103 protein-coding genes, 4 tRNA genes and 2 rRNA genes (2 of these 109 cut by a window edge) are annotated in these 115,343 nt (G+C 39.1%); 77 read left to right on the top strand and 32 right to left on the bottom strand.

Annotation, left to right across the window (positions count from 1 at the left end):
* The 9 genes from J690_RS16015 to hisC all read left to right on the top strand — a co-directional run.
* A 23S ribosomal RNA gene (locus tag J690_RS16015) occupies positions 1-2,122 on the top strand (it extends 769 nt beyond the left edge of the window).
* A 186-nt stretch (positions 2,123-2,308) separates the two neighbouring features.
* Positions 2,309-2,423, top strand: a 5S ribosomal RNA gene (gene rrf / locus J690_RS16010).
* A gap of 384 nt (positions 2,424-2,807) precedes the next feature.
* Positions 2,808-4,256, top strand: coding sequence for an RNA polymerase factor sigma-54 (locus J690_RS16005; RefSeq protein WP_032036897.1), 1,449 nt, complete (start codon positions 2,808-2,810; stop codon positions 4,254-4,256).
* A gap of 167 nt (positions 4,257-4,423) precedes the next feature.
* On the top strand, positions 4,424-4,762 hold the full coding sequence (gene hpf / locus J690_RS16000; protein WP_032036895.1) for a ribosome hibernation-promoting factor, HPF/YfiA family: 339 nt from the start codon (positions 4,424-4,426) through the stop codon (positions 4,760-4,762).
* A 138-nt stretch (positions 4,763-4,900) separates the two neighbouring features.
* Positions 4,901-5,152: a BolA family iron metabolism protein IbaG gene (gene ibaG / locus J690_RS15995; protein WP_002115399.1), complete on the top strand. Its 252-nt coding sequence runs from the start codon at positions 4,901-4,903 to the stop codon at positions 5,150-5,152.
* A 6-nt stretch (positions 5,153-5,158) separates the two neighbouring features.
* Positions 5,159-6,415 carry a UDP-N-acetylglucosamine 1-carboxyvinyltransferase gene (gene murA, locus J690_RS15990; protein WP_002115380.1) on the top strand — a complete coding sequence of 419 codons (1,257 nt, stop codon included), beginning with the start codon at positions 5,159-5,161 and terminating at the stop codon, positions 6,413-6,415.
* Positions 6,415-7,098: an ATP phosphoribosyltransferase gene (gene hisG, locus J690_RS15985; protein ID WP_005071248.1), complete on the top strand. Its 684-nt coding sequence runs from the start codon at positions 6,415-6,417 to the stop codon at positions 7,096-7,098. The genes murA and hisG overlap by 1 nt, the downstream gene beginning before the upstream one ends.
* A gap of 106 nt (positions 7,099-7,204) precedes the next feature.
* Entirely contained in the window at positions 7,205-8,494 is a 1,290-nt protein-coding gene (gene hisD / locus J690_RS15980) for a histidinol dehydrogenase (RefSeq protein WP_032036894.1), read from the top strand.
* A 69-nt stretch (positions 8,495-8,563) separates the two neighbouring features.
* On the top strand, positions 8,564-9,649 hold the full coding sequence (hisC, locus tag J690_RS15975) for a histidinol-phosphate transaminase (protein WP_032036892.1): 1,086 nt from the start codon (positions 8,564-8,566) through the stop codon (positions 9,647-9,649).
* Between the two features lie 3 nt (positions 9,650-9,652).
* Here the strand turns inward: hisC and J690_RS15970 are convergent, their stop codons facing one another.
* The gene (locus tag J690_RS15970; RefSeq protein ID WP_032036890.1) at positions 9,653-11,005 is read right to left on the bottom strand and encodes an anthranilate synthase component I family protein; all 1,353 of its coding nucleotides are present in this window, start codon (positions 11,003-11,005) and stop codon (positions 9,653-9,655) included.
* 355 nt (positions 11,006-11,360) lie between these two features.
* On the opposite strand from J690_RS15970, the gene filA reads away from it, so the two are divergent.
* From filA to filF, 6 genes are all read left to right on the top strand, one after another.
* A complete protein-coding gene (gene filA / locus J690_RS15965) occupies positions 11,361-12,251 on the top strand; it encodes a putative pilus system protein FilA (protein WP_032036889.1) in 891 nt (296 codons plus the stop codon).
* Between the two features lie 298 nt (positions 12,252-12,549).
* Entirely contained in the window at positions 12,550-13,383 is an 834-nt protein-coding gene (filB, locus tag J690_RS15960) for a putative pilus system C39 family peptidase FilB (RefSeq protein WP_032004351.1), read from the top strand.
* Positions 13,384-13,428: 45 nt separating this feature from the next.
* A complete protein-coding gene (gene filC, locus J690_RS15955; RefSeq protein ID WP_068906706.1) occupies positions 13,429-14,625 on the top strand; it encodes a putative pilus system protein FilC in 1,197 nt (398 codons plus the stop codon).
* Between the two features lie 12 nt (positions 14,626-14,637).
* Entirely contained in the window at positions 14,638-16,302 is a 1,665-nt protein-coding gene (gene filD / locus J690_RS15950; protein ID WP_017387473.1) for a putative pilus system OmpP1/FadL family transporter FilD, read from the top strand.
* Between the two features lie 17 nt (positions 16,303-16,319).
* Complete coding sequence (filE, locus tag J690_RS24305) at positions 16,320-17,588, top strand: putative pilus assembly protein FilE (RefSeq protein WP_130136872.1); 1,269 nt, start codon at positions 16,320-16,322, stop codon at positions 17,586-17,588.
* 12 nt (positions 17,589-17,600) lie between these two features.
* Positions 17,601-19,601: a putative pilus system protein FilF gene (gene filF, locus J690_RS15940; RefSeq protein WP_081405191.1), complete on the top strand. Its 2,001-nt coding sequence runs from the start codon at positions 17,601-17,603 to the stop codon at positions 19,599-19,601.
* Between the two features lie 58 nt (positions 19,602-19,659).
* Here filF and J690_RS15935 read toward each other — a convergent pair whose 3' ends face one another.
* Positions 19,660-20,208 carry an NUDIX hydrolase gene (locus J690_RS15935; RefSeq protein WP_002115876.1) on the bottom strand — a complete coding sequence of 183 codons (549 nt, stop codon included), beginning with the start codon at positions 20,206-20,208 and terminating at the stop codon, positions 19,660-19,662.
* A gap of 114 nt (positions 20,209-20,322) precedes the next feature.
* Between J690_RS15935 and J690_RS15930 the strand changes: the two genes are divergently transcribed.
* From J690_RS15930 to fghA, 6 genes are all read left to right on the top strand, one after another.
* Positions 20,323-20,949: a CoA pyrophosphatase gene (locus tag J690_RS15930; protein ID WP_014208431.1), complete on the top strand. Its 627-nt coding sequence runs from the start codon at positions 20,323-20,325 to the stop codon at positions 20,947-20,949.
* A 22-nt stretch (positions 20,950-20,971) separates the two neighbouring features.
* Positions 20,972-21,499 carry a gamma carbonic anhydrase family protein gene (locus tag J690_RS15925; protein WP_079284351.1) on the top strand — a complete coding sequence of 176 codons (528 nt, stop codon included), beginning with the start codon at positions 20,972-20,974 and terminating at the stop codon, positions 21,497-21,499.
* A 135-nt stretch (positions 21,500-21,634) separates the two neighbouring features.
* Positions 21,635-22,300 (top strand): tRNA (adenosine(37)-N6)-threonylcarbamoyltransferase complex dimerization subunit type 1 TsaB, encoded by a 666-nt coding sequence (gene tsaB / locus J690_RS15920; protein ID WP_032036883.1) that lies wholly within the window; start codon positions 21,635-21,637, stop codon positions 22,298-22,300.
* Between the two features lie 11 nt (positions 22,301-22,311).
* Positions 22,312-23,103: a class I SAM-dependent methyltransferase gene (locus J690_RS15915; protein WP_032036881.1), complete on the top strand. Its 792-nt coding sequence runs from the start codon at positions 22,312-22,314 to the stop codon at positions 23,101-23,103.
* Positions 23,104-23,239: 136 nt separating this feature from the next.
* Positions 23,240-24,691, top strand: coding sequence for a C13 family peptidase (locus J690_RS15910; protein WP_032036879.1), 1,452 nt, complete (start codon positions 23,240-23,242; stop codon positions 24,689-24,691).
* Positions 24,660-25,505, top strand: a complete 846-nt coding sequence (gene fghA / locus J690_RS15905) for an S-formylglutathione hydrolase (RefSeq protein ID WP_032036877.1) — start codon at positions 24,660-24,662, stop codon at positions 25,503-25,505. Before J690_RS15910 ends, fghA begins: the two co-directional genes overlap by 32 nt.
* 5 nt (positions 25,506-25,510) lie before the next feature.
* Here the strand turns inward: fghA and J690_RS15900 are convergent, their stop codons facing one another.
* Positions 25,511-25,783, bottom strand: coding sequence for a DUF2218 domain-containing protein (locus tag J690_RS15900; RefSeq protein WP_017481242.1), 273 nt, complete (start codon positions 25,781-25,783; stop codon positions 25,511-25,513).
* A gap of 184 nt (positions 25,784-25,967) precedes the next feature.
* On the opposite strand from J690_RS15900, the gene rpe reads away from it, so the two are divergent.
* The 14 genes from rpe (at position 25,968) to J690_RS15830 (ending at position 36,113) form a co-directional block, all read left to right on the top strand.
* Positions 25,968-26,654, top strand: a complete 687-nt coding sequence (gene rpe, locus J690_RS15895; protein WP_032036875.1) for a ribulose-phosphate 3-epimerase — start codon at positions 25,968-25,970, stop codon at positions 26,652-26,654.
* A 356-nt stretch (positions 26,655-27,010) separates the two neighbouring features.
* On the top strand, positions 27,011-27,832 hold the full coding sequence (locus tag J690_RS15890; RefSeq protein ID WP_032036874.1) for a Cof-type HAD-IIB family hydrolase: 822 nt from the start codon (positions 27,011-27,013) through the stop codon (positions 27,830-27,832).
* A 103-nt stretch (positions 27,833-27,935) separates the two neighbouring features.
* Complete coding sequence (locus tag J690_RS15885; protein ID WP_005803354.1) at positions 27,936-28,331, top strand: hypothetical protein; 396 nt, start codon at positions 27,936-27,938, stop codon at positions 28,329-28,331.
* A gap of 41 nt (positions 28,332-28,372) precedes the next feature.
* Positions 28,373-30,280, top strand: a complete 1,908-nt coding sequence (locus J690_RS15880) for a copper resistance system multicopper oxidase (protein WP_032036872.1) — start codon at positions 28,373-28,375, stop codon at positions 30,278-30,280.
* Positions 30,267-31,022 (top strand): copper resistance protein B, encoded by a 756-nt coding sequence (locus J690_RS15875; RefSeq protein ID WP_032036870.1) that lies wholly within the window; start codon positions 30,267-30,269, stop codon positions 31,020-31,022. Before J690_RS15880 ends, J690_RS15875 begins: the two co-directional genes overlap by 14 nt.
* Positions 31,023-31,050: 28 nt before the next feature.
* Positions 31,051-32,046, top strand: a complete 996-nt coding sequence (locus J690_RS15870) for a cation efflux transmembrane domain-containing protein (protein WP_032036868.1) — start codon at positions 31,051-31,053, stop codon at positions 32,044-32,046.
* A 149-nt stretch (positions 32,047-32,195) separates the two neighbouring features.
* Complete coding sequence (locus J690_RS15865; protein ID WP_004703760.1) at positions 32,196-32,516, top strand: DMT family transporter; 321 nt, start codon at positions 32,196-32,198, stop codon at positions 32,514-32,516.
* 12 nt (positions 32,517-32,528) lie between these two features.
* Positions 32,529-33,008 (top strand): methylated-DNA--[protein]-cysteine S-methyltransferase, encoded by a 480-nt coding sequence (locus tag J690_RS15860; protein WP_032036866.1) that lies wholly within the window; start codon positions 32,529-32,531, stop codon positions 33,006-33,008.
* Between the two features lie 133 nt (positions 33,009-33,141).
* On the top strand, positions 33,142-34,362 hold the full coding sequence (argJ, locus tag J690_RS15855) for a bifunctional glutamate N-acetyltransferase/amino-acid acetyltransferase ArgJ (RefSeq protein WP_032036865.1): 1,221 nt from the start codon (positions 33,142-33,144) through the stop codon (positions 34,360-34,362).
* Between the two features lie 144 nt (positions 34,363-34,506).
* On the top strand, positions 34,507-35,571 hold the full coding sequence (gene nadA / locus J690_RS15850; protein WP_032036864.1) for a quinolinate synthase NadA: 1,065 nt from the start codon (positions 34,507-34,509) through the stop codon (positions 35,569-35,571).
* Positions 35,572-35,713: 142 nt separating this feature from the next.
* A tRNA-Pro gene (locus J690_RS15845) sits at positions 35,714-35,790 on the top strand.
* 56 nt (positions 35,791-35,846) lie between these two features.
* Positions 35,847-35,923, top strand: a tRNA-Arg gene (locus tag J690_RS15840).
* 33 nt (positions 35,924-35,956) lie between these two features.
* Positions 35,957-36,032: transfer RNA gene (locus J690_RS15835), tRNA-His, on the top strand.
* A 4-nt stretch (positions 36,033-36,036) separates the two neighbouring features.
* Positions 36,037-36,113 (top strand) — tRNA-Pro (locus tag J690_RS15830).
* A 210-nt stretch (positions 36,114-36,323) separates the two neighbouring features.
* Here the strand turns inward: J690_RS15830 and add are convergent.
* On the bottom strand, positions 36,324-37,319 hold the full coding sequence (add, locus tag J690_RS15825) for an adenosine deaminase (RefSeq protein WP_032036862.1): 996 nt from the start codon (positions 37,317-37,319) through the stop codon (positions 36,324-36,326).
* A gap of 400 nt (positions 37,320-37,719) precedes the next feature.
* On the opposite strand from add, the gene J690_RS15820 reads away from it, so the two are divergent.
* Positions 37,720-38,895: a zinc-binding dehydrogenase gene (locus J690_RS15820; RefSeq protein ID WP_032004334.1), complete on the top strand. Its 1,176-nt coding sequence runs from the start codon at positions 37,720-37,722 to the stop codon at positions 38,893-38,895.
* Positions 38,896-39,000: 105 nt separating this feature from the next.
* On the opposite strand, the gene J690_RS15815 is transcribed toward J690_RS15820, so the two are convergent.
* The gene (locus J690_RS15815) at positions 39,001-39,948 is read right to left on the bottom strand and encodes a LysR substrate-binding domain-containing protein (RefSeq protein WP_032007294.1); all 948 of its coding nucleotides are present in this window, start codon (positions 39,946-39,948) and stop codon (positions 39,001-39,003) included.
* A 245-nt stretch (positions 39,949-40,193) separates the two neighbouring features.
* Between J690_RS15815 and J690_RS15810 the strand changes: the two genes are divergently transcribed.
* From J690_RS15810 to J690_RS15800, 3 genes are all read left to right on the top strand, one after another.
* Complete coding sequence (locus J690_RS15810) at positions 40,194-41,414, top strand: acyl-CoA dehydrogenase (RefSeq protein ID WP_032036860.1); 1,221 nt, start codon at positions 40,194-40,196, stop codon at positions 41,412-41,414.
* Positions 41,415-41,641: 227 nt separating this feature from the next.
* Positions 41,642-42,964, top strand: a complete 1,323-nt coding sequence (locus J690_RS15805) for an MFS transporter (protein ID WP_032036859.1) — start codon at positions 41,642-41,644, stop codon at positions 42,962-42,964.
* A gap of 52 nt (positions 42,965-43,016) precedes the next feature.
* Positions 43,017-44,246: a CaiB/BaiF CoA transferase family protein gene (locus J690_RS15800; protein WP_032036858.1), complete on the top strand. Its 1,230-nt coding sequence runs from the start codon at positions 43,017-43,019 to the stop codon at positions 44,244-44,246.
* Positions 44,247-44,331: 85 nt separating this feature from the next.
* Here the strand turns inward: J690_RS15800 and J690_RS15795 are convergent, their stop codons facing one another.
* Together J690_RS15795 and J690_RS15790 are read right to left on the bottom strand one after the other, a co-directional pair.
* Positions 44,332-44,991 (bottom strand): VOC family protein, encoded by a 660-nt coding sequence (locus J690_RS15795; RefSeq protein WP_032036857.1) that lies wholly within the window; start codon positions 44,989-44,991, stop codon positions 44,332-44,334.
* Positions 44,992-45,005: 14 nt separating this feature from the next.
* Positions 45,006-45,554, bottom strand: coding sequence for a TetR/AcrR family transcriptional regulator (locus J690_RS15790; protein ID WP_032036856.1), 549 nt, complete (start codon positions 45,552-45,554; stop codon positions 45,006-45,008).
* 97 nt (positions 45,555-45,651) lie between these two features.
* Between J690_RS15790 and J690_RS15785 the strand changes: the two genes are divergently transcribed.
* On the top strand, positions 45,652-46,185 hold the full coding sequence (locus J690_RS15785) for an HPP family protein (protein WP_032036855.1): 534 nt from the start codon (positions 45,652-45,654) through the stop codon (positions 46,183-46,185).
* Positions 46,186-46,262: 77 nt separating this feature from the next.
* On the opposite strand, the gene tcuB is transcribed toward J690_RS15785, so the two are convergent.
* The 6 genes from tcuB to J690_RS15755 form a co-directional block, all read right to left on the bottom strand.
* The gene (tcuB, locus tag J690_RS15780) at positions 46,263-47,396 is read right to left on the bottom strand and encodes a tricarballylate utilization 4Fe-4S protein TcuB (protein ID WP_032036854.1); all 1,134 of its coding nucleotides are present in this window, start codon (positions 47,394-47,396) and stop codon (positions 46,263-46,265) included.
* Positions 47,386-48,792, bottom strand: a complete 1,407-nt coding sequence (gene tcuA / locus J690_RS15775; RefSeq protein ID WP_032036853.1) for an FAD-dependent tricarballylate dehydrogenase TcuA — start codon at positions 48,790-48,792, stop codon at positions 47,386-47,388. Before tcuA ends, tcuB begins: the two co-directional genes overlap by 11 nt.
* A gap of 103 nt (positions 48,793-48,895) precedes the next feature.
* Complete coding sequence (locus J690_RS15770) at positions 48,896-49,825, bottom strand: LysR family transcriptional regulator (protein ID WP_032036852.1); 930 nt, start codon at positions 49,823-49,825, stop codon at positions 48,896-48,898.
* A 132-nt stretch (positions 49,826-49,957) separates the two neighbouring features.
* On the bottom strand, positions 49,958-50,752 hold the full coding sequence (locus tag J690_RS15765; protein ID WP_032036850.1) for a substrate-binding domain-containing protein: 795 nt from the start codon (positions 50,750-50,752) through the stop codon (positions 49,958-49,960).
* A 91-nt stretch (positions 50,753-50,843) separates the two neighbouring features.
* Positions 50,844-52,154 carry an MFS transporter gene (gene tcuC / locus J690_RS15760; protein WP_002115892.1) on the bottom strand — a complete coding sequence of 437 codons (1,311 nt, stop codon included), beginning with the start codon at positions 52,152-52,154 and terminating at the stop codon, positions 50,844-50,846.
* 277 nt (positions 52,155-52,431) lie between these two features.
* A complete protein-coding gene (locus tag J690_RS15755; RefSeq protein WP_032036848.1) occupies positions 52,432-53,361 on the bottom strand; it encodes a LysR family transcriptional regulator in 930 nt (309 codons plus the stop codon).
* A 793-nt stretch (positions 53,362-54,154) separates the two neighbouring features.
* Here J690_RS15755 and J690_RS15750 point away from each other — a divergent pair.
* The 6 genes from J690_RS15750 (at position 54,155) to J690_RS15725 (ending at position 61,263) form a co-directional block, all read left to right on the top strand.
* Positions 54,155-55,207: a Bug family tripartite tricarboxylate transporter substrate binding protein gene (locus tag J690_RS15750; protein ID WP_005071167.1), complete on the top strand. Its 1,053-nt coding sequence runs from the start codon at positions 54,155-54,157 to the stop codon at positions 55,205-55,207.
* A gap of 54 nt (positions 55,208-55,261) precedes the next feature.
* Positions 55,262-55,708: a tripartite tricarboxylate transporter TctB family protein gene (locus J690_RS15745; protein ID WP_081405190.1), complete on the top strand. Its 447-nt coding sequence runs from the start codon at positions 55,262-55,264 to the stop codon at positions 55,706-55,708.
* 12 nt (positions 55,709-55,720) lie between these two features.
* Entirely contained in the window at positions 55,721-57,220 is a 1,500-nt protein-coding gene (locus J690_RS15740) for a tripartite tricarboxylate transporter permease (RefSeq protein ID WP_000382837.1), read from the top strand.
* Between the two features lie 49 nt (positions 57,221-57,269).
* Positions 57,270-58,316: an AbrB family transcriptional regulator gene (locus J690_RS15735; RefSeq protein ID WP_032036843.1), complete on the top strand. Its 1,047-nt coding sequence runs from the start codon at positions 57,270-57,272 to the stop codon at positions 58,314-58,316.
* A gap of 160 nt (positions 58,317-58,476) precedes the next feature.
* On the top strand, positions 58,477-59,862 hold the full coding sequence (locus tag J690_RS15730) for an outer membrane protein transport protein (protein ID WP_032036842.1): 1,386 nt from the start codon (positions 58,477-58,479) through the stop codon (positions 59,860-59,862).
* A gap of 33 nt (positions 59,863-59,895) precedes the next feature.
* Positions 59,896-61,263 carry an amidohydrolase gene (locus J690_RS15725; RefSeq protein WP_032036841.1) on the top strand — a complete coding sequence of 456 codons (1,368 nt, stop codon included), beginning with the start codon at positions 59,896-59,898 and terminating at the stop codon, positions 61,261-61,263.
* Positions 61,264-61,321: 58 nt separating this feature from the next.
* On the opposite strand, the gene J690_RS15720 is transcribed toward J690_RS15725, so the two are convergent.
* Entirely contained in the window at positions 61,322-62,329 is a 1,008-nt protein-coding gene (locus tag J690_RS15720; protein ID WP_032036839.1) for an AraC family transcriptional regulator, read from the bottom strand.
* A gap of 215 nt (positions 62,330-62,544) precedes the next feature.
* Between J690_RS15720 and J690_RS15715 the strand changes: the two genes are divergently transcribed.
* The gene (locus J690_RS15715; RefSeq protein ID WP_081405197.1) at positions 62,545-63,570 is read left to right on the top strand and encodes a fatty acid desaturase; all 1,026 of its coding nucleotides are present in this window, start codon (positions 62,545-62,547) and stop codon (positions 63,568-63,570) included.
* A gap of 101 nt (positions 63,571-63,671) precedes the next feature.
* Here J690_RS15715 and J690_RS15710 read toward each other — a convergent pair whose 3' ends face one another.
* Positions 63,672-64,280, bottom strand: a complete 609-nt coding sequence (locus tag J690_RS15710; RefSeq protein ID WP_032036837.1) for a LysE family translocator — start codon at positions 64,278-64,280, stop codon at positions 63,672-63,674.
* Positions 64,281-64,535: 255 nt separating this feature from the next.
* Here J690_RS15710 and J690_RS15705 point away from each other — a divergent pair, with 255 nt between their 5' ends.
* The 4 genes from J690_RS15705 to J690_RS15690 all read left to right on the top strand — a co-directional run bounded on the left by J690_RS15705 (position 64,536) and on the right by J690_RS15690 (position 68,507).
* Positions 64,536-65,408 (top strand): LysR family transcriptional regulator, encoded by an 873-nt coding sequence (locus J690_RS15705; protein WP_032036836.1) that lies wholly within the window; start codon positions 64,536-64,538, stop codon positions 65,406-65,408.
* 368 nt (positions 65,409-65,776) lie between these two features.
* Positions 65,777-66,763, top strand: a complete 987-nt coding sequence (locus J690_RS15700; protein WP_000031350.1) for a DUF1852 domain-containing protein — start codon at positions 65,777-65,779, stop codon at positions 66,761-66,763.
* Positions 66,764-66,784: 21 nt separating this feature from the next.
* Entirely contained in the window at positions 66,785-67,828 is a 1,044-nt protein-coding gene (locus J690_RS15695; protein WP_017400049.1) for a methionine synthase, read from the top strand.
* A gap of 187 nt (positions 67,829-68,015) precedes the next feature.
* The gene (locus tag J690_RS15690; protein ID WP_000249487.1) at positions 68,016-68,507 is read left to right on the top strand and encodes a flavin reductase; all 492 of its coding nucleotides are present in this window, start codon (positions 68,016-68,018) and stop codon (positions 68,505-68,507) included.
* Positions 68,508-68,560: 53 nt separating this feature from the next.
* On the opposite strand, the gene J690_RS24755 is transcribed toward J690_RS15690, so the two are convergent.
* Positions 68,561-68,977 (bottom strand): NF045616 family extracytoplasmic (lipo)protein, encoded by a 417-nt coding sequence (locus tag J690_RS24755; protein WP_032036834.1) that lies wholly within the window; start codon positions 68,975-68,977, stop codon positions 68,561-68,563.
* Between the two features lie 707 nt (positions 68,978-69,684).
* On the opposite strand from J690_RS24755, the gene J690_RS15680 reads away from it, so the two are divergent.
* Entirely contained in the window at positions 69,685-70,242 is a 558-nt protein-coding gene (locus J690_RS15680; protein ID WP_032036830.1) for a TetR/AcrR family transcriptional regulator, read from the top strand.
* 124 nt (positions 70,243-70,366) lie between these two features.
* Here the strand turns inward: J690_RS15680 and J690_RS15675 are convergent, their stop codons facing one another.
* Genes J690_RS15675 through J690_RS15665 form a run of 3 tightly spaced genes read right to left on the bottom strand, consistent with a single transcriptional unit; the run spans position 70,367 to position 74,879 of the window.
* A complete protein-coding gene (locus tag J690_RS15675; protein WP_032036829.1) occupies positions 70,367-72,739 on the bottom strand; it encodes an AAA family ATPase in 2,373 nt (790 codons plus the stop codon).
* Positions 72,736-73,449 (bottom strand): ABC-three component system middle component 1, encoded by a 714-nt coding sequence (locus tag J690_RS15670; protein WP_032036827.1) that lies wholly within the window; start codon positions 73,447-73,449, stop codon positions 72,736-72,738. Before J690_RS15670 ends, J690_RS15675 begins: the two co-directional genes overlap by 4 nt.
* Positions 73,446-74,879, bottom strand: coding sequence for an ABC-three component system protein (locus tag J690_RS15665; RefSeq protein ID WP_032036825.1), 1,434 nt, complete (start codon positions 74,877-74,879; stop codon positions 73,446-73,448). The genes J690_RS15670 and J690_RS15665 overlap by 4 nt, the downstream gene beginning before the upstream one ends.
* Positions 74,880-75,142: 263 nt before the next feature.
* Here J690_RS15665 and J690_RS15660 point away from each other — a divergent pair, with 263 nt between their 5' ends.
* Positions 75,143-75,880: a PD-(D/E)XK nuclease domain-containing protein gene (locus J690_RS15660; protein ID WP_032036824.1), complete on the top strand. Its 738-nt coding sequence runs from the start codon at positions 75,143-75,145 to the stop codon at positions 75,878-75,880.
* Between the two features lie 146 nt (positions 75,881-76,026).
* On the opposite strand, the gene J690_RS15655 is transcribed toward J690_RS15660, so the two are convergent.
* Entirely contained in the window at positions 76,027-76,356 is a 330-nt protein-coding gene (locus J690_RS15655; protein ID WP_032036823.1) for a darcynin family protein, read from the bottom strand.
* Between the two features lie 121 nt (positions 76,357-76,477).
* Here J690_RS15655 and J690_RS15650 point away from each other — a divergent pair, with 121 nt between their 5' ends.
* Positions 76,478-77,077 (top strand): TetR/AcrR family transcriptional regulator, encoded by a 600-nt coding sequence (locus J690_RS15650; RefSeq protein WP_032036821.1) that lies wholly within the window; start codon positions 76,478-76,480, stop codon positions 77,075-77,077.
* A 504-nt stretch (positions 77,078-77,581) separates the two neighbouring features.
* Here J690_RS15650 and J690_RS15645 read toward each other — a convergent pair.
* Entirely contained in the window at positions 77,582-79,699 is a 2,118-nt protein-coding gene (locus J690_RS15645) for a hypothetical protein (RefSeq protein ID WP_032036820.1), read from the bottom strand.
* 372 nt (positions 79,700-80,071) lie between these two features.
* Positions 80,072-80,935, bottom strand: coding sequence for a LysR family transcriptional regulator (locus J690_RS15640; RefSeq protein WP_032036818.1), 864 nt, complete (start codon positions 80,933-80,935; stop codon positions 80,072-80,074).
* A 224-nt stretch (positions 80,936-81,159) separates the two neighbouring features.
* On the opposite strand from J690_RS15640, the gene J690_RS15635 reads away from it, so the two are divergent.
* Positions 81,160-82,053 (top strand): PhzF family isomerase, encoded by an 894-nt coding sequence (locus J690_RS15635; RefSeq protein WP_032036817.1) that lies wholly within the window; start codon positions 81,160-81,162, stop codon positions 82,051-82,053.
* 81 nt (positions 82,054-82,134) lie between these two features.
* On the opposite strand, the gene J690_RS15630 is transcribed toward J690_RS15635, so the two are convergent.
* From J690_RS15630 to J690_RS15620, 3 genes are all read right to left on the bottom strand, one after another.
* Positions 82,135-83,418 carry a ribonucleotide-diphosphate reductase subunit beta gene (locus J690_RS15630; protein ID WP_005075203.1) on the bottom strand — a complete coding sequence of 428 codons (1,284 nt, stop codon included), beginning with the start codon at positions 83,416-83,418 and terminating at the stop codon, positions 82,135-82,137.
* A gap of 138 nt (positions 83,419-83,556) precedes the next feature.
* Positions 83,557-83,691: a hypothetical protein gene (locus J690_RS23885; RefSeq protein ID WP_002120013.1), complete on the bottom strand. Its 135-nt coding sequence runs from the start codon at positions 83,689-83,691 to the stop codon at positions 83,557-83,559.
* Positions 83,692-83,747: 56 nt separating this feature from the next.
* The gene (locus J690_RS15620) at positions 83,748-86,582 is read right to left on the bottom strand and encodes a ribonucleoside-diphosphate reductase subunit alpha (protein WP_032036814.1); all 2,835 of its coding nucleotides are present in this window, start codon (positions 86,580-86,582) and stop codon (positions 83,748-83,750) included.
* Between the two features lie 353 nt (positions 86,583-86,935).
* On the opposite strand from J690_RS15620, the gene J690_RS24605 reads away from it, so the two are divergent.
* Genes J690_RS24605 through bfmS form a run of 3 tightly spaced genes read left to right on the top strand, consistent with a single transcriptional unit; the run spans position 86,936 to position 89,513 of the window.
* Complete coding sequence (locus J690_RS24605; protein WP_031944149.1) at positions 86,936-87,118, top strand: hypothetical protein; 183 nt, start codon at positions 86,936-86,938, stop codon at positions 87,116-87,118.
* The gene (gene bfmR / locus J690_RS15615; RefSeq protein WP_000076440.1) at positions 87,115-87,831 is read left to right on the top strand and encodes a response regulator transcription factor BfmR; all 717 of its coding nucleotides are present in this window, start codon (positions 87,115-87,117) and stop codon (positions 87,829-87,831) included. The genes J690_RS24605 and bfmR overlap by 4 nt, the downstream gene beginning before the upstream one ends.
* Before the next feature lie 32 nt (positions 87,832-87,863).
* Positions 87,864-89,513 (top strand): sensor histidine kinase BfmS, encoded by a 1,650-nt coding sequence (gene bfmS / locus J690_RS15610; RefSeq protein WP_002120020.1) that lies wholly within the window; start codon positions 87,864-87,866, stop codon positions 89,511-89,513.
* Positions 89,514-89,534: 21 nt separating this feature from the next.
* On the opposite strand, the gene J690_RS15605 is transcribed toward bfmS, so the two are convergent.
* Both J690_RS15605 and J690_RS24820 read right to left on the bottom strand, forming a co-directional pair.
* Positions 89,535-89,888, bottom strand: coding sequence for a hypothetical protein (locus J690_RS15605; RefSeq protein WP_002120022.1), 354 nt, complete (start codon positions 89,886-89,888; stop codon positions 89,535-89,537).
* Positions 89,889-89,980: 92 nt separating this feature from the next.
* Complete coding sequence (locus tag J690_RS24820; RefSeq protein ID WP_032036813.1) at positions 89,981-91,399, bottom strand: sensor domain-containing diguanylate cyclase; 1,419 nt, start codon at positions 91,397-91,399, stop codon at positions 89,981-89,983.
* 425 nt (positions 91,400-91,824) lie between these two features.
* Here J690_RS24820 and ndhC point away from each other — a divergent pair, with 425 nt between their 5' ends.
* The 15 genes from ndhC (at position 91,825) to J690_RS15525 (ending at position 108,014) form a co-directional block, all read left to right on the top strand.
* Positions 91,825-92,376 carry an NADH-quinone oxidoreductase subunit A gene (ndhC, locus tag J690_RS15595; RefSeq protein WP_002120061.1) on the top strand — a complete coding sequence of 184 codons (552 nt, stop codon included), beginning with the start codon at positions 91,825-91,827 and terminating at the stop codon, positions 92,374-92,376.
* A gap of 6 nt (positions 92,377-92,382) precedes the next feature.
* A complete protein-coding gene (locus J690_RS15590; protein ID WP_002120034.1) occupies positions 92,383-93,060 on the top strand; it encodes a NuoB/complex I 20 kDa subunit family protein in 678 nt (225 codons plus the stop codon).
* 84 nt (positions 93,061-93,144) lie between these two features.
* Entirely contained in the window at positions 93,145-94,932 is a 1,788-nt protein-coding gene (gene nuoC / locus J690_RS15585) for an NADH-quinone oxidoreductase subunit C/D (protein ID WP_002120052.1), read from the top strand.
* 13 nt (positions 94,933-94,945) lie between these two features.
* On the top strand, positions 94,946-95,455 hold the full coding sequence (gene nuoE / locus J690_RS15580) for an NADH-quinone oxidoreductase subunit NuoE (protein ID WP_002120040.1): 510 nt from the start codon (positions 94,946-94,948) through the stop codon (positions 95,453-95,455).
* Positions 95,452-96,783 (top strand): NADH-quinone oxidoreductase subunit NuoF, encoded by a 1,332-nt coding sequence (gene nuoF / locus J690_RS15575; protein ID WP_002120030.1) that lies wholly within the window; start codon positions 95,452-95,454, stop codon positions 96,781-96,783. The genes nuoE and nuoF overlap by 4 nt, the downstream gene beginning before the upstream one ends.
* 11 nt (positions 96,784-96,794) lie before the next feature.
* On the top strand, positions 96,795-99,479 hold the full coding sequence (gene nuoG, locus J690_RS15570; RefSeq protein ID WP_032036810.1) for an NADH-quinone oxidoreductase subunit NuoG: 2,685 nt from the start codon (positions 96,795-96,797) through the stop codon (positions 99,477-99,479).
* Positions 99,480-99,482: 3 nt separating this feature from the next.
* Complete coding sequence (gene nuoH, locus J690_RS15565) at positions 99,483-100,499, top strand: NADH-quinone oxidoreductase subunit NuoH (protein WP_004703499.1); 1,017 nt, start codon at positions 99,483-99,485, stop codon at positions 100,497-100,499.
* An 18-nt stretch (positions 100,500-100,517) separates the two neighbouring features.
* On the top strand, positions 100,518-101,060 hold the full coding sequence (gene nuoI, locus J690_RS15560) for an NADH-quinone oxidoreductase subunit NuoI (RefSeq protein ID WP_002120012.1): 543 nt from the start codon (positions 100,518-100,520) through the stop codon (positions 101,058-101,060).
* On the top strand, positions 101,060-101,578 hold the full coding sequence (gene nuoJ / locus J690_RS15555) for an NADH-quinone oxidoreductase subunit J (RefSeq protein ID WP_014205902.1): 519 nt from the start codon (positions 101,060-101,062) through the stop codon (positions 101,576-101,578). The genes nuoI and nuoJ overlap by 1 nt, the downstream gene beginning before the upstream one ends.
* Positions 101,578-101,886 carry an NADH-quinone oxidoreductase subunit NuoK gene (gene nuoK / locus J690_RS15550; protein ID WP_000529822.1) on the top strand — a complete coding sequence of 103 codons (309 nt, stop codon included), beginning with the start codon at positions 101,578-101,580 and terminating at the stop codon, positions 101,884-101,886. The genes nuoJ and nuoK overlap by 1 nt, the downstream gene beginning before the upstream one ends.
* Positions 101,883-103,772 carry an NADH-quinone oxidoreductase subunit L gene (gene nuoL, locus J690_RS15545; protein ID WP_032036808.1) on the top strand — a complete coding sequence of 630 codons (1,890 nt, stop codon included), beginning with the start codon at positions 101,883-101,885 and terminating at the stop codon, positions 103,770-103,772. The genes nuoK and nuoL overlap by 4 nt, the downstream gene beginning before the upstream one ends.
* Before the next feature lies 1 nt (position 103,773).
* On the top strand, positions 103,774-105,372 hold the full coding sequence (gene nuoM / locus J690_RS15540; protein ID WP_002120006.1) for an NADH-quinone oxidoreductase subunit M: 1,599 nt from the start codon (positions 103,774-103,776) through the stop codon (positions 105,370-105,372).
* Positions 105,373-105,374: 2 nt separating this feature from the next.
* Positions 105,375-106,868, top strand: coding sequence for an NADH-quinone oxidoreductase subunit NuoN (nuoN, locus tag J690_RS15535; RefSeq protein WP_002120035.1), 1,494 nt, complete (start codon positions 105,375-105,377; stop codon positions 106,866-106,868).
* A gap of 100 nt (positions 106,869-106,968) precedes the next feature.
* Positions 106,969-107,604: a uracil phosphoribosyltransferase gene (gene upp / locus J690_RS15530; RefSeq protein WP_002120045.1), complete on the top strand. Its 636-nt coding sequence runs from the start codon at positions 106,969-106,971 to the stop codon at positions 107,602-107,604.
* Positions 107,605-107,720: 116 nt separating this feature from the next.
* Positions 107,721-108,014, top strand: a complete 294-nt coding sequence (locus J690_RS15525; RefSeq protein ID WP_032036807.1) for a cold shock domain-containing protein — start codon at positions 107,721-107,723, stop codon at positions 108,012-108,014.
* A 19-nt stretch (positions 108,015-108,033) separates the two neighbouring features.
* Here the strand turns inward: J690_RS15525 and gigC are convergent, their stop codons facing one another.
* Positions 108,034-108,918 (bottom strand): LysR family transcriptional regulator GigC, encoded by an 885-nt coding sequence (gene gigC, locus J690_RS15520; protein ID WP_032036805.1) that lies wholly within the window; start codon positions 108,916-108,918, stop codon positions 108,034-108,036.
* An 86-nt stretch (positions 108,919-109,004) separates the two neighbouring features.
* On the opposite strand from gigC, the gene J690_RS15515 reads away from it, so the two are divergent.
* Positions 109,005-109,766 carry a ferredoxin--NADP reductase gene (locus tag J690_RS15515; protein ID WP_002120057.1) on the top strand — a complete coding sequence of 254 codons (762 nt, stop codon included), beginning with the start codon at positions 109,005-109,007 and terminating at the stop codon, positions 109,764-109,766.
* Between the two features lie 48 nt (positions 109,767-109,814).
* On the opposite strand, the gene J690_RS15510 is transcribed toward J690_RS15515, so the two are convergent.
* Positions 109,815-110,234, bottom strand: a complete 420-nt coding sequence (locus J690_RS15510; RefSeq protein ID WP_014205905.1) for a hypothetical protein — start codon at positions 110,232-110,234, stop codon at positions 109,815-109,817.
* 290 nt (positions 110,235-110,524) lie between these two features.
* On the opposite strand from J690_RS15510, the gene J690_RS15505 reads away from it, so the two are divergent.
* From J690_RS15505 to J690_RS23880, 3 genes are all read left to right on the top strand, one after another.
* Entirely contained in the window at positions 110,525-110,752 is a 228-nt protein-coding gene (locus tag J690_RS15505) for a hypothetical protein (protein ID WP_005803268.1), read from the top strand.
* Positions 110,753-110,977: 225 nt separating this feature from the next.
* Positions 110,978-112,681: a mechanosensitive ion channel gene (locus tag J690_RS15500; protein ID WP_032036804.1), complete on the top strand. Its 1,704-nt coding sequence runs from the start codon at positions 110,978-110,980 to the stop codon at positions 112,679-112,681.
* Positions 112,682-112,807: 126 nt separating this feature from the next.
* The gene (locus J690_RS23880; RefSeq protein ID WP_002120038.1) at positions 112,808-112,978 is read left to right on the top strand and encodes a hypothetical protein; all 171 of its coding nucleotides are present in this window, start codon (positions 112,808-112,810) and stop codon (positions 112,976-112,978) included.
* A 12-nt stretch (positions 112,979-112,990) separates the two neighbouring features.
* Here J690_RS23880 and J690_RS15490 read toward each other — a convergent pair whose 3' ends face one another.
* From J690_RS15490 to J690_RS15480, 3 genes are all read right to left on the bottom strand, one after another.
* Positions 112,991-114,190, bottom strand: a complete 1,200-nt coding sequence (locus tag J690_RS15490) for a BaiN/RdsA family NAD(P)/FAD-dependent oxidoreductase (RefSeq protein ID WP_032036803.1) — start codon at positions 114,188-114,190, stop codon at positions 112,991-112,993.
* Between the two features lie 109 nt (positions 114,191-114,299).
* Complete coding sequence (locus tag J690_RS15485; protein ID WP_032036800.1) at positions 114,300-115,190, bottom strand: 1-aminocyclopropane-1-carboxylate deaminase/D-cysteine desulfhydrase; 891 nt, start codon at positions 115,188-115,190, stop codon at positions 114,300-114,302.
* A 65-nt stretch (positions 115,191-115,255) separates the two neighbouring features.
* Positions 115,256-115,343: the final stretch of an HlyD family secretion protein gene (locus tag J690_RS15480; protein WP_032036798.1), read on the bottom strand. Its footprint extends 1,031 nt past the window's final position; only the last 88 of its 1,119 coding nucleotides appear in the window; its start codon lies beyond the right edge, outside the window — the gene reads right to left on this strand; its stop codon occupies positions 115,256-115,258.

The raw sequence follows: 115,343 nt of genomic DNA, 5'->3' as shown, positions 1-115,343 counted from the left end.
TGAAAGGCTAATCAAGCCTGGTGATAGCTGGTTCTCCCCGAAAGCTATTTAGGTAGCGCCTCGGACGAATACCATAGGGGGTAGAGCACTGTTTCGGCTAGGGGGTCATCCCGACTTACCAAACCGATGCAAACTCCGAATACCTATGAGTACTATCCGGGAGACAGACTGCGGGTGCTAACGTCCGTAGTCAAGAGGAAAACAATCCAGACCGCCAGCTAAGGCCCCAAAATCATAGTTAAGTGGGAAACGATGTGGGAAGGCATAGACAGCTAGGAGGTTGGCTTAGAAGCAGCCACCCTTTAAAGAAAGCGTAATAGCTCACTAGTCGAGTCGGCCTGCGCGGAAGATGTAACGGGGCTAAAACTATGTGCCGAAGCTGCGGATTTGACATTAGTCAAGTGGTAGGGGAGCGTTCTGTAAGCCGATGAAGGTGTATTGAGAAGTATGCTGGAGGTATCAGAAGTGCGAATGCTGACGTGAGTAACGACAAAACGGGTGAAAAACCCGTTCGCCGAAAGACCAAGGGTTCCAGTCCAACGTTAATCGGGGCTGGGTGAGTCGACCCCTAAGGCGAGGCCGAAAGGCGTAGTCGATGGGAAATTGGTTAATATTCCAATACTTCTGTGTAATGCGATGAGAGGACGGAGAAGGTTAAGTCAGCCTGGCGTTGGTTGTCCAGGTGGAAGGATGTAGGTATGTATCTTAGGCAAATCCGGGGTACTCTATACTGAGATCCGATAGCAAGCTGTACTTGTACAGTGAAGTGGCTGATACCATGCTTCCAGGAAAAGTCTCTAAGCTTCAGTTACACAGGAATCGTACCCGAAACCGACACAGGTGGTCAGGTCGAGTAGACCAAGGCGCTTGAGAGAACTCTGCTGAAGGAACTAGGCAAAATGGTACCGTAACTTCGGGAGAAGGTACGCTGTTGTTGGTGATGGAACTTGCTTCCTGAGCTGACGACAGCCGCAGAAACCAGGCCGCTGCAACTGTTTATTAAAAACATAGCACTCTGCAAACACGAAAGTGGACGTATAGGGTGTGATGCCTGCCCGGTGCTGGAAGGTTAATTGATGGGGTTAGCGTAAGCGAAGCTCTTGATCGAAGCCCCAGTAAACGGCGGCCGTAACTATAACGGTCCTAAGGTAGCGAAATTCCTTGTCGGGTAAGTTCCGACCTGCACGAATGGCATAATGATGGCGGCGCTGTCTCCAGCAGAGGCTCAGTGAAATCGAAATCGCTGTGAAGATGCAGTGTACCCGCGGCTAGACGGAAAGACCCCGTGAACCTTTACTGCAGCTTGACACTGAACTTTGACCTTACTTGTGTAGGATAGGTGGGAGGCTTTGAAGTTGGAACGCTAGTTCCAATGGAGCCGTCCTTGAAATACCACCCTGGTAATGTTGAGGTTCTAACTCTGTCCCGTTATCCGGGACGAGGACCGTGTCTGGTGGGTAGTTTGACTGGGGCGGTCTCCTCCTAAAGAGTAACGGAGGAGTACGAAGGTGCGCTCAGCGTGGTCGGAAATCACGCGTAGAGTATAAAGGCAAAAGCGCGCTTAACTGCGAGACCCACAAGTCGAGCAGGTACGAAAGTAGGTCTTAGTGATCCGGTGGTTCTGTATGGAAGGGCCATCGCTCAACGGATAAAAGGTACTCTGGGGATAACAGGCTGATACCGCCCAAGAGTTCATATCGACGGCGGTGTTTGGCACCTCGATGTCGGCTCATCTCATCCTGGGGCTGAAGCAGGTCCCAAGGGTATGGCTGTTCGCCATTTAAAGAGGTACGCGAGCTGGGTTTAGAACGTCGTGAGACAGTTCGGTCCCTATCTACCGTGGGCGCTGGAAATTTGAGAGGATCTGCTCCTAGTACGAGAGGACCAGAGTGGACGAACCTCTGGTGTACCGGTTGTGACGCCAGTCGCATCGCCGGGTAGCTATGTTCGGAAGGGATAACCGCTGAAAGCATCTAAGCGGGAAGCCTACCTCAAGATAAGATTTCCCTAGGAATTTATTCCTCTAAAGAGCCGTTCGAGACTAGGACGTTGATAGGTTGGATGTGGAAGCATAGTGATATGTGAAGCTGACCAATACTAATTGCTCGTGAGGCTTGACTATACAACACCCAAGCAGTTGTATATGAAGCATCAATCGATTCATAAACATGCAAAGCAACTTGATTTAGTTAAACACTTAGCTAAAATGAACAACGAAAAATCAGACCAATCAGCCCATCTGTAAAGATTTGGAAAACGCAACGTATCACACAGTGAATAAAACGAAGCAAGTATCCATACCAGTTGTGCTGGCGACCATAGCAAGAGTGAACCACCTGATCCCTTCCCGAACTCAGAAGTGAAACCTCTTAGCGCTGATGGTAGTGTGGGGTTACCCATGTGAGAGTAAGTCATCGCCAGCTCATTATTCTAAACACCCCCATTCTAATGAATGGGGGTGTTTTTTTATGTGATAAAAAATATATGTGTGGGAAATAAACATAAAATTAAACTATGACTTGAGTTTTTAAATTTAATAGAAAAACTATACAATCGAAGGGTAATCAATTAAACAAAATTAAAAGAGAACTACCTCCTCCTAATTAACTTTTTATAACAAGATTTCGCGTCTGACTTTATTTGAGAACTATGTTTGATAGAATTAATTTAATAAGATTATTTTTATAATTGGAAAAATCTCTTTTTTCTTCTGCAAATTTCAGTTGGATATGTATGACAAATGGAGACTATATGTTATAAATATTGAATAGGCATGATTTTTGCTTGTTTTATGGAAAATGAAATATATGAAATTATCTGTTGGATTGAAAGTAGCGAATTCTCTATCGTTAACACCTCAATTGCAGCAGGCGATTCGTTTGTTACAACTCTCTAGTTTAGAGCTTGAACAGGAAATTCAGATTCAACTAGATAGTAATCCTTTACTTGAAAAAATAGAAGAAGAATCACTAACGGAGAGTCTGGCTGCATTAGAAAATAAAGAATCGGATGACTTAACGACTGAGCTAAATGCAGATCATTTACCTGATGATTTACCTGTTGATACAGAGTGGGATGATGTTTATACCCATCAATCAACAGCTTTGGCTACTCCAGAATTTGAAGAGCGAGAGGATAATCGCCAAGTTCAATTATCGCTAAAGGAATATATTCTAGAACAAGTTAATCTTTTGCATTTTTCTAAAATCGATCAATTAATTGCTTATTGTATTGTTGATGCATTAGATGATAAGGGATTTTTAGATGCTGAAATTGAAGAAATAATTTTAGCGGCACAACAATTATTGAATGAAATGGATATTGAGGAAGAGATTGAAGAAGATGAGGTCTTAGTTGTTTTAAAACATATTCAACGACTTGATCCTTTAGGGATTGGTTCGCGTAATTTAGCGGAATGTTTAAAGGTACAGCTCGAATTTCTACCAAAAGATGTTGAATATCTAAATGAGGCAAAAAATCTATTACAGTATTATGAGCTTTTGATAGCGAATGATCTTAATAAATTACTCAAACAAACTGGTTTAACGAAAGACCAATTAAAGTTTGCAATCAATCTTTTAAAAACGTTAAAACCTTATCCTGGTATGGAATTTGATAAGCAAGAATCTGATTATCAAATTCCCGATGTAGTGGTTTCAAAAAAAGATTTACATTGGCAGGTTCAGCTAAACCCAGATGTACTTCCTAAATTAAGAATTAATTCTTTTTACTCTAGTATGATTCGTAGAGCAGATCAGAGTGAGGATAATTTATATTTACGTAACCAGATGCTTGAGGCGAAAAACTTTATCAAAAGTATTGATGAAAGGCATAAAACGTTATTAAAAGTAGCTTCTTGTATCGTAGAGCATCAAAAAGCTTTTTTGGAAATAGGCCCGGAAGCGATGAAGCCGCTAGTTCTTCGAGACGTGGCAGAAGAAGTCGAATTGCATGAATCCACAGTTTCTCGTGTAACTACAAATAAATATATGCTTACGCCTCGTGGTCTATTTGAGTTGAAATATTTTTTCTCTAGCCATGTAGGAACAACAGCAGGGGGAGAGGCCTCTTCCACCGCAATTCGGGCAATGATTAAGAAACTAGTCGCCAATGAAAATCCACGTAAGCCTTTGTCAGATAATGTAATTGCTACATTGTTAAAGGATGAGGGAATTGAAGTGGCTCGAAGAACGGTCGCAAAATATCGAGAATCGTTACATATTCCTTCGTCGTCTGAAAGAAAAGTCTTGATCTGAATTTTGAAGTATGGCTATTCTAGAGATTCATTATGACGAAATAATGAAATTTCATTTTCACCAAGAGAGTAACTAAAATGGTTTAATTGTCCTAAGTTTTCTTTTTGATAGCATTAAATCGTTTTAGTTCTTCTTTAGATAACCTAAAAAAGGTGAGGGATAGAATTATGCAAATAACGATTCGTGGACATCATTTAGCAATTACACCAGCTATAGAAGAAAATATTAAATCAAAATTTAATCAGTTAATAAAACACTTAGATCAGGTGAATAGTATGCAGATTAAATTAACAAAAGATCATCAAATTGATAAGCGCTCTCATAAAGGTAGTTCGAACCATGTTGCAGAGGCTATTGTAAGATTGCCGGGAATTGAGTTATTTGCTCAGGCAACTGCTGATGATATGTATACTTCAATTAAAAAACTAACTGAAAAATTAAAAAAACAATTATTAAAATATCGGAAAATGCAGTGCACTTATTCGCAAGTTACTGTTTCTATTTAATAAGTTTTATATAATTGAAAGAGGCTTGAAACATAGCCTCTTTTTTATTGATAAAATATAAACACGTACTGAATTCTTTGAAAAAGTTATAGTAAAATACTTCGTTTTACACCTTAGGTTGTGTCAGAGGTCTTTGCAATGAATAGTGAACAGCTCACTCAAATTTTAAAAGAAGCTTTCCCTGAAGCGGAAGTAGCGGTGAGCGGACAGGCCGGAAAATTTGACCTCCGTATTGTGGATGATCAATTTGACGGTAAGCGTACTGTTGCTCGCCAACAATTAGTTTATGCACCATTAAATACTTATATTGCAAGTGGCGAAGTTCACGCGGTAACAATTCGTGCAATGACCAAAGATGAATGGCGTAAAGCAAGCCTTTTCGGAGCTTAAATATTAATGGATAAATTTTTAATTACGGGTGGTGTTAAGCTCGACGGGGAAGTGCGCATTTCTGGTGCTAAAAATGCAGCTTTACCATTACTTGCTGCAACTATTCTTGCAGACTCTCCAATTACGATCACTAATGTTCCAAATCTTAAAGACGTAAATACTTTGGTCAAGTTGATTGGTGGTTTAGGGGTTACAATCGGCTATGAAAATGACACAGTAAAAGCTGATACCTCTACTTTAGATAATCAGTTTGCTCCATATGAACTAGTAAAAACAATGCGCGCCTCAATTTTGGTTTTAGGACCATTATTAGCGCGTTACGGTAATGCGAAAGTTTCTTTACCAGGTGGTTGTGCAATTGGATCACGTCCAGTTGATCAGCATTTAAAAGCCTTAGAAGCTTTAGGTGCACATATTGAAGTTGAAAATGGTTATGTCCATGCTTCAGTTGAAGGTCGTTTAAAAGGTGGCGAAGTTGTTTTTGATATGGTTACCGTTGGTGGTACTGAAAACATCTTGATGGCTGCTGCGCTGGCTGATGGTGTTACGACTATTCGTAATGCAGCTCGTGAGCCTGAGATCACTGACCTTGCTCAAATGCTCATTAAAATGGGTGCCAAGATTGAAGGACTTGATACTGATACTCTTGTTGTAACTGGAGTAGAAAGTTTGCATGGCTGTGAATATGCTGTGGTAGCTGATCGTATCGAAACGGGTTCTTATTTGGCAGCTGCTGCAATTACGGGCGGTCGTGTCAAGACTACACATACCGACCCTGCATTACTTGAATCTGTTTTGGATAAGTTTGAAGAAATGGGTGCTGAAGTCACTCGTGGTGATGACTGGATCGAACTTGATATGTTAGGCAAACGCCCTAAAGCTGTAAGTTTTAGAACTTTGCCACATCCAGAGTTTCCAACAGATATGCAAGCTCAGCTTATGGCTGTAAATGCTATTGGTCGTGGATTTGCAACTATCTCTGAAACGATTTTTGAAAATCGTTTTATGCATGTTCCTGAATTGTCACGCATGGGTGCTAATATTCAGGTTGAAGGTCACGATGCTGTCGTAACTGGAGTAGAAACTTTACAGGCTGCACCCGTAATGGCAACAGATTTGCGTGCTTCGTTCTCTCTAGTTTTGGCAGCTTTAGTGGCAGAAGGAGATACCTTAATTGACCGTATCTACCATATTGACCGTGGTTATGAGCATGTCGAAGAGAAACTTCAAGGTTTAGGTGCCAAAATTAAGCGAGTAAGTTAATGAATGATGTAAGAAACGATGATCCTAATTTTGATGTGATGGGCAATTTTGATCATGGTTTGACCTTGGCACTCAGTAAAGGGCGTATCTTAAAAGAGACGTTACCTTTACTGGCTACAGCGGGTATTAATTTGCTCGAAGATCCGGAAAAGTCCCGCAAACTGATTTTTCCTACTACGCATAAGCAAGTACGTATTTTGATTTTACGTGCATCTGATGTGCCTACCTATGTAGAAAATGGCGCAGCAGATTTAGGTGTAGCAGGCAAAGATGTGTTGATGGAACATGGCGCTCAGCATGTATATGAGCTACTTGACCTGAAAATCGCTAAGTGTAAATTAATGACTGCTGGTAAAGTGGGAATGGAACGTCCAAAAGGCCGTTTAAAAATTGCCACGAAATACGTCAATCTTACACGTCAGTATTATGCAAGCTTAGGTGAGCAAGTCGATGTGATCAAACTCTATGGTTCTATGGAGTTAGCGCCTTTAGTAGGTTTGGGTGATTACATTGTGGATGTGGTTGATACTGGTAATACTCTAAGAGCGAATGGTCTTGAGCCATTAGAGGAGATTTGCAAAGTCTCTTCACGTTTAATTGTAAATAAAGCCAGCTTTAAACGTAAGCAAACTTTATTAAACCCAATCATTTCACAGCTCGAGCAAGCTGTTCAATCACGTTAAAAGCAATTTCCCATCATGCTTTTGTGATAGTTGCTTCAGATGATGCCCACAAGCGCTTAGAAAAAGAGTAAACTTAGTTTTTCTTTTTCGCCTTGTGGGTAAATTGATGCGACGTTTATCGACTCAAGATCAGAACTTCAAACAGGTTTTTGCTGAGCTTTTAGCATTTGAAACTGTGAATGATCTTAATTTAGTGCAAACAGTAGATCAAATTATTGCTGATGTTCGTCAGCATGGTGATGATCATGTTTTAAAGCTTACTCAACAGTTCGATCGACATCCTGCGCATCAATTTTCAGATTTAGAATTATCTCAACAACAACTTAAAACTGCTTTTGATAATTTAAGCCCAGAAATTCGTGATGCTCTAGAGTTAGCAGCAAAGCGTATTCGTTCATTTCATGAAGCTCAGAAACAAGAGAGCTGGACTTATATAGATGATTTGGGTAATACATTAGGACAAAAAGTCACACCTCTAGACCGTGTGGGTATTTACGTACCAGGTGGTTTAGCCTCTTATCCGTCTTCAGTTTTAATGAATGCAGTGCCAGCCCATGTTGCTGGTGTACCTGAAATTATTATGGTTGTTCCTGCACCAAACGGTGAACTAAATCCATTAGTTCTAGCGGCAGCTTACCTTGCAGGAGTGAGTCGGGTATTCACCATTGGGGGAGCTCAAGCTGTAGCAGCTCTTGCTTATGGTACTCAGACCATTCCACCTGTAGATAAAATTACTGGCCCTGGAAATCGTTTTGTGGCAGCTGCCAAACGCGCTGTATTTGGTCAGGTCGGTATTGATATGATTGCTGGACCTTCTGAAATTTTAGTATATGCAGAAGGTGAAAATAATGCAGATTGGTTAGCTATGGATGTTTTATCTCAGGCTGAACATGACACAGTTGCTCAAGCTATTTTCATTACTCCTGATGAAGCTTTGCTTAATGCGGTAGAGTTGGCAATTGAAAAGCATTTAAATGAATTGCCAAAGGCAGACATTGCGAGAACTTCGATTGAAAACCGTGGTGCTTTGGTATTAGTAAAGGACCGTGCAGAAGCAATTGATTTAATTAACCAAGTTGCACCAGAACATTTGGAACTTTGCTTAGATGATGCTGAGACTATGAGTGAAGATATTCGTCATGCTGGAGCAATTTTCATGGGGCGCTATACACCTGAAGCAATTGGTGATTATTGTGCAGGTCCAAACCATGTATTGCCGACTTCCGGAACTGCTCGTTTTTCTTCTCCATTAGGTGTTTATGATTTCCAAAAACGTTCGAGCTTAATCATGTGTTCGAAAGATGGAGTCAAATCGTTAGCCAAAACAGCCGACATCTTAGCTGTCCAAGAGAACTTAGATGCCCATGCACGCTCAGCTCGCTATCGTTATCAATAAGCTTATAAACCTTGTAGTTTTTTAATTATTACTCAGGGCTGGTTTTCAGCCCTTTTTTGAGATAAGACCATGACTTTATCTACAGCACAAATGCGCTTTTGGAGTCCAGAAGTTCGTGAGTTAGAGCCGTACGTTCCTGGTGAACAGCCTAAAATTCAGAATTTATTGAAGCTCAATACAAATGAAAACCCATATCCGCCATCACCAAAAGTAGTTGAAGCAGTTCAAGCTGTTTTAACTCATCAGGCTGATGCATTGCGTTTATATCCAGACCCAGATGCTACGGCATTAAAACATGCGATTGCTAAGCAACAGAATATTGATGTTTCACAAGTTTTTGTTGGTAATGGCTCAGATGAAGTGCTTGCTCATATTTTTAAAGCATTTTTTCTTCAAGATGAACCAATTCTTTATCCAGATATCACTTATAGCTTTTACCCAGTTTATAGTCAGTTTTTTGGTACAAAGATTAAAGAAATCCCACTCAATGATAATTTTGAGATAGAAGTTAAAGATTATGTGCAACCAAATGGTGGGGTTATTATTACAAACCCTAATGCTCCAACAAGTATTGCACTAGGTTTAGCAGAAATAGAACAAATTTTAAAAGCTAACCCAGATCGGGTGGTTGTCATTGATGAGGCTTATGTTGATTTTGGTGCAGAATCAGCTGTGAGTTTAGTAAATCGCTATGAGAATCTGGTTGTGTGTCAAACAACTTCAAAATCTCGCTCTCTTGCGGGTTTACGCGTTGGCTTCGCGATTGCTCAGTCTCATTTAATTGCTGCACTTGAAGCTGTCAAAAATAGTTTTAACTCATATCCTATTGACCGTTTTGCAATTGCAGCAGCGGTAGCCTCTTTTGAAGATCAAACTTATTTTGAAGAACAATGTCAAAAAGTTATTTCTAGTCGTGAAAAGCTAGTAGATGAATTAACTGCTTTGGGCTTTAAAGTTTTACCTTCTAAAGCAAACTTTATTTTTGCTTCACATCCATCGCATGATGCAGGTCAGCTTGCACAGCAATTACGTGAGCAGGGCATTATTGTGCGCTATTTCAATAAGCCTCGTATTAATCAATTCTTGCGAATTACTGTAGGAACTGATGAGCAAAATGAGCGTTTAGTACAGACATTAAAAGAAGATATTCTCTAAATTTTACTCTGCTGTGCTGTTCATCAAGTTCAGCATAGCAGAGACTTTATCAAGACTTTCTTGATATTCTGCTTCTGCATTTGATGCAATCGTAATACCACCACCTGCCCATAAAGAGAGCTGATTCTGATATTGTTGAAAACTACGGATGAGAATATTCCAGCGGCCAGTTCCATCAAAATTGAAGTAACCCATTGTCCCGCAATATGCACCTCTTGCTGATTCCTCTAACTCTTCAATGATCTGCATTGCCCGAATTTTGGGAGCTCCTGTGATTGAACCTCCTGGTAAGGCAGAGAGCAGCATTTGCATAGGATTAATATCATCTTTAAGGGTCGCAACGATCTCGCTTACCATGTGATGTACCTGATTAAAACTTTCAATCTCGAATAATTTTGTTGTTTTTACAGATCCTGTATTGGCATAAATGCTCAAATCATTACGTAATAAATCGACAATCATCACATTTTCTGCTTGGTCTTTTTGAGAGTTTTTTAAGGTTTGTTTAGAAATAAAATCTTTTTCTGCATTCTCATAGCGAGGCATTGTGCCTTTAATAGGTCTAGTTTTAATTTGTTCATTTTGATTAAATTCGATGAAAAGCTCGGGAGAGCAACTTAATAATTCAAAATCATCTAATTTTAAATAACCTGCATATGGAGCATTTGTAAGTTGCCATAAGTCTTTAGCTTTATTTAATAAGGATCCTGAAAATTTAGCTTTAAACTCTTGGGTTAAATTAATTTGATAGCAGTCACCAGCTTTAATGTATTCTTGTATTTTATAGAAAGCATCGAAATATTGTTTTTTAGACCATCTTGGTTGAATAGTTGTTTTTAATTCAAATATATTTTTAGAGTTATTAGAACCAAAATTCTCTATTTTATTTTCAATATATGAGAATAGATCAATTGCATTTTCTTCATCACTAAAAAAGTACCAATCATTATCTATATATTTTAAAAAAGATCGATATTGGCCTAGGAATAGAGAAGGTTGTATATGATTTCGTCCATTAATAAATTGATGTGCACTGAAATCATAGCTGATAAAACCAATATAACCACCCATAAAACTTGTTGTTGATTTAATGTCTTTATTTAAATTGTTTTCTTTAAATTGAATGAAATTTAAGAGTTGATTTGATTTTGATCTATTTTTATATTCGTTGAAATTTTGGCGCTCAAAATCTAAATAATTTTCATTTTGAATAATAATATAATCTTGCGGAAGAAATCCGATAATTGGGTTGTTATTATCATTTAAATAAATAAGCCCAGTTAAACCATTTAATTTTTTTAAAATATCGGCAGCATTTTTACTATATAAAGAGATTTTTTTCTTTAACTGAGACATTTTTAAATAAAAGAGTGTTTAATGAGAGAGTAGTTAGTTTACTATAAGTTGTACTTCATCAGGAGAAAGTCTTTTAAATACTAAACTTTTTGCTGATAAAATGAACGAAATTTTCAACTTAGAATTTATTGTTTTTAACAAGGTTTGTGTAGAAAAACTTGAGTGTACCGTTTGTCGGGTAGTTGGCAAAAAATGCACAACACTAGTTGAACAAAAATTAACGTAGATGTAATTTAGTAATTGCTAAGCAAAACTACTCAAGGATTGGAAGTTTCGGTTGCCATATAAAGAAAAATGCAATTTGAGACAATAGAGTGGTTAAGTCAAAAAATAAATGCTCTTGGGAGAGTGCTCAATGAAAATGTTTACTAAACTTGCTTTAGTTTCTTCTTTAGCTATCAGTGCAAATGCAATGGCAATGCAGTCAATGGACGATGCTGCGCTTAGTGCTGCTACAGGTCAAGATGGTATTAATATCGGTATCGCTTTAGGTGCTGGCGGTATTTCTATCGATAAAGTATTTATTCATGATAATGATGGTTTAGACCCTGCTACAGGTATTACAGGTGCTGCGGCAACAGCTGGTGCGATTGTAGTAAGCGGAGTATCTGTTACACAGGTTGATCAAACTGCTAATTTGTTGGATCTTAAAATTGATAGTGTTGGTGCAGCTGGTAATAATGGCGCGTTTTTAAACGTTGCTGCAAACGTGGGTGCTGTTAATGTAAGTGTTGGTTCTATTGGTGTGGGTACTTCTGGTACTTTAAATACAACTACTGCTGTACGTGGTATTAATGAAACTGCTCCAACTGAAATTATCTCTGGTTTAGATTTGTCTCTAGGGGCAATTTCAGCCAACGTACAATTAGGTACTACTCCACAGGGTGCGATGATTAAAGTGAACTCTGCTTTACAGGGCGGTTTAACACTATCTAACTTTGGTATCAACGACGCTGCGGGGGGGGGATCGATTTTATTGGATAAAGTAATGGTTCGAGGCGCTGGTAATACGACTGGTGATTTAGATGTTGATGCTGAAATTTCAGTTGTACCAACAGGTTTACAAATCCAAAATAACAGTACTCAAGGTATGAACGTTTATGTACAGGGTGTACGTTTAGGTACAAATACTAAAGCAACTGATGGTACTTGGGGTACCGGTGCGGTTAAAGCAGCTTCAATTGGTGATGTTGAAATTCAAGGTTTAAATGTAGGGACTTCTACAATTACAATCTCAGGTCATTAATCTGAGTGTTTAATTAAAAAGCGCGTTTAATACGCGCTTTTTAATTTATTAATTGTCTAATTTAACTATATAAAAATATATTTTTTATTGATAAAAATAAGCTGTTAAATTAAAAAACGATTTAAATTAATCACACAAGTCTCTCTATTTTTATAAAACTAAACGTTCATCAAAAAAAAGTAAAAAAAGGCTGTTTTTTTCAAAAAAAAAAGGTATCTTCAACACACAGGGATGTAGAGCTATTGCTCTAAGAATAAAATGAATAAGGCCAGTAGGCCACCATTTAGAACAAGTGCTTATGTTAGAGATTGCTTTAGGCTCAGCATTGATATATTACTTTGCGACAGAAGCCTTCGAAATAGAAAAAAAGCCACCGGGAACTGTTTATTATACAGAGACTGCCGATTCACGTAATTTATCTTTTCGCCGTAATCATATTGAACCAGTTCAGATTAAACCAGCTGTAGAAGATCAGTTCCGAGGTATTGTTCGACAAGCTTATGACTATAGCTGTGGTTCAGCTGCTCTTACTACACTTTTAAATGGTTATGTGGGAACCAGTTTGACTGAACAACAAACAATGAGTGGTTTACTTCAGTATGGTGAATATCAACGAATTATTGAACGCCGAAGCTTCTCACTACTTGATATGAAGCGCTTTGTAACTGCTATTGGTTTAGAAAGTGGGGGGTATCGAGGGGAGTTTTCTGATTTAGTCAATCTTGGACAACCTGCAATCGTTCCAATTTCTTATGCTGGTTTTAAACATTTTGTCGTATATAAAGCTTATAAAGATGGACGAGTCTATGTTGCTGATCCTGCATTAGGGAATATCAGCTTTGATGAAAATCGTTTTAAAGAGGTTTGGGATAATAATACATTATTCGTTGTTTCTGTTCCTGAATCTCAACGTAAAGACCTATTGGCCTTAAAAGACTCAGATATGCGTCATGTGGAAGATGCAACTGTTAACCGTTATGCATTTGTGGATGTGCAATATCCAACATTCAATTATGACCGTTTAGCAAATAAAGCATCAACTATGCGTAGGGTACTGGATAAAGACCCAAATTCTGCAACCTATAATCAGCCAATTGAAACATATATGCGTCTTTACTATAAGCGTAAATAATCAAATATGAATTGAGTAAAATAAATACATTAGGTGGGAAGAAACATGAATAATCGATGGATGAAGATGAGTGTGTTGGCATTAAGTATGAGTGCTATTACGGGCACACTTTATGCAAATGACCAAGTCGCACAAACTGAAGCTGAAGTTCAAAACACCACAGTTGTTTCTGACGCGAGTACAGGATCAGTAGTAACATCAACAGATTCAGTTCAAGAAGCGAGTACAACTCCAGCTACAGACGTTGTAACTACTGAACCTGCTCCTGTTGAGGCAGCAAATACTGGAGCTAATCAAGCTGCTACTGCTTTACAGAAAAAAGAAGGTGATGCGACTCAAGAGACAAATTTGCAAGAAGTATTTACTTCAAATGAGCGCCAATATTCATTGATTAAAAGAGGCGTATTTTCAGCCTATTACGATCTCGATTATACCTATTATCGCGATACTCGAATTGATTTAGCTTTAGCTGATGACTCATCTCAACTTAACCGTTTACGTGTTGAAGAAGATGCGAACCATACTTTAACGAATAGTTTTACTGTTCAATATGGGATATTGGACAACTTAACATTATCTGCAACAGTTCCTTTCGTTGCAAAATCTGAAATTGTTAGAGATACAACTGCAGCGGGTTTAGGTGATATTTCTTTAGGGGCGCGCTGGGAACCTTTCCCGTTAAAGCAAGGCCGTTTGCCATTGGTATTATTTGGTAACCTATCAACAAAAACTGGGGATAGCCCTTACGAAATTGGTTTAGATGAGCTTTCAACAGGTAAAGGATATTACTCTGTTGGGGTAGGAGCAAGTACCCGTAAATATATTGATCCAGTGGTTTTATTTGCCTCTGCTTCTGCAAATTATGGATTTAAAGAAACAGGTTTAAATCAGGCACGTGGTGGTGGGGCGAATGGTCCTCGTTATCTAGAGAGTTTTGACCCTGGTATTAGTGGTGGTTTCTCTTTCGGTTTTGCTTACTCATTTAATTATGACGTTTCATTAACCATGTCATATCAACAAAGCTTTAACATGGATGCTGAGTTCCAGTTTAAGGATGGCGAGTCATATCAGTCGCCAGACCAAAGTAGCGCGATGTTGTCCTTTGCTTTAGGTGTACGTGTTTCACCTGAAACGATTGTTAATGGCACAGTGGGTATTGGTTTAACCGAAGATGCACCAGATGTTTCGCTTGGTCTATCTTTCCCGCTAGATTTTATAGGCTTTGGCAAAAAAACAAAATAAGGAGATAGGCAGGTGAAATATCCTAAATTATGTCCTTTAACGGCGGCAATTGTGATCTCCGGGTTTTCTAGCTTTGCCAACGCTCAATTGGGACAAAACTTAGCTGTTGATATTCGTTCACTATCGATGGGGAATGCTGTAACTGCAGATCCGCCTGGTATTAGTGCAATTCATTTTAACCCTGCGGCGTTAGCAAAAATTGATGGGTTACAGACAGATGTGCAAGGAATTTTAGCGAACTTTGATATTCAGCGTGAATTCTCGGCACCCCCTGGTTATAACGTTTTTGGCTACTCAGATGACCCTCTTGTTTGTAATGATGGTCCAGAAGTTACAGCTAATATTTGTACTGATTTTAAAGGCCCTGTGCGTGGTGATGTTGAATACGCTAGCTTATATATTCCAATTCTAAAAAAAATGGTTGATTTAGGGGAGGGTTATCCACTCGCTGCTCCTACCGCAGGGATTGCCTATAAACCACCAGGCTCAAAGCTGACTTATGCTACTGCAATTTATGCACCTTTAATTGCAGGTTTTGGCGCTGAAAATGGTAACGCAGGAAACTTTATGGGCCAGCAAGTTGCTGTTGAGCGGATTACTTATTTGTCTCCATCTTTTGGTTATCAAGTAAATGACCATTTGTCGATCGGTGCTTCGGTTGGTATGTCTTATAACGCTCTTGCCATGAAAACCGATTTACGTTTTCCCAATGATATGATTGGAGTATTGCGTATGGTTGATGATGTAGTATGCGGGCCTTTTAAAGATAATAACGATATGATTACTAATCTATTGTTATTTGGTTTATGTAATACTCAAGAAGGTATGAATCCATTCAAGAAAATGGGATCACTTCAAGTTTCTATGGAGCAGTCTTTAAGCCCAAGCTATAACTTAGGATTAATGTGGGAACCGACGGACGATTTTGGCTTTGGTATGGTTTATCAAAGTGCCGCTAAAATGCGTATGAAAGGGAAATACCTAATTAATAATGCTAAGGCTCCTCAAGAGTTAATTAAAGGTCTAAATTCTTCTGCTACAGGATCGGTTTTGGCTCAAATTCTCGGTTTACCGGGGAATGTACCAAGCTCTGAGTCTGGACTGGCTGCGATGGATCTGGAATATCCTGCACATTTTCAAGCAGGGATTAAATATAAAATATTCCCTGATTTGCAAGTTAACTTTGATGTGGGTTGGACTGATTATTCTGCATGGGATAAGTTCAAGTTTGAATTTGATAGACAGATTACCTTACTCAAAGTTGCCAAACTTTTATCAAATGATGTGACAGATGCATCATTAGCTTTGCCTCTAAAGTTTACCTCACCATGGAGCTGGGGTATTGGTTTAGAGTATTCCGCAACAGATCGTTTGAAGTTACGTGCTGGTTATGAGCCTCGTGCTAGCGCTATTCCAAATGACAAACGTAATACCATGATTCCAATTAATAATGCGCAGTTATTCGGTTTGGGTATTGGGTACCGATTTGATGCAGATACAGATTTGGATCTTTCAGTTGGTTTCTTACGTAGCCGCGATAATATTCCAGCAGGGACTAGTACCTTATCTAATAAAACGGGAGTTGATAATATCCTGTTAAATCCTTATGCCGGTTTGGATGTTAAAACCAATACCAAAGTTACAGTACTCGGGTTAAATTATAGAACAAAATGGTAAAATTAAATTGCGAACGGATGTCTCGACCTAGATTTGCTTTTGCGATTTTTTTTGTTGCAATAGCAAGTAATTCTGCTATTTATGCGGATGGTTTCTATACGATTATTGGCCCTGATGGTCGACCGATGATTGTTCCGAGTAAAAGGGTGGAACGAACTGCTACACCGTCTAAGGTGTTAACAAATCCAGAGATAAAGACGTCTCGTCCAGAACAGCAAGTATTGCCAGAAACATCTTTAAAATCAAAAGAATTGCCTAAAGTAATTACGAAATCGTCTAATACTGCACCAACTGCACCAACTGCACCAACTGCACCAACTGCACCAACTGCACCAACTGCACCAACTGCACCAACTGCACCAACTGCACCAACTGTCTCGATAAAGAAACAATCTACAGTTTCAAAACAGACAAAAATAAGCAAAGAAGAATCAAAAATTATTAATCAAAAGTCTACTTTTGCGACTACTAAAGAAAAAACAGTGATAACGGATTCTGCTTCCCAACAAAAGATTGTAGAAAAAGTAGAACCGAATTCGCTTCCACCCTTGTCTAAGGATATCGTTACTTCATCAGCACCAGTAGCACCAAAAAACGATGAGACGAAGTACACTACCATTGATGGTGTGGAATACGTTAATAATGAATATTTAGAGAATCAAGAATTTAATCTAGAAGGGAAAAAACGTTTTTATATTATGCCTGATGGTTTAGGTCGTACTGAATCTATTGAGCGTAAAAAAGGTGTTGGTCAGTCTATCCTTGATAACGTATTGCATCGATCTCAAGAAGATCAAGTCTCTTCTGTGGTATTAGCTCCTACTTATGTGAGACTTTCGCACAAAGAGTTAGCAAGCACTTTTGAAAATGATTTGTGTTTTATTAATGGCTATAACAAATCAATTAAAAAGCTAAGCCAGAATAAAGAAGTTGGGTTATGGCCGAGAAAACCTCTTAAAGAAAAATTTGAATACGAAGTCGTAAAAGTAGATTCTTCTATTAAGAATATACAAGTAGCTTCCTATGCTACAACCAATGATAAGCCTGTATATTATTGGCCCCTCGCTGTTTTCTTGGATGAAAAGGGGTGTGTTATAGAAGGTGCTAGTGGTTTTAAAAGTAAGTCGTATCCTGCGACGATTTTACAACATGCATCGATTTTAGGCGTTTTACAGGTGCCAGAACGTACACACTATATTATGTTAACGCCTTTATCGTCGGCTGTGGATATGCCAGATCAGGAACTATCTAATCAGGGACAAATTAAAATTTCGGTATTACGTTAAAAATAAATAGGAATGATGATGAGTAAAAAAATTTTATTACCTTTTGCATTATCTACATTGGCAATTGTATTAAATGGTTGCGGTGGTGGTGGCTCAACAATTAATGAAGATCCTACTCAAGGTGGGGGTACGATTCCGACCACTAATTTGGATTGTAAAGCCACAGATGAAACCTGTCTGAATTTTGAATTAAATTATCCAATAGCAGGTTTGAATTTCGACTGTAGTTTATCTCCGAATCAGCGTTATATTACTAAATTGGTTGGTAACTCGGTTGGCGGTGCTTGTAGTATCAGTGGCAGTAAATCAGATGAAACAATTACGCTTTATCTACAAGGTAGCAATACTCACAAGATTGCGTTAGGTACGATAAAACTTGATACATTAGGAAAATACGGGACAACACATTTAACAGTTCTGGATATGGCTACAGCATTAACTGGTCAGCCTCCTGCTTCAATGAGTAACGCTGATCCAACTATTAAAGTAGCTATGGCTTTAGTTAAGTTATTCCAAAGTATTGGTGTTGAACGTGGCGATAATGTGGTAGGTGATTTACAACCAACCCAATTTACTCAAGATAAGAAAAATCTGTTGACTAGTTTGACACAAGATATAACTGCAACAGAATGGAAGAATGGGCAATATGCAACTCTTCTAAAACCTTGGTTAGATGTAAGTAAAGTGTCTGATGCACAAGCTTATGCACTCGTGGTTCAAGTCACAAACTTAGCAAATGCTGCATTATTTCAAGCAAATGAAGCGACTTATGCGGGTATTGTAGATCCTGTTAGTTCCCCGTTACCGCTGGGTTTTTATGGCTGTAATCAGGCATTAGCAGATTGCTTTAATAAATCTACCACTAATTTACGTCATATGATGGCTAACATGTTCATGTTGACTGACCGTGAAGGTTATGCAATGGGTTACGGTCTGCAATGGCGTGGTGATGCTACTTTATATAAAGATAAGGACGGAAACGTGACTGGTGTTGCTCCACCAGTTTTATTGTGGACCAAAGCAAAACCAATGCAAATGCTTGTTGCTCCCCAACAAAATGGTTGGCTTAACCCAATTTCAAAAGATATTCAATCGACTCAACCCTTACGTTTAAGCATTGATGGCAATGCAAATAATGATTTGCAAATCTATCAAGGTAAGTTTATGAACGATTATGCTGTTGCGGGAAGTGAAGGTTTTTATAAGCAACTAACACGCTCGACCACAGGAAATATTCAGCATTATGGTTTATGGCGTCAAACAGTAGGCACAGAAAACTATAAGGGTTCACTTGATATTATTAAAGCCAACCCAATTAGTTATCTTGGAAAAGAAATTTTTAAAACAGCAGCTAACGTGAGTTCTGGTCAACGCTATGTCTTCCCATTATATGCGACTTTGACATTCCGATTTGATACTACTGGGATAGCTCCTATCGATTTAGGCATTGTTGTTGATGAAAAAGGAAATATTCGTACGGATATTAAACCAAATGCAACTGCAACCGATATGTCTGGTCAATGTGCAACAGTAACAGACAACAGCTTAATTGATAGTAATGGTGTGCAACAATACCGACTTGGTACTACTGGTGGAACAGAGTCATCGGATAATGATAGCTCTATTACTGTTCGTATGATTTTATCGAATCCTCAGCTAGGTAACCTTAATGGGATTTTGATGGGACTTAACTCTGTGGTGAGACTGGATACTAATCCAGATGATAATGTAAATGATTCAATTTCGGTAAATGGAGCCAAGATTAACCTCTATAACTTATTAGCAGGTCAAAACAGCAGTAATAGTATTAATTTAAGTGATTATGAAAACAAGACCGCACGTTGGATTAACCTTTATGCTTTCTATCAAGCTGTTTATAATAATATTAAGGATATTAGCCCAGCACCAACAGATGCTGAAAAAGCTTTGGCTCAACGCTTGTCTGGCACGGTGTCTATTAAACTAGCCAATCAGTCTATTCCAGCTTGTAATGCAATTAAGACTAAATCTTAAAAAATAAAAAACATATAAAAAAAGACCGCGAGAGCGGTCTTTTTTATGGTTCAAGTGATTAACCTGTATGGTCTAAACGAGTCCCCAAAGTTTCAAGATGTGTTGGGAACACTTGTTTTTTACGGTCTTCAAAATAATGTCTTAGTGTATGTTCAACACTAGGGAACGCAAGTTCACCCCATGGAATTTCATGTTCTTCAAACAGGCGACTCTCAATGCTTTCTTCACCTGCACCAAAAATTCCATCTTTCAGCTGTGCTTTAAAAAGTACATAAATTTGGCCAATACGCGGAATATTGTACATACAATAAAGTTGTTCTATTTCTATCTCGGCTTCTGCTTCTTCACGAGTTTCGCGTGCTGCGCCTTGTTCCATGGTTTCGAACAATTCCATATAACCAGCAGGTAATGTCCACAGACCATAACGAGGTTCAATCGCACGACGACAAAGTAATACTTTGTCTTCCCATAACGCTAAGGCACCGCAGATTACTTTGGGGTTTTCATAATGAATATTTCCACAATGAGTACAAACACGGCGTACTTTATGATCACCTAAAGGAATTTTTTGTTCGGTTTTATGCCCACACGCTACACAGAAACTCATAATTATCATCGAGTATAGAGATGCCTCAGCATAACTGAATTTTTAGACTTACGCATCAACTCTATTCCCTAACTTTGATTTTCAGATATGATGCAAAGAGAGACAGAATAATAGGTGAATGGTATGGAAGAGCACTTGCTAACACAAAAGTTACAGCAAAGATTGCGCTTTTCCACCCGCATACAAGAAGCACAAGCAGCAGTACTTATTGCAATTACGAATGAGAATGATCCAAAGGTACTGCTTACACGCCGTTCAATACATATGAACAACCATGCGGGGGAAGTTTCTTTTCCTGGGGGAAAGCGTGATCCTAGTGATACGAGTAATATTGTTGTAGCGTTGAGAGAAGCTCAAGAAGAGACAGCTTTAAATCCATTTGATGTACAGTTGTTAGGTGATTTGCCGATGCAGCGTGCAAGAAGCGGTTTGTCTGTAAAACCGATCGTTGGGCTTATTCCTCCTGAGGTCACTTTAATACCTCAGCCTACTGAAATTGATCGAATTTTCTTTGTCCCATTACAGCAGCTTATCGAGACGCGGCCCACACCTTACGAAGTCCGATATGCTCATCAGTCTTTATACTTCCCAAGCTTACAGATTGATAATGAAATTATTTGGGGTTTAACTGCTCGTATGTTAGTTGCTCTGTTTAAATATGGATTGGGTTATCAAAAAGATTGGCCATTTTTACTCAACTCACCAACCTTTGGAATGCCAAAGTTTTCTCATAAAAAATAAAGATCAGGATTGATAAATTATGATGTATAGCTATCAAGGACAGCACCCAAAAGCATTACATGAACCATGGGATGGCTGGGTTGCTCCAACAGCAACGCTGATTGGGCAAGTGGAATTAGGTCGTCAGGTCAGCATTTGGTTTGGTGCGGTAGTTCGTGCTGATAACTGTGTCGTTCGGATTGGTGATTTCTCTAATATTCAAGAAAATTCTGTCTTACATACCGATGCTGGACTTGAGCTAAACATTGGTGAATATGTCACAGTCGGTCATAAAGTCATGCTGCATGGTTGTACGATTGGTGATAATAGTTTGATTGGTATGAACGCCGTAATTTTAAATCGGGCGGTGATTGGTAAAAATTGTATTATCGGTGCTAATGCTTTAATACCTGAGGGAAAAGTAATTCCAGATAATTCAGTGGTGATGGGTTCACCTGGCAAAATTGTCAAAACTTTAGATGAAGATGGCGCTGCAAAAATACGTTTGAGTGCATTGCATTATGCTGAGCACTTTAAGAACTATACAGATTTAAAAGAGTTTCACTTTTAAAATCTTTTAATAAGTTATTTTCTATGCCAAGCACAAGCTTGGCATTTTTATTTAGAAAGAGAACAACTCGCCTATCAGAGCCGAGTGGGGTATCATAACCCTCGTTTTTAATCTGATTTAATACTAAGGTTGTGCATGAAATTGCTGGCGTTGGAAACTGCAAATGAGCAGTGTTCTATTTCATTAGTCGATGAAACCCAAGAACTGTTTTTTCAACTCGATACGCGGGCGAAAGCACAAACACAGACCATTTTGCCTATGATTGAGCAAGGGCTACAACAAACAGGTCTTGAAGTTGCTGGTTTGGATGCGATTGCCTTTAGCCGTGGACCTGGTTCTTTTAGTGGTGTTCGAATTAATGCTGCTGTTGCCCAAGCTTTAGCTTGGTCACAAGATTTACCTGTGGTTCCAGTTTCTACATTGCAAGCTTTAGCACAAGCGGCATACCGACTTGAAGGTTTGGAGCAGGTGACTGCGGTGCTCGATGCACGTATGAACGAAGTTTACATTGCAAGTTTTGTTCTAGATGAACAAGGAATTATGCAGTGTATTGATGAAGAAAAATTAATGAGCTATGAGCCAGCAGCAGCTTATGCAAAACATTGCTTAATTGGTTCGGGCGCCAAGCTACTTCAAGCTGATGCAGAGCATCAAACAATCACTGCAACTGCACAGGATATTGCTTCTATTGCACGTGTCTATGCTGCACAAAAGCAATGGGTGGATGCCGAGCATGCTTTGCCAGTTTATTTACGTGATGATGCGTGGAAAAAGATAGCGGATCAGGGTAAAGCAAAGTAAAGGCAGTACTCATGCATATATATTTTGAACAAGATTTTCAAGAACAAGCACAGCACTACCAAGCTGTGCTTTGTTCTAGAGGTGTGACTGTCGATTTAAAGCCAATTGAAAAGCTGAATGCACGGTTTTTACGCTTCAATCCTGAAATTGCCCTTTGTGTAGATGAAAACGGACTTTGGTTATCTGCTAATGGCATGAAAATGCAACCCGACTGGAAAGCTGAAATTCCACGTTTAAAACGTGCAAGTCTTAAATCGGAAATGATTGCCCGTGCTTGTCAGTTAGGTGAAAAGCCAATATTGGTTGATGCTACAGCGGGTTTAGGTCATGACAGCTTACTGATGGCTTATCTAGGTGCCCAAATACAATTGGTTGAGCGCCATCCAATTTTATTTACTTTACTTGAAGATTCAAAAGCTCAGGCGGAACATGATCCATTTTTAAGTCAATTTATGGATCGTATTCAACTGATCTTCGCTGACTCTGCAAGCTATTTACAGCAATTAGATCAAGAAGAAAAAAGAGTTGATGTGGTCTACCTTGACCCGATGTTTCCGCAGCGTGATCAAAACCATCAAGCAATCAAAAAACAAGCTCAAGTCAAAAAACAAATGCAGCTTTTACATCTTCTTTTACCCGAAGATGGTGAAATGGATTTGGGGGATAATTTGCTGGTTTTGGCACAGAAAGTTGCTAAACGTGTAGTCGTTAAGCGGCCACGTCATGCTATTTTCTTGGCAAATCAAGAGCCAGCTCATCAATGGCAAGGAGATGCTTGTCGTTTTGATGCGTATTTTCAGTAGGCTTATGTAAGGTTAGGTTTTATTGCTTGAATAATGCACAAATATATGTGATATAGTTCAAAAGCATGATTGCTAAAATTCTTAGCAGGCATACACTTAAGATGCCTGTCAAAAACGAAATTTTTGAAAACCTTTTATGATTGATCTTAAACCCTCCATTAACTTTTGGCATGATTTTAAAAGCAACCAAATTGCCGGAATGTGGCTGTTTTTGGGGTCAAGACGTTCTTTACAGATTGTACATCCATCTATTCTTCAGCTTATTATTTGGGGAATCTTAGGAGGATGTACCAACTCTCTTTATAGTTGGCTTGTAGCTGGTCAAATCGGTGATTTTAATTCACAAGGTTTAATTGGTTATGCACTTTGGCCATTCATTGCCTTAATTGTTGGTATTTTCTTATCACAGCGAACTAACCAACCTCGCTTAATGCTAGTTCCTGCTTTACTGTGGTTGGTTCTAGATACAAATATCTTATTAATTCAATGTTTAATTCAGTATTTGGGGTCTAACGGTTATCTCAACTTTATTCCCGATGCTATTTATAACGGAATTTTACCGAGTTTATTTGTAGCTTTATTCGTGTGGCAAAGTTTAGCGGTAATTTGGGTTTTCTCACGTGAGCTTAAATGGCCATGGTGGGAACGTGCATTGGTTATGGTTGCGACTATTGCAACGATGGTGGTGTGGCAACTTTCTGTAAAAGATCAACCCATTTGGAAGGTAGAAGATACAGCTCCTACATTTGCTGAAGATGCTTTTTATGCGCAAAGTAAACTTTTAAATGATTCTTTAGAGCAAGTTCAATATGGTGAGCTCGCCAAAAGCCATTGGTATTTTCTAGGTGTTGCTGGCGATAGTTATCAAGATGTTTTTAAATCGGAAGTGGTCCGTATTAAAGAACAGTTTGATACACGTTTCGGAACGATTGGTCGTTCGATGATGTTAGTCAATAATCCAGATACCCGTACAGAGATTCCAATTGCTTCTAAAACCAGTATCGAGTTAGCTCTACGCCGTATGGGCCAGCAAATGAACCGTGATAGTGATGTCTTATTTCTATATATGACTTCACACGGTGAACAAAATCACTTCGAAATTGAAAATGCGCCATTAGATTTAGGGCAAGTGGACCCGAAATGGTTGCGAGAAACACTGGACAAATCCGGTATACGCTGGCGTGTAATTGTGATCTCAGCCTGTTATTCAGGAAGCTTTATTCCTGCTTTACAGTCTCCTGATACCTTAATTATTACTGCATCGGCTGCTGATAAAACTTCTTTTGGATGTAATAACGAAGCTGACTATACCTATTTTGGTCGAGCTTTCTTTGATTTGGCTATGCGAGAGCAATCGTCGATGAAAGATTCGTTTAACACAGCTAAGCAAACAGTAACCAAATGGGAAGTGGCTCAAGGTGTAGAACCTTCAGAACCTCAGTGGATGATCGGTAAAAATATGGAACTTATGCTACCTCAATTGGAAAAGTATCTATTTCCTCAGCAAAATACGGGTAGTGTAGATATTGCTCAAACAAAAACAGAGGCTAAAAACGATGCAACTCCTGCAAAAAAACCGCTGCTTTGAGGGCGAGCAGCGTATATACCAATTTGAATCTTCTTATTTAAAAGGGCCTGCTAAGTTTGGTGTTTATTTACCACCAGCAGCTTTAGAGGGTAAAGCTTGCTCAACTTTGTTTTACTTAGCTGGTTTAACGTGTACTGAAGAAACCTTTGCCATAAAAGCACATGCACAGCATATGGCAGCACAACTTAGTCTTATATTGATTACGCCTGATACTTCTCCTCGTGGAGAACAAGTTGCAGCAGGGGATAACTGGGATTTAGGTCAAGGTGCGGGCTTTTATATTAATGCTACGCAAGCGCCATGGTCTGAGCATTATCAAATGGAAAGCTATTTAATTGATGAGTTATATCCACTCATTTTAAAAAGCTTTCCTGTAAACGCTCAACAAGTTGGTATCTTTGGACACTCAATGGGTGGCCACGGCGCATTGACTTTGGCTTTTAAATATCCTGAAAAGTTTAAGTCGGTATCTGCTTTTGCTCCTATCTGTGCACCAACTGAATGTGCATGGGGAGACAAAGCCTTTAGCCATTATTTGGGTGCAGACCGCGAAAGCTGGTTGGCTCATGATGCCACAGCTTTAGTCTCAAAGAATGGTGCAATATTTAGCGAAATTTTGGTGGATCAGGGATTGGATGACCAATTTTATGAACAACTTCACCCTGAAAAATTTAAGCAAGCATGTTTAAAAGCAGGACAGCCTTTAACTTTAAGACAACATGCTGGCTATGACCATGGTTATTATTTTATTCAAACCTTTATGGATGAGCACTTACAGTTTCATGCAATCCAGTTAGAAAAAGTATCTGGCTAATTAGTTTAGTGTTGCCATTCAACTTGAAATTCTTGTTGAGCCATACGGTTTAGATGATCAAGCACCACTTTTTCTAAGTGGTTGTGGTCATCTAACTGACTATCAATAGCAACGTTTAACTGCTCTGTTGCTGGTGCAAGCGTAATTGTTGCTGTAGGCATTAAGATTTTAAAATCCTGTTCAGTTTCTTGTACTTCAAATTTGTGCTTCCAATGATTAACTAGACGTTTTGCAATGCGTTTTCCATCGTTTGTTAATAGATGAGTTGTGCTTTTCATTATCAATCCTCACATTGGTTTAATGTACCTTAACAAATTCGTTTCGCCGTTAGCATTCTATTGTTGCAACGTTACGTTGCAAGTTTGAAATGTTGTCATTTAAGCAAGGAAGGGCGGGCCAATTAGGTTCTTTTTTGTTATAATTTTTAGTCTCTCCTTAAACTTCTAGCCAGGTCATCCACCTATGTCCAAGCCTTATTTGATTGCTCCTTCTATTTTATCTGCCGATTTTGCTCGTTTAGGCGAAGATGTAGACAAAGTGTTAGCCGCAGGTGCAGATGTAGTGCATTTTGACGTGATGGATAACCACTATGTTCCAAATTTAACTTTTGGTGCAGGTGTATGTAAGGCTTTAAAAAACTATGGGATTACAGCTCCTGTTGATGTGCATTTAATGGTATCTCCAGTTGATCGAATTATTGGCGATTTCCTAGAAGCAGGCGCAGATATTATTACCTTCCACCCAGAAGCATCTCACCATATTGATCGTTCATTACAGCTGATTAAATCTGGTGGTGCTAAAGCAGGTTTAGTTTTCAACCCAGCAACGCCATTGCATTATCTAGATTATGTACTTGATAAAGTTGACCAAATTTTAATAATGAGTGTAAACCCTGGTTTTGGTGGACAAAAGTTCATTCCAATGACATTAGAAAAATTACGTGAAGCTCGTAAAATTATTGATGCAAGTGGCCGTGATATCCGTTTAGAAGTTGATGGTGGTGTTGGCCCTGCAAATATTCGTGAAATTGCAGAAGCTGGTGCAGATATGTTTGTTGCGGGTTCCGCAATTTTTGGTCAATCCGATTATAAAGTTGTGATTGACCAAATGCGTGCAGAGCTTGCGAAAGTAGGCAGTGTTGATGCTTAAAAAGATAGAGTTAATCTAAAATAAACTTGTGGATAACTTTGTTTATAACTGTATGGATAACTGTGTTGATAACCGTATGGATAAGATGTTGGTAAAATAAACAAAATTAGATCAACCGTTTATTCTATAGACAAAAACGATGAAAAAAGAACGTTTTGGCGTTCTTTTTTTATGCGTGTTGAGTAATTTATTAGCTGGCTTTTTATTAAGCTTTGCTAAAAAATAACCTGTGCAAAAAACGATGCAGCTCTGTGTAAAACTTTTTATGCATACATACGTATAAAACTGTAAAAGTGTCATGAAAAATAAAGCTAAATTTGGTTTAATAAGTTTTTAGTAAGAGACCTTGATCATTAATGACAGTAAAAATTTTAGCGGTAGATATGGATGGGACTTTTCTTAATTCCAAAAAGCAGTACAACAAAGCACGTTTTTTAAAACAATACGAACAACTAAAACAAAATAATATTCATTTTGTGGTAGCTAGCGGTAATCAACTTGCAAAACTTGTTACCTATTTTCCAGAAATTAATCATGAGATTGCTTTTATTGCAGAAAATGGCGCACATGTTGTAGATGCGGGGCAAGAATTAGCTTTTGCTCATTTAAGTCAGCAACAATACGTTGAGATTTTAAAAGCGATTGGCCCAGCGTATACCTCAACCATGGTGATCTGTGGAAAACAAAGTGCTTACGTGCATAGAAGTATGAACGCAGAAGACTATGCCAAAGTTGCCCGATATTTTGAAAAACTGACAGTTGTAGATGACTTTTATGCACTAGATGACTTGGTGTGCAAAATTACTTTTACCGCTCAGGAAAACGAAAGCTTTGCGATTTTTGAGCATTTTCAGAAGCAAAGTTTTGTAGCAGATAAAGTTTTGGTACCTGTTTCAAGTGGTTTTAATTTTATCGATTTGATTCTTCCCGACCAGCATAAAGCACATGGTTTGAAGTTATTACTACAAAAATGGCAGGTTGAATCTGATCAGGTAGTCGCGGTTGGTGATAACAACAATGATATGCAGATGATTAAAGCTGTGGGTTATGGGTTTGCAGTTGAAAATGCAGTAGAAGCATTAAAAGCGGTGGCGCCTTATACCACTGTAAGTAATGAACAAGAAGGTGCATTAGAGGTGATTGATTTAGTCCTTCAGCATCAACCTCCATTTGCTTAATTGCTCTATAACAAGCATTTAAGATAGGAAATTGTATCTCTTTTAAAACTTCGTTATGCTAATGGCATTAAGATCACTCATCGGCTCTAGGCGATAAATCACAATGGCTCTACAACACTTACGCAAGTATGCTTGGTTTGTGTTCCTAATGGCTTTCGTCATTGGGTGGAGTGGTGTGTCTATTGCACAGACGCCTATGCAACATGATCTTCATACTATGCCGTGTCATAGCGAAAAATTTTCGCATAACAATATGCATACTCAAGCAAATGATCAGACCGTATGTCATCAAAAGATGACTCAGTCTCTTCATTCGCATGGTGAGCATTGTCAGGACTGTAACCCAGTCCATTGCCAAATGGTAAATTTGGCTCTGCAGCAAGCTGTACCTGACGTTGAATCCCCACTTATTCCTATTTCATATCAATTTAGCAGTATTTATCAGGCTCAACATTTAGCCGGATACTGGCAAGAGATTTTACGTCCTCCTAAAGCTTGATCCTTATTTACTTATTTTTTTAATTAAAAAGGATCACAGCAATGTCTCATAAAACAATTAGCAGCTTAGTCGCTGTATTTGGGCTATTGGTTTCACCATGGACCCTCGCGGCAATTAAGGAATATCACCTTAATATTAATGAACAACAGGTCAATGTTACGGGCCAACCTTTAAAACGAATTACCGTAAATGGCAAGTTTACAGCACCACTCCTTGAGTTTGAGGAGGGGGATGACGCTGTTATTCATGTTCATAATCAGTTAAAGAATCAAGATACCTCTTTGCACTGGCATGGGTTATTACTACCAGGGTTAATGGATGGTGTACCGGGTTTCAATGGTTTTAAAGGAATCGCGCCAAACGGAGATTTTGTTTACCGCTTTAAGGTGAAACAAAACGGCACTTATTGGTATCACGCGCATAGTAAAGGCCAAGAGCAGGATGGTTTATATGGCCCGCTCGTGATTTATCCAAAAGGGAAAATACCCGTAGCTGCACATGAAAAAACTGATCGTGATTATGTGGTGATGCTTTCAGATTTTCATAATTCTTCTAGCGATAGCATTATGAAGAATTTGAAGAAATCTCCTGAGTATTATCAAAACCGCCGTGAAACCGTATCTGATGTTTTGAAGCAAGTTAAAACACAAGGCTTAAAAGCAACTTGGCAAGATCGTTCGATGTGGAATCAGATGCGGATGTTAAAAACCGACATGTCTGATGTGACGGGTTATACCTTCTTAGTTAACGGCAAGACACCACAGCAAAACTGGACAGGTAATTTTAAAGCTGGCGATAAGGTTCGATTACGGTTTATTAACGCATCGGCAATGTCATTTTTTGATGTCAGAATTCCAAATTTGAAAATGACAGTTGTAAGTGCAGATGGGCAGCCAGTTAAACCAGTTGCAATTGACGAGTTTCGTATTGGTACAGCTGAAACCTACGATGTCATTGTAGAACCTAAACAAGCAAATTATCAGATTGAAGCAGAGTCTATTGACCGCAGTGGTTTTGCCATCGGGACTTTGCACAATGAAAATACGCAAGCTGTAGGGTCAGTTCAAATGCCGCAACCACGTCCACGTTCTTTGCTAACCATGGATGATATGGGCATGAGTCATGGCAATGGGGCAAGTGATGAACATGCTGGCCATCAAATGAACATGCAACACGACATGTCGGCTATGCCTGAAATGAAAAAAGAAGAGAGCCAGACTAATCATGATCATACAATGATGAACATGAGCCATGACATGAAAAATATGTCATCTAGTGAACATGATCATTCCATGATGCAAATGAAGCATGATATGCAGGCAATGTCAGCTAGCGAGCATGACCACGCTATGATGAATATGAATCATGAGATGCCTGCGCAATCTGAGAATAAGCCTAAAAAGGATGAACCCGTTTATGGCTGGGCAAATGCTTCAACACCAGTGGGTATGAAAGCACTGCAATATAGTGATTTGCAATCCTTAACACCTCAGCCAGACACGCGTGCACCAGAACGTGAATTAGTTATTCGTTTAGGTGGCAACATGGAGCGTTATATCTGGACCATTAATGGCAAAAAATTTAGCGAAGCTGAGCCATTACGAGTTAAGTATGGCGAACGTATTCGCTTGAAGTTTGTGAATGACAGCATGATGGCTCACCCAATGCATTTACATGGCATGTTCATGCAATTAGAAAATGGCCAACAAGCTGAAAACTTACCAAATAAACATACTCTTATTGTTCCACCAGGAAAAACCGTTACTGCGTTATTGACAGCTGATGCCTTAGGCGAATGGGCGATTCATTGCCATCTGCTTTATCACATGAGTGCTGGAATGATGAATAAGTTGATTGTGGCTCAAGTGAATGATGGACAACAACCTGCTCAAGCTCAATCACCTGTTCAATCTGAAAATGAGAAAGGAGCTAGTCATGCGCATCACTAAGTTATTTTCTCAAATGTTATATTGCGGTGCTTTCTCGAGCATATCAGTATTTACTTTTGCTCAAGAGCCTTTAACTCATGATCATTTACGTGAACATGGCGGACAGGTTTATCAAGCAACAAAAATTGATACTGGCTGGACTCAAAATGAAGAAGGAGAAGGTAGTTTTTCTTCTGAATTAGAAACTTGGGTGGGAACGGATGAAAATAAATTGTTCATTAAAGCCCACGTTGAAAAAGCAGAGTCAGAAGATGCTAATTACGGCAGTTCAGTACTTTATAGTCGAAATGTAGCTGACTATTGGGATGTACAGGCTGGAGTAAACTACGAGCGTTTGCAACGGGAAGATGAAAAGCAAGATCGTTGGGCAGGTGTAGTGGGTTTACATGGCATGGCACCTTACTTTTTTGAAACCGATGCATATCTTTATGCAGGTGAAGACCAGCTATGGAAGTTAAGTCTAGAAACAGAAAGGGACTTACTCTTTACCCAAAAGTTAATTGGTAAACCTTATTTAAAAGCAGATGTTGTTTTGCAAGATGAATCTCAATATGCCAGTAAAACAGGTTTATCAAATTTACAAGCTGGTTTTCAAACCCGTTATGAAATCAACAAAAAGGTCATGCCATTTGTTGATGTTGGTTACGGCTATGAAAAAGGTTTAAAACAAACTGATTGGCAAACTGGAACCGACTCTGAACATGGTTGGTATTATGGAGCAGGGTTAACGCTAAAATTCTAATTTACGAACAAAAAGTAAGCTTAAACATATGCCATTGGTTTATACTAATGGCATTGTTTTTTGTGTCAGTTATGGTGCAAAGATGGCTTTAGAAAAACAAGAGAATCAAATACATTTAAGTAAAACTAGCTCTAGCTGTGGGTGCTCAAGCACGACGTCTCAGGAGTGTTTTACGCCTAGTGAACCTGTGGCTAAAAAGAGTCAATGGGTAAGTTATTACCATATCCCCCGAATGGACTGTGCAGCCGAAGAGCAAATGGTACGGATGGCTTTGGCCCCTTACAATGACGATATTCAAGAACTTCATTTTGACTTACCAGCGCGTCATTTGGCGATTTATCACAGTGTTCAGGCTGAAATGATTACTCAAAGTTTACAGCGTCTAGGATTAGGAGCAGAGTTACAACAAACGCAGCCACATTATGAACCCGTTGAAAAACCTAAAAAGGTTCGAGCTAGTTCTTCAACTAATGCAGCACAAAAGCAAGTCTTACAATGGTTGTTACTGATTAATGGCGTCATGTTTGTCATTGAGTTTATGGCCGGCATCATCGCTTCCTCGACAGGGTTAATCGCTGATTCGCTCGATATGTTTGCTGATGCTGCAATTTATGGCATTGCTTTACTTGTGGTGGGTAAAAATCTAAATGCGCAATTAAAGGCTGCGCATCTTTCGGGTTGGTTGCAGTTTGGCTTAGCCATGATTGTGTTAATCGATGTATTGCGCCGTTTTATTTATGGCAGTGAACCTGTTTCAATTCTCATGATTTTAATTGGCGGATTAGCTCTTGCGGCCAACATTAGTTGTCTTTATTTAATGAGAGACCATAAGGAGAGCGGGGCACACATGAAGGCGAGTTATATCTTTTCTGCAAATGATGTCATCGTCAACTTGGGTGTCATTGTCGCTGGAATATTGGTTGCCATTACAGGTTCGCGTTATCCTGATTTAATGATTGGATTGATTATTGTTTTGTTTGTTTTAAATGGTGCACGAAAAATTTTACAGTTAAAAAATGAATAATATTTTCTGATAGAGGCAAGCCTGTGTCAGGGTTTGCCTTCATTTTTTATTTTAAAGTAAACTGAGTCCTCACATAAAGGAGGAACGACCTCCCCCATAATGGGACATCATGTCGGGACGACCTGACGCTATAAAAATTAGTGAATGTTATGGCTTGGGCTATTTTAATTTTAGCAGGTGTATTTGAAATCATTTGGGCATATTCTATGAAAATGTCCGAAGGTTTTACACGTTTAACCCCTAGTATTATTACCGTAGTTTTTATGATTTTGAGTGTAGTTCTGCTTTCAATATCAATGAAAACTTTACCTCTTGGCACTGCTTATACGGTTTGGACAGGCATTGGCGCAATTGGGTCATTTCTTGTAGGTATATTTTTTCTTCATGAACCTATTGGAGCTATGCGAATGATTGCCGCTGTATTAATTGTGTCAGGTTTGGTTTTAATGAAAATTTCATCGCCGTCTTAAGAGAATAAAACTATGTTGCTGTCTTATAAGTATATCAATTCGCCTGTTGGGCAATTAAAGCTAGTTGCGAATGAAAATGCTTTAGTGGCAGTACTCTGGGACAATGAAAATCCAAAACGTGTTCGACTGGCTGAGCTGGTCGAACAACTTGACCATCCAGTTTTATTAAAGACCGAACAACAATTACAAGAATATTTTGAAGGTAAACGCCGTGAATTTACATTGCCGTTAGATTTTGAAGGGACCGCATTTCAAAAGCAGGTCTGGGCTGCTTTACTGACCATCCCTTATGGGGAAACAAGAAGTTATAAAGATATTGCACTCCAAATTGGCAATGAAAAAGCGGTGAGAGCAGTGGGCGCAGCAAATGGCAAAAACCCGATTTCAATTATTGCACCTTGTCACCGAGTCATTGGTGCGGGTGGAGCTTTAGTTGGTTTTGCTGGTGGTCTTGATAAGAAAGATATTTTATTAAAACTAGAGCAACAATGAGCCGTTTTTGCGCTCGATTTTTTTAGACTTTTCTACTAAGCTGTTCACTATAATATTTCATAAGGTCGGTGCTTTATTGCATCGCTTTTTTTGAAATATTGATCTTATTCAACAAACTTTGGATGTTCTAAAAATGGCTGTCGGTGACGTAACAATGCCACAAATGCATGTGGTAAAAGGTGTAAAAATTGGCTCAACAGAAGCATATGTACGTTACCAAAACCGACGAGATTTAGTCATTTTTGAGTTTGCAGAAGGCTCAAATGTTGCTGGTGTATTTACTCAAAATGCATTTTGTGCAGCACCTGTTCATGTCTCTAAAGCTCATCTTGCCGAAGGTAATCCTCGCTATTTAGTGATTAACACAGGTAATGCCAATGCGGGTACCGGACCTACAGGTTTGAAAAACGCTCAAGATACTTGCGCGAAGTTAGCGGAGCTTGCAGGAGTTAATAGCTCTGAAGTACTTCCGTTTTCTACAGGTGTGATTGGTGAGCAGCTTCCGATGGAGCGCTTACTTGCTGGACTTCAGCCTGCATTAAATAGCGTACAAGATGCGGCTTGGAATGATGCTGCATCTGGCATTATGACCACAGACACTGTGCCTAAAGGCGCATCTGAACAATTTGAACTTGATGGCATCACTTATACCATGACTGGTATTAGTAAAGGCGCTGGAATGATCCGCCCGAACATGGCAACCATGTTGAGCTTTGTGGCAACAGATGCACATATTAGCCGTGATTTAGTACAAAAGCTATTAAAGACAACGGTTGAGCATTCATTTAACCGTATTACGATTGATGGTGATACTTCGACTAATGACTCTTGTATTTTCGTAGCAACAGGTCAGGCGGGTGGCGCTGAAATCACATCAGACAGCGATGTACGCTACGCTAAAGTGTTAGAAGTTCTTGCTCGTGTAATGAATCGTTTAGCCCAGTTAATTGTTCGTGATGGTGAAGGTGCAACGAAATTTATTACTGTTGCTGTAGAAGGCGGCGCAAATACTCAAGAATGTTGTGACATTGCATATAGCATTGCGCATTCACCACTTGTCAAAACTGCACTTTTTGCATCGGACCCGAACTGGGGGCGTATTTTAGCTGCGATTGGCTATGCGGGTGTTAAAGACTTAGACGTGTCTAAAATTCAAGTGTGGTTAGACGATGTACAAATCTGTAAAGACGGTGGCGCAGCTGAGGACTATACCGAAGAAGCGGGTGCGCGCGTTATGGCACAAACCGAAATTACCATTCGTGTTGATTTAGGACGTGGTCAGGCCAAAGACACGGTATATACGTGTGACTTATCTTACGACTATGTCAAAATTAATGCTGATTACCGTTCTTAAATATCAGTTATAATCAAGCCTCGACAAAGAGGCTTTTTTATTAGCCCCATCTTTTGATATTAAATGATTCAATCCGTAAATCATTTAAGCAGTAACGTTATATGCGAGCAGGTATGCCAGCATGAAGGATAGAGAAGACGTTTTATGAGTGATGCGACTTTAATTGCCAACGATGCAAAAAACATTGTACAAGCGCATTTAGACCGTTTAGGTGAGCCAAAAGAAAATCGCTTAAGTGAAGAAGCAAAACAACAAAAGTTTGCGCAGATCGAAGCAGAGCTCAAAAAACGTGATGCTGTCCTTGTTGCTCATTACTATTGCGACCCTGAAGTACAAGAACTTGCCGAAAAAACAGGTGGATGCGTTTCTGACTCTTTAGAAATGGCCCGTTTCGGACGAGATCATGCTGCCTCAACACTGGTTGTTGCTGGGGTCAAATTTATGGGAGAAACAGCAAAAATTCTGTCTCCTGAAAAAACAATTTTAATGCCGACACTCGAAGCAACCTGTTCACTCGATTTGGGCTGTCCTGTCGATGAGTTCACGGCATTTTGTGATCAGCACCCTGACCATACCGTAGTTGTTTATGCCAACACATCGGCTGCTGTTAAAGCACGTGCCGATTGGGTCGTGACTTCGAGCTGTGCTGTTGAAATTGTTGAACATCTAGATAGCTTAGGCGAAAAAATTATTTGGGCGCCAGATCAGCACTTAGGTCGCTATATCCAAAAGAAAACTGGTGCAGATATGTTGCTTTGGGATGGGGCATGTATTGTGCATGAAGAATTCCGTGCACGTGGCATTGCCAACATGAAAGCACTGTACCCAGACGCTGCTGTATTGGTACATCCAGAATCGCCAGAATCGGTTGTAGAAATTGCAGATGCAGTAGGTAGTACTTCTCAACTGATTAAAGCTGCGCAGACTTTGCCAAATGAAAGACTGATTGTGGCAACTGACCGTGGCATTTTCTACAAAATGCAGCAAGCGGTTCCCAATAAGATTTTAGTTGAAGCGCCAACAGCGGGTGAGGGGGCAACTTGTCGTTCATGTGCTCACTGTCCGTGGATGGCAATGAATGAACTCGACGGAATTTTAGAAGTTTTACAAAAAGGTGATCAGGAAATACACGTCGATCCAGCGCTTGCTGAACGTGCCAAAATGCCTTTAGATCGAATGTTAGCCTTTAGTGCATCGTTAAAACGTTAAAAAACCTCAAAATGCTTGTTAAATATACATTTGATAAGGATTTTTAACTTTTTTTGAGAATAGGTGTTGACGTCTGAGGGCGTCGCGCCTAGAATGCACACCGTACCGCACGATGTGCGATACAGCAAAAGCTGAGATAGATCGGAGCATAGCACAGCCTGGTAGTGCACCTGGTTTGGGACCAGGGGGTCGTAGGTTCGAATCCTACTGCTCCGACCACTTAAAATAATATTTTAAGATCGGCGAAGTATCGCATGATAAGCATCATCGGTTAAGCGCCTGTAGCTCAGTTGGATAGAGCATCCGCCTTCTAAGCGGATGGTCACAGGTTCGAATCCTGTCAGGCGCGCCATTTGGTAGCTTGGTACATAGAACTTATTTGATGGTGGATGTAGCTCAGTTGGTAGAGCCCTGGATTGTGATTCCAGTTGTCGCGGGTTCGAATCCCGTCATTCACCCCAATTTCGGAGCATAGCACAGCCTGGTAGTGCACCTGGTTTGGGACCAGGGGGTCGTAGGTTCGAATCCTACTGCTCCGACCATATTTAAAAGCGTTCAAGCTTTAAAAATATCCCAAATATTAAAATAATTTCTTCTAGTCTTACAGATAGAAGGGGTTTTTTTGTTTTCTAGTTCGAAATTTTAATTCATACATACTCCAATCTTTGAACTTCTTTATATAAGCTCTGTTCTCTGTTCTCTGTTCTCTGTTCTCTGTTCTCTGTTCTCTGTTCTCTGTTCTCTGTTCTCTGTTATTGATATTTCTGCCTTAACTCATCTTTTTCTTGATCTGATAGAAATGCGATTTTTAGGCCGTTTTCTTGAGCTGTATAAATTTGCTCAGGGCTTAAACCCGCTAATGGGGCGGCAGTTAAATATTCATGCTGTATTTCAATGCCTTCTACCGCTGGGTCATCCGTATTAATGGTAGCAAGCACACCATGTTCTAAAAAAGTCTTTAATGGGTGCTCTGCTAAAGAAGGCACTGTGTTGGTTTGAATATTTGAGGTAAGGCAAGATTCAATACCAATCTCATGTTTAGCTAAATAATCTAAAAGTTTTAAATCTTGAACTGCTTTAACGCCATGTCCAATTCGTTCGGTACCTAATTCTTCAATAGCTTGCCAAATACTTTCTGGGCCAGCAGCTTCACCTGCATGTACCGTAATGTGCCAACCTGCATCACGCGCTTTTTTAAAGTGATCAATAAATAAATTGCCCGGGAAACCAAGTTCATCTCCAGCAAGATCCAGTGCTTTAATATCATTTTTATGGGCGAGTAGGGCATTTAATTCTTTTTCGCAGGCTTCTTGACCAAAAGTACGACTCATAATGCCGATTAAATTCGCTTTTACTCCGTAAGCTTGACTACCTTCTTTTACTCCAGCAATCACAGCTTCAACAACTCCCTCAAGGGAGAGTTGATGTGTCATGCCCATATAACCCGGTGAAAAACGCAGTTCTACATAGTCTAGGCCTTGCTGTGCTGCATCCTGCATATTTTCAAAAGCAATACGTTTGCAGGCATCTAAACTTGCTAATACTTTTACGCCCCAATCGAGCTTAGATAAAAAACTTAATAAGTCAGGTTGGTTATCCATTACTTGTACATGCGGGCGTAAAGATTCAATGTCGTAGGCAGGTAAATCTAAATGGTATTGTTGCCCCAAGTCTAAAATAGTTTGAATGCGGATGTTGCCATCAAGATGGCGGTGTATATCTGTAAGCGGAAGCGTTTTTGTAATCATAAATTTCTTCTTTTCTGTTTGCATCAATTCATCATGCCTGTTTAGTTGCGCTGATAAAAGTTTGGATTTGCTATGTTTTTGTGAAAAGCGTTGAGTTGAGTTTTTTGAACTTACTATATTTGTATAAGTTTTAATTTTGATGACATTGTTCTGGCCTAAGAAGATAACTCAGTCTGTGTAAGATACAAGCATCAAGATTTTTATTGTTTTTAATTTCGCTGAGCCTGTTTAGTTGACTCTTCAAGAGTGGATTGGCTGAAGAATGGTCATTTGTATTTTGCCTTTTACTTGTAAAGATGAATAAAGGCTTGCTAAAGACCAAACTGATAAAGCGATTAATTTATCTGTAGAAATCTATTTCTGGCAAGTAAATGAAAAAGAAGAAATAGGAAGCGCTCAAATGAAGTCGGTACTTTGTCATCAAGCAAAATTACAAGTGGTGGACCAACCGAAATTAACGCCTGCAAAAGGACAGGTATTATTAGAAGTGGTGCGATGTGGGATCTGTGGTTCAGATTTACATATGCAGCACCACTGCGACCACATGCATGATTTGGCTGCACGTGTCGGGTTTAATGGTTTAGCCAAGTCTACAGATCCGTTTGTATTGGGACATGAATTTTGTGGCAAGGTTTTAGACTATGGTCCAAAAACACGTCATAAATTTAAAGCCGATACCCTTGTTTGCGCAATGCCGCTTTTAAATGTAGATCAGCATGGTTATTTATCTACAGGGCTTTCTCCAAATGCTTCGGGCGGTTATGCCGAGCAAGTATTGGCCCAATCAAGCTTGATGTTTGAAGTACCCAACGGTCTAGATGCAGATAGTGCTGCCATGACTGAACCTATGGCGGTTGCATTGCATGCTGTTCGCCGTAGCCGTGTGAAAACTGGTGAACCTGCGATTGTGATTGGCTGTGGTCCTGTCGGGCTAGGTGTTATATTAATGCTTAAAGCGGCTGGAGTTAAAACTGTAGTTGCTAGTGACTTTTCACCAAATCGCCGTAAGCTTGCCGAGCAATGTGGTGCGGATATTGTGGTAGACCCTAAAGAGACATCACCATTTGCCAACTGGAAAGAGTTTGGTTTGCTTGGCAATGTTTCTGATGCAATTAACATGGGTATGGGGCTGTTTGATAAGTTACAAGCGACTCGCTTACCGTGGTGGCATGGATGGCGCATGATTGATAAATTGGGAGCTCTGCCAAAACGCCCTGTTATTTTTGAGTGTGTCGGTGTACCGGGTGTTTTGCAGCAAATTATTGAAGGGGCGCCTTTGTTTTCCCGAATTGTTGGGGTAGGCGTATGCATGCAAAGTGACAAAATAGAACCCGCACTTGCGATTAATAAAGAGTTAGAAATTCAGTTTGTGTTGGGCTATACACCGCTTGAGTTTCGAGATGCGCTACATATGATTGCAGAAGGTAAAGTAAACTGTTCACCGCTAATTACAGGTGTTGTTGGCCTAGAAGGTGTTACGAGTGCATTTGAGGCATTACGTGACCCCGAACAGCATGCAAAAATCTTAATTGATCCGAAACGTAGCGGTTCAGATATTCAATTAATGAGTCATTAATTCCAAAGTCATTTATGCTTAACTAAAAAGATTGTGATCTCATTAATCACAATCTTTTTTTATTTTTATAGATCGCAATATGTGGCACAAATCAAAGTTGCTGAGCTAATGCGTATTGGTCTTTAGTTGTTCTAGTTCTTGGTAAATCCACTCAACAAATTTTTGAATAGTCGGTGAGATGTCTTGGCTCGAATGAATAAGGTAATACTTTCGGCTACCTTTTAATTTTTTATTGGAAACAATCACCAGTTCCTTTTTTTGTAGTTCAGACTCAATCAACATTTGCGGAATTAGAGCCATTCCCATGTCATGACTGGCAGCAACCGCAAGCATTGAAAATAACTCATGGCGTTGTCCATCAAAAGGCTTCGGGTGTTGCATCTGATGGGTTAGAAACCATTCTTGCCAAATGCTAGGCCGAGTGGTTTGTTGAAGTAGGGGGATTTTCAGTAAATCTTCAGAGCTTAAATCATAGGTATTTTCATTGATCATGACTGCATCTGGAAAATACTTTTCGATGAGTCTCGGCGAGCACACGGGTACAATTTCTTCATCCATTAAATAATGTGCTTGTATGCCGGGCCAGTGATCAATTTGCTGCTGCGTACCTGCAAAAATAGCAGCGTCAAAAATATTGTCATTAAATAAAAAGGGCTTGGTACTGGTTTCTAAGTGAACCGTAATTTCAGGGTGTTTTTGATTTAAAAGATGGAGCTTGGGTAACAACCAGCGCGTTGCAAAGGTAGGTACTACACCTAACTTTAGTGTGCCACCTAAACCTTTATGAGAAATCACATCGGCTGTACATTTCTCTAGTCCTAACAAGTAAGGTTTAATGCTTTTAAAATACTGCTGACCTGCAATGGTGAGTTCAACACCATGCCGAGTACGTATAAAGAGTTCAACACCCAAGAAATCTTCTAACTGCTGAATTTGGCGAGAGACCGCGCTTTGGGTAATACATAACTCTTGCGCAGCATAGGTATAACTTAGATGTTTTGCTGCACTTTCAAAGCAAATCAGGCCCTGAATAGACGGGATACTTCTTCGCATAAATAAATCCTTTTATTTGTCGTCATATTTCAAAACAGCATATGACATACATGCAGATATCCTAGTTTAGTATAAAAATGAGCCATTTTTAATTAAATACAACGAATTAAATATCTAAATTTAATGCATCTTATTTTAAATATGCGTAAGTCGCATATCTGCATGAACATTTATCGTTTGATTACTGCATTTTTCACGCATAACATCGAGTTAAATAAAGAAGATCAAATCAAGCAGAGGATGCGATGAATCACATGGTGACAACAAAAAAAGCAAAAGTTCAATTTAACTGGCAAGACCCATTTTTAATTGAGCAACAGCTTACCGAAGATGAGCGCATGATTCGTGATGCTGCTCATGCCTATTGCCAAGAACGCCTGCAACCCCGTGTACTTGAACAATTTCGTCATGAAACAACAGATCCATCTATTTTTCGTGAAATGGGAGAGCTCGGCTTACTGGGGCCAACCATTTCTGAGCAATATGGCGGCGCGGGTTTGAACTATGTGAGTTACGGTTTGGTTGCACGTGAAATTGAATATGTCGATTCGGGTTACCGCTCTATGGCGAGCGTGCAAAGCTCATTGGTCATGGTTCCGATTCATGAATTTGGTACCGAAGAGCAAAAGCAAAAGTATTTACCTAAACTAGCTACGGGTGAATATATTGGTTGTTTTGGTTTGACAGAACCTGATCATGGCTCAGACCCGGGCAGTATGATTACCCGTGCTAAAAAAGTTGATGGTGGTTACCGTTTGACTGGCGCAAAAATGTGGATTACCAATAGTCCAATTGCCGATGTATTTGTCGTTTGGGCAAAAGAAGTTTCTGCTGAAGGCAATGTCGGTGATATTCGCGGCTTTATTTTAGAAAAGGGCTGGGAAGGTCTATCTGCACCTGCCATTCATGGCAAGGTTGGTTTACGTGCATCGATTACAGGTGAAATCGTGATGGATAACGTATTTGTACCTGAAGAGAATGCGTTCCCTGAAATTCGAGGTTTAAAAGGCCCATTTACCTGTCTAAATAGCGCCCGTTATGGTATTGCATGGGGCGCAATGGGTGCTGCCGAGTTCTGCTGGCATACTGCACATCAATACACCATGGACCGTAAACAATTTGGTCGTCCGTTGGCTGCAAATCAGTTGATTCAAAAGAAACTCGCAGATATGCAAACTGAAATTGCTTTGGGTTTGCAAGTAGCGTTACGTTTTGGCCGTATGAAAGATGAAGGTATTGCGTCAGTTGAGGGTACATCCCTAATTAAGCGTAATAACTGTGGAAAGGCGCTTGATATCGCTCGTATGGCGCGCGACATGATGGGTGGAAATGGTATTAGTGACGAGTTTGGCGTAGCACGTCATTTGGTTAACCTTGAAGTCGTAAATACCTATGAAGGCACACATGACGTTCATGCCTTAATTCTAGGTCGTGCACAAACAGGCATAGCCGCATTTAGTAACTAACTCATTAATTTTTAAAAGATAGAGGTGTTCTTTCGGGAGCACCTTTAGGGATTTTTACGCAAAAATTTATGGAAAATGACAAGATTCATCGTAAGGATACTCATGTGAAGATGTACCTCTGTGTACTTAAATTTGAAAGTAAGTTGATGAAAAGTATAGAAGATTAAGTCATACAGAAAACATAAGTAAGCTACCGATGACTCATTTGGGAAAATGAGGAACTAAAGATGAACAATGACGTTCAAGTAATATCGAAAGAATTAAGAAATACATTTCCAAGTAACCTTGGGACATACGAAAGGATTGGACCTCATACATGGAAATGGGCGTTGTTATTTGCCTATTTTGCAATGGTGGTCGATGGCATTGATATTATGCTGCTGTCTTATAGCTTGACCAGCTTAAAGGCAGAGTTTGGTTTAAGTACCTTTCAGGCTGGTGCATTAGGCAGTGCTTCTTTGGCAGGTATGGGTATTGGCGGTATTTTGGGTGGCTGGGCATGTGACAAGTTTGGTCGTGTAAGAACCATTGCTAACTCGGTGACTTTTTTTTCGGTAGCGACCTGTTTATTAGGCTTTACGCAAAGCTTCGAGCAATTTATGGCTTTACGTTTTATTGGTGCTTTGGGAATCGGAGCACTCTATATGGCCTGTAATACCTTAATGGCTGAATATGTGCCGACCACTTACCGTACAACGGTATTGGGTACATTACAGACTGGTCAGACCGTAGGTTATATTGCTGCGACGCTATTAGCTGGCGCAATTATTCCAGATCATGGCTGGCGTGTTTTATTTTTCCTGACTGTAGTACCTGCTTTTGTTAATATTTTCCTACAACGATTTGTGCCAGAGCCAAAATCTTGGCAGCTCACCAAAATTGAAAGCTTGCAAGGCAATAGACAACCTAAAGAAAAAGTGGTGGCTGAAAAGCCGAAAAGTAGCAGTATCTACAAACAAATCTTTAATAATTTTAAGCACCGTAAAATGTTTCTGTTGTGGATGACCACAGCATTCTTCTTACAGTTTGGTTATTACGGCATTAACAACTGGATGCCAAGTTATTTAGAAACAGAAGTGCATATGAACTTTAAAAACTTAACCAGTTATATGGTGGGTTCATACACTGCAATGATTTTAGGCAAAATTTTAGCAGGTTATCTTGCTGACAAATTTAACCGTCGTGCTGTTTTTGTGTTTGGAACAATTGCCAGCGCTGTGTTCTTGCCAATCATTATTTTCTTCAATACCCCTGACAATATTTTGTATTTATTAATCACTTTTGGCTTCTTATATGGCATTCCATACGGTGTGAACGCGACTTATATGGCTGAAAGTTTTTCAACCGATGTGCGCGGAACAGCCATTGGCGGTGCTTATAACATTGGTCGTGTTGGGGCAGCGATTGCCCCAGCCACGATTGGATTCTTAGCGTCGGGCGGTACGTTTACCATGGCCTTTATTGTGATGGGTGCTGCGTATTTTGTTGCGGGTGTATTGCCGGGTCTATTTATTAAAGATCGTCAGTACGATCCACAAAGACAATCATAAACAATGACAAGAAGGTGCGTTGAGTACCTTCTAAAAAGATAAGGGTATCGTTATGGGTGCATTACAAGGAATTCGGGTTTTAGATTTAAGTCGTGTGCTTGCTGGGCCGTGGTGTGGGCAAATCTTGGCAGACCTTGGCGCAGAAGTGATTAAAATTGAACGTCCTCGAGTAGGTGATGATACCCGTATGTGGGGTCCACCATGGATGCCCGATCAAGATGGAAACATGACCCGTGAGTCTGGTTATTTCCAGTGTACCAACCGTAATAAATATTCGGTTGCGGTAGACATAACCACACCCGAAGGTCAGGCCTTAATTTATGAAATTGCCAAGACTGCCGATGTCGTGATTGAAAATTATAAGACAGGGTCTTTGGCTAAATATGGCTTGGACTACACGTCATTAAGTGAGTTGAACCCGAACATTGTTTATTGCTCGATTACTGGTTTTGGGCAAGATGGCCCACGTGCAGAAGAACCCGGTTATGATTTTATTATTCAGGGTATGTCTGGCTTAATGAGCATTACTGGCGAGCCTGATGATGTGGCAGGTGGTGGTGCGCAAAAGGTTGGTGTGGCTGTGGTAGATATTCAAACTGGATTGTATTCCACCATTGCTATTCAAGCGGCACTGATTGCACGCTCACACACAGGACGCGGTCAGTATATTGATATGTCACTCCTTGATGTGCAGGTCGCGGCACTGGCAAATCAGGGAATGAACTATTTAGCTTCGGGTAAAGCCCCACAGCGCATGGGTAATCAACACCCAAGTATTGTGCCGTATCAAACTTTTAAGGCTAAAGATAAAGAATTTATTATTGCTTGTGGTAACGATAAACAGTTTAAAGATTTGTGTATTGCGATTGGTTATCCAGAGTTGCTCGAAAATGAAAAGTTTGTGCGCAACCAAGACCGCGTAAAATATCGAAATGAACTGATTCCTTTATTGTCCGAGCACTTTTTGCAAAAGACTGCTAGAGAATGGGGTGATATGATTCATGCGTTAAAAGTACCCGTAGGTGTTATCAACTCTATTGAAGATGCTTTGGCTGAACCGCAAATCGTCCATCGCAATTTGGTAGTGAATATTCCTCATCGTTTAAATGAAAACTTCCAAACGATTGGCTCACCAATCAAGCTGTCTGATACTCCAGTTGAATATCATCATGCGCCGCCAGAACTTGGTGAACATACTGCTCAAATCTTATCGAGATTTAAAACAGTAGAGGAGCTGGCTACGTTAAAAGAGAAAGGCATTATTGATGGGAAAATTGCTTAAGCTATTGCCGTTTTTAATGTGATTCAATTTAAATAAAACTGTGATTTGCCATAAATCACAGTTTTTTTATTAAAAAGTAAGAGCTTTAATATTTAAAAATAAGCGGCAGCTCTGGTCTGAAATCATGAGTCACTCCTTGAGACTCATGTTCAAAACTAATTTCCATTAAATGCTCCGTTCCATCAGTCACTTCAAAATCATCAAGTGTATTAAACAATAAAGAAGTAGGATGCTGTTCAAGGTTTGGAATAGAAACCTTAATTGCGGTGATTTCTGATAAATCTTTGCTATGAACAAGTGGTTGTTGTTTTTCTTTTGCAGCAAGGTCTGGTCGTGAAGCAAATGAAAGGAAGAACCACATCGGTTCAGATACAACAGAATCTTTGGCAACATTTACTTCTAAGCTGGCTGGTAAATAGCTTGGCTTGTAAACCCAATGAGGAAATTTTGCACCGTTATCATCTTTATTTTTAGGGCGAAAACAAATACCAAAAGGGGACGCGATATTATTTTGAGTACTTAGTCGCTCAAAAAGCAGAGTAGGTTTTGTGAGATCACTTGAGGCTTCTTCTGGATTATTTAAAAAGATTAATTCGATAAAACTGTTTTTAAAGAAAAAGCGTCTGTTTTCGGTACCTTGACCCGGGTGCTTGTTGGATGAACCTTCTGTTAGACCGAATTTTTTTAAAGTTTCAGCTTCGGGAGCGCCTGATTGTACACAAATAAAAATATGGTCCACTTCCATTTTAAGTTCTCATGTTAATTTTGATGAATATTAAATAATTGATTAATAGAATTTTTCATGTTTGTCGCAAGTGTTTCATCGAAACCATCGACTAAAAAGCGGCTAATGAGCCCTTCAATCACCGTATAGATCAGCTCAGATAAAGCTTCACCATTTGGCATATTACAGTTTGCGGCTATGAGTTCTTTAATCCATTGTTTATGGGCTTTAGAAATAGAAATAATGTCTTGATCATCTTGGTTAGATTCAGCGACAGCTCTTACAAATAAACAGCCCTTAAAAAAATCTTGTCTAAACCAGTTAGTGTGCCAATCCAGAATTTTATTGATGGCCTCTAACCCTGTTGCATCTCCCACATAGCCCAAAAGGCTTTGCTTGAATCGCTCATCACGTGCAACGAGCACAGACTTAACCAGTTGATTTTTATTTTTATAGTACGTGTACATGGTGGTTTTAGAGCAGCCAGATTCATCCCGAATCAGGTCAACGCCAACCCCGACAAAACTATTTTCATTAAATAACTTCTCGGCTGTATCTAATATTTTTAAGGCAGATTTTGACATGTGTCTTTTCCAAAAAATAAAATAGTACAGATCTGTACTATTTGAAATTTTATATATATGCTTTTTAAAAAGCAATGTCTGTTTAAGGAATAAAACCATGTTCTCGATCTTTTATGGCAAAGAAAAACTGGCTCCATCGCCCAATAAAATTGATATTTTAAGAAGCCTTGTTGGGGGGACGCTCAGTATTTTTATACTTCTGTGGTTGAGTAAGCTCACACACAATATCTTTATCATGGCGCCGTTTGGTGCGACCTGTGTATTGCTCTATACCGTGTCTCAGTCACCTTTGGCACAGCCGAGAAATATTATATTTGGACATCTTATTTCGGCTTTTGTAGGTTTGTTTTTTCTAAAATTTGTCGGCGTTTCCATTTTTACAATTGCTTTTTCCGTGGGCTGTGCCATTGCGCTCATGCAGGTTTTTAAATGTGTTCATCCACCTGCTGGGGCCAATCCTTTGGTTATTTTACTCACCGCAAGCAGCATACATTACCAGTGGAGTTTCTTAGTTTTTCCTGTTTTGGTTGGTGCAGTGTCTTTAGTTTTAGTGGCGATGCTCATTAATAATATTAAAGCGAGTACGAAGTGGCCAATGTATGGCTTGGGAATTTTAAACAGTAAAAAGTAGGGATGGCATGAAGTATTTTGAGCTTAAAATAATGAAAGTATTCACTATGCCAAGATAGTGAATACTTTTAGATGAAATTATGACTTCTTCGAAATACGTTCTTCGATGGCGAATTTGAGTAAAGAAGCACTGCGGTAAAAGCCATGTGCGAACTTACCAAATGGCATGGTAATAAAGAACGTCATGACAGTAGCTAAATGGAAAATCAGTAAAAGTGCCATGTAAGGGGTATTACGAAATGCCATGAGCGCTAGCCCTGAAGCGCTAACGATAAGTAGAAGGAAAATAAAGCCTCGATCTACAGGTTTTTGCTCACGGTCACCATGCAACGGATGACGTTTAAGATTTAAATAAAGCAAGCCAGCAGGCCCGACAACTAAGCCAATTCCACCTAAAGTGCCTAAAATCACAGGCAAGCTTAGGTAAGGATAAGGTGCATGTAGGTCAAGAAAATAGTGATATAAAGTCGCTACACCTGTAGCTGCAAAGCAGAGCATAAAGCCATAAAAAGTTAGGTGATGGAACACACGGCGGATTTGTGTATAACGATCATCTTGCTCATTACAGCCTTTGCCATGACCGCCATCTAAATATTTAAGTGTTAATACGTTTTGGGTGGCTTGAACCAGATCGGGTTTCTCAACTTTGCCATGAATGACTTTAGAAGTTTGTCGCCAGAATTTGCTAATTCCAATGCCGAGCAGAACAATCGCAACTGTAAAGGTCGCTCCAAACAATAGGGCTAAAAAGTTATGCGGGAAAATCGCATAGAAATTACCTTGATAGCCTGCAAACAGGTCGGTGCCTTTCCACCACACCACGGCTAACATGCAAAAAAAGAAAATAAGTGTTAAAGCCGAGACAAAAGGAATACCTACAGACTTATAAAGTCGACCTAAAGGCTGAGGGGTCGCAAATTCTTGGTAAGTTTCTAAACGTACTTGTGCCATCGCTTTTGGAATGTTTACGCCAAACTCATGCGGTGGGGCATATTGGCAAGCGTGTAAACACGCACCACAGTTATGGCACAGGTTTGCGAGGTAATGAATATCGGCTTGGTTAAACTCAAGGCGTTTGGTCATGGCCGCAAATACAGCGCAAAATGACTCACAATAGCGACAAGCATTACAAATCTGTAGTGCTCTTTGAACTTCTTGCTCATGGTCAGAGAGCTGAACAACTGGAATTAGGGCTTTGCTATTAGCATTCATGTTCAACTCCTTGTGAAAGTGCATAGTGGGCGGCATTTTTTCCGGCAATTCGCCCAAATGTCGTTCCGATTGACATACCAACGCCTGCGGTATAACCCTGACCAAGTACGTTACCTGCCATCATTTCACCTGCGACAAACAGGTTGCTGCTTGGCTTATTGTTAAAACGCACAGCAGCATCGTCTTCTACTTTTAAGCCTAAATAGGTAAAGGTAATGCCGGGCTTAAGGGCATAGGCATAGAAGGGTGGCTGGTCGAGAGGAACGGCCCAGTGGGTTTTGTTGGGAACAATATTTTCGGTGGTGCAGTCATCTAAAACGGTATGGTTAAAGGTGCCTTGCACACAGGCTTGATTAAATTCTTCTACGGTATGGCATAAGGTTTTGACATCTAGCCCGATTTTTTCGGCTAACTCATGAATGCTATTTGCTTTTACGCCAGCAAATACAGGTGGCATAAAGCGACCAATCGCTTTTGAATCAATAATCGAATAAGCAATTTGCTGTGGCTGTTTGGCAACAAGACGGCCCCAAATCGCATAACGTTTTGGCCAGAAGTCTTCGCCTTCATCATAAAAACGTTCAGCTTTGTTATTGACCACAATTCCCAAGGAAACGCAGTCAATACGAGTACAAATACCACCGTCATATAACGGTGCTCTTGCGTCTACAGCGACGCAATGCGATTGTGATGGGTCACCAATAATATCGGCGCCTTGATCTATCATAAATTTAAGCAAATTGCCTTGATTAAAGCGGGTACCACGAATAATGAAGTTATCGGCAGGCCATTCGCCATTTTCATTTTGTCCCCATGCTTCTCTTAACCATTCCAAATTTGACTCAAAACCACCTGCGGCCAATACACAGCTTTTGGCTTTAAACACACGGCCATCTTCAGCAATTGCAGCTTCAAAATGTCCTTGGTTTAACTTTAGATCTTTAATTTTTGTGTTGTATAAAATTTCGATGCCAAGTTCTTGGGCACTACGGTAATACGCATTAATGAGGGCTTTACCACCACCCATAAAAAACGCATTGGTACGTGCAACATGCAAAGCACCCGATAGCGGCGGCTGAAAATTCACCCCATGTTTACGCATCCAGTCACGACAAGTCGCCGTGCTACGAATGACCAGACGGGCTAAGTGCTCATTGGTTTTGCCCGCAGTCACTTTAAGTAGGTCTTGCCAATATTCTTCTTCGGGATAGGCATCGACCAATACATCTTGAGGAGCATCATGCATGCAGCGAAGGTTACGAGTGTGTTGTGAGTTACCACCACGCCATTCTTTAGGTGCTGCTTCTAGCACAAGCACAGAAGCGCCACTCTCTTTTGCCGTGAGCGCGGCACACAGTGCGGCATTCCCACCACCAATTACAATCACATCATGCATGGATTTCTCCCTTTCTCAGCTAGGGCTAATGTAGCTTTAAAAGGAAAGGTGAAGTGAGAGGCTAAGCTTGAATGGGTGTTTAGTAAAAATAAACACTAAGCGCTTAAGTATTTATGAGTTCCGCACCGGGCCAGCGCTTTTCATTAATCAAGTTGCTTACACAGGCGCGAATCACTACTTTGGTGGCTAAAGTAGCAGGTGAGATTTCTTCTTCAGAGAGGCTAATTAAATAGTTAATGCGTTCAATTGCAGGTTCTACAATGCGCAGTAAACATAGGTCTTGCCGTGAGTTTAACGATGCACCCGCAGGTTGGATGGTTGCCATTTCGAGTTGGCTAATGCTTTCCATTAACAAATGCAGCCCATCAATTTCATAGGCCACTTTAAGCTGATGAATTTTCTGTTCGAGCAATAAACGCAGTCCATGTCGTTGACTTGGTAAAATCAGAGGAAGTTCTTTAAGCTGCGAATGATTAATTGTCTGAGTGTCGATACAGCTTTCAAGCCCGTACTGACTCAGCACATCTTTAGGCGAGATTAAAAACATCTGTTCTTTGACTAAAGGCTGTATAGCCCACTGTGGGTCAACATCATCACTAAAGATGATGGCAACATCGAGCTGCCTTGCATTAACCAAGGCTTTGAGGTCACCCGATAAGCCCTCGATTAAACGGACTTTAATGTCGGGGTAACGGTTTCTCATGAGTTTTAAAAAGTGTGTGCCAATAACTGCTGCAACACTCGGCGAAAAACCGACGGTGACGTGGCCACTTAAACGTGAAGAATGCGCAGAGTCTACGGCATGGTCTAGGTGTCTAAGTGCCAGTTGCACTTGTTGAAAAAAAGCTAAGCCCGCAGGGGTGGGAACCGTACCCAAAGCGGTACGTTGTAAAAGGCGAATAGAAAGCTCGCTTTCTAATTTTGAGATTTGCTGGCTTAATGCAGAAGTTCCAATATCGAGATTTTTTGCAGCTTTACCCAAGCTTCCTGACTCGATCACTGCAATAAAATACTTTAATTGTTTCAGTTCCACGGCAAATACTACATTAACCTTTATGGATTAATTCTACACTGGTTTGTCGCTATAGTTTTTACTCTATTGCTTTGAGTAAACTGGCAATAGAGTAAAGGCAACATCACCTCAAGATGTTGCCTTTTAGAGCTTTTATTCTTTAACCTGCTCAAGACCCTGTTCTTCAATAATTTGTGTTGCTTGTGGCGATTTCACAAATTTAATTAACTCTTTTGCGACTTTTGCATGTTCCGAGTTTTTACCAATGCCTGCCGCAAATACCGTCACTTTTTGATAAGGTGCAGGGATTGGACCGACTAATTCAACTTGACCATATTTGCCAGTAAAAGGTTTGATTTCACTAATTTGCTGGAAACCAATATCAAACTGGCCTTCGGCGATACGTTTTGCAACACGGTCACCAACTACTTTTTCTGCCTTACTCGAAATTACTTTGTACTCGACAGGCGGGAAGCTTGGGAAAACATCTTTTTCAAGATGCGTACCGCTCGCACTTGCTGAATAGCCGATGTGCTTGGCATTTAATAAAACTTTTTCAAATTTTTCTGCAGAACTGATATCTGGTTTTGGTGCACCTTTAGGCACAGCCATACCAATGCTTGAATTCACTAATGCACTTTGTGAATTTGGGTCTACATAACCCTTTTCTGCAAGTTTGTTCAGTTCAGGAGCTGCTAACACCACCACATCAAAACGTTCACCACGATCGAGTCGATTTGGAATTGCAGTCGGTGATGCACCCATTGATGAACCAGACGAGAGATGCACGGTATGGCCTGTTTGTTTTTCAAATAATGGAATGAGTTTTTCCATAGATGAATAAAAACCACCTGAGCTAATTACTTCTATAGTATCTGCGTTAGCAAGAGTTGAGCCTAAGCCAGCACCAGCTAGGCAAATGGTCATGAAGATAGGGGACTTTTTCATAGTATCTCGCTTTAATGACAGGAGAACACAGTACGGAGACGTAAGATCTGCCGTACTGTTCATTAAAATTTCAGGTTAAGTAGTTGTTGTTTTAAGCGCTAATTTTTGCAGGTTCAGCAATCGCATCAGTATTTTTCTGTTTAGAACCGCGGCATAGATACAAGCTTGAGATAAGGCTACAGACCGCAGCAAGCATGAGCCAGAAAGCAGGGGTACTTGGATTGCCTGTGTTTTCGACAAGGAAGGTACAAGCCATTGGGGTCATACCACCAAAAATAGCGGCTGCAAGGCTGAACGCTAAAGAGAAACCAACTGTACGCACACGTTTCGGCATCACTTCTGCAAGTGTTGCGACCATGGTTCCGTTGTACATACCAAAGAAGAATGAGAAGTAAGCAAGCGTAATTAGAAGGTTTGAGAAACTAATGTTGCTCACTAACCAACTTAAAACTGGATAACTTGTAAAGAGAGCAAGTGTGGTAATACCGACTAGTACTGGACGGCGACCAATTTTGTCTGAAAGCAAACCACCCATTGGTAACCAGAAGAAATTAGACAAACCAACAAACACTGTTGCTAAAAGGCTATCTGTTACTGACATTTCTAAAGTACGTTTTGCATACACTGTGGTGTAAACCGTAATAAAGTAGAAAGTGGTCGTCGTCATGGCACTCATCATCATACCTGCAAGTACGATGCGCCAGTTGGTTGCCAGTGTGCTAAAAATTTCTTTTGTTGAAGGATGGGTCTTTTGCGATTTAAAGTCTTCAGTTTCCTCTAAAGTACGACGGAACAAGAAGATTAAAGGAATAATCAAACAACCGATTAAGAACGGAATACGCCAGCCCCATTCACCCACTTGAGCCGTAGTTAAGATGGTGTTGAGCCAGTAGCCAAGTAATGCGGCAAACACAACAGCAACTTGTTGGCTGCCAGACTGCCAGCTTGTGATAAATCCGCGATTTTTATCCGTTGCAATCTCTGCTAGATAAATAGAAACACCGCCAGATTCAACACCTGCCGAGAAGCCTTGTAATAGACGTCCAATCACCACCAAAATCGGCGCAATAATACCTATGGTTTCATAACCTGGTACAAAGGTAATTAAGATGGTTCCGATGGCCATAAGACTTAAAGTAACAATAAGACCCTTACGTCGACCAACTCTGTCGACATAAGCGCCCAAGAAAATAGCGCCGAGAGGACGCATCAGAAAACCCGCAGCAAATACGGTAAATGTCATCATTAAAGAGACATATTCATTTTCAGAGTGGAAAAATTTTGCCGCGATATAAGTGGCATAGAAACCAAAAAGAAAAAAGTCGTACTGCTCTAAAAAGTTGCCACTCGTTACATTTAATATTTTTTTAAAAGTAGCCCTACGGTTATTCACGACATCCATTGGAGACCTCCTTGGCCTGACAAAATGGAAACATTCACGATTTTCGAGGCTGGACCTAAATTGATTCAATCAATAAATCTAAAGAGCAAATGGGTTAGAGATGAGATTTAGCGAGGTCCTTTGCAGAAAATGTGATGCCTTGTTTCCAGTTCAAACTACACATCTATATTTCGATAAGCGGAAAACCACTTATCATTCGGACGAAAATGTAATCTCAAAAAGCAGGAGGGAGTGAGAGGGCAAAATTAATTAGGTATTTAATAAAATTAATGACTCTTTATAAAATAATTTCAGAACATGGCCAAATCTGGTTTTGAATCAAATCTTTCACGCAAGCCCTAATGGCTGACTTTGCGGCAAGTGCAGCAGGTGATAATTCTTCTTCGGCAAGGCTTACCAAGTAATTGATTCGTTCAACTTCAGGGTCTACTAACTTGAGTAATTGAAGCTTATGTTTGTACTCTTGTAGACAAGCGCTACCTGGGCGGACACTGGCAAGGTCGAGGTGAATTAGACTGTCCATGAGTAAGTGTAGGCCATCAATCTCATAGACGACATTAAGCTGACCAATCTTGTGCTCAAGCAACTTTCTTAAGCTATGGCGCTGACGTGGTAGTACTAAAGGAAGGTCTCCAATTTGTTGAGACTGAATCACACCACTTTTGATGCAATCGGCAAGACCATATTCTTCTAGCACTTCCTTGCGTGCCATTAAATACATTTGCTCGCGTACCAAAGGCTGTATTGACCACTGTTTATCAATTTCATTGGTAAAAATAATCGCGATATCGAGCTGACGCGAGTTAATAGATTGAATCAGATTACCTGATAGCGTTTCCACAATCTCTAAACGAATGTCTGGGTAACGTTCAGACATTAGTTTCATTAAAGGGATACCAATCAAAGCAGTAATCGTCGGTGGAAAGCCAAGGCTGACATGTCCAGATAGTCGTGCAGAATGAGCAGCATCTACCGCGAAGTTCACTTGACGTAAAATAAGTTGAGAATGTTTTAAAAAGGCGAGACCTGCTGGAGTAGGGGTTACACCAAAGGCATTACGCTGTAATAGGCGAATGCTTAGCTCTTGTTCTAATTTACTAATTTGCTGGCTAATAGCAGAAGCACCCACATCGAGTTTTTGGGCAGCTTTACCAATACTACCTGCTTCAACCACAGTTAAAAAATATTTTATTTGTTTGATTTCCATAATAAATGTGTTCGCTCATCATCCTTGATTTAATTTGTACAGATATGAAGGATTGGGAAATCTATCATGCGCTTTAATATTAACAGCAATCCATAAAAAAGATCTTCAATTTGATATTCTAAAAATAATAAAACGATCTTTTTCAACTTTAATATTAAAATTTTTCCTCTAAGTTTTATTTATTATTACGATAAATTGACCCTTAAATTTTTAGTCTTTCACATTCCCTTTTCTTAGAATTTTAACCTATTTAATTTTACTAATGCCCCCTTTAATTTATTGGTATCACGATGTTTTCTTGATCTGTGCTTTAATCTTTTCAAATGAAAAAAGGAGCACATTAAATGCATGATGCATTAGAAAATATGATGGATTTTCAAATTATGAAGAAGAGTAACTGATTCAATAACTATTGGAAAAATATATGAGTATTTAGCTCATTTGATCAGAAGGGAAGATTGGGTAAACAGTTTTATTTATTTGAATATTAACGTTACCCATAGCATGGATATGCAAAAGACAACTCAATAGATTACGTTTTTACTATCTTATTGTTATTCATCAGTATTATTTAACCGAAGCATTTTTAGATATTTTTGCAAAGGTTTTAATTCTCATTATAAAACTGGTGATTATCCTAACGTTCCCTCTCCTTAGCTATTTCTTTCAGTCGATTGATTCGTAATTTTTATAGTAACGCTGCATTACTGAAGTTCGCTGTGAAAAAGCGCATTTCAAAACATAAGACCAAAACTAAAAACCGATAAGCATGATCGTGCCAAGGAGGTCGATTATGGAGATTGGTAAAAATCAAAATATGAATAGAGCAAAACGTTATAAGGATGTATGTAACATGAAAAATTTAACTTTACTCGCATTAACATGCGTCAGTGTGACAATGGCTGGGTGTGGTTCAGGAAATGCTTCTAAAGAGGCGGGTCAGCCAAAACGCCCAGAATGTATAGCCCCAGCCAAGCCGGGTGGTGGGTTTGATATGACCTGTAAATTGATTCAATCTGGCTTTAAACAAACAGACCAGCTCAAAGATCCAATACGTGTAACCTATATGCCGGGTGGGGTAGGTGCCGTAGCCTATAACAAAATCGTAAACAGTGATCCTGCGAATAATAATGCCGTGGTTGCATTTTCCACTGGTTCACTCTTGAACTTAGCACAAGGAAAATTCGGACACTTCACTGAAAAAGATGTGAAATGGTTGTCTGGGGTCGCCGTCGATTATGGTTTGGTTTCGGTACATAAAGACTCACCATTGAAAAACCTTGATGACTTGATGAAAGCACTCCGAGAAAACCCAAAAGCACTTAGCTTTGGTGGTGCCGGAAGTGTGGGTGGTCAAGACTGGATGCAAACAGCAATGTTGGCAAAAAAAGCAGGTATTAGTCCTGCCGATTTAAGATTTGTTGCACTTGAAGGCGGTGGGGAGGTGCTAACTTCATTATTGGGGCAGCATATTCAAGTTGGGGTAGGCAATATTAGTGAAGTGAGTTCATACCTAGAGTCTGGTGATATTCGGGTTTTGGCGGTTTTTGCTAACAAGCGTTTAGACGGGAAGTTCTCAAAATTACCTACTGCAAAAGAGCAAGGCTATGACATTGAGTGGCCAGTCATCCGTGGTTTCTATATGGGACCAAAGGTCAGTGATGAAGCCTATGGTTGGTGGAAAAATGCCTTCGATAAAATGATGGCTAACCAGAAATTTGATGCAGTCCGTGAAAATCAGGATCTACTCCCATTTCAGCTGACAGGTGAAGAACTCAAAGCTTATGTTTATAAACAGACCGCGGAAATGCGGCAGTTATCGCAAGAATATAAATTATCACAATAACAAATCGGCTGGGTTGAGAAGCTATTTTTCAGCTCAGTTTTTTTCTGAGGATAGATGATGAAATCTGAACGGATTCTTACCGCCATTATTACGGTTTGTGGGTTATTTTTGTTGATTTATGCGAGCAATTTTGAAGCCCCAATTTCCTACGATCCAGTGGGCCCTAAAGCTTTTCCTATTTTATTAATGGGCTTAATTACAGCGAGTGCAGCGTATCTCACTATTCGACCGGCCATTATGTTTGAACCCGTAGAATTGGGATGGACAAAACATCTACTTGTTAAGTTAGTGTTGTGTGTGGTGGCTTTAACGCTATACGCATTAGTTTTTGAATGGCTCGGCTTTATTGTTGCAACCCTGTTGATGACCATTGCAGTGGGCAAACTTTTCCATGGCAAAACCATACCGGTTTTGGTGACAGGTTTGGTACTTAGCATGAGTACCTACTATATGTTTGACCGTTTCTTGGATGTGCCATTACCACTTGGATTTTTTGGTTAAGGATGACCCGATATGGATGTATTAAGTTTTTTAATGATGGGGTTTGAGGTTGCTTTACAACCACAGAATCTTTTAATTGCTTTGATTGGCGCATTTATTGGAACGATTGTTGGCTTATTACCGGGTTTAGGTCCAATTAATGGGGTGGCAATTTTATTGCCGTTTGCTTACGCTTTGGGTTTACCCGTAGATAGTGCCTTGATTTTATTGGCAGCAGTTTATTTGGGCTGTGAATATGGCGGACGTATTTCAGCGATTCTGTTAAACGTACCCGGAGATGCTGGGGCTATTATGACCACCTTAGATGGTTATCCATTGGCACAGCAAGGAAAGGCAGGAATCGCATTGTCTTTGTCATCGGTCAGTTCCTTTGTTGGGAGTACTGTTGCCTTTATTGGGATTGTGTTGTTTGCTCCTATACTGGCGAAATGGGCAATTGCGTTTGGACCTGCTGAATATTTTGCTTTGATGGTCTTTGCAATTGTTTGTTTAACTGGTCTGGTCAGTACGCAGCCTTTTAAAACCTTAATTATGGCACTTATGGGCCTAGCACTTTCAACTGTGGGAATGGATGCAATTACAGGGGTATATCGCTTTACCTTTAACAGTGTCGGTTTAAGTGACGGTATTGCTTTTACTACTTTGGTTATTGGCCTATTTAGTGTAAGCGAAATCCTATTAATGCTCGAACGTACGACAATTGGTCAAGTTGCCTTAAAACAAGGAAAGCGTTCTCTTTTTAATCTTAAAGAGTTCTTTTTCTCGTTAGTTGCTATTATTCGCAGTTCAGTGATTGGTTTCTTCTTGGGTATTCTTCCAGGAGCAGGTGCAACCGTTGCAAGTGCGATGGCCTATACCACTGAGCGAAAAATGGCAAAGGACAGTAGTAAGTTTGGTAAAGGTGACTTACGTGGGCTTGCTGCACCAGAAAGTGCGAATAACGCAGCTGCTTGTGGTTCATTTGTACCTATGTTGACACTCGGTGTGCCGGGCTCGGGGACGACTGCGGTCATGATGGGCGCCTTGCTTATGTACAACATCGCACCAGGTCCACAGTTATTTGTTCAGCAACCTGTATTGGTGTGGTCGCTGATTGCATCGCTTATGGTGGGTAATATCATTCTGTTGGTATTAAACTTGCCATTGGTAGGCTTCTTTGCCCGCATGCTGAGTATTCCTAATTACATTCTGATTCCGATCATCGCAAGTGTGAGTTTTGTTGGTGTGTATGCTATTCATAGCAATATCTTTGACTTGCTGTTATGTATGGGCTTAGGTGTATGTGGATATATTCTCAGAAAATTTGATTTTCCTTTAGCACCACTGATTCTTGGTTTTGTACTTGGCGAATTAATGGAATCGAATCTGCGCCGTGCACTTTCAATTTCTCAAGGGGAACTTGATGTCTTATGGAGCAGTAACATTAGTATAGGACTTTGGATCATGTCAGGATTATTATTGATCTTGCCGATCGTTCGTAAATACTTGTTTATCAAAAAGCAACAAGCTTAATAGGATAGCAATAATAGTCAGCATTGGTTGGCTATTATTGCTCTGAATTATGGAAAAAATAAGCTCAAATCTCAAAGGATTAGCAATTGCTCTGGTCGGAGCTTTAATTGCCAAATATTTGCATATTCCCTTGCCTTGGTTGCTTGGACCTCTATTGACGGCTTTATTGTTCGGTAGTGTTGGTCATCCACTTGCCTGTGATCCCCAGTGGCGACGCATAGGACAGGTCATTATTGGTATGGCTTTAGGCCTATACTTTTCACCAGCTTTAGTACAGGCAGTGGCAGCATATTGGGGCTTTATCCTCATAGGTTTGGCATGGTCACTTGTGTTGGGTACGTTGCTAGCTGGATTGCAATATCGAGTTAATGCTTTGGATTGGGCAACTGCATGGTTTTCATCTGCGATTGGTAGCGCCAGTGAAATGGTGAATATTGCAGAGCGACACCAAGCTCAAGTCGATAAAGTCGTTGCCGCTCATAGCCTAAGAATTGTGGTTTTGGTTGTGCTGGTTCCAATTTTTATGGAGCTTTATTTTCATGTCGAATGGACTGGTTTAAAGATACCAGTGTCGGATCAATTTAGCTTTTTTCAGGTTGTATTGCTGTTTTGTCTAGCTCTGTTTGTGGGTAAGGTTTTTCAATTTTTTAATCTTTTGAATGCTTGGATTTTGGGGCCACTCGCCATTATCGGGTTATTGTCATTTTGTGGAATACTTCAGATGAAATTGCCTGAATGGTTTACTGCCTTTGGTCAAGTCTGTATTGGTTGGTCACTAGGTAGCAAATTTCCATTTAGCTTTTTAAGAAAGAATAAAAAATTTATTGGAATCACACTGATATTCAATTTACTGGCTTTAGTGTTATCGATCAGCGTTGCTTTATTACTGGTCAATTTAAGTCATACAGAAAAACAAATCTTGATTTTAGGCCTTTCACCCGGAGGCATCGCAGAAATGTCACTGATGGCTAAAGCTCTCGGACTCGCAGTACCCATTGTTGTTTCCTTTCAACTCTCAAGATTAATTTTCGTAATTCTCACTACACGCTTTTTTTATCAATACAGTCTGCAATTATTTTTTAAATCTAAAAAGTAAGAGCTTTTTAATATAAAAACTTTGTTGTGTTTGCTGCTACACAAACGATAACTTTTCAATATGGCATCTACGGTCAAATCATTGGCGTTTGGAGCTAAGCAGAAGCATTCAAATCTACATAAAGTGAGGAATCAAAATAAAAAATATCCAGGATGGATCCATGAGTTTTGTTGTGAATAAAAAAATATTGATCTTAGGAATAACTTCAATTTGCACAAGCACCTTACATGCGGCTGCATTTGATAAAACAGGGCAGTCTGTAGCGGCATTTCTACAACCGGGCAATTATTTTGAAGCAAGTTTAGGAATCACAGATGCCGATTTAAGTGGTGTAGAGTCGGGCACAAACCCGTCACATCATTCAATTTCAGATATAGCCAACACCGATTATCGACCTACCGCAGCGTTAAAACTACAGTTAGCACCGCAGTATTCATTTGGCTTGCTTTATGATCAACCATTTGGTGCCGACACAGAATATTCAGGCCTAAATGGCTTCGTCGCAATGCCAAAAGACACGGTTATGTTGCCCGGCATTACAACAGCAGGACTTGCCAATGCTACTTCTGGTCAGGCTCCTACAGGAAATGCAAAATCAGAATTTGATATACAAAATTTAAGCTTTATTTTGGGGTATCAACCCACAAAAAACTGGAATCTTTATGCGGGGCCAGTCTATCAAACCTTTAAAAGTCAGGTTGAATTAAGGGGTAATGTATTTAGTCTTTACAACGGCTATGACTTTCACACCAAAACTGTAGGTGACTTGGGATGGTTAGCAGGGCTTGCCTACCAGATTCCAGAAAAAGCTGTGAAAGTCTCATTAACCTACCGTTCAGCCATTACTCACAAACTAAACGCGACTGAAAATGCCCCACTCATTGAGATGTTAAGCACTCAACAAGGTCGTGATTTAGTTAATCAGCATCTAGACTACATGATTTCTATTGGTCAGATGACTCCACAAAAGAAAGCTTACTTAAATCAGATTATTGCCAATTTGCCAGAACAAGAAGATACAGGTACAACAAAATTTAAATCTCCTGATTCAGTGAATTTGGAGTTTCAGACCGGACTTCGTCAGGGAACGTTACTGTTTGGTAGTTTACGCTGGGTAAATTGGAGTGATCTTGCTTTGCAACCTTATCGCTTCGGTGAGATCTCAAAAGTTGTTGGCGTACTATCAACGCCAAGCCGTCCGGAAGGTTTTAATTTGGTTCGTTATTATGACGACCAATGGTCTTTAAATTTAGGGGTTGGACAACGCTTTTCACCTAAATGGTTAGGTTCTGTGTCGGTTGGATGGGACTCGGGAGCAGGTGATAAAGTGTCAACGGGTGGCCCAACCAAGGGATATTACAACTTGGGCTTGGGTGCTCAATATAGCCCGACATCGCAATACTTTATTTCTGGTGGCGTGAAGTATTACTGGTTAGGCGATGCAAAAGCTCAGCTTGGTGCACAGGCGGGGAGTGACTATTATGTAGGTGAGTTTAAGGATAACCACTCAGTCAGCTATGGCTTAAAAATTGGATATAAATTTTAAAATTAAATCAGTCATTTATAAGGTTTTAATTACATGAATAAAATCATTAAAAACAGCCTATTTTTAGGATTATCGACTTTCATTGCAGGTTATGGAACTCTCCTTCATGCGGAAGCAAGTCCAACAACTTTGCCGGCGGTTTCGCAAAAAGCGTTAACCATTATTGATGGGCAAACAGGGTGGTTAAATAAGGTCTATAAAGACATTCATGAACATCCTGAACTTGGGTTTATGGAAACGCGTACTTCAGCAATTGTTGCCAAAGAACTTAAGTCACTAGGTTTTGACGTTAAAACGGGAATAGCTAAAACAGGCGTGGTTGGCATTTTAAAAAATGGTGAAGGGCCAACAGTCATGTACCGTGCCGATATGGATGCCAACACTGTTGAAGAAGCGACTGGTTTACCATACGCGAGTAAAGTGCGTGTAAAACTTGATGATGGAACTGAAACACCTGTAGCACATATGTGCGGTCATGATGCACATGTGACATGGATGCTCAGCATGGCAAAAACATTAGTCGCTTTAAAAAAGGAATGGAGCGGAACTATTATTTTAGTCGCGCAACCTGCCGAAGAGCCGATCACAGGTGCAAAAGCTATGGTGACCGATGGCTTATGGACAAAATATAACTTACCAAAACCTGATTATTTCTTTGCAGTGCATACCACACCTGCACCTGTGGGCGTGGTCATCAATGCACCGGGGCCACGTATGGCGGGAACCGATCAGCTTGATGTTTTATTTAAAGGTGTGGGTGGGCATGGTTCACTACCAATGCTCACCAAAAACCCAATTAGCATGGCGGCCAATGCAGTAAATCAATATCAAACCATTATGGGTAACGCAGTTGATCCGCAACAAGCGGCAGTGTTATCAATTGGCTCAATCCAAGCTGGAAATTCGAATAACGTGATTCCTTCTACAGCATTGGTCAAAATGAACTTGCGCTGGTTTGATCCTAAAGTGCGTGAAACCATGTTAAATAACATTAAGTCTATGAGTGAAGGCGCGTCTCAAATGCAGGGGATGGGTAAAGACCAAATGCCGACCTTTACTTTTAAAGGTTCAAGCACACCTGTAATTAACAATAAAGAATTTTCGGCACGATTAAATGGGCCTTTAAAGGCACTATTAGGCGATAAACATGTTCTAACTGAGTATCCTGCGGTTATGGGGTCAGAAGATGTTCATCATTTGTTAGGCGACCAAAAAGACATTCCTTTTAACTTTATGTTTATTGGTGTGGCAGACCCAGTTGTGTTTGCAAATGCAGTCAAACAAGGCAAACCTGTGCCTTATATTCCACATAGTCCAAACTACATTGTTGACTTAAAAGCTTTACCAGTGGGAGCCAAAGTCACTACAGTTTCGATGCTAGAACTACTTACTAAAAAATAAGTTATTCATAAAAAAAAGATGCACTTATATGCATCTTTTTTATCTAAGTTTTTAAAAGTTAAGAGCAAGCCAGATATTTTTCTCGATAATGGATAGGTGATAAATCGGTCCAGCGGCGAAACGCGCGGGTAAAACTACTGACATCGTTAAAGCCAAGAATATAAGCAATCTCAGTAATATTATGGCTTGAGTTTTTAATATACGATAAGGCGAGTTCATGCCTAGTCTGATCGAGTAATTCACTATAAGAGGTGTTTTCGGCAGAAAGTTTGCGTTGCAGGCTTCGTATGCTTAAGCCCAGACTTTTCGCAACGTCTTGTTGTTGGAAATCACCTGTAGATAATTTTTCGATTAATTTTACTTTCACACGTGCCAATATATTTTCTTTATCGAACCGTGCCAGATAACGATTAATAATTTCATCATATTCTTGGGTGAGAGTAGGATTTGCACCTTCTAGTTGTTGTTCTATGGTTGCTGTATCAAACACAATCATGTCTTTGGATGCATTAAAAACAATCGGAGCTTTTAAAATACTCTTAAAAGTTTCTAAATCTTCAGGTTCTGAACGTCTAAGTTCAATGCGTAAGGGTGAAAAAATAGACCCTTGTAAGGCACGACTTGAGCGAATAAAAACGGAAACAAATGCATCTATTGATTCGGGCTGAACTTCGTTGGGAACATGAATAACGAAATAATGGTTATTTCCTTTCCCATAAAACTCTAGCTCTGGAATATCCGTAACCACACGAAAATAACGAATAATTCTTAGAAACATCTCTTTTAGGGTGGTGCTAGTAATCAGTGAATGCCCTAACACATGAAAAGTATTTTGGTTGACTTGGCTGGCAACTTTAAGGCCAAAACATGAATCTTGAGTTTTCTGAACTGCTAATTTCCATAAATTTGCTGTTTGTTTTAATGAATATCGTGCATCAGGATTACTCAGAGCCTGAATATCTAAACCTGCTTGTTCTAATAAAGGCTGACTATCAACACCGGCTTTTTCGAGCGCTTTTTGAATCGCTTTCACCCAGCTAGCCAGTGCCGTTGCTGTCTGTGGCATGTTATGTCCTATAACTTCTGATTCATATTCCTGTAAACAGTATAAAAGATTCAAAACTAAAAAATCTTTTGTTTATTTTGAATCTTTTTATTTTGGCATCCATAGCCAATAGATTGGCGTTTCGAGCTAAGCATACTTTGGATGATCTAAATAAAGTAGGGTCATGAAAAACTGAGGAATAACGGATGACCTATATTTATAAAAATCCTGCCGAAATGACCGATAGCGAAAAAACAGAACATATTAAAAAAGTAGTCACAGCGGAAGGTGTGGCTTTACGCAAGCGCCATCCTATTTTGAACCATCAAAATGCAATAGGGGCAATGATTCTATTTGTTTCTCTCGTTGGAATGATTACTACAGCCGTACTCTATATCAATCATCAGCTTTCAGCGTGGTTCGCAATTCCAATTATTGCGTTTTTTGCATCTCTTACCCATGAGTTAGAACATGACCTCATTCATTGGATGTATTTTAGAAAAAAACCATGGGCACATCATTTAATGATGGGCTTAGTCTGGTTAGCTCGACCAAGTACCATTAACCCGTGGAAGCGCCGTGAGCTGCATTTTAACCATCATAAAAATTCAGGCACCGAAGTCGATTTAGAAGAAAGAGCCTTAACCAATGGGGAGCAGTGGAGCATACGCCGACTCATCGCGATTGGTGATAACGGCTTGGCGGTCTTGTTCCGTATTATCTCTGCAAGCAATTGGACGGTTAGAAAAGTAATTTTTAAACGTGCATTTATGGCTTATTTCCCGCTAGGGATTATTCACTGGTCGCTATGGTATATCTTCTTAGGTTTTCATGCAGTAGATGTTGTTTCAAGTTGGGCAAATGCACCGATTGCTTGGTCAGCTACCACTTTAAATATTATGCATGTGATTAATATTTTGACTGTTGTTTGGGTTGCACCTAATGTACTGCGTACCTTCTGCTTGCACTTTGTGACTAGCAATATGCATTACTACGGTGACGTTGAATTGGGTAATGTCATTCAACAAACTCAAGTATTAACACCGTGGTGGATGATGCCGTTCCAATTGTTTTGCTTTAACTTTGGTTCAACACATGCCATTCATCATTTTGTGGTGAAAGAACCATTCTACATTCGCCAAATGACGGCACCAGTTGCCCATAAAGTTATGCGTGATATGGGAGTGCGGTTTAACGATGTCGGAACCTTTAAAAGAGCAAATCGTTGGAACCTAAATGATTTATCAGAGTCAAAAAGTTAAAACATAGCTTTTTATCTCGCTCAAATGGACTGAGTTCTGTACGAAGCACTCAGTCCATTAATTATAAATTCACCCTAAAGATTATTAAAAATTAAACGGCTCTACTGAAACTTAGTAAAAAGCAAAATCACGCCTAAGACACATAAAATTAAGCCAATCACCCTATTAATCTGTACTTGCTTGGCTAACATTTTTTGTCTCAGTAGCATGGATGAAAACAGCACAGCCACCAGTGAAAACCATATAAAATGGGCAAAAGACATAAAAAAACCATAAGCCAAAAGAATGGTTTTAGGCGTGGTTAAGCTCACAATTTGCGTATAGGTGCTAATCACAAATAGCGTGGTTTTAGGGTTCAGGGCGTTGGTAAAAAAGCCATACTTTATAGCTTGCAGAGTAGCTATAGAATTTAATGCCGCAGAGTCTAAAACTGGTTTTTGAGTAAAAGTTTTATAGCCAATATAAATCAAATAAAGCGCGCCAATATATTTAACAATATTCAAAATTTGAGGCGTATACGTCATCACAAACGCAACGGCTACAAGTGTATAGGTCACATGTACCAACACGCCAAGCGATATTCCTAGTGAAGTGAACACACCTATTTTTCTTCCGTACAAGTAACTATTTTTCGTAACGATCGCGAAGTCAGCGCCGGGGCTAACCACCGCCAAAATCGTAATGAGAATAACCGCAATAAACTCTGCCATTATCTTGCATCCTCACTGAAAATGAGGTGATTGGTCTGTACTTTTTGGAATGTATTTGAGAGGAGAATTATTTTATTTAAAGCTGTTATTCTTTTCGTGAGAAAGATAGGGGCTTTACATTTATGAAGATAGATATAGATATCTAATATATTTTTCATCATCTAAAATGGGGTTTAATAAAGATGATTTTTATTTTGAACAGAAACCTAAAAATAAAAATCGATAAAAACGACTACACATCTATGAGTTTTTGGAATGATCGAAAGAATATCGCTGAATTCACTAAAATTTTTCTATTTTGTGGCGAAGTATGGCAGCGTCACTTTAGCTGCAAAAAAATTATTTGTGACGCAAAGTGCGGTCAGTAAACAGATTTATAATTTAGAAGAAGCTTTAAATACGACTTTGTTTGATCGAAAAAACAAAACACTTGTGATGAATGAGCAGGGTGAAATTTTAATGAGTTGTTGCCATCAAGTTTTTGGTCAGCTTGATGAATGTTTAATAGAACTCAGCCAGCCTAAAGCTGAAAGCAAACAGCTGGTCTTGTCGTGTGAACCGACTCTTTCCATGAAATGGCTCATTCCACGGTTATCAAAATTTAAAAAACTTGGTCATAATTTTGACGTGGTATTACTCACAGCAGGCGGCGTGGTCGATTTTGAAAAAGATAATATTGATATCGCGATTCGCAGAAATGACTTTGATTGGGGAGAGCATATTTATAGCGAAAAAATTGCCGATGAATATATTGCTCTAGTTCAAGCAACCAAGCCACGCGACACAAACGACTTACTCATTTCGACCTCTCGACCGAATTTTTTCAAAAGCCTTAGCCGTATTGCTGAGTTAAAGCAAAGTTTAAAAGGCTTCACTAAAGTTGAACTCGAACATTTTTATCTATGTTTAGAAGGCTGTTTGGCGGGACTTGGCGCAACGGTCATCTCAATTTACATGATTGAAAAAGAGCTTGAGTGGAACTTACTTCAAAAAATTTCACCTGTTGTACAAGATAATTCAGCTTATTTTTTACTTTCTCATAGTGCTTTTGAGGAAGATTCACGCAAAACCATATTTTTAGAATGGCTAAAAGCAGAGATGAATGAAAGTCAGCACACATTACTTTAGGTTGATTCTTTTTAACTTAAATTTTTACTATTAAGTATTTGAAAGTAATAATTAATATTAAAAATGATTAAGGCTCCGTGTGAGTGCCGTAAATTGAATTTTTGCTGTCTAAAATTTCCTAAGATGAAAAATATTTAACTTCATACTTATTTATTAAACCCTAAACATGAATTTCACTCAGTTTGTAATGAGACTAAATCATTTTTATTCATGTTGTGATTGCGGTATAAATCTATTCATGCTCTGAAGCGCTCCAGTAATTCACTTTGATAAGACCATAAGGCACAAAACTGACAAGTCTGGAAAGTTTAAAAAGAGCAAAAAGTTTTTATTTAGGTTTTATCTCAGAAATTAGGGTACTGATCACAATGAGTAAAGAATTTACATTTACGATTAAGAGTATTTGTTTCGATGAGAACTATCGTCCAGCAGACAATACACGTATTACAACCAACTTTGCTAACTTGGCAAGAGGGATGAGCCGCGAAGAGAATTTGCGCAATACATTGCAGATGATCGACAATCGTTTCAATGCCTTAGCTCATTGGGACAACCCTAAAGGTGACCGCTATGGCGTTGAACTTGAAATCATTTCAGTTGAAATGAATATTGATGCCGAAAACCGTACTAGCGGGCTTCCTCTCATCGAAATATTGAAAACCAATATTGTTGATAAGAAAACCAATGAACGCATCGAAGGTATTGTAGGCAACAACTTCTCGTCTTATGTACGTGACTATGACTTTAGTGTGCTGTTGTTAGATCACAACAAAAACAAGTCGACTTTTAGCACGCCAGAAAAATTTGGTGAGTTGCACGGTAACTTGTTTAAGAGTTTTATTAACTCTGAAACTTACAAAGCCAATTTTAAAAAGGCGCCTGTGATTTGCTTAAGCGTTTCGACCACGAAAGAGTACCACCGTACTGAAAACGAACATCCTGTTTTAGGTGTTGAATACAAGCAAGAAGACTATTCATTAACTGATGAATATTTCCAAAAAATGGGCTTAAAAGTTCGCTACTTCATGCCACCAAATAGCGTTGCGCCATTAGCGTTCTATTTTACAGGCGATTTGTTGAGTGATTACACTAACCTTGAGTTGATTAGTACCATTAGTACGATGGAAACATTCCAAAAGATTTACCGTCCTGAAATTTACAACGCAAATTCAGTGGCTGGAAAATCTTATCAACCAAGCTTGAAACACGAAGATTATTCACTTACTCGAATTGTGTATGACCGTGAAGAACGTAGCCGTTTGGCTATTGAGCAGGGGAAGTTTGTTGAAGAGCAATTTATCAAACCATACCAAGCGATTCTTGAGCAGTGGTCTGCTAATTACGCTCCTAATTAATCAACATACGGGTCATTGATCATGAAAAAATTATTACCAACTTCAACTGCTGGCAGCTTACCAAAACCGTCTTGGCTTGCAGAACCTGAAAAGCTTTGGTCGCCTTGGAAACTTGAAAACGAAGGCTTAGCCGAAGGTAAAAAAGACGCGTTACGTTTGGCGTTGCATGAACAACAACTTGCTGGCATCGACATTGTGAGCGATGGCGAACAAACCCGCCAACACTTTGTGACCACGTTTATTGAACACTTAAATGGCGTAGATTTTGAGAAGCGCGAAACAGTTCGTATTCGTGACCGTTACGATGCAAGCGTGCCATCTGTTGTAGGTGCGGTGTCTCGTCAAAAGCCTGTGTTTGTTGAAGATGCTAAGTTTTTACGTCAGCAAACCAATCAGCCAATTAAGTGGGCATTACCTGGCCCAATGACCATGATTGATACGCTTTACGATGGACACTACAAGAGCCGTGAAAAACTTGCTTGGGAATTTGCCAAAATCTTGAACCAAGAAGCGCGTGAGCTTGAAGCTGCTGGTGTAGACATTATTCAGTTTGATGAACCTGCATTTAACGTCTTCTTTGACGAAGTAAATGACTGGGGCATCGCGACTTTAGAGCGTGCAATTGAAGGTCTAAAATGTGAAACTGCGGTCCACATTTGCTACGGTTACGGCATTAAAGCCAACACTGACTGGAAAAAGACACTTGGTTCAGAATGGCGCCAGTACGAAGAAGCTTTCCCGAAACTTCAAACGTCTAACATTGATATCATCTCGTTAGAATGTCACAACTCACATGTGCCTATCGATTTACTCGAACTCATTCGCGGTAAAAAAGTCATGGTCGGCGCAATTGATGTTGCATCTAACCAGATTGAAACACCAGAAGAAGTGGCTAACACACTACGTAAAGCGCTTCAGTTTGTAGATGCTGACAAGCTTTATCCTTGCACAAACTGCGGTATGGCACCTCTTTCTCGTGAAGTGGCACGCGGCAAGTTAAATGCTTTAAGTGCAGGTGCAGAAATCGTTCGCCGAGAACTGACGGGTTATGATCTTACTGCTTAATATTTACCAATAAGTGGTATAAAGGGTTACTTTTTTGATGGCAGTTGATAATCAAACAAGTAACCCTCATTTTACTTACTACATGTCGCTCTAATTAGATCGCATGTCGATAAAGTACCTTCCTGATGGAGTTGGGCGGTATAGCAAACACTCAGGACAAGGTACGGTTCAATTTAGGAATAATGTCATGGTTCAAGCAACAGACTTTAGAAATGCAATGTCTTTACTCACAAGTGCAGTTAGTGTTGTGACTACGGCAGGCATGTCTGGCCGTTTTGGATTTACTGCCTCTGCTGTTTGTAGTGTGACCGACACACCTCCGACATTATTGGTGTGTATGAACCAATCTGCGAGTTCACATGCACATTTCCTAGATAACAAAATCTTAACTGTGAATGTTTTAGGCGCGCACCACGAACATATTTCAAAAGCATTTTCATCTAAACTCACACCAGAAGAGCGCTTTAAACATGGCGCATGGATTGAGTTAGAAACGGGTTCACCTGTGTTGGATGATGCTTTGGTAAGTTTCGATTGTGAGATTGAGCAAATTCAACAAGTCGGTACACACACGATTTTTATATGCCCGATCGTGGCGATTAAACAAAGCCAACATGACCAAAGCTTGGTTTATTTTAACCGTGCTTATCACCAAGTGGGGCAGACCGAGATTGTCTAAACCCACGCGTTTAGTTGTTTCTGCAATAGCGAAATGAGGGCCTAGGAACAATCCTATTTACAAGTTGTTTCACCGGGTTCAGGCTCTCGGATTTCTAGCTTATTGTTATGTTCTACTACACAAATACGTGTATCGAAAGTTTTGTATATATCCAAAGTAATGTCATAAGCTACATTCTTTTCAAACGCCTTTAGAGGAATTTTTACACAATCTTTCTCTTCTATTGGCAAAGGAAAATTTGAATATTCTTTCTCATAAATGCTTTTGTAGCCGTTTGTATAGTCAGCTTTCGCCACAAAAATAATAAATTTTTTATCAAATGGATAGTTCGTTTTTTTAGGGTTATTGGTAAAGGCACATACATACTCTTGATGTAGTGTAACCTCTAATGGAAGAGGGCCTTGGCTACAACCATTCAAGAAACACCCAGTGGTTAATATTAAAATGGACTTTGAAGATAGTCTTCTCATTTATGTTCTCGTAAAGTTCTAAAAAATATTCAAATTCAAAAAGTAAAATTTATGAGGTTTAGCTTACCGTATCTGACTCTTTTTAAAAAATTAATAAATACAATTGAATATAATATCTAAAATAATAATTAAGTTAATCTAATGAAAAATAATAAGAAATTTAAATACTTGTCATAAATGCTACATTGACACCTCTAAACTCTCGGATTATTCTTTGCGTGCTGGCCTACATTGCCAGCTGGCTTTGACAGGCCAGAACCTAAGTACATTGAAAAAACTTGTTTTTTTAATGTAGACTCGTTCGTCCCCCTTTTTTTGTTGCGGTAGGACGGAAGGGGGACACCCTCGGGTGTGCTGATTCTTAGGTTCAGTCTGTCAACCCTCTTTCGTTCTACCACCATTATTTGACAGTAATGCGGTAGGACTTCTTTTACCTAAGGAGTCGCTCATGCGCAACATTTCTATTTTATTGGCAACCATTGCCAAGCCTTTTATTCCGATATCCTTTAGCTCATCTTTAAAACTGTTTAATTGAAAATACGTTTTAAAGCTTTAGCTCGTCACGACTAAAAACTTATATCAACAATAAAACTTGAGATGTGCCAAGCACCGTCTTACGGCTTTGCTGTGCCTTTTTTTCTCCCAGAAAGGGCACAGGCTTTTTATCTTAGCCAGACATAACAACTTATTTTTATAATGGTAAAACTATGCCAACTTTAGAAACAGCTTCAAAAAAATTAAAAGTTATTCATAGTGCAATAGATCTATTTAATCTCTATGGATTTCACAACACGGGCGTAGACCTGATTGCCAAAGAAACTAAAATTCCCAAAGCTACGCTTTATAATTACTTTCACTCGAAAGCAAAGCTCGTTGAAACCTGCATAAGCTTTCAAAAAAGCCGCCTCAAAGAAGAAGTGCTGGCAATTGTCTATTCACACCGCTACTCAACCGCAGTCGATAAACTTAAAGAAATTGTCCGCTTACATGTCGATGTAAATAGCCTTTACCACCTTTTGTTTAAAGCCATATTTGAAATAAAACAGCTTTATCCAACGGCTTACCGCATGGCAGTTGAATATCGAAAATGGCTACTTCGAGAGCTTTTTGATTTAGTCTTTAGTTTGGAGACCAATGCATTTAATCCCGATGCCAACATGGTTTTAAACCTAATTGATGGATTGATGCTACAGGTTTTGAGTTCTAACAGTTTGGATGAACGGGATGTGGTGTTGGAGAGGTTTTGGGGGAGGATAAGGGATTGAGAGTTTTTTGTTTAAAAATCTTGTATTAAGTCTAATTCTTTATTATTCACGTTTAAATATTAATTTTAAGGGAATGATACATCGCTATCATCCCCTTAAAATAAGAACTTTATAAGTTTTAAGCTTAATATACATAATTATTGTTTAAAATATATTCAGTTCTTTCCATTAAATTTACTGATTTAACACTTTTATTATATTTTAAAAACTTATAAGAAAAGTATCTTGCTACTTTATTTTCATGAGTAGATAAAATAATTTGTTTCTTACAGAAATCATTACGTAAAACTTCAACTAGTGAGGACATGTTTACATCATCCATTGTTTGTACTGGATCATCGATGAGAATTGTAGAAAATTTTGTAGAGTAAACTCGATGTAATGCTAAAGTTAAAGAAATTACTACAGCTGATATTTGTCCAGAGCTCATTGTATTCAATATATCATGATCGCTTTCCCAATTAGAAACTAGACGTATGTTTTTGAGTTCATCTTCACTCGTTGGATCTTTGATTGCTGGATCTTTAATAAATACACCATACCCTAAACCTGCTTGATGAGTTTGTAATATCTTTCCTGAATAAATATAAAAAGGTATTTCAATTTCAGTTATTAATTTTTGTCTATATAATCTAATTTTCTTTCGTATAGTTATAATTAAACTGTTAATATCCTGAAGGGCTATATTCATATAATTAAGTTGATTCTTTAGTGTTTTAATCTTTTCATTAACTTCTGTTAGAGAATTAAAATATAAGTTATGGATATAGTTCTCTTTATGGTCAAGTAGATTAGAATTTATTAAATTTAAATTTTGGGAGGTATTATTGAAGTAATCTCGATAAATCCGATTAAATATATCAGAACCATTAGATTCTGAATATCCTTCCGGAGGATTTCCTACTGCAGATAAAATACGTAAAATTAATTGATTAGCTGCTTCATCTAAATTATAAATATCATTCTGTTTCGGAAAAACTTTAGCTATTAAATCTTGATATTCAAATTTCTGGTTCTCTAACCATCCATTTATTCTATCAAGGAAATCTTTATAATTTAGTGCTTTAGATAGAGATTGTAAGTCTTCATTAGAAATAACTATATTTTTTCCTAAAAAATCTTTACATGCATGTATAAGAGGTAAAAGATGAATATTGTTAAATTCTTCTCTTAATTGGGATAAAAATTTATCTTTATCAGTTAGTTCTAATTCAATTACAAGTTTGTGTTGAGCTATAGCATTTGCTAAGGCATCATGATTTTGATGATCGTGACCACATAGTAAACAAGATGATTCATTCGGTAAATTTTGTAGCTTTGAAGACATTTCATTGTGATATTGAAGAACTTCAGTATAAATAGAACTTAGACCATGATTTTTTGCTTCTTGATTAATAAGAATTTGAAGTGAATCTTGAAAGGAAGAATAGTTTTTTAAACCTAGTAATTCATAAATACTTTCAAGATTGGTTATTGTTTGTATTGATTTATAATCATTATTATTTAATATATTATAAGTATTTTTAATAAACTGGTAATTTTTCTCTTCATTGATATAAAAATCATATTGATCAATAAATTGGTAATATCCAAGATAAAGTTTGAGCTGTTCGCGCTGTTGAGTAACACTTTCAAAACTACGGTTTTTGATAAAAAAATCTTGATATTTAATAAGATTTTTTATATGAGAAATTTCTTCTAAAGAGTTATTGAGCTTTTCTTGGCTGAAATCCTTAATAGAAGCCATATCCCAAAAAGGGGTTTTATCAATTTCAGTAAGCCATGGGAAAAGAAAGAAATGTTGTTCAGATTTTTCTGATGTCAAATTGAAATCATTAATCTTATATAGCTCATTGATATTATTTATTTGTGTTTCTATTTTACTTTTTTCAGTGCTTATCTTATTTTGAATATCTTTTAATTTATCTAGTTTTTCATCAGCTTCTAATGTATTACCAAAAAGTTGTGCTAATTCTTCAGCTCTTTTTACTTCATTTTTAGTCTTAAGAAATTGCGAGGTTTCTTCTTGCTGGACGTAGTGAAAAAGTAAAAAATCTCTTGCAAGATCCTGACTACCTAAGTACTCATCTAATTTATTTTGAGAAGATTCAATTAATTTTCCATCTATTATTTCATATAATTCCCATAATTCTGCAAACTTAGATATTTTTTTTAAGGCTTTAGGTGGATTACTTTTGAGCTTCCTTTGAAAAGTTTTTATTTGATAATTTTGATCCATTAGTTCAATTGTAATCTCAACATTTTCGTTCCCTTTATGAGCGACTACGACATCTGTAGGAACTTGTCTATTCTCAACAGAAATTAAACGAGAAATATTTCCAGTAAGACTTAATTCAATAGCATCAAATACCGATGTTTTACCATAGCCATTTGGCCCATCTAAAAGAATAAGGTTGTTATGGTCTAAATTTATTGTATAAGGATCATTTCCAAAAATTTTAAAGTTCTTGAATGTAATTTTTTTTAGCTGAATCATATTAAGTTCCCCCATATTTTCTCAATATTTTGATAAATATTATTGTTATTCCAATCTATTTCAGGTTCCATTAAGTTTTTAAAAAGTACAGATTCTTTGCCTTCAAGAGATTTTTCAATCTCCAAACACAAATTTATTAATTCTTTCTTCTGAGGGATATAGGTAATAAATGGTAGTTTTAGAGCTATTTTTAAAATAAGAGAATAATAATTTTGGATATTATTGTGATTCTTTTTAAAATTCAAAAAAAGTTGTCCGTTCTGACTATTAATAATTTCACTAATAGTTAGATTTGAAATTTCAGTGATATTATTTTTTTCTAAATAATTTTTTAAATCACTTAATTCAGAAGGAAAATAAGTAATTACATTTTTTTTGAAATTGTATGGATCCTCTTCTAGAGTGAATATTGTTTCTCTTTTTATACGAGTCTCATCGTGACAAATAAATAAAGTACAATTTTTTATGAAATATGACTCAACTTTTCCAGAGTTTCTTATAATTTCAAACAACTCCTCAGCTGAATTTTCTAATAACTCTTTTGCAAGCTCATCCGATTCATTATTTAGTTGAATAGTAACGAAATATTCTTCTTTTGCATGGTCAGTTCGAGGACAAAAAAGAAAAATATTATGTCTATCATCTGGTAATTGTATGTCGACTAACTCATATCCATTATTTGAAAGAATATTATTAATAATTTTAATCATTTAAGCAATTGGTCCTTGGCATCGGTTAAAGGAATAAGATGGATGATATTTAAGGGTTCATTTCGCTTAGATCTATGGTCTAAATCTTGAGAAACTGGAGCTTCAGTATGCCTTGATGCTATTGCTGAAATAGGATGTATGATACTTCCATGGTAAATAAGATTCTCAACTTCATACAAAATTTCAATAATGCTTGGATTTAAACTAATTTGTCTCTCAATTTGTGTAATTCTGCGAAAAGAATTAGTAATAGTCGTTGGTAAATAATATTGGTAAGGCGGAGTAGTATTGCGGTAAAGTAATTTATATTTGATTGGTTTGTGAATTGCTAAATTAAAATCAATTTCATGGAAAATTCGTATAAGCATGTAACGAATCCCCTCAGAATTAGTCTCAAAAGCATCATCAATATTATTATTTTGTAGATTAATTTGTGGAGAAAAATGGCGGTAATGCTCCCAAAGCTCATAAGGTGTAAGGCTTAATAGGATTTTACGTATTTCTTGTAAGTTACAAGGGAATCCCGGTTCAGGTGACTGATATTCTTCATCTGGGTCTTCCATATAATGATCAATATAAAAGAAAAAACGTTCTTTAAACTTGTAAGCTATATATTCTTTACTTATATTTTCGTGATCTATATTAAGAATATTAATTATATTTGTGAATTCTATTGGAGCCTTTATTAGACTTTTTTTATGTTCATGGCGATAAATAATATATTTATCCATCATGCCTAAAAAGTGAAAAAAAGCTCTATCTAATTGGCTTTCAGTTATAGGGATACTTCTATTTTTAAGGGCTAAAGATAGCTGTGTTTTAATCTTTTCATTAATTGTATTAAGATCACAAAATAAATTTTCATCATCATATTTATATGCAGAAATTCTAGATAAAGCATCATTTTGTTCAGTCAAAATACTTTCTAAAAAATGGGCTATTTCTTCAGCTGATTTTTTTTTAAAAGCATTTCTAATAATTAAAGTTGTTTTAGAACAACCTTTCACAGCAGATGCTGCTTTATGGATAGTTGAAGTTGCTTCAGTTGATAGTTTGAATTCTTCTAGAATACTTTCTATATCACTTTTAATTGATGACTTTAAGTCATAACAGTCTGATTTATAATTTATTTCTTTCCATGTGTGAATTTTTCCTACTACATTTAAATTCTTTGAAAGTTCTAAAGTTATTTCTAAAAGTGCATCAGAATATTTGCTGTAACTAGATTCATTATATGCTTTTACTTGGTGAAAAGAGATAGGCTTATTATCAATGACAATTTCAAAATCTTCATTATCTTCAAGCATTAAATTATAGTTAGAAAAATCTTTCTCAACTGATTCCGAATTAATACATTTTAAAGCATAGTAGAGAGCTACTTTGCCTTGATAATTGAAACCACTCCAAGAGGGTGAGGCATCGAAAGCCATTTAGAAACTCCCATACACAGAAAAGGGTGGAAAGTATTTGTAATTTTCTGTGTTACTTTTTTAAATTTATGTTAATGATTTTTTTACCACTTTTTAATTTTAATTTCTACTCTCTTTTTTGGTAATTTAATAAAATATATAAAATGTGGTATTCAGATAAAAAATTTGTAATATCAAAAGGATCTATATTTAAAAAATATTAATATTTACCCTAGAATAGCTATAACATCCCTATGATAGCTATGTTAAAGGACTGAAAATTAGTGAAAGAAATTAAGTTGAAAGAGATACGTGATCAATGTATAGCTTTACAAAAAGCAATGGATGCTTCAAGAAAATCAAAGGTAGATGATGTCTGGTTGCATTCGAGTTTTAAAACTTTTATGCGTAAATATAATGAGATATTAGCAAAAGCTCAGGAGGTAATTAATATTAGAGCCCCCGTAGATATGTATAACTTAGAAAAAGTTCCTTCAGCTTTTGATACAGTTACGATTGAACAAAGAATATATTTTGATGAAGTCTATACTAATCTTTTAATTTTGAAAGCATTTGTTGAAACTACTGGTGGTTTGGATGAAGTTGAAGCAGATAATATTCTTAATTTTTTAAAAGCAAATCTTCGAAAAGCTATTTATGATACTCCACAAAATGAAAAAACTATTCAGAATGGAATTGAAAGCTTATTAATTGGTAAAGGAAAGCAGAAAGGTATTGATTATGATCGAGAGACTGGACGAGTTAAAGTAGCAGGGAAAGAATCTATACCAGATTTTGTTTTCAAAAACCACAGTATGGTTTTAGAGGTTAAAATCTGTAATCGATCAGGAAAGTTAGCAGAAATAATTGATGAAATGAATGCCGATATAGTTGCTTATAGTAGCGGATACGAATTTATTTATTTTCTAATTTATGACCTTGGTTATATAAGAGATGAAGATGAAGTTATAAAAGGATTAGAAATATCAGATAATATTAAATGTTTTATTGTGAAACATTGATATTTAATATAATAAATTTAAAAGGCTTAAGAAAATGGTTTAATTAATAGCTTAAGCCTAATTAAATTTTATAAAAATTATTGAAAAATTTAGATTGACTGTTAATTATCTTCTGACTACTAAAAGTAAAAAATTATTCGCAACTTCTATAAAGAACTTTCATACTCCACATACCCATCTTCAATTGCAGGAATAATCTCTACAAACTCAAAGTAGGGTACTGTACAAAACTCAGAGTCTCGAATCGCATCAATCACAAAATAATAATCTTGCAGAGATGTCGTCTCAAACACAGCAATATCACTGGCCTTAGTGCTAAATGCTTCAACGTCATACCATCGAACTTTTACAGTCGGGTACTTCCCCAAAATAGGTTCAAGCTTCTGTGTACTAAACTCAGCCCGCTTTTCACGAGCTAGAGCCAACCAAGCAGGCAAGGCTCTTAAATGAATAAAAAAAGTATAGGTTCTAGACATAACCACTCCATGACTGGGCCAAGTTGAAGCTCAACTGAAAAGACAGCATTTACTTGTCATATCAACATGACTTAGTCAGTATATGAGTGATTACTCACATTAAATACTCGCATTTCGGCCCATGTCAGAAACCCTCCCAGACCCACGTAAACGCCCGCGTCAAGCACGCTCAGTGGCTACATTTGAAGCTATTTTAGAGGCGGCTGCTCGCATTCTGGAGTCTTTAGGCTTTGCTGGATTTAACACAAATGCCGTGGCTGAACTTGCTGGGGTAAGCATTGGTAGCCTATATCAATACTTTCCATCTAAAGATGCTTTAATTGTCGAGTTAATTCGACGTGAACGTGCCAAGTTATCAAATCATATCGTTGAAGCTATACAACAAAGTGATGCGGCACACTTAAAAGAAAAACTAAAACTCATTATACAGGCTGCTGTACGACATCAATTGAGCCGTCCACAGTTGGCACGAACACTAGAGTTTGCTTCTGAAATCATTGGTAAAGACACTGAGGAAAATGAGCTTCAACATGAACTTGAAACCATAATTTCTGATCTGTTTATACGCTCAGGTATTTCACATGCACAGACAGCCGCACAAGATGTAATTGCTTTAAGCAAAGGAATGATTAACGCAGCAGGCATAGCAGGGGAAAGTGATTTAGACCATTTACAGCAGCGAGTTGAAAAGGCTGTATTTGGTTATTTGGATTTGAGCTAGCAGACATAAGCCATGGTTTCTGTTTGTCATGTGACACATAAGTTGTCATTTTCTATGTCAGTAATTCAAAAGTTTAGTAACTCTTATGACATATGAAGGATTTAGATTAGATATTTACCAGCTTTAGAGCTAAGAGAGATTACATGAAATTGTGGAGAGTTGATCAATAAGTAATCCTGAAAGGTGACAAATCATTAAAAAAGCCCAAGCACTATGAGTTGGGCTTTTTTTTAAAGTAAGTTTTTGATTTATATCAGATAAAATTAAATTTCATATAAGGCATACTATGTTGATTTTAGGAAATATTAAGAATATAAAAAATTAGAATCATATTTTTAGTCCCCGTTATTTAATTTAAAAAATATAGATATATAAAAACTTATGAACTATGTTTTAGAATGAATTAAATTAATAAAAATTAAGTACATAGCGGAAAAATATTTTTCCACTATGTACTTAATTCTTGTAAAAGCGAAATCAACTTATTTTAAATCTCAATACATCCTAGTCAATAAAAGTATTTTTTCTACTCCAAAACATACTAACAGGCTCATAAGAATTCATTTTTTTAAGCGTCATAATTAAATTACACTCGCAAGTTAGATAGTTGCTCTCACAACTTTCACATTCTACCTCATCTATTAGAAACACTGGTGCAGCAATCATTTTTCCACTTTGAACTAAATTGATAATTTCTACGTTAGATTCATGTATTCTCAAAGAAAACTCTTTCTCCAAAACTATCATATCAGCAGGCAAATACTCTCTATTTACTGTAAACTGGCCTATATCGGAAAGATATCCACTGTCACTAAAACTTGTTTTTGTATCTTTAAAAGTAATGCTTAATAAGTTTTGAAACTCTTCTATCCACTCACCAATATCATCAAAACAATTTGGGAAAGTTATTTCGTTATTCTGTATATACTGTAAGAAGGATTTTGGTTTAAATATTAGAGAAAATTTAGCTAAAACCTCCTCATATTCTATTCCAATAGCTAAAGTAACAATTCTATTTTCAATATTATTTAAACTATTTATAAATATTTTTACACTATTGAAGATTTTGCTTGCATTTTCTACATGATTACCATTTTTACAAATTACTAATGGCAAATTAATATTATAGTCTTCAAAAGCAAGATATTTTGTGTCTTGAGGTAGTTTTAATTTAAAATTTGTAGATGATCTTAATATCTTCAAAAAGTCTAAAGCATAAAAATCTATAAATCTCAAACGCCCGTCACTATAATTTAAAAACTCAACAGGGCAAACAAAGATATCTTCATTTTCTGCTACTTCTTTTTCAATGAGTTCATGATAAGAAAGATAAGCTTGTATGCCATCTTCTTCAGTAAAATCCTGTTGTAAGTAGCTTAGAATATTTTCTTCTTGGATTTCTTGGATTTCTTGGATTTCTTGGATTTCTTGGATTTCTTGGATTTCTTGGATTTCTTGGATTTCTCTTTTTTCACCTAAAAAATATTCCCCAATTAAATGGTTATCTTTATAAAAATCTGAAATTAAACTTTTCCATAGAGAAATATCAATTGGTCCATCAATTCTCCATACCTTATAATATTCAGTATTTTTACCTGCCTTCGTAATATCGACATCAAGACGATTAATAAATTGTTCTTCATTATATACTCTCACAGCACCATCCAAATGATATGCTTTTCCTTCCTTATTGATCATTGAATGTACATATCTACAGCCGTAAAGTTCTTCACTCCTTTCATTAGAAAACCCATAAGATGGCTTCGCTCTTACTTCCTCACATTCTAAAGATTGAATTCCATCTTGACGATGCCACCAGAACTCTGTCCTAGAAACACCTGAGAAAAACTCCTCTTTCTCATTTGATTTATGTAATGAAACACCTAAAGGTATATCATTTAAATTATTATTAAATTTTGGTCCCCACCAAAAATCTAATTCGATTGGGCTTTTATAACTTTCAATCAAACCTAGTGAATGTGGATCAATTGCAATTTTTAAATCAAGTTCATCTTTAGATATTAAATTCTGAATTTTTTCTAAAAATGGGCTATTTAAATTATTAAATTGTGAAAGTGATCTTCTAAAAAACCTATGTGCAAATACTGCTACACCTTTATGTTCAAATACCCCAGGTGCGATTGGATTTAGTTCTTTAAGTGAAATCAAAGAATGCTTATCTGTTTCATTACCTAAGAAAATTTCAGGAAACATTTTCTTAGCAATATTTTTATCTAAAATAGATATACATTCCCTTTGTACTACAATTGCATCTTCAGATATAAAATCTTTATTAATTTTTGATAATAAATCTGCTTTTTCATTTTCTGGAACATCTTGTATTTTTCTACTAATAAAATCAAGACATAGATTATTTACAAGCTCCCTTTCCTCTTGCTTATTTGGAATCAACATCTTTCCTATCAATGCAGCTTGATGAGGCATTACCCATAAACCTAAAGTTTTACACCATGCATAAGGTCTATGGTAATCATGGCTAATAAAACTTGGTGTTCCTATGCCCCAAGTTTGCTTTAATCCACTTTCTAAAGTAGATAAACTGAATTTGTAATTATATTTATTAATTTGATCCGTATTTAAAATTTGTATATGTGATCTCATAAAAGTCTCAAACAATTTAATCTTTAACGAATTTATCTAGTTATATTCGTTTTGTATATATATTATACCTGTAAACAACCTAAATTTAGCTTAAAGCAGACTTCTTATTTTTTAAGCCTATTTAACATAATGGGCGTTATCTACAACCACACTTAAAAGATTTTTAAAATCAGAGTATTAATAATTTTTATCTACTACAAAAAAAAGCAAAAATCCGATTTTGACACAAGTCGGATTTTTTATGAGCAGATTTGATAGTTCACGCCAATCATTTTAACTACAAATCACTCTGTACAACTTGAGCGAGACATAACTCGGTTTAACTTAAAATTTCTTTTTTAAATTCAAAATTAGAATAAAAGATAATGCTTATCACAACAGATATTCTTGTAGTTCTTTTTCAATTGTTTCACTAATCAACGTTGAATAGTCACTATCCTTAGTGTCTAAATGACGCATTAACCACACATCTTGTTTTAAAGTTTGCTCAGGTAGTATGGGTACTAAACCCGAAGCCTTTGCAACAAAACAAGGTAGGGCTGTAACTCCTTGTCCTTCAATGACTGCTCGTAGTTGCGAGTGCATGTTATCAAAAGACAAGGCAGGGGTTGCATCTTGGGTGAGTTCACGCATCCATTGTGCTAAGAACGTATATTGAAGGCTTCGGTCCCAACCGATTATACGATGATTCAATAAATCATCAGACGTTTCAGCATGCCCTGTGAAACTGGCGAGATAATCCTGACTACAATAAAGACCATACTCTAGTTGGCCAAGGCGTCGAATAATGTAACGCCCGCTTTCTGGACGAACAAGTCGAAGAATAATGTCAGCTTCCCGTCGGGAAAAATCAACAGGAACGACACTCGTTGATATCTCTAATTGTAAATCTGGATGCTTCAGTTGTAATGCCGTTAGCTTTGATTGGAGCAACTGCTGCCCGATTAACTCAGGTAAAGCAATACGGAACAGTGATTGTAGTCCTTGATCGTTGTAACGCTCCATCGCTATTAAATGCTCTTCTGCTTTTTCAGCCAAAGAAAAAAAATGTTTTCCAACATTGGTGAGTGTATAGCCATCACTGTCTCGAGAAAAAAGAATCGCATTGAGACTTTTCTCCAGTTCAGCGGCTCTGCGATGTACGGTAGAAACACTGATACCAAGCAATTTTGCACTGCGGCTCAACCCGCCAGTCCGCCCAATAGCTAACAAAATTTTAGTATCGTCCCAGTTCATACCTTTCCATATTTAGAAAATGCGTTTGCAATAAAAACTATAGTATCCCCAGTGTTTAGATTTATACAATTCAAACAATCACTACGAAGACTCAAAACTCATTATATGAAGCGACTATAAACCTTTTAGAACTGCGACATGTATTGCTGCAATTAAATAAGATTTTTTGGTTATGGCAGGGGCTATTTCTGAGATCCCAATGTTAACAACAGAGGAGTTCTGCCATGACGACCATTTATGTAGTTGATGCATTTACCACCAAACCAAATACAGGAAATCGAGCAGGGGTTGTGCTAGATACTGACCATCTTACAACTCAAGAGATGCAAGATATTGCTGCATTCGCAGGGTATTCAGAAACTGCCTTTGTTTTGTCACCAAAAGATCAAAGCCATGACATACATGTTCGATATTTTACGCCAACAAATGAAGTCCCGATCTGTGGACATGCGACGATCGCTACTCATTTTTTACGAGCAACTACAGGCCACCAATCGGACTATCCATTAATCGCAAAAACGGGGGCTGGTCATTTACCCGTTTCAATATTTGGAAGTCCAGAAGAGTTATTGGTGAAAATGACTCAAGGTCGCGTAGAGTTTTTACCATCTTTTAATGCGAGTCAACGGAGTGAACTTGCAAGCGCACTGGGTGTGAGTGAAAGTGATTTTGCGGACTTGCCAATACAAGTTGTCACGACGGGGCATTCCAAGGTGATGGTGCCCATGCTGAGCAGAAGTACGCTTGATGGATTAACTCCGAATAATGAAAAATTGAAAGATATTAGCGCTGAAATAGGTTGCAATGGTTTTTTTCCATTTGTCTTGGAAGGTAGTAAGCAAGAACCTATTACCTATGGTCGAATGTTCGCACCTGCAATCGGTATTAATGAAGATCCTGTAACTGGTAATGCAAATGGTCCAGCAGGAGCATACCTTGTTCACTATGATTTAATCGAATGTGACCAGAAAGTAAGTTATTGGGGATATCAAGGTCTCGCAATAGAAAAACCGGGGCGAGTTCTAGTAACAGTTGAGAAAACAGATTCAATATTACATGTCAGCATTGCAGGACAAGCGGTTTTAGTTGGTTCAGTTTTGTACTCGGGTAAAGATTGATTATATTTAAGAAATTATGACATTTTGAGTAATAAAAAAACCGCTATAGATAGCGGTTTTTTATTTAGTAGATCCTTAAACTTACCAGCTTAACGCACCACCAGTTTGGTAGTCAGTTACGCGAGTTTCGAAGAAGTTCTTCTCTTTACGTAAGTCCATCATCTCAGACATCCACGCAAATGGATTCGTTACACCAGCAAATTGCTCTGGTAAACCTAACTGAGATAAACGGCGGTTACAGATGAATTTCAAATATTCTTCCATCATGCTTGCGTTCATACCCAATACGCCGCGTGGCATTGTGTCACGTGCATATTCGATTTCAAGCATCGTACCTTCAACAATCATTTGAACCACTTCTTGTTGGAACTCAGCAGTCCAAAGGTGAGGGTTCTCAATCTTGATTTGGTTAATCATATCGATACCAAAGTTCAAGTGCATAGATTCATCACGCAAGATGTATTGGAATTGCTCAGCAACACCGTTCATCTTGTTACGACGACCCATACTCAAAATTTGAGTAAAGCCACAGTAGAAGAAGATCCCTTCAAGAACACAGTAGAATGCGATCAAGTTACGAAGTAAGCGTTGGTCGTTTTCAGGCGTACCTGTGTGGAAATTAGGGTCAGTTAAAGATTGAGTATATTTCAAGCCCCAAGCTGCTTTACGTGCAACAGATGGAACTTCACGGTACATGTTGAAGACTTCGCCTTCATCCATACCTAAAGATTCGATACAGTATTGGTAAGCGTGAGTGTGAATTGCTTCTTCAAACGCTTGACGCAAGATGTACTGACGGCATTCAGGGTTAGTAATGTGACGGTAAATCGCCAATACCAAGTTGTTTGCAACCAAAGAGTCCGCAGTCGAGAAGAAACCTAAAGAACGCATAACAATAGTACGCTCATCTTCGGTCAAGCCATTTTCAGACTTCCAAAGCGCGATGTCATGGTTCATGTTCACTTCTTGAGGCATCCAGTGGTTTGCACACCCGTCAAGATATTTCTGCCAAGCCCATTCATATTTAAATGGAACAAGTTGGTTCAAGTCCGCACGACAGTTAATCATGGCTTTGTCGTCAACTTGAACACGTTGAGCACCCATTTCTAGCTCTTCAAGGCCAGGGGCAACGTCTAAGTGTTCTAAGGCTTGAGCGGCTCTAGCCACTGTATCGGAGGCAACTGTTGGTCGCACGGAATGGGTTCCAGCGGATTGTGGAGCTGCCACGCTCGGCGATGATGGCTGCGCAGTAGATACATTCTGCGAATCTGACGCTTTTTCCGATTGGACGGGCGTAGACTTGTGTTCAGGTGTAGTCGGTTTTTGCGAATCATCTTCAAAATCGTCCCAACTAAGGATAGACATTTTTGTTCTCTCTTCGTTGTATATATCTATATTTGACATCTCTTAAACGAAGATGTCCCTACTATACGCTTTTAATGTGTAAACAAAATTAAGTTTTATTGATGCATGACCAAATTTTGGGCCTTTGGTCTCTACTCCCTACAACTTATTTTGTTTACGCTGTTGCTTACGTATTGTGATAAATGCGTAAACCATCGGCATATAAAAGAAAATAAAGGCAAAGATTAAAACTCCAACACCAAGCATATAGTTATGGCTGAGATGAGAAAGCATAATCTTTACCTCTTTTAAGATTGCTCTTTAGTGAAAAAGAGCAATCTTATTGAATGTTATTGGCAAGCTTCACAATCAGGGTTGTCGATTGAACAAGCCATTGGTACTGGAGCTGCTTGAGTAAAGCCTTCTTCTTCAACTGCTACTTCTGGTTTCTTCGCTTCTACAACAGGGGCAGCAACTGCCGCTGCTTCAACAGTCGCAGGTTTAACTGCGTTTAAAGCACCTGTGTTAATTGTAGATTTTTCAGCAGAAGTTGCACCTAAAGCTCGGAGGTAATAAGTCGTCTTAAGACCACGTAACCATGCCATCTTGTAAGTGATGTCAAGTTTCTTACCATTTGCACCAGAGATGTAAAGGTTAAGCGACTGAGCTTGATCAATCCATTTTTGACGGCGTGATGCAGCATCAACGATCCAACGTGTATCTACTTCAAACGCAGTAGCAAAGATTGCTTTTAATTCTTCAGGAATACGAGCAATTTTTTGTACTGAACCTTCAAAGTGTTTAAGGTCGTTAACCATTACTGTGTCCCAAAGACCACGTTCTTTTAATGCACGAACAAGGTATGGGTTAATAACAGTGAACTCACCAGACAAGTTAGATTTCACATATAAGTTTTGGAATGTTGGCTCAATAGACTGAGAAACACCACAAATGTTAGAGATGGTTGCAGTTGGAGCAATCGCCATCACGTTTGAGTTACGCATACCGTCTTTTTGAACTTTGGCACGTAAAGTGTCCCAGTCTAAACGTTGAGTACGGTCAACTTCGAACATGCGCTCTGGACGAGATTTCGCAACAATTTCTAAAGAGTCGATTGGAAGGATGCCTTGATCCCACAATGAACCTTTGAATGTTGAGTAAGCACCACGTTCAACAGCCAAGTTGCTTGAAGTTTCAATTGCGTAGTAGCTAATTACTTCCATTGATTCATCAGCAAAATCAACAGCAGCGTCTGAACCGTAAGCAATACCCATTTCATATAGAGCATCTTGGAAGCCCATGATACCCATACCCACAGGGCGGTGCTTCAAGTTAGAGTTTTTCGCTTGTGGTACAGCATAGTAGTTAATGTCGATCACGTTATCGAGCATACGTACAGCTGTTTTAATTGTGCGAGCTAATTTCTCACGGTCTAACACACCACCTTGAACGTGTTGTACAAGGTTGATCGAACCCAAGTTACATACTGCAATTTCGTCTTGATTTGTGTTCAAGGTAATTTCAGTACATAGGTTAGATGAGTGAACTACACCAACGTGTTGTTGTGGTGAACGTAAGTTACATACATCTTTGAATGTGATCCACGGGTGACCAGTTTCAAACAACATAGAAAGCATTTTGCGCCATAAATCTTTAGCACGTACTTTCTTGTGTAGCATGTTAGTTTCTTTCGCTACAGACTCATAGTAAGCATAACGCTCAGCAAATTCAGCACCAGTTAAGTCGTGCAAGTCTGGAGTTTCAGAAGGGGTAAATAATGTCCATTCACCATCTTCAAATACACGTTGCATAAACAAGTCTGGAACCCAGTTCGCAGTGTTCATGTCGTGAGTACGGCGACGGTCATCACCCGTATTTTTACGAAGCTCTAAGAACTCTTCGATGTCTAAGTGCCAAGTTTCTAGGTATGCACACACAGCACCTTTACGCTTACCACCTTGGTTTACTGCAACAGCTGTATCGTTCGCAACTTTCAAGAATGGAACAACACCCTGAGACTTACCGTTAGTACCTTTAATATAAGAGTTCAAGGCACGAACAGGTGTCCAGTCATTACCTAAACCACCAGCCCATTTAGAAAGCATCGCGTTGTCACGCATTGCGCCATAAATGTCATAAAGATCATCGCCAATCGTTGTTAAGTAACAACTTGAAAGCTGTGGACGTAATGTACCTGAGTTAAACAGGGTAGGCGTAGAAGCCATGTAGTCGAAGCTAGACAATAAGTTATAGAACTCAATTGCACGCTCTTCTTTATCTTGCTCATTAAGTGCAAGACCCATCGACACACGCATGAAGAATAATTGCGGTAATTCGAAGCGAACGCCGTTTGAGTGAATGAAGTAACGGTCAAATAAAGTCTGTAAGCCTAAATAGGTAAACTGATTAGAACGTTCTGGCTGAATTGCTGCTGATAATTTTTCTAAGTCGAAGTCAAGCAAGTCAGGTGAAAGCAAATCAAGCTCAACGCCTTTTTTCAAGAATGCTTCAAGTGCATTGTTTTCAGGTGTGTCTGTTGATAAGCCTAAGAACGTTAAACCAGTGCTCACTAATTCGTTACAAAGCAAACGTGCAGTCACGTAAGTGTAGTTTGGTTCTTGTTCAATACGGGTACGTGTTGCCATCATCATTGTTGTGGCAATATCACTTTCTTTTACGCCGTTATATAAGTTTTTAACGGTTTCATCGACAATGGCTTGAACATCAATACCTTCCAAACCTTCAGCTGCCTTAGAAACAGTTGCTTGCAATGCACTTAAATCAAGTGGCTGAAGCTGACCGTTTTTGTCGGTAACTTGTAAAGTAGGGTGGTGGTTTGAGTTCGTTTGCTGACGAGCGCTAGCACGTTGTTCACGGTAAATCACATAAGCGCGGGCAACCTTTTGTTCCCCAGTACGCATTAAAGCAAGTTCTACTTGATCTTGAATTTCTTCAATATGGATCGTACCGCCCGATGGTAAACGGCGAGTAAAAGTATTTAAGACCATTTCCGTCAACTGGGTAATACGGTCATGAATACGGCTAGAATCCGAACTCTGTTGACCTTCCACAGCAAGAAAAGCTTTACCAATCGCAACTGAAATTTTCTCTGCATCAAATGCAGCAACATCTCCAGTGCGCTTAATCACCTGAATTTGACCGGGAGTCGAAGTAATTACGCTCATGCCAGCATAGCTCCATTGTCACTTTTGTTATGTTCATAGACCGTTTGAACCGAGCAAAAAACATGCCACGATATTTGAGGGATAAACACAAGACTTAGTAGTTAAAGTTTATTTTCAACACAAGATACGGGATTTTTCATAGCAGATCAATCTTGACTTTTTAGTAATTTTTTATCTGTATGATTTGATGGGAGATAGCATAGCAAAGCTGTTAAAAAACACTTATAGATAACTTTGTGGATAACTCAAAAAACAAACACTTAAATAAATTTAAACTAAACAGAGAAATAATTTGTTTAATATTCATACATTGGAAATATGAATAGAATATGAAATTTAATAACAATAAATAAATCTTAAAAACACGTGAAAATTCAAAGGCTAATAAAATGCAACAAAATACGATGGTCATGTATCAGTTTGGTGAACGCCTACTTGTTTACAATGTAAACGTGTGTATATTGCAAATGATAAACGAATGTATCTGCAAGATTTTTAAGATGCATGAAACGAGATTTATAGGGGCAATGATATGAGCCAAGAAGAAAAGTTACCAAAGATTCTGATCGTTGAAGATGACGAGCGCTTAGCGCGATTAACTCAAGAATATTTAATTCGCAACGGCTTGGAAGTTGGTGTAGAAACTGATGGTAACCGTGCAATTCGTCGTATTATTAGTGAACAACCAGATCTAGTGGTCTTGGATGTCATGTTGCCGGGTGCCGATGGCTTAACAGTTTGCCGTGAAGTTCGTCCACATTACCATCAACCCATTTTGATGTTGACTGCACGTACAGAAGACATGGACCAGGTGCTTGGTTTGGAAATGGGCGCAGATGATTATGTTGCTAAACCAGTTCAACCACGTGTTCTTTTAGCGCGTATCCGTGCACTATTACGTCGCACAGATAAAACTGTAGAAGATGAAGTTGCACAGCGTATCGAGTTTGATGACCTTGTAATTGATAATGGCGGTCGTTCTGTAACGCTAAATGGTGAACTTGTTGACTTCACTAGCGCAGAATATGACCTATTATGGTTGCTTGCATCAAATGCTGGTCGTATCTTATCGCGTGAAGATATCTTCGAACGTTTACGTGGTATCGAATACGATGGTCAGGATCGTTCAATCGACGTCCGTATTTCACGTATTCGTCCAAAAATTGGTGATGATCCTGAAAATCCAAAACGTATTAAAACAGTACGTAGTAAAGGTTACTTGTTCGTTAAAGAAACCAACGGGTTATAAGGTCTGAATAAACTTCCTATAAGGTTGGTCGAGTGTTTAAACACAGTATATTCCTGCGAATATATGCGGGACTGGTAATTCTTGTTGTTCTGGTTGCTGTCTTTGGTTATTTGCTTGTACAAATTATCAATTATCAACGGGCACAAGAATACCGAGAATCTTTAACCGATGGTATTTCTTATGTCATTAGTGAGGGAGTCGCTCGACAACCAGGGAAGCAACAGAAAATAGACTGGGTTTCAGATGCATCAGATTTATTGGAACTTCCAATTTATTATACTGATGCAAGCAAGGTTGAGTTATCTCGTACCGAGAAAAAACGAATCGAAGCTCAAAAATCTGTTGTCCGTTACGATGCCAGTAATAGTATTGCGTATATCATTATTGGCTTACGTGATGACCCTCAGCATTTTTTATCTATAAAAGTCGACAAAATTACTGAGCGCCAAATGAAGGCTCTCCCTATTTTTGTACTTGATTATTTAATGTTTTATCCGGGGCAAGAACAAGAATATCTTGCCAAGATTCAAAAACATTTCTCTTACCCAATTAATATCTACAATATTCAAGATATTAATCTGGACTCCGAACAAATTGGTCGTTTACGCCAAGACCAAAGCGTCATGTTGTACAAAGACAGTGCGACAGTACGCGGAACAACCATTTCAATCGTCTCTCCAATTCCGAATCAGCCTACACGGGTTCTCGTGCTTGGACCTGTTCCGATGTTTAACTGGATGCCTTTGCAGCTTTCAGCAGGGATTACTTTATTTAGCTTATTTTTGCTGAGTCTAGGTGTCTATGGGTTGATCTTGCCGTTAGAGCGTAAAATTCGCCAAGTACGTTATGCATTAAACCGTATGAAGTCTGGTGATTTGTCATTGCGTGTTCCTATTGAGGGAAGTGACGAAATGGCAAACTTGGCATCAAGTTATAACAACATGTCTGACCATATTCAGCGTTTAATCGAGGCTCAACGTGAGTTAATGAGAGCCGTATCTCATGAGCTTAGAACGCCTGTTGCCCGTATCCGTTTTGGTACAGAGATGTTGGCAGAAGAAGATGACTACAATCATCGTATGCATCAGGTCGACATGATTGATAAAGATATTGAGGCACTCAATACTTTAATTGATGAGATCATGACTTATGCAAAACTAGAGCAGGGTACACCTTCACTAGATTTTGATGAAATTACTTTATTTGATGTGTTAGATCAGGTTGCAGTTGAAACCGAAGCTTTAAAAACGCAAAAAGAAATTGAACTTGTTGCTCCTCCACTTTATGTAAAAGTAGATGCTGAGCGTCGCTACTTACATCGTGTTGTTCAAAACTTAGTGGGTAACGCGGTTCGTTATTGCGATAATAAAGTTCGGATTACCGGTGGTATCCACAGTGATGGCATGGCCTTTGTTTGTGTTGAAGATGATGGCGCAGGTATTCCTGAACAAGACCGTAAAAGAGTATTTGAAGCTTTTGCCCGTCTAGACGATAGCCGTACGCGTGCGTCGGGTGGTTATGGTTTAGGGTTGTCTATCGTAAGCCGTATTGCCTATTGGTTTGGTGGTGAAATTAAAGTGGATGAAAGCCCAACCTTAGGTGGTGCTCGCTTTATCATGACATGGCCAGCAAAACGCTTTAAACAGCCTCCTTTAAAAGCCAATAAAAAAGCACCTTCATAAGGTGCTTTTTTATTGATCTATTTATAGTTGAGTCGCATCTGGTTCCAAAATAGGTTTTCCGCTTCTTAAGCTGGTTAAGGCATCGGAATTAAAATCGATCAGTAACGAATTGTTTTTTGCATCAATCTGGTATTTTTGAATAAGAGGTTGATCTCCATTAAGCGTTTCTATTTTATATTCATCTGCAATATGCAAAATACCTTCTAGGTTTGTTGTCGTTGACGCAAAATCCTGTCTAAATATTTCATAGACATCCCGCAAGTCAAAAATTGCATTGTTGGCATCTGGATGTTTGTGAATATAGCTTTCTATATGTCGCACCAGTAATTGTGCAAACAAGTAGTAGTTTGGTTTATGCGTATATTCTAGAGTCATGCATTTTTCTCCTTATTATCTGTTATTAGCATACATGGCAAAACACAGGTTATTGTATAAAATTCATTACACTAGATGACAAAATGGAAAAATTATAAAGAGATAAACACTCGATTACGTCCTTGGCGTTTTGCTTGATATAAAGCGTCATCTGCTTCTTTAAATAAACTTTCAATAGCTCGATGGGAAGATGGGGAATATAAGCTTATCCCAATACTCACCTGTATAAAAATTGGTAATTTCCCATAAATATAAATCGGTTGCTGACTAATTTTAATTCGAATCTGTTCAGCCAGTTCAAATGCACTTTCCTTGGTGGTATCTGCAATAAAAATGGCAAACTCTTCACCTCCAAAGCGACCTAATAAATCATGAGGATGTAAAATATTTTGAATCGTGGTGACACAAGTTTGTAGCGCCCGATCACCGATTTGATGACCATAGTTGTCGTTAACTTGCTTAAAGTGGTCGACATCAAGCATGAAAAAAGCTGAGGTCTTATTTTCTTTTTGTACTTTTTCTTGAAGTAATCTGACCGACTGTAAAAACTGGCGTCGAGTCAGACTTGAAGTTAGTTCATCATGTGCAATGGCATGTTGAAGCTTTTGAATTAACTCTGAATGCAAAACACTAATACTAGAAACCGTAAGTGGGGCAATCGTCATCATAATTAACCCAATTCGGATCGAGATCGTATTGCTGAAATATTCGTTTGGATAGAGCAAAAGGTAATGTCCAGAGACATGATAAATAATATAAGCACTGGTAAAGCTAGTAATGAGTGCAACAACAATAGGTTTGTAGCGAATGGCACACCAGATCAGGGCAGCAATCGGGTAGAGCAGCGAACCCGGACCAGAGTCATAATAGCTAGCAGCAATCGAAATAAGCACAGCGCCAAAAGGTAAAAGGTCGGTTGGTTGTAGGCCACGATTTCTTGAAAAGTAATGTTTAACCTGACTATATTGAGGGATGTTCAATATGATAGGTAAAAGAAGCAAGGCATTTTGCAGTTCTGAAGTAAACCAGTAACCAAACTCATCCAGCAAGCCACCAATCATAAATTTGGTATTAAACATAGGCACTAAAGTTGCTGCAAACAATGCACCTACTACGCTACCTATTCCGCATAATCCAAATAAAAAAAGGTAAGAATAACCGCGATAGGCCGCCTTAATATGTTGATTAAAAAACATATAGAGCGCAAATGTAGTAACAACATAAAGAAAGTTTGATGTTGTTAAAACAAGTGTGAGGGAAAATGGAGTGCCCTGAAATAAGTCAGCAATCACATATCCTATATAGGCACCTAAAAATGCGCTTGGTCGGCGTGTGATTGGAAAACGAATAAGCAATCCGAGCAAAACCGAATTGGCAGGCCAAAAGAATGCAAGAAAACTTAAAGGGCGAGATGCAATGCCAATGAAACAACATGTCGCAATAATGAAGCTAAATAGGAGAAAAAATTTAAAAAAGAAGAGAAATGAAAATTCACGAAGTGAGTATGGCATCAGCTGCCCTTAATGATAAATACTCTTATCCAAGAGTAATAAAATATTATGCATGATTAAACATTCATCATAATTCAGAGGAGAAGCTGAATACAATAAAAAACAAACTAATATTATAAAAAAGTAAGTTATAAAAAGTTAATAAGCGCTTCAACTGTGTAAATATTCTAAAATTAAAAAATGAAAAAAATCATCATAAATAAAGAAACAATTAAATAAACCGATTATGTGCTGTGAAACCCCCCTTACAACACATAGAAGAATAGTTTTGTCTAGAAAATCATCCGAAAGACTAAGACGCTTCAACTAGCATGGGAAATTAGAAATCAGGTACAATTGGCGGGATTAATTTTGTGTTTGGTGTATTTGAAGGCCAATACATACATTCTTTGTTAAATAATAGGCCTGCCAGGAGTTATCCCCGCATGAGTGCCATTACTCCATACGACTGGGCGATTATCGCCTTCGTGATCGGCGTTACATTTCTTTGCGTCTTTATGCTCACAGTTCCCTTACTCCTCGGGGGAAAATCGTGGGGACGTGCTAAGCAAGAGCAGTTTGAATCAGGTGTCGTGAGTGCTGGTGGCGCTCGCATTCGCCTGTCTGCAAAGTTCTATTTAGTTGCAATTTTCTTTGTTGTCTTCGACTTAGAGGCGCTTTACCTCTATGCATGGTCTACTTCTGTGCGTGAAGTAGGGTGGTTGGGATATACCACTGTAGTGATCTTTGTCGTTGATTTATTGATTGCGCTTGTTTATGCCTTCTCTGTAGGTGCTTTAAGTTGGTCACCAGCAGATCGCCGTAAATCAGCAGGTGAGGCGGTTAAAATCGGTTCACCAACAATGAACATTGCTGAAATTACACGCTTTAATTCTATTGAAGAGCTCGTAACTGACCCTACAGGCCAGATTCCAGCTCAATCATCAGGTCGTGTTAAGTCAAAAACTACACCTGCATTGTCATCTGAAAAGGAGTAAGTCGGGATGAAATATACTCTGACCCGCGCGAATCCGGATGCTGATCAATACCCATTGCAAGAACGTCAAATTGTGACGGATCCGCTTGAAGAGGAAGTGAATAAAAACGTATTCATGACTCGTTTAGAGGATGTCTTGCATACAGCAGTAAACTGGGGACGTAAAAACTCTTTGTGGCCATTTAACTTTGGTACCTCATGTTGTTACGTCGAATATGCAACGACCTTAACCGGTGTGCATGACTTGTCACGTTTCGGTGCAGAGGTTATCCGTGCTTCACCTCGTCAGGCTGACTTGATGATTGTTGCAGGTACCTGTTTCGTAAAAATGGCACCAGTTATTCAGCGTCTGTATGAACAGATGTTAGAGCCTAAATGGGTCATTTCGATGGGTGCTTGTGCAAACTCTGGAGGTATGTACGACATCTATTCAGTAGTACAAGGTGTAGACAAAATTATTCCTGTTGACGTGTACGTCCCAGGTTGTCCGCCTCGTCCTGAAGCATTAATTCAAGCTTTAATGCTTTTACAAGACCAGATTCAATTAGAGCGACGCCCGCTTTCTGCCGTGATCGGTGATGATCTTCAGCCAGTATATAAGCCAAAGATGATGCCAGAACGTGACCGTAAGAATGCAGAGCGTATTGCCGTTAAAAACTTACGCTCTATGGATGAGATTAAATAATTTTTTGACGGTGTTTTGACATATCTAACTGATATGTTCATCGAGAAAATTGACAGAATTTGTATTAAATAGGAAGCCAAGCCAATGGCTGAAACTGACATTGCTATGCCAGAGTCAACAGCAGTTGATTCACGCCCAGCATTTGCAATCGTAGAAGAGCTCAAAACCAAATTTGGTGAGAACTTTTACGTGCAGGCGACTTTTGAAGAGTTTCCAACAGTCTGGGTCGAGCGCGCACGCGTGCAAGAAGTCCTTATGTTCCTGCGTAAAGTGGAACGTCCGTATGTAATGCTGTTTGACTTATCTGCGATGGATGAACGTTTACGTGTTCATCGTGATGGTTTACCAGCATCTGACTTCACTGTGTTCTATCATTTATTATCGCTTGAGCGTAATAGTGACATTCGTATCAAGGTTGCCTTGAACGAAAATGACCTAAACATTCCGACAGCGACAAATATCTGGCCAAATGCCAACTGGTATGAACGTGAAGCTTACGATATGTTCGGTATCAATTTCGAAGGGCATCCAATGCTCCGTCGTATTTTGTTGCCAACCTATTGGGAAGGTCATCCGCTTCGTAAAGAATATTCAGCACGTGCGACAGAATATACGCCGTACATGCAAGACAAAGCGAAACAAGACTTTGAACAAGAGCACTTACGTTTTGTACCTGAAGACTGGGGTCTTAAGCGTGGTAACGCTGATGAAGACTTCATGTTCTTGAACTTGGGTCCTAACCATCCATCTGCACATGGTGCGTTCCGTGTTGTATTGCAGTTAGATGGCGAAGAAGTGAAGGACTGTGTACCTGATATCGGTTATCACCACCGTGGTGTGGAAAAGATGGCTGAACGTCAAACATGGCATTCTTTCATTCCTTATACTGACCGTGTTGACTACTTAGGTGGTTGTGCTCAAAACATGCCGTATGTGATGGCTGTAGAGCAAATGGCAGGTATTAAAGTTCCTGAGCGTGCACAAGTGATTCGTGTCATGTTGAACGAGTTGTTCCGTATCAATAACCACTTGTTATTCTGTGGTACGGCAATTCAGGATGCCGGTGGTATGACACCAGTATTCTATATGTTCGCAGACCGTCAAAAAGTTTACGACATTGTTGAAGCAATCACGGGTTACCGTATGCATCCGGCATGGTTCCGTATTGGCGGTACAGCACACGATCTTCCAAACAACTGGCAAAAGCTTGTTAAAGAATTGCTAGAGTGGATGCCTAAACGCTTAAACGAATACTACACAGCTGCATTAAAAAACTCTGTGTTTATTGGTCGTACGCGTAATGTTGCACAATACGATGCCAAATCTGCACTCGCATGGGGTGTAACTGGTACTGGTTTACGTGCAACAGGTATCGATTTTGACGTTCGTAAATATCGTCCATACAGTGGCTATGAAAACTTCGATTTTGATGTGCCAGTTGAGTATGAAGGCGATGCATACGCACGTGTGCTTGTTCACTTCCGTGAAATTACCGAGTCGCTAAAAATTATTCAACAGTGCTTGGATAACATGCCTTCTGGTCCATACAAAGCGGATCATCCATTGGCTGTTCCACCACCGAAAGATAAGACATTACAAGATATTGAAACCTTGATTACGCACTTCTTGAGCGTTTCATGGGGTCCTGTCATGCCAGCGGGCGAGTCATCATTTATGACTGAAGTGGTTAAAGGTGCAAGTACTTACTACTTGACTTCAGATAAAGCGACGATGAGTTATCGTACTCGTATTCGTACACCGACGTTTACTCACTTACAGCAAATGCCTTCAGTGATTAACGGAAGTTTAGTATCTGACTTAATCATTTATCTGGCGACCATTGACGTGGTTATGGCTGACGTGGATCGCTAAGAGGTAACACATAATGATGATTTTGACTGATAAAAAACCACGTGTGAATGTCGAAGGGATTTTGACTGCGGAAGAAATTCACGAAATCGAACATCACATTGGTCACTATCCATACCCTCGTGCAGCCTCTTTGGATGCATTGAAGTGTGTACAGCGCCGTAATGGTTGGGTAGATGACGCTCAAATGAATGCCATCGCACAGTTGTTGTCGATGAGTGTTGCTGATTTGGAAGGCGTTGCAACATTTTACAACCGTATCTATCGCCATCCGGTAGGTCGTCACGTAATTTTACTTTGCGACTCAATTGCTTGCTTCTTAATGGGTGCAGAAACTCTTGCTGAAGCATTCCAGCGTGAATTAGGAATTCAGTATGGTCAAACGACACCAGATGGTCGTTTTACATTGCTTCCAATTTGCTGCCTAGGCAACTGCGACAAAGGCCCAACTTTAATGATTGATGAAGATACTCACGGTTTAGTAGAAGTGACATCAATTAAACAGTTATTGGAGAAGTATGTATGAATACTGAACCAAAACCAATTTATGGCGACGGTAATCCGGAAACTCATCCGCTCACTTGGCGTTTAAGCAAACAAGAAGCGGTACGTAGTGCTGATGATTACGAAGCACTTGAAGGCTATGCTGGCTTTAAAAAAGCTTTAGGCATGAAACCTGCTGAAGTGTTAGACGTCATTAAAGCTGCAACTGTAAAAGGTCGTGGTGGTGCGGGTTTCCCAGCGGGTATTAAATGGTCATTGATGGCACCAAATGATGGTGGTCCACGTTACTTGATCTGTAATGCCGACGAAATGGAACCGGGTACCTTTAAAGACCGTTTGTTGATGGAAAAACTTCCACATCAATTGATCGAAGGGATGTTAATTGCGGGTTATACCTTAGAAGCAACTCAAGGTTATATCTTTATCCGCGGTGAGTACATCGAGGCTGCTCAATATCTAAATGAAGCGTTAGAACAGATTCGTGCTAAAGGTTATTTAGGCGAAAACATCTTAGGTTCTGGCTGGAATTTTGATCTGCATGTACATACGGGTGCAGGGCGTTATATCTGTGGTGAAGAAACTGCATTGATTAACTCGCTTGAAGGCCGTCGTGCTAACCCACGTACTAAGCCACCGTTCCCGCAAGTTGCAGGAGCATGGGGCCGTCCGACGATTGTGAACAACGTTGAAACTTATAACAACTTGCCAGCAATCATGCTTCGTGGACCAGAGTGGTATATCGGCTTGTCAGCGGGTAAATCAAAAGATCCAGGCACTAAAATTTATGGTGCATCGGGTAAAGTTAAATTCCCGGGTCTTTGGGAATTGCCATTTGGTACAACTGCGCGTGAAGTGATTGAAGATCATGCTGGTGGTATGCGTGAGGGCTTAAAGCTCAAAGCATGGTTACCGGGCGGTGCTTCAACTGACTTTTTGCCAGCAGATACTATTGATTTACCAATGGATGCGGACACGATTATGAAAGCAGGTTCTCGTTTGGGAACATGTTTGTTAATGGTAGTAGACGAAACTCAATGTATGGTATCGCTCACTCGTAACTTAGAAGAGTTCTTTGCGCGTGAATCATGTGGTTTCTGTACACCATGTCGTGATGGTTTGCCATGGGCTGTTAAAGCGCTTAAAGCACTTGAAGCAGGCGAAGGTAAGAAAGAAGATATCGACCATTTACAAGAACTAACTCGTAAATTATGGATTGGTAAAACTTTCTGTGCCCACGCACCAGGTGCGATGGAGCCGCTTATGGGCGCACTCAAACATTTCCGTGGTGAGTTTGAAGCGAAAGTGACGAATCGTCCTGTCGTGCAAACCAGCAACGTAGAACAAGCTTAAGGAATTCGACTATGGCTACAATTCATGTCGATGGAAAATCGTATGAAGTCAACGGCTCGGAAAACTTGCTACAAGCATGTTTGAGTCTGGGCATCGACATCCCATATTTTTGTTGGCATCCATCCTTAGGTTCGGTTGGTTCTTGCCGTCAATGTGCTGTTACGCAATATGCGAATCCAGAAGATACGCGTGGTCGTTTAGTCATGTCTTGCATGACACCAGCATCTGACAATACCTATATATCAATTGAAGACAAAGAAGCAACGGATTTCCGTGCATCTATTGTTGAATTTTTGATGACGAATCACCCACACGACTGTCCAGTTTGTGAAGAGGGTGGTCACTGTCATTTACAAGATATGACTGTAATGACGGGTCATGACCGTCGTCGCTACCGTTTTACAAAACGTACGCATTACAACCAAGAACTCGGCTCATTCATTGCGCATGAAATGAACCGCTGTATTGCTTGTTACCGTTGTGTTCGTTACTACAAAGACTATGCAGGCGGTACAGACTTCGGCGTATATGCCAATGCATCTCGTGTCTACTTTGGTCGTCCGGAATCAGGTACTTTAGAGTCTGAATTCTCTGGTAACTTGACTGAAGTATGCCCAACAGGTGTATTTACTGATAAGACTCATTCAGAGCGTTATAACCGTAAGTGGGATATGCAGTATGCACCAAGCGTGTGTCAAGGCTGTTCTTCTGGTTGTAACATTTCTCCGGGTGAACGTTATGGTGAAATCCGTCGTGTAGAAAACCGTTTTAACGGTTCGGTTAACCAATACTTCCTTTGTGACAAAGGTCGTTTTGGCACAGGTTATGTAAACCGTGCAGACCGTCCACGTCAGCCTCAGTTCCGTAATGGTGAAACTGTTGCAACTGTTTCTGTCGATCAAGCTCTCGATCAAGCGATTGCTAAGCTTCAAGGCAAAAAAGTTTTGGGTATTGGTTCTCCTCGCGCAAGCTTGGAATCGAACTATGCATTACGTGAGCTTGTAGGTCAGGCAAACTACTCAACTGGTATTGCACAAAAAGAGCAAAAGCTTGTTGAACTTGCTGCATCTATCATGCAAACCGAGGGTATCTACAACCCGAACATGCGTGAAATTGAAAGCTATGATGCTGTTCTGATCTTAGGTGAAGACCTAACTCAGACTGCACCTCGCATGGCATTGTCTGTTCGCCAAGCTGCGAAAAACAAAGCACGCGAAATGGCTGCAAAAACACGTACACCAGATTGGTTAGCTGAGCCTGTACAACGTATTGGTCAAGAAGCAAAATCTCCGGTTTACATTTTAGCTGCAACTCAAACTCGTCTTGCTGACGTTGCAACTGGTGAAGTGGTTGCTTCTCCAAATGACATCGCACGTTTAGGCTTTGCAGTTGCTGCGGCAGTGAATGGTGAGGTTGTAAGTGGTTTAGATGAAGATGCAAAAGCATTTGCTCAAACCATTGCTGACACTCTAAAAGCAGCAAACAAACCATTAATTATTGCGGGTACAAGCTTGCAAGATGCTTCTATTATGGAAGCTGCAGCACAGTTGACTCAGAACTTAGGTCCTAAAGCTGGTTTAAGTCTTGTAGTTCCTGAAGTGAACTCTATGGGCTTGGCATTGTTCGGTGGTTTAAGCCTTGAACAAGCATTTGCTCAAGACTACGACACACTTGTTATTGTTGAAAATGACTTGTTCCGTCGCTTACCAGCTGCACAAGTACAAGCTGCATTAGATAAAGCTGAAACAGTAATAGTGCTTGATCACAGTGAAACTGAAACTGTGAAACAGGCTGATATCGTTCTTTCAGCAGCAAGCTTTGCAGAGGGTGATGGTACTGTTGTAAGCCAAGAAGGTCGTGCACAGCGTTTCTATCAAGTTTACGATCCAAGCTATTACAAACCTGAATATGCAATTAAAGAATCATGGCGTTGGTTACATGCCATTGAAACTGGCATTAAAGGTAAGGCTGTAGATTGGACATTGCTTGACGATGTAATTGAAAGCATCGTGAAAAATGTACCAGTACTTGAAGCTATCCAAGATGTTGCGCCTGATGCAGGTTATCGTGTACATGGCTTGAAAATCGCGCGTGAACCACGTCGTTATTCAGGTCGTACAGCAATGCGTGCGCCTTTATCGGTTCATGAGCCTAAACAGCCTACCGATCCAGATTCAGCATTAACATTCTCAATGGAAGGTTATGTTGGTCCGCAAAAAGCATCATCATTAGTACCATTTGCATGGGCTCCGGGTTGGAACTCTCCACAATCTTGGAATAAATACCAAGATGAAGTCGGTGGTCACTTAAAAGGTGGTGATTCTGGTGTTCGTTTATTCGATCGCTTGGCAAAACGTCCTGCACGTAGCTACGTTGCTCCAGTGCCAGTAGTGGCAAATCCTGAAAGTTTCCGCTTAGTTCCAATGCACCATATTTTTGGTTCTGGCGAATTCACCATTAAAACACCTGCAATGGAAACTCGTATTCCTGAAGCTGTGTTTGCAGTGGGCGAACAAGATGCAACTCGTTTGAACCTTCAAGAAGGTCAACGCATTACGGTAAAAGCAGGCGAAACGACTGTGAGCTTGCCAGTACAAGTAATTGAATATTTACCTACAGGTTATATTGGTTACCCAGTTGGTTTAGCACCAATGGTGTCACTAGCTGAGCCTGTTTCAGTGGCTTTAGGAGTGTAATTCATGAATCAAGAAATTATACGTCAAACGCCACTTTGGGCTGAGAACTGGCCGATTGCCTATGCTGTCGTTCAAGCAGTCGTAATTCTGCTTGTTGTTGTTTTAGTTGCAGCATTGATGTCTTTTATTGAGCGTCGTTTACTTGCTTGGTGGCAAGATCGTTATGGTCCAAACCGTGTTGGTCCTGGTGGTATGTTCCAGATCGTTGCCGACATGCTCAAGATCATGTTCAAAGAAGACTGGACACCAAAATTTGCTGACAAACTTACATTCCGTTTAGCACCAGCTGTTGCAATGGCAACAGCGGTTCTTTCGTTCATGGTAATCCCAGTGAGTCCTTCACTGGGTGTTGCCGACATGAGTATCGGTTTGTTGTTCTTCATGGCAATGGCTGGTATTGCTGTCTATGCAGTTTTATTTGGTGGCTGGGCTTCAAATAACAAATACTCATTGCTTGGTGGTTTACGTTCAGCAGCTCAAACCATTTCTTATGAAGTGTTCTTGGGTATTTCATTGATGGGTGTGGTTGCAATTGCAGGCTCATTTAACCTTCGTGAAATTGTTGAAGCACAACGTGATGTTTGGTTTGTCATTCCGCAATTCTTAGGTTTCTTGATTTTTGTAGTTGCTGGTGTTGCGGTAACTCACCGTCATCCATTTGACCAACCAGAAGCAGAACAAGAATTGGCAGAAGGTTACCATGTTGAATATGGCGGTATGAAATGGGGTATGTTCTTCGTTGCTGAATATGTCAACGTAGTACTGATCTCTGCATTGATCGTAACTTTATTCTTTGGTGGCTGGTTAGCGCCATTCAATTTAGAAATTCCATTTGTTCCACCAGTATTCTGGTTTGTGATTAAAACAGCATTTTTTGTAATGATGTTTGTATTGGCACGTGGTTCTTTAATGCGTCCACGTTATGACCAAGTCATGAACTTTGGTTGGAAAATTTGTTTGCCATTGGCGTTGGTCAACTTGTTAGTGACTGGTGCTGTGATTCTGATGAATCAGGCCTAGGACAGCAGGGAGTACAAAATGTATAAATTTCTAGCTGGATTCGGATCAATTGTACGTACGTTACTCATGGTGTTTAGCCATGCAACGCGTAAACGTGACACGATTTTATATCCAGAAGTTCCGGCTGAACAGATTGTGCCGCCACGCTTTCGTGGTCGTATCGTATTAACGCGTGACCCTGATGGGGAAGAGCGTTGCGTAGCATGTAACCTATGTGCGGTTGCATGTCCGGTTGGCTGTATCTCACTACAAAAAGCAGAAACAGAAGATGGTCGTTGGTACCCGGAGTTTTTCCGTATCAACTTCTCACGTTGTATTTTCTGCGGTATGTGTGAAGAAGCTTGTCCAACAACTGCGATTCAGCTCACACCAGACTTCGAGTTAGGCGAATATGTACGTCAAGACCTTGTTTATGAGAAAGAAAACTTACTCATTTCAGGTCCAGGCAAATACCCAGATTACAACTTCTACCGTGTAACGGGTATGGCAATTAACGGTAAAGAGAAAGGTCAAGCACAAAAAGAAAGTGCACCAATCGATGTACGGAGTCTATTACCATGATGTGGCCGTTTTATTTGATGGCACTCGTGGCCATCGTTTCTACGGTTCGTGTAGTGACTAACACGAACCCTGTACACGCTCTACTTAGTCTAATTGTTTCATTGCTTGCTGTTGCTGGTATTTTCATGATCGTGGGGGCGCCTTTTGCAGGTGCTCTTGAAATCATCGTTTATGCCGGAGCAATTATGGTTCTGTTTGTCTTCGTGGTGATGATGCTTAACTTAGGTCAACACACCGTTGAACAAGAACGTAAATGGCTTTCTTCAGATGCTTGGGCATATCCAGCACTCATGAGTTTCTTGCTCGGCTTGCTTTTAGTTTGGATGCTTGGTGGTGAATACACCACTATTTCAGCACCGCTTGGGGCACAAGTGATTGGACCAAAAGTAGTTGGTCAAGCACTCTTTACTCACTATTTATTATTGGTTGAAGTTGCCGCGATGTTATTGCTAGCAGCCCTTGTTGCAGCATACCACTTAGGTAAACGTGAACCAGGTGCAGAAGAGGAAAAAGAATAATGGGCCAGATTCCTTTAGAACATGGTTTGATTGTTGCAACCATCCTTTTTGCACTCGGTTTTTACGGTGTAATGGTGCGACGCAACCTATTATTTATGTTAATGAGCCTTGAGATCATGATGAATGCTGCAGCATTGGCATTTGTTCTTGCGGGTAGCGTATGGGCACAACCAGATGGGCAAGTGATGTTCATCTTGATTTTGACCCTTGCAGCAGCAGAGGCATGTATCGGTCTTGCGATTGTCCTTCAGTTCTATCATCGCTTCCATCATTTGGATGTGGATGCTGCTAGTGAGATGCGCGGATGAGTTATTTATATTTAACAGTATTATTTCCGCTAATCGGTTTTATTTTATTGGCGGCAGGACGAGACAAACTCTCTGAAAATGTTGCAGCAGTTATTGGTGTAGGTTCTGTAGGTTTATCTGCATTATTTGCACTCATTGCTGGAATGGCATTTACCACGAGTGGTCAGCAAGTTTTTGTTCAAAACTTGTGGACATGGTTCAATGTTGGCGGTTTTGCTCCGGGCATTAGCTTACATTTAGATGGCTTATCTTTACTCATGATGGGCATGATCACGGGTGTTGGTTTCCTAATCCACATCTTTGCATCATGGTACATGCGTGGTGAAGAGGGTTATGCGCGTTTCTTCTCTTATTTCAACCTGTTTGTTGCAAGCATGCTTGTGCTTGTATTGGGTGACAACTTGGCGTTGTTATTCTTGGGTTGGGAAGGCGTAGGTCTTTGCTCTTACTTGCTAATCGGTTTCTATTATGCAAACCCTGCAAATGGTTGGGCTGCGATCAAAGCGTTTACAGTGACCCGCGTTGGTGACGTATTCTTGCTTATTGCTTTATTCTTGCTTTACCAACAATTTGGTACGTTGAATACTCAGTACATCGTTGAACACGCAGCAGAAGTAATGACGAAGAGTTCGTCACTTACAATCTGGACTGCATTAATGTTGTTCTTGGGTGCTGCTGGTAAGTCTGCTCAAATTCCATTGCAAACATGGTTGGCAGATGCAATGGCAGGTCCAACACCTGTTTCTGCATTAATCCACGCTGCAACAATGGTAACGGCTGGGGGGGACTTATGCTGCCGTCTATTCAGCGTATTTGAACTTGCTCCTGAAGTGATGCAATTCATTTCGGTAACTGGCGCGGTAACTTTGTTAGTTGCAGGTTTTGCTGCACTTGTACAAACAGACATCAAACGTATCTTGGCTTACTCAACAATGAGTCAGCTTGGCTATATGTTTATGGCTGTAGGTGCGGAAGCTTATCAAGCTGGCTTGTTCCACATGTTGGCTCACGCATTCTTTAAGGCATTATTATTCTTGTCTTCTGGTGCGGTGATTCTGGCTTATCACCACGAGCAAAACATTTTCAAAATGGGTGGTTTGTTCAAACGTAACAAATTCCTGTTTGCTTGTTTCGCGATTGGTGGCGGTGCATTAGCAGCGATTCCATTCTTAACAATTGGCTTCTTCTCTAAAGATGCGATTCTTGGTGAAGTTTGGGTACAAGGTCAATCAGTTGCTTTATATCACACCTTATATTGGGTGGGTGTAGCAGGTGCATTCCTGACTTCAATCTATACATTCCGTTTAATCTGGGTTGTATTCTTTGGTCAAGAAAACACGCCTTACCATGAAATTAAAGGTGCAACTTACTGGGCTCCATTGGGTATTTTAGCTGTATTGTCTACTTTTGTTGGTGCGGTATTAAAAGCACCGGTAGCAGGTATTCTGAATACTGCAAAAATCCCTGAATTCCATGTCGCTGAACAATTTGTAGAAGGCATGCATGGGGCAGAGCACTTAGCAGTAGGTATTGCACTAGTTGGTCTAGTTGTTGGTATAGCATTATTTACATTTGCTTATGGTGCAGTGAAATCATTCGCTCAAACAAGTTTGGGTTCAGGTCTGGCACATATTTGCCGTACTGCTTTTGGTTTTGATGCATTGTATGACATCGTTTTTGTTAAACCTTATTTATTCTTCGCCAAAATCTTTGGCCGTGATCCGATTGACGGTTTGTGGTTAGTTCTTCCTGCGCTCGTGAAAGGCGGAAACAGTTTTACAAGCTCACGTCAAACAGGTTCATTGCGTGAATACGCATCAAGCATGTCACTCGGTGTAGTGGTGTTATTGATGATCTTGATCGTTATTCAGGTAGTGGGGAAATAAAATGGAAAACAATTTAATTTTACCCGCGCTGATCCTTGTTCCGTTCATTGCCGGTTTTATTTGTTGGTTAGTCGATAAGCTCGACAAAACTTTGCCACGCTGGATTGCCTTAATTGGTATGCTCATTACTTTGGGCTTAGGTCTTGCGCTTTGGCAAAGTGGAACTTATAGCTACGAGTTGGGTTCTAAAATCCCAACTTGGTCTGCTGAGTTCTATTTACCGTGGATTCAATCACTCGGTATTGGTATTCACTTGGCTGTGGATGGCTTATCTTTACTCATGGTGTTATTAACAGCGTTACTTGGTGTACTTGCTGTTGGTTGTTCATGGGGCGAGATTCAAAAGAACGTTGGTTTCTTCCACTTAAACCTATTATGGAGTTTAGGTGGCGTTATCGGTGTATTCTTAGCGATTGACTTGTTCTTGTTCTTCTTCTTCTGGGAGATGATGCTTGTACCAATCTACTTCTTGATTGCGTTATGGGGTCATAAAGGTTCAAACGGTCGTTCACGTGTTTACGCTGCTACTAAGTTCTTCCTTTACACACAGATTGCTGGTCTGGTGATGTTAATCGGTATCCTAGGTCTTGTAGTTTATGGCTACATGATGACGGGCATGATCGGTTTTGATTACAACTATTTATTAGCTGTAGCTAACCATTTACCTGCAGGCTTAGCGTACGGTTTCATGATCTGTTTCTTCATCGGTTTTGCGGTGAAGTTACCAGTATTCCCATTACACGGTTGGTTGCCAGATGCGCATGCTCAAGCTCCTACAGCAGGTTCTGTAGACTTAGCAGGTATCTTGATTAAAACAGCTGCGTATGGCTTGCTTCGTTTTGTTATTCCATTCTTCCCGACAGCTTCTGCACAGTTTGCAGACATTGCGATTATTTTCGGTTTGATTGGTATTTTCTACGGCGCATGGTGTGCTTACCAGCAAACTGACATGAAACGTTTACTTGCGTATACGTCGATTTCACACATGGGCTTTATCTTACTTGCAATCTATGCAGGTAATATTTTGACCTTCCAAGGTCTAATGATCATGATGTTGGCACACGGTTTGTCATCAGCTGCATTGTTCATTATGTCTGGTCAAATCTACGAACGTTTACATACACGTGATTTACGTTTAATGGGTGGTCTTCGTGGCCAGCTTCAGTACTTGCCATTTTTCTTGATGTTCTTCGTTGCTGCTCTTGTAGGTGTACCAGGTTTAGGTAACTTTATTGGTGAATTCCTGATTTTGATGGGTTCATTTAATAAATATCCTGTCTTCACGATTCTTGCTTCTATCAGCCTTGTATTTGCAGGTTTATATGGCTTGATCTTGATTCACCGTGCTTTATTTGGTGAACCAAATCCTGAACAAAAGCAACATTACACTAGTCCATTGAAAGACTTATCTGCTCGTGAAGTTGGTATTTTGATGATTTGTGCGATTGGTCTCGTTTGGCTTGGTATCTACCCACAAACATTCTTGGATGTATCTCATTCAAGCATGCAGTGGTTGGTCAATAGTTATGTGCCAGTACAAGAAGTCGTTGAAACTGTTCAGCAAACAGCTACTCAACTTGACCATGTGGAGATCCAATAATCATGAACTTCACAGTATCATTTTCTACGCTTATGCCTTTAGCTCCGGTGATGATTGTTGCTTTGACAACAATCGTCGTCATGCTGTTAATTTCAATTAAGCGTAATCATAATTTAATCGCAACAGCTTCTGTTGTTGGTTTAAACCTTGCTGCACTTTATATTTTATTTGCAGTATTTGGCGGTAAGTTTGTACCGGCAAATGTGATGGGCATGTTTATGGTTGATCCATTTACCATGTTCTATCAATTTATGATTTTGATTGCGGCATTGGCATGTTGTACTTTGTCTCATGCTTACATCGAAACTTATAAAGACAACCGCGAAGAGTTATATCTTTTGTTACTTGCTTCAGTAGCAGGTGCAATGTTGATGGTTGCAAGCTCTCACTATGCATCGTTCTTCATTAGCCTTGAGTTAATGTCGATTCCTGTATATGGCTTACTTGCTTATACTTATCAACGTAGTAACTCACTTGAAGCGGGTATTAAATACCTTGTACTTTCAGCGACAGCTTCTGCAATGTTGTTGATGGGTATGGCATATATCTATGCATATACAGGTTCGCTTTCATTCTATGATTCTGTACAAGCATTATTTGAAGCAATCAAACAGCCAATGGTGTTATTAGGTTTAGCACTTATTATCTTTGCTGTTGCATTTAAATTGTCGCTTGCGCCGTTCCATAAATGGACACCGGATGTATATGCAGGTGCACCAGCACCAATGGCAACTTTCTTAGCGACTGCTGCTAAAGTTGCAACAATTGGTTTGTTCGTGCGCTATATGCTTGCTTCAGGCGCAATGATGGTGAACTCGTTAGTAACTATTTTGACGATCATTGCTGTATTGTCGATTTTAGTTGGTAACTTACTCGCTGTTCGTCAAGTTAACTTAAAACGTATTCTTGGTTATTCATCTATTGCTCACTTTGGTTATTTGTTAATTGCTTTAATTAGCATGACTTATGCGAGCTTGGGTAGCGTAACTGTATATGTGGTGTCTTATGTATTAACAACTATTGGTGCCTTTGGTGCGGTAGCGTTAATGTCTAGCCCATATAACAACGTAGATGAAGCACAAAGCCTTGCAGACTACCGTGGTTTGTTCTGGCGTCGTCCAGTACTTACAGCAACTTTAACAGTCATGATGTTGTCTTTGGCTGGTATTCCATTAACAGCAGGCTTCATTGGTAAGTTCTTGGTGGTAATGGCTGCTGTAACAACTCAACACTGGTTCTTAGCTGCAATGATTATTGTGGGTAGTGGTATCGGTTTGTACTATTACTTACGTGTGATGGTTGTAATGTACATGACACCACCGGAAACTCCTCGTATTGATGCAGATGCTCATTGGGGACAAAAAGTGGGTGGTTTAATGGTATTGGCTGCTGCTGCATTAGTTATTATTTTGGGTGTTTACCCAGATCCAATGATTAATTTGGCACTAAAAGCAGAAATTTTATCTCCATTACATTTCATGCTTTCACAACAGTAATTCTGGTGTACAAAAAAGCCTCTAAATCTGGAGGCTTTTTTTTATTGAGCGTTAAAAAAAGATTATAATAAATACGTTTTTATATTTTTAGGTAACATCTGTGGCCATTCAAGAAATTCGTCACCCACTTATTCGTCATAAATTAGGCTTGTTACGCCGTGCTGACATCAGTACTAAGAATTTCCGTGAGCTTGCTCAGGAAGTGACTATGTTATTGACTTATGAAGCAACAAAAGATTTACCAGTTGTGGATTGTGAAATTGATGGATGGGCTGGAACTGTTACTACTCAGCGTATTGCTGGTAAAAAAATAACGATTGTACCGATTTTACGTGCCGGAATTGGTATGTTGGATGGCGTACTTAATCTAATTCCAAGCGCAAAAGTGAGTGTTTTAGGTCTTGAGCGTAATGAAGAAACATTAGAAGTTCGCACGTATTACAAAAAATTAGTTCCGGATGTGGCTAATCGTCTTGCGATGATTATTGACCCAATGCTAGCAACGGGTAATTCGTTAGTTGCTGCTATTGATGTGTTAAAGGCAAGTGGTTGTAAAGATATCCGTGTTATGGTGTTGGTTGCTGCTCCTGAAGGCGTTGCTAAAGTTGAAGCAGCTCATCCGGATGTGCAAATTTATACGGCATCTATTGATAATGGCTTAAATGAACAAGGTTATATTGTTCCTGGCTTGGGCGATGCTGGCGATAAAATTTTTGGTAGTGTACAAAAAGATTAATTTTTTGAAATAGCATTAAAAAGAGACTTCATTCAACCGTATAATTTTAAAAACGGAATCGTGAGTCTCTTTTTTATTTACTGCAACGACTGGATTGGAAAAGTAGGGGAAAGATCATGAAGCAAGAGTTTTATACTGGATGGGTAAAACAATATAACCCTGATAAAGGGTTTGGTTTTATTGAAACTGCTGAAGGAGATATTTTTTTTCATATTTCTGATTTTCCTGCATCAGAGGGCGAACCGAAAAGAAATGAAAAAGTAAGATTTCTTGCCGTAGATAATCAGGGCAAATTTAAAGCGATCAAAATTGAGCGTGTTGACCCGAATCCTGCGAAAACCAAGAAAAATAAAATTGCAGATCACAATAAAGCGATCACAAGCGAACTGTTATCAAATTTTCGACGCTAATCAATGAAAAGATCAGGTTTTAAACCTGATCTTCACAGAATTGTAAGAATGCTTTGAGACCTGGACCCTGATACTTTTGACGGTGTACCAGCATATAAAGCGGACGGGTAAGCTGCCAGAATGGTGTATCTAAAATTACTAATTGTCCCTTTTCAATTAAAGGTTCAATGGCAAGTTTAGAAATACATGACATACCTAAACCACCAGCAACGATTTTTAAAATTGCTTCATTGTGACCTAGGGTTAAGCGAATATTCGCGTCTGGCAGATCGTGCAATATCGCATTATCAAATACTTCACGCGTTCCTGAACCTTCTTCACGTAAAATCCATTCGACTTGAAGAAAATCATGCGCTGTTAGAGGTCTATTTAAACGTGCTAACGGGTGATTTGGGGCGCAGCAAACTGCAAGCTCATCATCACGCCAATGAATACATTGGAGTTGAGGTAAGTGACATGAGCCTTCAATTAAAGCTAAATCAAGTTGGAATTGATTGACTGCTTCAATCATTTGGCGTGTATTGCCCACCTGTAATTGCAAATGTGCTTTAGGATGATGTTGTAAAAAGTTTGCCATTAAATCTGGCATGAGGTAATCACTAATCGTTAAAGTGGCCCCAATACGTAAATCAATGCTTTGCAATTCACCTTTTGCAGCTTGCTCAAAAGCTTCACAGCGACCTAATATTTCTAAGGCTTGAGGCAATAGAAAACGACCTAAATCATTAAGCTGTAATCGTTTACCTAAACGATCAAATAGAGGCGCACCAAGACCATCCTCTAAATCGGCTAAAGCCATACTTGCTGCACTTTGCGTCAGTCTGACCGCATCACTCGCTTTGGTGACAGTTCCTTCTTGAGCGACTGCTACAAAAACAGCCAACTGGCGTAATGTCATGCGCATGTTTAAAAAGCCTTAACGTTTAAAAGTATTCATTATTTCGGCTGTCATGCTAACATGAGCGCACTATTTCATGCCACGTTGAAATCATGTCAATTGAAAAATTTAGCGTAGAAAAAGTTTTATCTGTACACCGCTGGACTCCAACTCTTTTCAGTTTCACCATGACTCGCCCTGCACATTTTAAATTTACAGCTGGGCAATTCGCACGTATTGGGCTAAAAGTTGGAGAGGAACTCGTTGTTCGTGCTTATTCGGTAGTCTCATCACCATTTGATGAAACGCTTGAGTTTTTTTCGATTGTAGTACCAGACGGTGCATTTACGTCAAATCTTCAACATTTAAAGGTAGGAGATGAGCTTTATTTAGAAAAAATACCTTATGGTTATTTGACTTTAGCTCGCTATCAACAACCTTTACCGCATGATTTATGGTTATTGGCAACGGGTACAGGATTAGCTCCATTTTTATCTATGCTACAAGACTTCGATACATGGTCTAAATATCAAAAAATTAATTTGGTCTACAGTGTCCGTACCGCAGCTGAGTTAGCTTATGTTGATCGTATTCAAGAGATTGCTGAAACTTTTGGGGAAGGACATAACGGATTTAAATTTATTCCGATTATTACTCGAGATCCATCTGCGCCATTGCATGATCGTTTGCCGATTCTAATTGAAAATGGTGAATTAGAAAAATCTGCTGGTATAGAACTGAACCCTGCCACAAGCCACGTCATGCTTTGTGGAAATCCGCAAATGGTAGATGACACGAAAGAGGCTTTAAAACGCCGTGGTTTGACGATGAACCGTCGAGGTGAGGGAAATATTGCGGTAGAAAATTACTGGTAATAAATTGCGGTGAAAACAACTTTATAATTAATTTTATGGATATGTTTATTAGTGGACAAACATATCCATAAATTCGCGAATTTCTGAAATTGCGCTATCTACATCGGTTGAAAGCCAAGTTGGCTCAAAAAGACCTGCATAATGTTCCAAACGATCTTGTGGAACGACTAAGCGAACAGGACAGTCTTCTTCTAGTAAGCGCCAAGGCAAGATTGGAACATCATTGTCTAGAAAAATATTGATATTACGAATATCAACAATCATGGCATTAATACAGTCAGGAAATGGCATGACGGAAAATTCTTCAGTACGACGACGAAAATACTCTAAATCACCCCATTTGAGTTCATAACTTGGTTTATTAAATTCAATAATACCAATGAGATGTTCGTCTCTCGTCTGATGTATATAACATTGATGTGTGACGTCAGTGTCGAGATCAAGTGTTACGTTTTGCTGACGATACATCATAAAATAGAGCAGCTTTAAAACAAGGGGGCTTATTATAGCCTATTTTATAAAAAGTAAGCGCTAAAACATATTGTATTACAAATAGAACCTTAAAGAAGCTCGAGCATAACTTGCCATTATTTTTTAATGGCTAAATATTTTTGCCTAAATTTTATACTGTTTTTATTATTTTAATAGTAGAGTTTTGCAAACACAGACACCTTAGCATAATGCTTTTTCACACAATGCAACAAACCAAATTGCTATGATGATTATAAAGTTAATGATAAAAGAAGAGGGGAAAGAAGATGCATGATTTTTCAAAACCACCTCATGTGACGAGTCCTGAAGAAACTGCGAAAAAAAGAAGATTGCCAGTTTACATTTTAATCATTGTTGGGCTTTTTCTTATTGCACTCATCGTCTACATGGTTGCTGATCACAGCAAAACACCTAAAGAAGAAGCCGCTTTTCAACATGAGGCCACACCACATGTCATTAAGAGCACTTCAGATTTGAATATTTATAAAGGGTAATAAGCTAACCAGTATATCTTCATAGAAAGCCTTTGGGATGTGACCTGAAGGCTTTTTTTGCAACCTTTTGCATCAATTTGTTGTATTTATGCAGAAGTGTGTTGATTACAAAATATTCAAAACATAAGGTGAGATAGACCGCATTTATCGTCATTTTTAACAACGAAAAGTGTTTTTCATAATTGATGGCACTGAAAAGAACATAACAATTGAGGACATAACAATATGAATGAATTTTTTGATGGGCCTCGCGGCGCTCAGTTTGATGCGATGTATTACTGGGATCAGTTTCATCCTATTTTAGCTGCAATCGTCATCTTACTGGTTGGCTGGATAATCGCTTTATTAGTTGCGGCAGGGGTAAAAAAACTTCTGCAAAAAGTAAATACCAATGCAAAATTATCTTCAGCAACTGGGCGTGCTCCAAACATAGAAGGTCTTATTTCAAAAGTCGTATTCTGGTTTATTCTAATCTTAGCTGTTGTCGCAGCTCTCAATGTACTTAACATTAGTGGAGTAAGTGGCCCGTTCAGCAATATGGTGAATCAGGTACTCGTCTATATTCCAAATATTATTGCTGCTGTTGTGGTGGGTTTTATTGGTTGGATCGTTGCTCGACTGGTGCGAGCGGGGGTGACCAATGTTTTATCCCGAACGCAACTCGATGATAAGTTAAGCAGCGAAGTGGGTGTAGGTGGAATTAGCCAGAATATTGGTGAAATTCTTTACTGGCTTGTATTGTTACTTTTCCTTCCGATTGTTCTTTCAATATTAGGATTAACAGGCTTACTGATTCCAGTTCAAAATATGGTAAATGATGCTGTAGCATTCTTACCAAATATCTTTATTGCTGGTGTTATCGTTTTTGTTGGTTATATCTTGGCAAAAATTGTACGCGGTATTGTTGAAGGTTTAGTAAATAGCTTAGGTGTTCAGGCTCAAGCTGAAAAAATTGGTCTTTTCAAAAGCTCTAACGTAGGCAAATTCTTAGGTTCATTTGTTTTCGCAATCATCATTATTACAACATTGATTGTAGCGTTTGAAGCTTTAGGGATTGAGACAATTTCTCAGCCAGCAACAGCAATGCTTAATGAAATCTTGCAGGCAATTCCAAACATTATTGCTGCTGGTTTAATTCTACTAGTTGCTTATATTGTTTCTCGTTTTGTTGGCCGCTTAGTAGCCGAATTAATTGCAGGTACTGGTGTTGATGAAATTCCTGCAAAGTTAGATGTACAACGCTTTTTAGGCCAAACTAAAGTTTCTAATGCAGTTGGCTGGTTAATTGTATTCTTTACTATGTTATTTGCAGTTTCTGAAGCTGCGGATCGTCTTGGTTTCGATCAAATTAGTGGTCTAATCGCAATGTTTATCCATTTCGGTGCAAACATTCTATTGGGCGCTGTAATCTTGGTTATTGGTTTCTGGCTTGCCAATGTTGTGGCGAACGTGGTTCAACGCGGCGAATATAATAGCTCGCGTTGGTTAGGTAGTTTAGTTCGTGTGTTAATTATTGGTCTTGTACTTGCGCTTGGTTTAAGAGCGATGGGTATTGCAGATTCAATCGTTAATCTTGCATTTGGCTTGACTCTAGGCGCAGTTGCAGTTGCTTTCGCTCTTGCATTTGGTTTAGGTGGTCGCCAACCAGCAGAAAGACTGTTGAGCGATTTGCTAGATAAAGCTAAAAAAGAAGCGAATGAACCAAATCCTCTGTATCAACCACCGTCTACTACCACAACGAGCAGCCCATCTGCTGGTAGCTCATCTGTAACTACGAGTTCGTCAACATCTACAGTTGCACCAACGACTACAACTTCACCATCAACTGTTTCATCTGATGCAAAACCAGCTGATTCTGCACAAGTAAATCCAGCAGAACCACCAGTAAATAAACCGTTTGGATCTACTGGAGAAAATGACGAAATTTAGTAAGTAAAACTAATTTTCAGATAAACCGTACAAAAAATCTTTGATTTTTGTGATAAGTTCGACCACTCTATATTGAGTGGTCGTTCTTTTTAGACGTTATAAAAACAAATAAGTGAGGAAAATACGATGAAGAAACCAGGTCGTTTTTTAGCACCGATTGTCATTGCGGGAATTACGGTAGGTTTTTTAGCAAGTGCTTATAAATTTGTGTTTAATAAATCTAACTCATCAAAACAGGCAACAACTCATACTCGTAATTCTGAAAAATCATCAAATGATTCGAAAGCCTCAAATTAGCTTATTGATCATTTAAACGTATTGTGCTGCTGCATAAGCGGAAGACCAAGCCCATTGGAAGTTATGACCTCCTAAATGGCCAGTCACATCAAGTACTTCCCCAATAAAAAACAGTCCTTTCTGCTTTTTACTTTCCATTGTTTTGGAAGATACTTCACTTGTATCAACTCCACCTAAAGTAACTTCGGCAGTACGATAGCCTTCTGTGCCTGATGGTTTCACAGCAAAACCATGTAGTTGCTCGGCAATATGATCTAGCTGTGCATCACTGATATTACCAATTACTGTCTCGCTCTGCTCTGGCCATATAAGTTGTTGTAACTCTTGTACAATACTTTTTGCCGTAAATTCATTCAGAAGAGTACGCAATAAAACTTTAGGTTTGGCTTTCTTTTTGTCTTTTAAATAATTTGCTAAATCTTGGCTCGGGAAAAAGTCAATTTTAAAACTTTCACCGGTATTCCAATAGTTTGAAAGCTGTAAAGAACTTGGACCACTCAAACCACGATGCGTAAACAATAAGGCTTCAGTAAAGCTATTTTTCGAGTTACTTAGAGTCACATCTAAAGCATTACCACTTAGGCGTGTAGTGACTTCTTTAATATGATCTGAAAAAGTAAATGGGACTAAACCTGCGCGAGTTGGGAAAACCGTATGTCCAAATTTTTGTGCCAGTTCATAGCCAAACCCAGAACCACCCAAAGTTGGAATGGATAAACCACCTGTAGCAACCACTAATGACTCACAGCTAAATCGGCCTTGGTTTGTGTGTACAGTAAAACCGCCTTTTTCTAATGGATCAATCTGTACAGCTTCACATTGAGTTTGGATATCAACGTTATTGGTTTTATCACATTCACTCACTAGCATCTCTAAAATTTCTTTAGCGCCGTTTAGCGTGAATAATTGCCCGTGTTTTCGTTCTTCATAAGCAATTTTATAATCACATACCAAACCGATAAAGTCCCAGTTGCTGTAGCGTGATAGGGCAGAAATAACGAAGTGTGGATTATGAGAAATATAGTTGTCAGGCTCTACATACAGGTTGGTAAAGTTACACTTGCCACCGCCCGACATTAAAATCTTTTTACCAATTTTATTGGCTTTTTCTAAAATTAAAACCGAGCGCCCTCGTTTAGCAGCATGTGCAGCCAACATGAGTCCAGAAGCACCTGCACCTAAGACAATGACATCAACATGACTGTTAGACATAAGAGATTCTCGATTAATCGTGAAAATTTAAAAGGGGCATATACTATCATGCCGAGCCTTAGTCATGCTAAAGACATTTACTGCTATGCGGAGTAATGTGTACTAAAAGCTAATAAGTTATTGATGTGTTTTTATTTCTTATATCTGCCTGTAAACCACCAGAATGAATTGCCAGAATGCGAGTACCTTCAGAAAAGTAATTATTCTTTATAAGATCAAACAGACCGAACATCATCTTTCCCGTATAGATCGGTTCAAGTGGTACCGCATGCTGCTCTTCAAAACTTTCTATAAACGCCAATAACTCGGGTGAAGTTTTTGCATACCCACCACAGCAGTATGCATCTGTCACAGACCAGTTCTGTTTTTTGGTCCACTGCCGAATTTCTTGTTGTAAAAAGTCACCTTTTAAAGCCGAAAATCCTAAGACTTTTTGATCGGCTGAACTCCTTTCAATAAGACCTGAAATCGTTCCGCCAGTTCCTACTGCACAGCAAATCACATCATAGTTTTGCAAATCGCTTTGATTGATAATTTCCTGACAACCTTGAACTGCCAGTTCATTGGTACCGCCTTCAGGAATAATGAAAGTTTCAGGAAATTGATGGTGTAACTGTTGAAGATAATTTGCCTCATCTCGTAAGCGATATTCATTGCGTGAGACAAAATGTAGATACATTCCTAAACTTTGAGCTTTTGCTAAGGTTGGATTAAGAGGTTTATCAGCTAACTCTTCACCACGAATAATCCCAATACTTTTTAAGCCAAAAAGATGAGCGGCATAGGCAGTCGCGGCAATATGATTTGAATAGGCCCCTCCAAAAGTCAAAATGCTCGATAAACCTTGTTGTTTTGCGACAAGCAGATTGTATTTTAGTTTGAAAAATTTATTGCCCGAAATTTGAGGATGAACTAAATCTAATCGCTTAATGTCGAGATGAACTAAAGAGGGGAGTTCAATATGCTGATAGGAAACAGGTTGGGCAATGTGATCAAACATTAGAAATTGAGAAAAATAATGATTGATCACATTGTAGCTTTTTAAATAGAGCTTTAAAAAGCTGTTTACGAACTTGTATCGACAGAAGTAATTACTGACATGCCAGGGCGTAAGTGTTCCATTCCTTCTTGATTTGGATCAATGGTAATACGT

Source organism: Acinetobacter sp. 742879 (genome assembly GCF_000588535.1).
Classification (GTDB): domain Bacteria; phylum Pseudomonadota; class Gammaproteobacteria; order Pseudomonadales; family Moraxellaceae; genus Acinetobacter; species Acinetobacter pittii.
This window is presented reverse-complemented; position numbering and strand designations above follow the sequence as displayed.

Bases quoted from the DNA above. Each gene is read 5' to 3' on its own strand.
- J690_RS16005 (WP_032036897.1), top strand. From the start codon at position 2,808: ATGAAATTATCTGTTGGATTGAAAGTAGCGAATTCTCTATCGTTAACA.
- hpf (WP_032036895.1), top strand. From the start codon at position 4,424: ATGCAAATAACGATTCGTGGACATCATTTAGCAATTACACCAGCTATA.
- ibaG (WP_002115399.1), top strand. From the start codon at position 4,901: ATGAATAGTGAACAGCTCACTCAAATTTTAAAAGAAGCTTTCCCTGAA.
- murA (WP_002115380.1), top strand. From the start codon at position 5,159: ATGGATAAATTTTTAATTACGGGTGGTGTTAAGCTCGACGGGGAAGTG.
- hisG (WP_005071248.1), top strand. From the start codon at position 6,415: ATGAATGATGTAAGAAACGATGATCCTAATTTTGATGTGATGGGCAAT.
- hisD (WP_032036894.1), top strand. From the start codon at position 7,205: ATGCGACGTTTATCGACTCAAGATCAGAACTTCAAACAGGTTTTTGCT.
- hisC (WP_032036892.1), top strand. From the start codon at position 8,564: ATGACTTTATCTACAGCACAAATGCGCTTTTGGAGTCCAGAAGTTCGT.
- J690_RS15970 (WP_032036890.1), bottom strand. From the start codon at position 11,005: ATGTCTCAGTTAAAGAAAAAAATCTCTTTATATAGTAAAAATGCTGCC.
- filA (WP_032036889.1), top strand. From the start codon at position 11,361: ATGAAAATGTTTACTAAACTTGCTTTAGTTTCTTCTTTAGCTATCAGT.
- filB (WP_032004351.1), top strand. From the start codon at position 12,550: ATGTTAGAGATTGCTTTAGGCTCAGCATTGATATATTACTTTGCGACA.
- filC (WP_068906706.1), top strand. From the start codon at position 13,429: ATGAATAATCGATGGATGAAGATGAGTGTGTTGGCATTAAGTATGAGT.
- filE (WP_130136872.1), top strand. From the start codon at position 16,320: ATGTCTCGACCTAGATTTGCTTTTGCGATTTTTTTTGTTGCAATAGCA.
- filF (WP_081405191.1), top strand. From the start codon at position 17,601: ATGATGATGAGTAAAAAAATTTTATTACCTTTTGCATTATCTACATTG.
- J690_RS15935 (WP_002115876.1), bottom strand. From the start codon at position 20,208: ATGAGTTTCTGTGTAGCGTGTGGGCATAAAACCGAACAAAAAATTCCT.
- J690_RS15925 (WP_079284351.1), top strand. From the start codon at position 20,972: ATGTATAGCTATCAAGGACAGCACCCAAAAGCATTACATGAACCATGG.
- tsaB (WP_032036883.1), top strand. From the start codon at position 21,635: ATGAAATTGCTGGCGTTGGAAACTGCAAATGAGCAGTGTTCTATTTCA.
- J690_RS15915 (WP_032036881.1), top strand. From the start codon at position 22,312: ATGCATATATATTTTGAACAAGATTTTCAAGAACAAGCACAGCACTAC.
- J690_RS15910 (WP_032036879.1), top strand. From the start codon at position 23,240: ATGATTGATCTTAAACCCTCCATTAACTTTTGGCATGATTTTAAAAGC.
- fghA (WP_032036877.1), top strand. From the start codon at position 24,660: ATGCAACTCCTGCAAAAAAACCGCTGCTTTGAGGGCGAGCAGCGTATA.
- J690_RS15900 (WP_017481242.1), bottom strand. From the start codon at position 25,783: ATGAAAAGCACAACTCATCTATTAACAAACGATGGAAAACGCATTGCA.
- rpe (WP_032036875.1), top strand. From the start codon at position 25,968: ATGTCCAAGCCTTATTTGATTGCTCCTTCTATTTTATCTGCCGATTTT.
- J690_RS15890 (WP_032036874.1), top strand. From the start codon at position 27,011: ATGACAGTAAAAATTTTAGCGGTAGATATGGATGGGACTTTTCTTAAT.
- J690_RS15885 (WP_005803354.1), top strand. From the start codon at position 27,936: ATGGCTCTACAACACTTACGCAAGTATGCTTGGTTTGTGTTCCTAATG.
- J690_RS15880 (WP_032036872.1), top strand. From the start codon at position 28,373: ATGTCTCATAAAACAATTAGCAGCTTAGTCGCTGTATTTGGGCTATTG.
- J690_RS15875 (WP_032036870.1), top strand. From the start codon at position 30,267: ATGCGCATCACTAAGTTATTTTCTCAAATGTTATATTGCGGTGCTTTC.
- J690_RS15870 (WP_032036868.1), top strand. From the start codon at position 31,051: ATGCCATTGGTTTATACTAATGGCATTGTTTTTTGTGTCAGTTATGGT.
- J690_RS15865 (WP_004703760.1), top strand. From the start codon at position 32,196: ATGGCTTGGGCTATTTTAATTTTAGCAGGTGTATTTGAAATCATTTGG.
- J690_RS15860 (WP_032036866.1), top strand. From the start codon at position 32,529: ATGTTGCTGTCTTATAAGTATATCAATTCGCCTGTTGGGCAATTAAAG.
- argJ (WP_032036865.1), top strand. From the start codon at position 33,142: ATGGCTGTCGGTGACGTAACAATGCCACAAATGCATGTGGTAAAAGGT.
- nadA (WP_032036864.1), top strand. From the start codon at position 34,507: ATGAGTGATGCGACTTTAATTGCCAACGATGCAAAAAACATTGTACAA.
- add (WP_032036862.1), bottom strand. From the start codon at position 37,319: ATGATTACAAAAACGCTTCCGCTTACAGATATACACCGCCATCTTGAT.
- J690_RS15820 (WP_032004334.1), top strand. From the start codon at position 37,720: ATGAAGTCGGTACTTTGTCATCAAGCAAAATTACAAGTGGTGGACCAA.
- J690_RS15815 (WP_032007294.1), bottom strand. From the start codon at position 39,948: ATGCGAAGAAGTATCCCGTCTATTCAGGGCCTGATTTGCTTTGAAAGT.
- J690_RS15810 (WP_032036860.1), top strand. From the start codon at position 40,194: ATGAATCACATGGTGACAACAAAAAAAGCAAAAGTTCAATTTAACTGG.
- J690_RS15805 (WP_032036859.1), top strand. From the start codon at position 41,642: ATGAACAATGACGTTCAAGTAATATCGAAAGAATTAAGAAATACATTT.
- J690_RS15800 (WP_032036858.1), top strand. From the start codon at position 43,017: ATGGGTGCATTACAAGGAATTCGGGTTTTAGATTTAAGTCGTGTGCTT.
- J690_RS15795 (WP_032036857.1), bottom strand. From the start codon at position 44,991: ATGGAAGTGGACCATATTTTTATTTGTGTACAATCAGGCGCTCCCGAA.
- J690_RS15790 (WP_032036856.1), bottom strand. From the start codon at position 45,554: ATGTCAAAATCTGCCTTAAAAATATTAGATACAGCCGAGAAGTTATTT.
- J690_RS15785 (WP_032036855.1), top strand. From the start codon at position 45,652: ATGTTCTCGATCTTTTATGGCAAAGAAAAACTGGCTCCATCGCCCAAT.
- tcuB (WP_032036854.1), bottom strand. From the start codon at position 47,396: ATGAATGCTAATAGCAAAGCCCTAATTCCAGTTGTTCAGCTCTCTGAC.
- tcuA (WP_032036853.1), bottom strand. From the start codon at position 48,792: ATGCATGATGTGATTGTAATTGGTGGTGGGAATGCCGCACTGTGTGCC.
- J690_RS15765 (WP_032036850.1), bottom strand. From the start codon at position 50,752: ATGAAAAAGTCCCCTATCTTCATGACCATTTGCCTAGCTGGTGCTGGC.
- tcuC (WP_002115892.1), bottom strand. From the start codon at position 52,154: ATGGATGTCGTGAATAACCGTAGGGCTACTTTTAAAAAAATATTAAAT.
- J690_RS15755 (WP_032036848.1), bottom strand. From the start codon at position 53,361: ATGGAAATCAAACAAATAAAATATTTTTTAACTGTGGTTGAAGCAGGT.
- J690_RS15750 (WP_005071167.1), top strand. From the start codon at position 54,155: ATGGAGATTGGTAAAAATCAAAATATGAATAGAGCAAAACGTTATAAG.
- J690_RS15745 (WP_081405190.1), top strand. From the start codon at position 55,262: ATGATGAAATCTGAACGGATTCTTACCGCCATTATTACGGTTTGTGGG.
- J690_RS15740 (WP_000382837.1), top strand. From the start codon at position 55,721: ATGGATGTATTAAGTTTTTTAATGATGGGGTTTGAGGTTGCTTTACAA.
- J690_RS15735 (WP_032036843.1), top strand. From the start codon at position 57,270: ATGGAAAAAATAAGCTCAAATCTCAAAGGATTAGCAATTGCTCTGGTC.
- J690_RS15730 (WP_032036842.1), top strand. From the start codon at position 58,477: ATGAGTTTTGTTGTGAATAAAAAAATATTGATCTTAGGAATAACTTCA.
- J690_RS15725 (WP_032036841.1), top strand. From the start codon at position 59,896: ATGAATAAAATCATTAAAAACAGCCTATTTTTAGGATTATCGACTTTC.
- J690_RS15720 (WP_032036839.1), bottom strand. From the start codon at position 62,329: ATGCCACAGACAGCAACGGCACTGGCTAGCTGGGTGAAAGCGATTCAA.
- J690_RS15715 (WP_081405197.1), top strand. From the start codon at position 62,545: ATGACCGATAGCGAAAAAACAGAACATATTAAAAAAGTAGTCACAGCG.
- J690_RS15710 (WP_032036837.1), bottom strand. From the start codon at position 64,280: ATGGCAGAGTTTATTGCGGTTATTCTCATTACGATTTTGGCGGTGGTT.
- J690_RS15705 (WP_032036836.1), top strand. From the start codon at position 64,536: ATGATCGAAAGAATATCGCTGAATTCACTAAAATTTTTCTATTTTGTG.
- J690_RS15700 (WP_000031350.1), top strand. From the start codon at position 65,777: ATGAGTAAAGAATTTACATTTACGATTAAGAGTATTTGTTTCGATGAG.
- J690_RS15695 (WP_017400049.1), top strand. From the start codon at position 66,785: ATGAAAAAATTATTACCAACTTCAACTGCTGGCAGCTTACCAAAACCG.
- J690_RS15690 (WP_000249487.1), top strand. From the start codon at position 68,016: ATGGTTCAAGCAACAGACTTTAGAAATGCAATGTCTTTACTCACAAGT.
- J690_RS24755 (WP_032036834.1), bottom strand. From the start codon at position 68,977: ATGAGAAGACTATCTTCAAAGTCCATTTTAATATTAACCACTGGGTGT.
- J690_RS15680 (WP_032036830.1), top strand. From the start codon at position 69,685: ATGCCAACTTTAGAAACAGCTTCAAAAAAATTAAAAGTTATTCATAGT.
- J690_RS15675 (WP_032036829.1), bottom strand. From the start codon at position 72,739: ATGATTCAGCTAAAAAAAATTACATTCAAGAACTTTAAAATTTTTGGA.
- J690_RS15670 (WP_032036827.1), bottom strand. From the start codon at position 73,449: ATGATTAAAATTATTAATAATATTCTTTCAAATAATGGATATGAGTTA.
- J690_RS15665 (WP_032036825.1), bottom strand. From the start codon at position 74,879: ATGGCTTTCGATGCCTCACCCTCTTGGAGTGGTTTCAATTATCAAGGC.
- J690_RS15655 (WP_032036823.1), bottom strand. From the start codon at position 76,356: ATGTCTAGAACCTATACTTTTTTTATTCATTTAAGAGCCTTGCCTGCT.
- J690_RS15650 (WP_032036821.1), top strand. From the start codon at position 76,478: ATGTCAGAAACCCTCCCAGACCCACGTAAACGCCCGCGTCAAGCACGC.
- J690_RS15645 (WP_032036820.1), bottom strand. From the start codon at position 79,699: ATGAGATCACATATACAAATTTTAAATACGGATCAAATTAATAAATAT.
- J690_RS15640 (WP_032036818.1), bottom strand. From the start codon at position 80,935: ATGAACTGGGACGATACTAAAATTTTGTTAGCTATTGGGCGGACTGGC.
- J690_RS15635 (WP_032036817.1), top strand. From the start codon at position 81,160: ATGACGACCATTTATGTAGTTGATGCATTTACCACCAAACCAAATACA.
- J690_RS15630 (WP_005075203.1), bottom strand. From the start codon at position 83,418: ATGTCTATCCTTAGTTGGGACGATTTTGAAGATGATTCGCAAAAACCG.
- J690_RS23885 (WP_002120013.1), bottom strand. From the start codon at position 83,691: ATGCTTTCTCATCTCAGCCATAACTATATGCTTGGTGTTGGAGTTTTA.
- J690_RS15620 (WP_032036814.1), bottom strand. From the start codon at position 86,582: ATGAGCGTAATTACTTCGACTCCCGGTCAAATTCAGGTGATTAAGCGC.
- bfmR (WP_000076440.1), top strand. From the start codon at position 87,115: ATGAGCCAAGAAGAAAAGTTACCAAAGATTCTGATCGTTGAAGATGAC.
- J690_RS15605 (WP_002120022.1), bottom strand. From the start codon at position 89,888: ATGACTCTAGAATATACGCATAAACCAAACTACTACTTGTTTGCACAA.
- J690_RS24820 (WP_032036813.1), bottom strand. From the start codon at position 91,399: ATGCCATACTCACTTCGTGAATTTTCATTTCTCTTCTTTTTTAAATTT.
- ndhC (WP_002120061.1), top strand. From the start codon at position 91,825: ATGAGTGCCATTACTCCATACGACTGGGCGATTATCGCCTTCGTGATC.
- J690_RS15590 (WP_002120034.1), top strand. From the start codon at position 92,383: ATGAAATATACTCTGACCCGCGCGAATCCGGATGCTGATCAATACCCA.
- nuoC (WP_002120052.1), top strand. From the start codon at position 93,145: ATGGCTGAAACTGACATTGCTATGCCAGAGTCAACAGCAGTTGATTCA.
- nuoE (WP_002120040.1), top strand. From the start codon at position 94,946: ATGATGATTTTGACTGATAAAAAACCACGTGTGAATGTCGAAGGGATT.
- nuoF (WP_002120030.1), top strand. From the start codon at position 95,452: ATGAATACTGAACCAAAACCAATTTATGGCGACGGTAATCCGGAAACT.
- nuoG (WP_032036810.1), top strand. From the start codon at position 96,795: ATGGCTACAATTCATGTCGATGGAAAATCGTATGAAGTCAACGGCTCG.
- nuoH (WP_004703499.1), top strand. From the start codon at position 99,483: ATGAATCAAGAAATTATACGTCAAACGCCACTTTGGGCTGAGAACTGG.
- nuoI (WP_002120012.1), top strand. From the start codon at position 100,518: ATGTATAAATTTCTAGCTGGATTCGGATCAATTGTACGTACGTTACTC.
- nuoJ (WP_014205902.1), top strand. From the start codon at position 101,060: ATGTGGCCGTTTTATTTGATGGCACTCGTGGCCATCGTTTCTACGGTT.
- nuoK (WP_000529822.1), top strand. From the start codon at position 101,578: ATGGGCCAGATTCCTTTAGAACATGGTTTGATTGTTGCAACCATCCTT.
- nuoL (WP_032036808.1), top strand. From the start codon at position 101,883: ATGAGTTATTTATATTTAACAGTATTATTTCCGCTAATCGGTTTTATT.
- nuoM (WP_002120006.1), top strand. From the start codon at position 103,774: ATGGAAAACAATTTAATTTTACCCGCGCTGATCCTTGTTCCGTTCATT.
- nuoN (WP_002120035.1), top strand. From the start codon at position 105,375: ATGAACTTCACAGTATCATTTTCTACGCTTATGCCTTTAGCTCCGGTG.
- J690_RS15525 (WP_032036807.1), top strand. From the start codon at position 107,721: ATGAAGCAAGAGTTTTATACTGGATGGGTAAAACAATATAACCCTGAT.
- gigC (WP_032036805.1), bottom strand. From the start codon at position 108,918: ATGCGCATGACATTACGCCAGTTGGCTGTTTTTGTAGCAGTCGCTCAA.
- J690_RS15515 (WP_002120057.1), top strand. From the start codon at position 109,005: ATGTCAATTGAAAAATTTAGCGTAGAAAAAGTTTTATCTGTACACCGC.
- J690_RS15510 (WP_014205905.1), bottom strand. From the start codon at position 110,234: ATGTATCGTCAGCAAAACGTAACACTTGATCTCGACACTGACGTCACA.
- J690_RS15505 (WP_005803268.1), top strand. From the start codon at position 110,525: ATGCATGATTTTTCAAAACCACCTCATGTGACGAGTCCTGAAGAAACT.
- J690_RS15500 (WP_032036804.1), top strand. From the start codon at position 110,978: ATGAATGAATTTTTTGATGGGCCTCGCGGCGCTCAGTTTGATGCGATG.
- J690_RS23880 (WP_002120038.1), top strand. From the start codon at position 112,808: ATGAAGAAACCAGGTCGTTTTTTAGCACCGATTGTCATTGCGGGAATT.
- J690_RS15490 (WP_032036803.1), bottom strand. From the start codon at position 114,190: ATGTCTAACAGTCATGTTGATGTCATTGTCTTAGGTGCAGGTGCTTCT.
- J690_RS15485 (WP_032036800.1), bottom strand. From the start codon at position 115,190: ATGTTTGATCACATTGCCCAACCTGTTTCCTATCAGCATATTGAACTC.